At 61.2% G+C, this 113,509-nt stretch carries 106 protein-coding genes and 6 tRNA genes (2 of these 112 only partly in view); 39 read left to right on the plus strand and 73 right to left on the minus strand.

Annotation, left to right across the window (positions count from 1 at the left end):
• The 3 genes from poxB to ACRDT3_RS00270 all read right to left on the minus strand — a co-directional run.
• Nucleotides 1-217, minus strand: partial view of a ubiquinone-dependent pyruvate dehydrogenase gene (gene poxB / locus ACRDT3_RS00260; RefSeq protein WP_431491048.1) — the start only. It extends 1,508 nt beyond the left edge of the window; 217 of the gene's 1,725 nt are visible here — the first part of the coding sequence; its start codon is at nt 215-217; the stop codon falls past the left edge of the window.
• A 161-nt stretch (nt 218-378) separates the two neighbouring features.
• Nucleotides 379-1,140: a YggS family pyridoxal phosphate-dependent enzyme gene (locus tag ACRDT3_RS00265; protein WP_431491049.1), complete on the minus strand. Its 762-nt coding sequence runs from the start codon at nt 1,138-1,140 to the stop codon at nt 379-381.
• Nucleotides 1,141-1,710: 570 nt separating this feature from the next.
• On the minus strand, nt 1,711-2,889 hold the full coding sequence (locus tag ACRDT3_RS00270) for a Cmx/CmrA family chloramphenicol efflux MFS transporter (RefSeq protein ID WP_431491050.1): 1,179 nt from the start codon (nt 2,887-2,889) through the stop codon (nt 1,711-1,713).
• Between the two features lie 284 nt (nt 2,890-3,173).
• Here ACRDT3_RS00270 and ACRDT3_RS00275 point away from each other — a divergent pair, with 284 nt between their 5' ends.
• Nucleotides 3,174-3,533 carry a cupin domain-containing protein gene (locus tag ACRDT3_RS00275; protein ID WP_431491051.1) on the plus strand — a complete coding sequence of 120 codons (360 nt, stop codon included), beginning with the start codon at nt 3,174-3,176 and terminating at the stop codon, nt 3,531-3,533.
• Here ACRDT3_RS00275 and ACRDT3_RS00280 read toward each other — a convergent pair.
• A complete protein-coding gene (locus ACRDT3_RS00280; RefSeq protein WP_431491052.1) occupies nt 3,530-4,591 on the minus strand; it encodes a PLP-dependent cysteine synthase family protein in 1,062 nt (353 codons plus the stop codon). The two genes, ACRDT3_RS00275 and ACRDT3_RS00280, sit on opposite strands and share 4 nt — an antisense overlap.
• Before the next feature lie 59 nt (nt 4,592-4,650).
• Between ACRDT3_RS00280 and ACRDT3_RS00285 the strand changes: the two genes are divergently transcribed.
• A complete protein-coding gene (locus tag ACRDT3_RS00285; RefSeq protein ID WP_431491053.1) occupies nt 4,651-5,439 on the plus strand; it encodes a hypothetical protein in 789 nt (262 codons plus the stop codon).
• 101 nt (nt 5,440-5,540) lie between these two features.
• Nucleotides 5,541-5,888 (plus strand): hypothetical protein, encoded by a 348-nt coding sequence (locus tag ACRDT3_RS00290; RefSeq protein ID WP_431491054.1) that lies wholly within the window; start codon nt 5,541-5,543, stop codon nt 5,886-5,888.
• Nucleotides 5,889-5,961: 73 nt separating this feature from the next.
• On the opposite strand, the gene ACRDT3_RS00295 is transcribed toward ACRDT3_RS00290, so the two are convergent.
• A complete protein-coding gene (locus tag ACRDT3_RS00295) occupies nt 5,962-8,508 on the minus strand; it encodes an esterase-like activity of phytase family protein (protein WP_431491055.1) in 2,547 nt (848 codons plus the stop codon).
• A gap of 177 nt (nt 8,509-8,685) precedes the next feature.
• On the opposite strand from ACRDT3_RS00295, the gene ACRDT3_RS00300 reads away from it, so the two are divergent.
• Nucleotides 8,686-9,531 carry a 3-hydroxyacyl-CoA dehydrogenase gene (locus ACRDT3_RS00300; RefSeq protein WP_431491056.1) on the plus strand — a complete coding sequence of 282 codons (846 nt, stop codon included), beginning with the start codon at nt 8,686-8,688 and terminating at the stop codon, nt 9,529-9,531.
• On the opposite strand, the gene ACRDT3_RS00305 is transcribed toward ACRDT3_RS00300, so the two are convergent.
• The gene (locus tag ACRDT3_RS00305) at nt 9,528-9,953 is read right to left on the minus strand and encodes a hypothetical protein (RefSeq protein ID WP_431491057.1); all 426 of its coding nucleotides are present in this window, start codon (nt 9,951-9,953) and stop codon (nt 9,528-9,530) included. The two genes, ACRDT3_RS00300 and ACRDT3_RS00305, sit on opposite strands and share 4 nt — an antisense overlap.
• Before the next feature lie 30 nt (nt 9,954-9,983).
• Between ACRDT3_RS00305 and ACRDT3_RS00310 the strand changes: the two genes are divergently transcribed.
• On the plus strand, nt 9,984-11,666 hold the full coding sequence (locus tag ACRDT3_RS00310; protein ID WP_431491058.1) for an ABC-F family ATP-binding cassette domain-containing protein: 1,683 nt from the start codon (nt 9,984-9,986) through the stop codon (nt 11,664-11,666).
• 101 nt (nt 11,667-11,767) lie between these two features.
• Here the strand turns inward: ACRDT3_RS00310 and ACRDT3_RS00315 are convergent, their stop codons facing one another.
• Complete coding sequence (locus ACRDT3_RS00315; RefSeq protein WP_105658520.1) at nt 11,768-12,112, minus strand: ArsR/SmtB family transcription factor; 345 nt, start codon at nt 12,110-12,112, stop codon at nt 11,768-11,770.
• A 115-nt stretch (nt 12,113-12,227) separates the two neighbouring features.
• Between ACRDT3_RS00315 and ACRDT3_RS00320 the strand changes: the two genes are divergently transcribed.
• The 4 genes from ACRDT3_RS00320 to ACRDT3_RS00335 are packed head-to-tail and all read left to right on the plus strand — an operon-like array spanning nt 12,228 to nt 17,149.
• Nucleotides 12,228-13,817, plus strand: a complete 1,590-nt coding sequence (locus tag ACRDT3_RS00320; protein ID WP_431491059.1) for an ABC transporter substrate-binding protein — start codon at nt 12,228-12,230, stop codon at nt 13,815-13,817.
• Nucleotides 13,814-14,818, plus strand: a complete 1,005-nt coding sequence (locus ACRDT3_RS00325; protein WP_431491060.1) for an ABC transporter permease — start codon at nt 13,814-13,816, stop codon at nt 14,816-14,818. Before ACRDT3_RS00320 ends, ACRDT3_RS00325 begins: the two co-directional genes overlap by 4 nt.
• Nucleotides 14,811-16,418: an ABC transporter permease subunit gene (locus ACRDT3_RS00330; RefSeq protein WP_431491061.1), complete on the plus strand. Its 1,608-nt coding sequence runs from the start codon at nt 14,811-14,813 to the stop codon at nt 16,416-16,418. Before ACRDT3_RS00325 ends, ACRDT3_RS00330 begins: the two co-directional genes overlap by 8 nt.
• Nucleotides 16,415-17,149, plus strand: a complete 735-nt coding sequence (locus tag ACRDT3_RS00335; RefSeq protein ID WP_431491062.1) for an ABC transporter ATP-binding protein — start codon at nt 16,415-16,417, stop codon at nt 17,147-17,149. Before ACRDT3_RS00330 ends, ACRDT3_RS00335 begins: the two co-directional genes overlap by 4 nt.
• Before the next feature lie 454 nt (nt 17,150-17,603).
• On the opposite strand, the gene ACRDT3_RS00340 is transcribed toward ACRDT3_RS00335, so the two are convergent.
• From ACRDT3_RS00340 to ACRDT3_RS00375, 8 genes are all read right to left on the minus strand, one after another.
• Nucleotides 17,604-18,530, minus strand: a complete 927-nt coding sequence (locus tag ACRDT3_RS00340; RefSeq protein WP_431491063.1) for an urease accessory protein UreD — start codon at nt 18,528-18,530, stop codon at nt 17,604-17,606.
• Nucleotides 18,491-19,102 carry an urease accessory protein UreG gene (gene ureG, locus ACRDT3_RS00345; RefSeq protein ID WP_105658515.1) on the minus strand — a complete coding sequence of 204 codons (612 nt, stop codon included), beginning with the start codon at nt 19,100-19,102 and terminating at the stop codon, nt 18,491-18,493. Before ureG ends, ACRDT3_RS00340 begins: the two co-directional genes overlap by 40 nt.
• 44 nt (nt 19,103-19,146) lie before the next feature.
• Nucleotides 19,147-19,842: an urease accessory protein UreF gene (locus tag ACRDT3_RS00350; RefSeq protein ID WP_431491064.1), complete on the minus strand. Its 696-nt coding sequence runs from the start codon at nt 19,840-19,842 to the stop codon at nt 19,147-19,149.
• Nucleotides 19,823-20,293, minus strand: coding sequence for an urease accessory protein UreE (ureE, locus tag ACRDT3_RS00355; RefSeq protein ID WP_105661409.1), 471 nt, complete (start codon nt 20,291-20,293; stop codon nt 19,823-19,825). The genes ACRDT3_RS00350 and ureE overlap by 20 nt, the downstream gene beginning before the upstream one ends.
• 35 nt (nt 20,294-20,328) lie before the next feature.
• Nucleotides 20,329-22,041 carry an urease subunit alpha gene (ureC, locus tag ACRDT3_RS00360; protein ID WP_431491065.1) on the minus strand — a complete coding sequence of 571 codons (1,713 nt, stop codon included), beginning with the start codon at nt 22,039-22,041 and terminating at the stop codon, nt 20,329-20,331.
• Between the two features lie 2 nt (nt 22,042-22,043).
• Nucleotides 22,044-22,604, minus strand: a complete 561-nt coding sequence (locus ACRDT3_RS00365; RefSeq protein WP_431491066.1) for an urease subunit beta — start codon at nt 22,602-22,604, stop codon at nt 22,044-22,046.
• 27 nt (nt 22,605-22,631) lie between these two features.
• Nucleotides 22,632-22,934: an urease subunit gamma gene (locus ACRDT3_RS00370; protein ID WP_431491067.1), complete on the minus strand. Its 303-nt coding sequence runs from the start codon at nt 22,932-22,934 to the stop codon at nt 22,632-22,634.
• Nucleotides 22,935-23,310: 376 nt separating this feature from the next.
• Nucleotides 23,311-25,035 carry an FAD-binding protein gene (locus ACRDT3_RS00375; protein ID WP_431491068.1) on the minus strand — a complete coding sequence of 575 codons (1,725 nt, stop codon included), beginning with the start codon at nt 25,033-25,035 and terminating at the stop codon, nt 23,311-23,313.
• Nucleotides 25,036-25,113: 78 nt separating this feature from the next.
• Between ACRDT3_RS00375 and ACRDT3_RS00380 the strand changes: the two genes are divergently transcribed.
• Nucleotides 25,114-26,034, plus strand: a complete 921-nt coding sequence (locus ACRDT3_RS00380) for a LysR family transcriptional regulator (RefSeq protein ID WP_431491069.1) — start codon at nt 25,114-25,116, stop codon at nt 26,032-26,034.
• Here the strand turns inward: ACRDT3_RS00380 and ACRDT3_RS00385 are convergent.
• The 4 genes from ACRDT3_RS00385 to ACRDT3_RS00400 all read right to left on the minus strand — a co-directional run bounded on the left by ACRDT3_RS00385 (nt 26,018) and on the right by ACRDT3_RS00400 (nt 29,465).
• Nucleotides 26,018-26,644, minus strand: a complete 627-nt coding sequence (locus ACRDT3_RS00385; RefSeq protein ID WP_431491070.1) for a pentapeptide repeat-containing protein — start codon at nt 26,642-26,644, stop codon at nt 26,018-26,020. The two genes, ACRDT3_RS00380 and ACRDT3_RS00385, sit on opposite strands and share 17 nt — an antisense overlap.
• Before the next feature lie 9 nt (nt 26,645-26,653).
• A complete protein-coding gene (locus ACRDT3_RS00390; RefSeq protein WP_431491071.1) occupies nt 26,654-27,658 on the minus strand; it encodes an epimerase in 1,005 nt (334 codons plus the stop codon).
• Nucleotides 27,659-27,665: 7 nt separating this feature from the next.
• Nucleotides 27,666-28,541: a VOC family protein gene (locus ACRDT3_RS00395; protein WP_431491072.1), complete on the minus strand. Its 876-nt coding sequence runs from the start codon at nt 28,539-28,541 to the stop codon at nt 27,666-27,668.
• A gap of 75 nt (nt 28,542-28,616) precedes the next feature.
• Nucleotides 28,617-29,465, minus strand: a complete 849-nt coding sequence (locus ACRDT3_RS00400; RefSeq protein ID WP_431491073.1) for an SDR family NAD(P)-dependent oxidoreductase — start codon at nt 29,463-29,465, stop codon at nt 28,617-28,619.
• A 135-nt stretch (nt 29,466-29,600) separates the two neighbouring features.
• Between ACRDT3_RS00400 and ACRDT3_RS00405 the strand changes: the two genes are divergently transcribed.
• The 3 genes from ACRDT3_RS00405 to ACRDT3_RS00415 all read left to right on the plus strand — a co-directional run bounded on the left by ACRDT3_RS00405 (nt 29,601) and on the right by ACRDT3_RS00415 (nt 32,754).
• Nucleotides 29,601-30,107, plus strand: a complete 507-nt coding sequence (locus ACRDT3_RS00405) for an Lrp/AsnC family transcriptional regulator (RefSeq protein WP_431491074.1) — start codon at nt 29,601-29,603, stop codon at nt 30,105-30,107.
• Between the two features lie 209 nt (nt 30,108-30,316).
• Nucleotides 30,317-31,381, plus strand: a complete 1,065-nt coding sequence (hisC, locus tag ACRDT3_RS00410) for a histidinol-phosphate transaminase (protein WP_431491075.1) — start codon at nt 30,317-30,319, stop codon at nt 31,379-31,381.
• Entirely contained in the window at nt 31,378-32,754 is a 1,377-nt protein-coding gene (locus tag ACRDT3_RS00415) for an amino acid permease (RefSeq protein WP_431491076.1), read from the plus strand. The genes hisC and ACRDT3_RS00415 overlap by 4 nt, the downstream gene beginning before the upstream one ends.
• Before the next feature lie 37 nt (nt 32,755-32,791).
• On the opposite strand, the gene ACRDT3_RS00420 is transcribed toward ACRDT3_RS00415, so the two are convergent.
• The 15 genes from ACRDT3_RS00420 to ACRDT3_RS00490 all read right to left on the minus strand — a co-directional run bounded on the left by ACRDT3_RS00420 (nt 32,792) and on the right by ACRDT3_RS00490 (nt 48,022).
• Nucleotides 32,792-33,466, minus strand: coding sequence for a DNA alkylation repair protein (locus ACRDT3_RS00420; protein WP_431491077.1), 675 nt, complete (start codon nt 33,464-33,466; stop codon nt 32,792-32,794).
• Between the two features lie 15 nt (nt 33,467-33,481).
• The gene (locus ACRDT3_RS00425; protein WP_431491078.1) at nt 33,482-34,099 is read right to left on the minus strand and encodes a GyrI-like domain-containing protein; all 618 of its coding nucleotides are present in this window, start codon (nt 34,097-34,099) and stop codon (nt 33,482-33,484) included.
• A gap of 22 nt (nt 34,100-34,121) precedes the next feature.
• Nucleotides 34,122-35,141 carry a magnesium and cobalt transport protein CorA gene (locus tag ACRDT3_RS00430; protein WP_431491079.1) on the minus strand — a complete coding sequence of 340 codons (1,020 nt, stop codon included), beginning with the start codon at nt 35,139-35,141 and terminating at the stop codon, nt 34,122-34,124.
• Between the two features lie 179 nt (nt 35,142-35,320).
• The gene (locus ACRDT3_RS00435) at nt 35,321-37,060 is read right to left on the minus strand and encodes an HNH endonuclease signature motif containing protein (RefSeq protein ID WP_431491080.1); all 1,740 of its coding nucleotides are present in this window, start codon (nt 37,058-37,060) and stop codon (nt 35,321-35,323) included.
• A gap of 107 nt (nt 37,061-37,167) precedes the next feature.
• A tRNA-Ala gene (locus tag ACRDT3_RS00440) sits at nt 37,168-37,240 on the minus strand.
• Nucleotides 37,241-37,312: 72 nt separating this feature from the next.
• Nucleotides 37,313-37,693, minus strand: a complete 381-nt coding sequence (rsfS, locus tag ACRDT3_RS00445; protein ID WP_431491081.1) for a ribosome silencing factor — start codon at nt 37,691-37,693, stop codon at nt 37,313-37,315.
• Between the two features lie 57 nt (nt 37,694-37,750).
• Nucleotides 37,751-39,154, minus strand: coding sequence for a hypothetical protein (locus tag ACRDT3_RS00450; protein WP_431491082.1), 1,404 nt, complete (start codon nt 39,152-39,154; stop codon nt 37,751-37,753).
• Between the two features lie 82 nt (nt 39,155-39,236).
• Nucleotides 39,237-39,842 carry a nicotinate-nucleotide adenylyltransferase gene (gene nadD / locus ACRDT3_RS00455; protein WP_431491083.1) on the minus strand — a complete coding sequence of 202 codons (606 nt, stop codon included), beginning with the start codon at nt 39,840-39,842 and terminating at the stop codon, nt 39,237-39,239.
• Nucleotides 39,843-39,844: 2 nt separating this feature from the next.
• Nucleotides 39,845-40,057 (minus strand): hypothetical protein, encoded by a 213-nt coding sequence (locus tag ACRDT3_RS00460; RefSeq protein ID WP_431491084.1) that lies wholly within the window; start codon nt 40,055-40,057, stop codon nt 39,845-39,847.
• 118 nt (nt 40,058-40,175) lie between these two features.
• The gene (locus tag ACRDT3_RS00465) at nt 40,176-41,462 is read right to left on the minus strand and encodes a glutamate-5-semialdehyde dehydrogenase (RefSeq protein WP_431491085.1); all 1,287 of its coding nucleotides are present in this window, start codon (nt 41,460-41,462) and stop codon (nt 40,176-40,178) included.
• 16 nt (nt 41,463-41,478) lie between these two features.
• Complete coding sequence (gene proB / locus ACRDT3_RS00470; protein ID WP_431491086.1) at nt 41,479-42,636, minus strand: glutamate 5-kinase; 1,158 nt, start codon at nt 42,634-42,636, stop codon at nt 41,479-41,481.
• A 3-nt stretch (nt 42,637-42,639) separates the two neighbouring features.
• Nucleotides 42,640-44,229, minus strand: a complete 1,590-nt coding sequence (gene obgE / locus ACRDT3_RS00475; protein ID WP_431491087.1) for a GTPase ObgE — start codon at nt 44,227-44,229, stop codon at nt 42,640-42,642.
• Between the two features lie 124 nt (nt 44,230-44,353).
• The gene (rpmA, locus tag ACRDT3_RS00480) at nt 44,354-44,608 is read right to left on the minus strand and encodes a 50S ribosomal protein L27 (protein ID WP_013349162.1); all 255 of its coding nucleotides are present in this window, start codon (nt 44,606-44,608) and stop codon (nt 44,354-44,356) included.
• Nucleotides 44,609-44,656: 48 nt separating this feature from the next.
• Nucleotides 44,657-44,965, minus strand: a complete 309-nt coding sequence (gene rplU / locus ACRDT3_RS00485) for a 50S ribosomal protein L21 (protein WP_013349163.1) — start codon at nt 44,963-44,965, stop codon at nt 44,657-44,659.
• Between the two features lie 228 nt (nt 44,966-45,193).
• A complete protein-coding gene (locus ACRDT3_RS00490) occupies nt 45,194-48,022 on the minus strand; it encodes an Rne/Rng family ribonuclease (RefSeq protein WP_431491377.1) in 2,829 nt (942 codons plus the stop codon).
• 606 nt (nt 48,023-48,628) lie between these two features.
• Between ACRDT3_RS00490 and ACRDT3_RS00495 the strand changes: the two genes are divergently transcribed.
• Entirely contained in the window at nt 48,629-49,252 is a 624-nt protein-coding gene (locus ACRDT3_RS00495; protein ID WP_431491088.1) for a vitamin K epoxide reductase family protein, read from the plus strand.
• Between the two features lie 265 nt (nt 49,253-49,517).
• Nucleotides 49,518-50,105, plus strand: a complete 588-nt coding sequence (locus ACRDT3_RS00500; protein WP_332489126.1) for a GNAT family N-acetyltransferase — start codon at nt 49,518-49,520, stop codon at nt 50,103-50,105.
• A 75-nt stretch (nt 50,106-50,180) separates the two neighbouring features.
• Here the strand turns inward: ACRDT3_RS00500 and ACRDT3_RS00505 are convergent, their stop codons facing one another.
• On the minus strand, nt 50,181-51,332 hold the full coding sequence (locus tag ACRDT3_RS00505) for a M14 family zinc carboxypeptidase (RefSeq protein ID WP_431491089.1): 1,152 nt from the start codon (nt 51,330-51,332) through the stop codon (nt 50,181-50,183).
• A 407-nt stretch (nt 51,333-51,739) separates the two neighbouring features.
• Between ACRDT3_RS00505 and ACRDT3_RS00510 the strand changes: the two genes are divergently transcribed.
• Both ACRDT3_RS00510 and ACRDT3_RS00515 read left to right on the plus strand, forming a co-directional pair.
• Nucleotides 51,740-53,029, plus strand: coding sequence for an AI-2E family transporter (locus ACRDT3_RS00510; protein ID WP_431491090.1), 1,290 nt, complete (start codon nt 51,740-51,742; stop codon nt 53,027-53,029).
• A gap of 354 nt (nt 53,030-53,383) precedes the next feature.
• Complete coding sequence (locus tag ACRDT3_RS00515) at nt 53,384-53,590, plus strand: hypothetical protein (protein WP_431491091.1); 207 nt, start codon at nt 53,384-53,386, stop codon at nt 53,588-53,590.
• 63 nt (nt 53,591-53,653) lie between these two features.
• Here the strand turns inward: ACRDT3_RS00515 and ndk are convergent, their stop codons facing one another.
• From ndk to ileS, 4 genes are read right to left on the minus strand one after another with little or no spacing between them, the layout of a single operon-like run.
• A complete protein-coding gene (gene ndk, locus ACRDT3_RS00520; RefSeq protein ID WP_133833263.1) occupies nt 53,654-54,070 on the minus strand; it encodes a nucleoside-diphosphate kinase in 417 nt (138 codons plus the stop codon).
• A 40-nt stretch (nt 54,071-54,110) separates the two neighbouring features.
• Nucleotides 54,111-54,545, minus strand: coding sequence for a DUF4233 domain-containing protein (locus ACRDT3_RS00525; protein WP_431491092.1), 435 nt, complete (start codon nt 54,543-54,545; stop codon nt 54,111-54,113).
• The gene (locus ACRDT3_RS00530) at nt 54,545-55,840 is read right to left on the minus strand and encodes a bifunctional folylpolyglutamate synthase/dihydrofolate synthase (RefSeq protein WP_431491378.1); all 1,296 of its coding nucleotides are present in this window, start codon (nt 55,838-55,840) and stop codon (nt 54,545-54,547) included. The genes ACRDT3_RS00525 and ACRDT3_RS00530 overlap by 1 nt, the downstream gene beginning before the upstream one ends.
• Nucleotides 55,841-55,896: 56 nt before the next feature.
• Entirely contained in the window at nt 55,897-59,157 is a 3,261-nt protein-coding gene (gene ileS, locus ACRDT3_RS00535) for an isoleucine--tRNA ligase (RefSeq protein ID WP_431491093.1), read from the minus strand.
• Between the two features lie 452 nt (nt 59,158-59,609).
• Here ileS and helR point away from each other — a divergent pair, with 452 nt between their 5' ends.
• The 6 genes from helR to ACRDT3_RS00565 all read left to right on the plus strand — a co-directional run bounded on the left by helR (nt 59,610) and on the right by ACRDT3_RS00565 (nt 67,726).
• Complete coding sequence (gene helR / locus ACRDT3_RS00540; RefSeq protein ID WP_431491094.1) at nt 59,610-61,775, plus strand: RNA polymerase recycling motor ATPase HelR; 2,166 nt, start codon at nt 59,610-59,612, stop codon at nt 61,773-61,775.
• Nucleotides 61,776-61,799: 24 nt separating this feature from the next.
• Complete coding sequence (locus ACRDT3_RS00545) at nt 61,800-63,047, plus strand: sensor histidine kinase (RefSeq protein WP_431491095.1); 1,248 nt, start codon at nt 61,800-61,802, stop codon at nt 63,045-63,047.
• Nucleotides 63,044-63,661 carry a response regulator gene (locus ACRDT3_RS00550; RefSeq protein WP_431491096.1) on the plus strand — a complete coding sequence of 206 codons (618 nt, stop codon included), beginning with the start codon at nt 63,044-63,046 and terminating at the stop codon, nt 63,659-63,661. The genes ACRDT3_RS00545 and ACRDT3_RS00550 overlap by 4 nt, the downstream gene beginning before the upstream one ends.
• 111 nt (nt 63,662-63,772) lie before the next feature.
• Nucleotides 63,773-65,875 (plus strand): MMPL family transporter, encoded by a 2,103-nt coding sequence (locus ACRDT3_RS00555; RefSeq protein WP_431491097.1) that lies wholly within the window; start codon nt 63,773-63,775, stop codon nt 65,873-65,875.
• Nucleotides 65,868-66,311, plus strand: a complete 444-nt coding sequence (locus ACRDT3_RS00560; RefSeq protein ID WP_431491098.1) for a DUF2871 domain-containing protein — start codon at nt 65,868-65,870, stop codon at nt 66,309-66,311. The genes ACRDT3_RS00555 and ACRDT3_RS00560 overlap by 8 nt, the downstream gene beginning before the upstream one ends.
• Nucleotides 66,312-66,487: 176 nt before the next feature.
• Nucleotides 66,488-67,726 (plus strand): exonuclease domain-containing protein, encoded by a 1,239-nt coding sequence (locus ACRDT3_RS00565; protein WP_431491099.1) that lies wholly within the window; start codon nt 66,488-66,490, stop codon nt 67,724-67,726.
• Nucleotides 67,727-67,814: 88 nt separating this feature from the next.
• On the opposite strand, the gene ACRDT3_RS00570 is transcribed toward ACRDT3_RS00565, so the two are convergent.
• The 11 genes from ACRDT3_RS00570 to ACRDT3_RS00620 all read right to left on the minus strand — a co-directional run bounded on the left by ACRDT3_RS00570 (nt 67,815) and on the right by ACRDT3_RS00620 (nt 78,968).
• A complete protein-coding gene (locus ACRDT3_RS00570) occupies nt 67,815-69,269 on the minus strand; it encodes an FAD-dependent oxidoreductase (protein WP_431491100.1) in 1,455 nt (484 codons plus the stop codon).
• Nucleotides 69,270-69,286: 17 nt separating this feature from the next.
• Nucleotides 69,287-70,066, minus strand: a complete 780-nt coding sequence (gene cobA, locus ACRDT3_RS00575) for a uroporphyrinogen-III C-methyltransferase (RefSeq protein WP_431491101.1) — start codon at nt 70,064-70,066, stop codon at nt 69,287-69,289.
• On the minus strand, nt 70,059-70,877 hold the full coding sequence (locus ACRDT3_RS00580) for an ABC transporter permease (RefSeq protein ID WP_431491102.1): 819 nt from the start codon (nt 70,875-70,877) through the stop codon (nt 70,059-70,061). The genes cobA and ACRDT3_RS00580 overlap by 8 nt, the downstream gene beginning before the upstream one ends.
• 10 nt (nt 70,878-70,887) lie before the next feature.
• A complete protein-coding gene (locus tag ACRDT3_RS00585) occupies nt 70,888-71,631 on the minus strand; it encodes an ABC transporter ATP-binding protein (protein ID WP_431491103.1) in 744 nt (247 codons plus the stop codon).
• The gene (locus ACRDT3_RS00590) at nt 71,631-72,728 is read right to left on the minus strand and encodes an ABC transporter substrate-binding protein (RefSeq protein WP_431491104.1); all 1,098 of its coding nucleotides are present in this window, start codon (nt 72,726-72,728) and stop codon (nt 71,631-71,633) included. Before ACRDT3_RS00590 ends, ACRDT3_RS00585 begins: the two co-directional genes overlap by 1 nt.
• On the minus strand, nt 72,715-74,010 hold the full coding sequence (locus ACRDT3_RS00595; RefSeq protein WP_431491105.1) for a sulfate adenylyltransferase subunit 1: 1,296 nt from the start codon (nt 74,008-74,010) through the stop codon (nt 72,715-72,717). Before ACRDT3_RS00595 ends, ACRDT3_RS00590 begins: the two co-directional genes overlap by 14 nt.
• A gap of 1 nt (nt 74,011) precedes the next feature.
• Nucleotides 74,012-74,935 carry a sulfate adenylyltransferase subunit CysD gene (gene cysD, locus ACRDT3_RS00600; protein ID WP_431491106.1) on the minus strand — a complete coding sequence of 308 codons (924 nt, stop codon included), beginning with the start codon at nt 74,933-74,935 and terminating at the stop codon, nt 74,012-74,014.
• A 10-nt stretch (nt 74,936-74,945) separates the two neighbouring features.
• Nucleotides 74,946-75,668, minus strand: a complete 723-nt coding sequence (locus ACRDT3_RS00605; protein ID WP_431491107.1) for a phosphoadenylyl-sulfate reductase — start codon at nt 75,666-75,668, stop codon at nt 74,946-74,948.
• A complete protein-coding gene (locus tag ACRDT3_RS00610; RefSeq protein WP_431491108.1) occupies nt 75,665-77,365 on the minus strand; it encodes a nitrite/sulfite reductase in 1,701 nt (566 codons plus the stop codon). Before ACRDT3_RS00610 ends, ACRDT3_RS00605 begins: the two co-directional genes overlap by 4 nt.
• Nucleotides 77,366-77,432: 67 nt before the next feature.
• On the minus strand, nt 77,433-78,173 hold the full coding sequence (locus tag ACRDT3_RS00615; protein WP_431491109.1) for a sirohydrochlorin chelatase: 741 nt from the start codon (nt 78,171-78,173) through the stop codon (nt 77,433-77,435).
• A 30-nt stretch (nt 78,174-78,203) separates the two neighbouring features.
• Nucleotides 78,204-78,968 carry an SDR family oxidoreductase gene (locus ACRDT3_RS00620; protein WP_431491110.1) on the minus strand — a complete coding sequence of 255 codons (765 nt, stop codon included), beginning with the start codon at nt 78,966-78,968 and terminating at the stop codon, nt 78,204-78,206.
• A gap of 459 nt (nt 78,969-79,427) precedes the next feature.
• Here ACRDT3_RS00620 and valS point away from each other — a divergent pair, with 459 nt between their 5' ends.
• A complete protein-coding gene (valS, locus tag ACRDT3_RS00625) occupies nt 79,428-82,046 on the plus strand; it encodes a valine--tRNA ligase (RefSeq protein WP_431491111.1) in 2,619 nt (872 codons plus the stop codon).
• 319 nt (nt 82,047-82,365) lie between these two features.
• Here the strand turns inward: valS and ACRDT3_RS00630 are convergent, their stop codons facing one another.
• The 12 genes from ACRDT3_RS00630 to ACRDT3_RS00685 all read right to left on the minus strand — a co-directional run bounded on the left by ACRDT3_RS00630 (nt 82,366) and on the right by ACRDT3_RS00685 (nt 92,456).
• Complete coding sequence (locus ACRDT3_RS00630) at nt 82,366-83,373, minus strand: trypsin-like serine peptidase (protein WP_431491112.1); 1,008 nt, start codon at nt 83,371-83,373, stop codon at nt 82,366-82,368.
• A gap of 948 nt (nt 83,374-84,321) precedes the next feature.
• A complete protein-coding gene (locus ACRDT3_RS00635; RefSeq protein WP_431491113.1) occupies nt 84,322-84,930 on the minus strand; it encodes a DsbA family protein in 609 nt (202 codons plus the stop codon).
• Nucleotides 84,931-84,973: 43 nt separating this feature from the next.
• Nucleotides 84,974-86,266 (minus strand): ATP-dependent Clp protease ATP-binding subunit ClpX, encoded by a 1,293-nt coding sequence (clpX, locus tag ACRDT3_RS00640; RefSeq protein ID WP_431491114.1) that lies wholly within the window; start codon nt 86,264-86,266, stop codon nt 84,974-84,976.
• Nucleotides 86,267-86,433: 167 nt separating this feature from the next.
• On the minus strand, nt 86,434-87,093 hold the full coding sequence (locus ACRDT3_RS00645; protein WP_105658463.1) for an ATP-dependent Clp protease proteolytic subunit: 660 nt from the start codon (nt 87,091-87,093) through the stop codon (nt 86,434-86,436).
• 47 nt (nt 87,094-87,140) lie between these two features.
• The gene (locus ACRDT3_RS00650) at nt 87,141-87,764 is read right to left on the minus strand and encodes an ATP-dependent Clp protease proteolytic subunit (protein ID WP_431491115.1); all 624 of its coding nucleotides are present in this window, start codon (nt 87,762-87,764) and stop codon (nt 87,141-87,143) included.
• Between the two features lie 223 nt (nt 87,765-87,987).
• Nucleotides 87,988-89,319 carry a trigger factor gene (gene tig, locus ACRDT3_RS00655; RefSeq protein WP_431491116.1) on the minus strand — a complete coding sequence of 444 codons (1,332 nt, stop codon included), beginning with the start codon at nt 89,317-89,319 and terminating at the stop codon, nt 87,988-87,990.
• Nucleotides 89,320-89,406: 87 nt separating this feature from the next.
• A tRNA-Pro gene (locus ACRDT3_RS00660) sits at nt 89,407-89,481 on the minus strand.
• Nucleotides 89,482-89,637: 156 nt separating this feature from the next.
• A tRNA-Pro gene (locus ACRDT3_RS00665) sits at nt 89,638-89,712 on the minus strand.
• A 142-nt stretch (nt 89,713-89,854) separates the two neighbouring features.
• Nucleotides 89,855-89,929, minus strand: a tRNA-Pro gene (locus ACRDT3_RS00670).
• A gap of 822 nt (nt 89,930-90,751) precedes the next feature.
• Nucleotides 90,752-90,825: transfer RNA gene (locus ACRDT3_RS00675), tRNA-Gly, on the minus strand.
• Between the two features lie 186 nt (nt 90,826-91,011).
• Nucleotides 91,012-91,980: an Fpg/Nei family DNA glycosylase gene (locus ACRDT3_RS00680; protein WP_431491117.1), complete on the minus strand. Its 969-nt coding sequence runs from the start codon at nt 91,978-91,980 to the stop codon at nt 91,012-91,014.
• 2 nt (nt 91,981-91,982) lie between these two features.
• On the minus strand, nt 91,983-92,456 hold the full coding sequence (locus tag ACRDT3_RS00685) for a ribose-5-phosphate isomerase (protein ID WP_431491118.1): 474 nt from the start codon (nt 92,454-92,456) through the stop codon (nt 91,983-91,985).
• Nucleotides 92,457-92,745: 289 nt separating this feature from the next.
• Here ACRDT3_RS00685 and pepN point away from each other — a divergent pair, with 289 nt between their 5' ends.
• From pepN to ACRDT3_RS00700, 3 genes are all read left to right on the plus strand, one after another.
• On the plus strand, nt 92,746-95,286 hold the full coding sequence (pepN, locus tag ACRDT3_RS00690; RefSeq protein WP_431491119.1) for an aminopeptidase N: 2,541 nt from the start codon (nt 92,746-92,748) through the stop codon (nt 95,284-95,286).
• 94 nt (nt 95,287-95,380) lie between these two features.
• Nucleotides 95,381-95,857 (plus strand): OsmC family protein, encoded by a 477-nt coding sequence (locus ACRDT3_RS00695; RefSeq protein WP_431491120.1) that lies wholly within the window; start codon nt 95,381-95,383, stop codon nt 95,855-95,857.
• A 12-nt stretch (nt 95,858-95,869) separates the two neighbouring features.
• Nucleotides 95,870-96,388 (plus strand): globin, encoded by a 519-nt coding sequence (locus tag ACRDT3_RS00700; protein WP_431491121.1) that lies wholly within the window; start codon nt 95,870-95,872, stop codon nt 96,386-96,388.
• A gap of 57 nt (nt 96,389-96,445) precedes the next feature.
• Here ACRDT3_RS00700 and ACRDT3_RS00705 read toward each other — a convergent pair whose 3' ends face one another.
• Entirely contained in the window at nt 96,446-97,105 is a 660-nt protein-coding gene (locus ACRDT3_RS00705; protein WP_431491122.1) for a hypothetical protein, read from the minus strand.
• A gap of 174 nt (nt 97,106-97,279) precedes the next feature.
• On the opposite strand from ACRDT3_RS00705, the gene ACRDT3_RS00710 reads away from it, so the two are divergent.
• The gene (locus ACRDT3_RS00710) at nt 97,280-98,179 is read left to right on the plus strand and encodes an acyl-CoA thioesterase (protein ID WP_431491123.1); all 900 of its coding nucleotides are present in this window, start codon (nt 97,280-97,282) and stop codon (nt 98,177-98,179) included.
• Between the two features lie 25 nt (nt 98,180-98,204).
• Here ACRDT3_RS00710 and ACRDT3_RS00715 read toward each other — a convergent pair whose 3' ends face one another.
• The gene (locus ACRDT3_RS00715) at nt 98,205-99,941 is read right to left on the minus strand and encodes a 2Fe-2S iron-sulfur cluster-binding protein (RefSeq protein ID WP_431491124.1); all 1,737 of its coding nucleotides are present in this window, start codon (nt 99,939-99,941) and stop codon (nt 98,205-98,207) included.
• A 110-nt stretch (nt 99,942-100,051) separates the two neighbouring features.
• On the minus strand, nt 100,052-100,558 hold the full coding sequence (gene soxR, locus ACRDT3_RS00720; RefSeq protein ID WP_431491125.1) for a redox-sensitive transcriptional activator SoxR: 507 nt from the start codon (nt 100,556-100,558) through the stop codon (nt 100,052-100,054).
• Nucleotides 100,559-100,691: 133 nt separating this feature from the next.
• On the opposite strand from soxR, the gene ACRDT3_RS00725 reads away from it, so the two are divergent.
• Complete coding sequence (locus ACRDT3_RS00725) at nt 100,692-101,198, plus strand: flavin reductase family protein (RefSeq protein ID WP_431491126.1); 507 nt, start codon at nt 100,692-100,694, stop codon at nt 101,196-101,198.
• A gap of 68 nt (nt 101,199-101,266) precedes the next feature.
• Here the strand turns inward: ACRDT3_RS00725 and ettA are convergent, their stop codons facing one another.
• From ettA to ACRDT3_RS00740, 3 genes are all read right to left on the minus strand, one after another.
• Complete coding sequence (gene ettA / locus ACRDT3_RS00730) at nt 101,267-102,949, minus strand: energy-dependent translational throttle protein EttA (protein WP_431491127.1); 1,683 nt, start codon at nt 102,947-102,949, stop codon at nt 101,267-101,269.
• A 113-nt stretch (nt 102,950-103,062) separates the two neighbouring features.
• Nucleotides 103,063-103,512 carry a single-stranded DNA-binding protein gene (locus ACRDT3_RS00735; protein WP_431491128.1) on the minus strand — a complete coding sequence of 150 codons (450 nt, stop codon included), beginning with the start codon at nt 103,510-103,512 and terminating at the stop codon, nt 103,063-103,065.
• Between the two features lie 90 nt (nt 103,513-103,602).
• Nucleotides 103,603-104,361 (minus strand): CPBP family intramembrane glutamic endopeptidase, encoded by a 759-nt coding sequence (locus ACRDT3_RS00740; protein WP_431491129.1) that lies wholly within the window; start codon nt 104,359-104,361, stop codon nt 103,603-103,605.
• Between the two features lie 243 nt (nt 104,362-104,604).
• Here ACRDT3_RS00740 and ACRDT3_RS00745 point away from each other — a divergent pair.
• Nucleotides 104,605-104,678, plus strand: a tRNA-Arg gene (locus ACRDT3_RS00745).
• 114 nt (nt 104,679-104,792) lie between these two features.
• Here the strand turns inward: ACRDT3_RS00745 and ACRDT3_RS00750 are convergent.
• From ACRDT3_RS00750 to ACRDT3_RS00765, 4 genes are all read right to left on the minus strand, one after another.
• Nucleotides 104,793-106,136, minus strand: a complete 1,344-nt coding sequence (locus ACRDT3_RS00750; protein WP_431491130.1) for a tyrosine-type recombinase/integrase — start codon at nt 106,134-106,136, stop codon at nt 104,793-104,795.
• A gap of 79 nt (nt 106,137-106,215) precedes the next feature.
• The gene (locus ACRDT3_RS00755) at nt 106,216-106,599 is read right to left on the minus strand and encodes an ImmA/IrrE family metallo-endopeptidase (RefSeq protein WP_431491131.1); all 384 of its coding nucleotides are present in this window, start codon (nt 106,597-106,599) and stop codon (nt 106,216-106,218) included.
• A gap of 92 nt (nt 106,600-106,691) precedes the next feature.
• A complete protein-coding gene (locus ACRDT3_RS00760; RefSeq protein ID WP_431491132.1) occupies nt 106,692-107,102 on the minus strand; it encodes a hypothetical protein in 411 nt (136 codons plus the stop codon).
• 643 nt (nt 107,103-107,745) lie between these two features.
• Nucleotides 107,746-108,342 carry a hypothetical protein gene (locus ACRDT3_RS00765; RefSeq protein WP_431491133.1) on the minus strand — a complete coding sequence of 199 codons (597 nt, stop codon included), beginning with the start codon at nt 108,340-108,342 and terminating at the stop codon, nt 107,746-107,748.
• Between the two features lie 226 nt (nt 108,343-108,568).
• Here ACRDT3_RS00765 and ACRDT3_RS00770 point away from each other — a divergent pair, with 226 nt between their 5' ends.
• Together ACRDT3_RS00770 and ACRDT3_RS00775 are read left to right on the plus strand one after the other, a co-directional pair.
• On the plus strand, nt 108,569-108,838 hold the full coding sequence (locus ACRDT3_RS00770) for a helix-turn-helix transcriptional regulator (protein WP_431491379.1): 270 nt from the start codon (nt 108,569-108,571) through the stop codon (nt 108,836-108,838).
• Nucleotides 108,835-109,209 (plus strand): hypothetical protein, encoded by a 375-nt coding sequence (locus tag ACRDT3_RS00775; RefSeq protein ID WP_431491134.1) that lies wholly within the window; start codon nt 108,835-108,837, stop codon nt 109,207-109,209. The genes ACRDT3_RS00770 and ACRDT3_RS00775 overlap by 4 nt, the downstream gene beginning before the upstream one ends.
• A gap of 249 nt (nt 109,210-109,458) precedes the next feature.
• Here the strand turns inward: ACRDT3_RS00775 and ACRDT3_RS00780 are convergent, their stop codons facing one another.
• Nucleotides 109,459-110,070, minus strand: coding sequence for a hypothetical protein (locus ACRDT3_RS00780; protein ID WP_431491135.1), 612 nt, complete (start codon nt 110,068-110,070; stop codon nt 109,459-109,461).
• Nucleotides 110,071-110,229: 159 nt separating this feature from the next.
• On the opposite strand from ACRDT3_RS00780, the gene ACRDT3_RS00785 reads away from it, so the two are divergent.
• The 7 genes in view from ACRDT3_RS00785 to ACRDT3_RS00815 are tightly spaced (at most 56 nt apart) and all read left to right on the plus strand, a layout consistent with a single transcriptional unit that may run on beyond the window.
• On the plus strand, nt 110,230-110,517 hold the full coding sequence (locus ACRDT3_RS00785) for a helix-turn-helix domain-containing protein (protein ID WP_431491136.1): 288 nt from the start codon (nt 110,230-110,232) through the stop codon (nt 110,515-110,517).
• Nucleotides 110,505-110,690: a hypothetical protein gene (locus ACRDT3_RS00790; RefSeq protein WP_431491137.1), complete on the plus strand. Its 186-nt coding sequence runs from the start codon at nt 110,505-110,507 to the stop codon at nt 110,688-110,690. Before ACRDT3_RS00785 ends, ACRDT3_RS00790 begins: the two co-directional genes overlap by 13 nt.
• Nucleotides 110,687-111,004: a hypothetical protein gene (locus tag ACRDT3_RS00795; protein WP_431491138.1), complete on the plus strand. Its 318-nt coding sequence runs from the start codon at nt 110,687-110,689 to the stop codon at nt 111,002-111,004. The genes ACRDT3_RS00790 and ACRDT3_RS00795 overlap by 4 nt, the downstream gene beginning before the upstream one ends.
• Nucleotides 110,997-111,440: a hypothetical protein gene (locus ACRDT3_RS00800; RefSeq protein ID WP_431491139.1), complete on the plus strand. Its 444-nt coding sequence runs from the start codon at nt 110,997-110,999 to the stop codon at nt 111,438-111,440. Before ACRDT3_RS00795 ends, ACRDT3_RS00800 begins: the two co-directional genes overlap by 8 nt.
• Nucleotides 111,441-111,496: 56 nt before the next feature.
• Nucleotides 111,497-111,739 carry a hypothetical protein gene (locus ACRDT3_RS00805; RefSeq protein ID WP_431491140.1) on the plus strand — a complete coding sequence of 81 codons (243 nt, stop codon included), beginning with the start codon at nt 111,497-111,499 and terminating at the stop codon, nt 111,737-111,739.
• A gap of 5 nt (nt 111,740-111,744) precedes the next feature.
• Nucleotides 111,745-111,954 (plus strand): hypothetical protein, encoded by a 210-nt coding sequence (locus ACRDT3_RS00810; RefSeq protein ID WP_431491141.1) that lies wholly within the window; start codon nt 111,745-111,747, stop codon nt 111,952-111,954.
• A gap of 43 nt (nt 111,955-111,997) precedes the next feature.
• On the plus strand, nt 111,998-113,509 hold the 5' portion of the coding sequence (locus ACRDT3_RS00815) for a ParB/RepB/Spo0J family partition protein (protein ID WP_431491142.1). The gene runs 9 nt beyond the window's last position; only the first 1,512 of its 1,521 coding nucleotides appear in the window; its start codon is at nt 111,998-112,000; its stop codon lies beyond the right edge, outside the window.

Raw genomic sequence — 113,509 nt, forward strand, 5'->3', positions numbered from 1 at the left:
ACGAGCCGGCGCATACGGTCAGTTCCCCGGTGATTCCTGCTTCGGCCGCCGCGGCAAAGGCGGCAGCTTCCTCGTGGCGGTGGTGGACCCATTCGATCCGCCCGTTCTCCCGCAGGGAATCGGTCAAGCCGTTCAGGGAATCCCCCGGGATGCCGTAAATACGGCGCACTCCCTGGGTGTCGAGCTGTTCAATCAGGTGGTCGGCTACGGTAGGCAAAACATTCCTCCTGCACACAATTTTCCAGTGGGTCTGCTACTCACCCTACTGCGCCAAACCCCCTTGCGTCATGGGTTTTTGCCGCAACCGCAAGTTCTTCCAAGCACACCAGCAGGTGGCGTGCAGGACAGGTGAGCGCCGTTTGCCAACGCCTGTGATGCCTATCCGGCGAACCCAGGCCAATAGTGCGAATCCGGCAACGCCCGCGCACCGAAAATTCCTTGGCCCACTCTCACCACGGTGGCCCCTTCGGCGATGGCCAGCTCAAAGTCGCCGCTCATGCCCATGGACAGCTCTTCCACGCTGGCCAGATTCAACTGGCGCAGCTCATCGCGTACGGCGACCAGTCGCCGGAAGCAGTCGCGTACCGGTTCCTGTTCCGGGCTGAACACCGCCAAGGTCATCAATCCCTTCACCTGGAGCCGCTCAAACCCCCGCAGCTGCTTGAGGAATGCCGGCGCCTGCCCCGGTTCCACTCCGAACTTGGATTCCTCCCCAGAGGTGTTCACCTGGATAAAGACTTCAAGGGTGCGGTCCTCGATTTCCAGCCGGCGTTCCAGGGCTTGTGCCTGGCGCAAGTTATCCAGGGCTTGGAACTCATCGGCGAAGCGTGCCACGTACTTGGCCTTGTTGGTTTGCAGGTGCCCGATCACCGAATATTTCAGCTGCGGCAGATCCGCCAGCGCTTGGGATTTCTCCCATGCTTCTTGCACCTTGTTCTCCCCCAGCCAGCTAACCCCGGCGGCAATGGCCAGGCGCAGCCGCTGGACCGGGACGGTCTTGGTCACCGGCAGCAGCCGCACGCTGCCCGCGACCCGGCCCGCCTTGGCCTCCGCCGCGGCAATTCGCGCCCTGATGGAGGCCAGGTTCACCTCGAAATCGGCTTGGGTAGCTGCATGCTCGGCGGCTGGGTTATCGGACATCTTTCCTCCTTGGCAGGTGCCCTCATCCTAGGCGCGAACTCTGCGCGCCCGCACCCAGATGACGGCTCCTAGGTGCGATGCCCAGGGGCATTGCCGAGCAGGTCGAACGGAACAGGCCAATTGCCCAGTGGTTCCGGCCGTGGAAGTGGAGCCAACCCAATGGCGACGGGCGTCGCCGGGAGTGCCGGTCTTGTTCCATCCGATTTGCTGCCGGCCCTTGAAAGCGATGTCCGCTGCCGCCGGGCAGGATGCCGAACCGCAAGGCACCCACATGAATCAATGATCCGGGCCAGGCCGCTCGCATCGCCGCAAGGGCTGCCGAAGCCGATGTCGCCAAAGCAAGTTGATGTTCTTCTTGGCTTGCTTAGGCGTCGTTCCTGGGAACCGCTGCGGCGCAATGGGGAAATCCTGCATCCCGAGTTCGTCATCATCCCGGTAGCGGCCGGTCCTTTTCCGCTCGCGGGCAAAGCTTGCACAGCTTTGCGGCGATCCCGGCCCGCTAGCCGTAGCCGGCACTCGCGCACGCCGAGCGCCGGCGACTGCGAGCAGGCAGGAGCGCGTTCGGATGGGTCACCGGCTGGCATCCAGCGCGGTCTTCGCGAGCGTGCGCCAGGCCAGGAGCATAATAGCCAGAGCAATCGCTGTCAGCGCCGCGGCGACCCAGACCGGCGCGAGCAACCCCAACCCGGTCGCGAGCCCGAACGCACCAAGCAAAGGCCCCGCCGCGGCTCCGATGTTCAATGCCGCGGTGGCGTACGAACCGCCCATCGTCGGCGCGCCCGAGGCCGCGTACAGCACAAGCGTGATCAGGGTGCTCCCGACGCCGAACGACAAGAAGCCCTGGACGAGGAGCAAGGCGATAAGCGCAATGGGATGCGAGGCGGCCCAGGCCAATGCGATCCAGCCTGCCAGTAGCAGCGGCGCACCGGCTGCGAGCACGAGGCCCGGCCGCTGATCTGACAGCCGCCCTGCGGCCGTGACGCCAAGGAACGAACCGATGCCGAACATTACCAGGGCCAGAGGAACCCACCCTTCGGCCAGGCCGGCGGTCCCGGTCACCAGCGGCGCAAGGAAGGTGAACGCCGCAAAGGTTCCTGCGTTGACCAGCGCGCCCAGTGCCATGGCCAGGAAGAGCCGAGGAGCTGCCAATTGGCTCAGTTCGGCTCCGAGCCTTGGCGGGGACACACTCGCTGCGCCCTGGCCAGAATCCTTCGCGATGCCCCCGATAACGCCGCATACCGCGGGAATGCACAGGATGGCGATCGCCCAGAACGTGGATCGCCATCCCGAGGCCGTGCCGAGAAGGGCGCCGGCGGGGACGCCCGCGACGGTTGCTATCGTCGTGCCCGAGAGCAGGATCGATAGCGCGCGCCCCTTCTGGTTCGCTGGCGCCAGGGTGGTGGCCGCGCCGAGGGCTACGGCAAGGAAACCGGCGTTGGCCAGGGCGCTGAGCACCCGGGTAAGGAGCAGGACCGGGAACGCTGGCGCCAAAGCCGCGATGGCGTGGCTTGCGGCGAACGCGAGAAGGCAGAGCACCAAGGTGGGACGCGGCGGCCAGCGGCGGGCGAATGCCGCCATTAGTGGCGCCCCGAGGGCCATGCCGACCGCGTATGCGGAGGTCAGCATTCCCGCAGTGCCCAGCGATATGCCAAGATCGGCGGCGATTGCCGGGAGCAGTCCGGCGAGCATGAATTCCGAGGTGCCCATGACGAAGACCGCCAGGGCAAGAAGGTAGAGGGCAAAAGGCATCGAGTACTCCGAGGTGTGAGATCAAGAAATGGTTTCTTCTTGCCATCACGGCCAGCACCCCGGGGACGCCCGATGCGCGCACGCATCGGATATCGGCGTGGAACTAGTGGTTCAAGGGGCTGGCGGCGTGACCGGCAACCCCGTACCTGTCTGACTCGGGACTCGACATGCCCCAAAGTCTACACGCGTCCTGCTGCGCCGGCGGGGCAACCGCCTTGGGCAACGCACGGAGCATAGCCCCTCATTCGATAGGCTGGAGACCCGTTGCATCCCAAGGAGAGACAATGCCCGAACCCCGCCGCATGGCCAACACCACCGAACTGGCCGCCGGAGAAACCAACGGAGCGATCTGGAAGCTGGAACCCGAGCAGCGCGACCTCGACGCCAACGTGATCTCGCTGGCCCCGGCCGGGGAAATCGGGGAGCACCAGGGCCCGGAGCTTGACGTGGTGCTGCACGTCTTTGCCGGCTCCGGGGCGCTGCACACCGCCAGCGGATCCATCGAGCTGGCCATCGGAGACATCATCTACCTGCCCGCCCGCTCCCAGCGGCGCTTCGTGGCCGGCGAAGCGGGCTTGGGCTACTTCTCGGTGCATCAGCGCAAGAAGAAGGCCGGGCTCATGCCCGCCCTGCGCAGCAGCTAGCTCCAGGCCCCGGTCTGGAAGAAGCGCTCCAGCTGCGCGGCATAGGGCGCCAGGTCCAGACCCTGGGCAGCCACCCACTGCGGGTTGTAGTAGGTGTTCGCGTAGCGCTCGCCGGAGTCGCAGATCAGCGTCACCACCGAACCCTGCTCGCCGCGCTCGAGCATCTGCGCGATGATCCCGAAGGCCGCGTAGAGGTTGGTTCCGGTGGAGCCGCCGGCAAAGTAGCGGGTCTTGGCACGCAGGAAATGCATCGCTGCCAGCGAGGCCGCATCGGGCACCTGCACCATCTGGTCGATCACCCCGGGCACGAAGCTCGGTTCCACGCTGGGCCGGCCGATCCCCTCGATGCGCGATCCCTGGCCCGTCGCGTAGCCCATGTCCCCGGTGCGCCATCCCTCGTAGAAGGAGGAGCCTTCCGGATCGCCCACGCAGATCCTGGTCTCGTGCCGCTTGTAGCGCGCATAGCGGCCGAAGGTGGCGCTGGTGCCGCCGGTCCCGGCGCCGACCACGATCCAGCTGGGGATCGGATGGGCTTCGGCAGCCATCTGCGCGTACACCGACTCGGCAATATTATTGTTCCCGCGCCAGTCCGTGGCCCGCTCGGCATAGGTGAACTGGTCCAGGTAGTAGCCGCCGGTTTCGGCCGCCAGCGAGCGGGCCGCCTCATCGACCTGGCCGGCCGCGTCCACCAGGTGGCAGCGGCCGCCGTAGAACTCGATCAGCTCGATCTTCTCGCCGCTGGTGGACTTGGGCACCACCGCGATGAAGTCCAGCCCCAGCATCCGCGCGAAGTACGCTTCGGAAACGGCCGTGGACCCGCTGGAAGCCTCCACCAGCGTGGTGCCCTCGGCGATCTTCCCGTTGACCAGCCCGTAGAGAATCAGCGAGCGCGCCAGCCGGTGCTTGAGCGAACCGGTGGGGTGCACCGACTCGTCCTTCAAGTAGAGCTCGATCCCCCAGTGGCTGGGAAGTTCGAAGCGATGCAGGTGGGTGTCGGCGCTGCGGTTCGCGTCAGCGTCGAGCAGGGAAATGGCACGGCGTACCCAAAGATCTGTCATGGCTCCACTCTAACCGTGGCGAACGGTTTTAAGCTCTGTGACGTGGTACCTTCGGAATCGTGAAAAGAAGGCTGGTTACCGGCGGCTATGCCGCCATCATCCTGCTCGGCTTGGGCTGGGCGGCGTGGGCGGTGCTTTCCGCCGCCGGGCTGGAAACCATCGCCGGCGGTTGGCTGGGGCAGGACGCCACCGTCACCTCGGTCCCGCGCATCGGGCAGCTGCCCTGGTTCGGGCTGCTGGCCGCGGTGGCCTTCTACGCGATCTGGCAATGCATGCCGCATGAACGCACCGGGCTGCACCGGCGGCTGCGCCCCTGGGTGCTCGCCGCAGTGCTGTGCAATGCGCTGTGGGTGGCATTCCTGGAGCGCGACCGCATCGGCACCTCGCTGGTCTTCGGCCTGCTCCTGCTGGCACTGCTGATCCGCATCGTGGTGATGATCGACAAGACCCCGGCCCTGCAGCAAGTGGACCGGTGGATTACCCGCGCCAGCTTCGGCCTGTTCGCCGGGTGGCTTTCGGTGATGGTGCTGGCCGAAACCGTCGCCTTCGCCGCCCTGTCCGGGGCCGACGCCAGCACCCTGATGTTCAAGGGCACCTGCGCCCTGTCGGTGCTGCTCCTGGCGCTGTTCCTCAGCGCGGTGAGCTTCAAGAATCCAATGGGGATCTACCTGAACGCCGGCGCGCTGTGGGTGATCGGCTGGATCATCGTGGACCGCTACACCGGCCACGCCACCTCTCCCGGGTTTGCCACGGTGCTTTCGATCGCGGCGATCCTGATGCTGCTGTGCCTGCTCAGCGCGCTGCGGACCCGCATTCGCAAGCTGCGCCCGCGCGGAGCCTCCCAGTAAGTTCCCAGTTCGCAGTGAGCGCAACGGCGCGTCCTTGAGTGCCAACCTCCGGCTGGCTAGGCTGGAGCCTGAGGCCTCAAGGTCCATCAGAGAGGAACAACATGTCGAAGACTGCCAAGAGCTTGAAGCAAGTTGAAAAGTCGCTGGCGAAACTCGCCAAGGCTGCCAAGGAAGAGCTGCCGAAGGAAATTCGCGGCGGCTGGAACGAGGCCGTCTCCGGTGTCAACACCGAAGCCATCAGCAAGGCCGGCGCCAACCTAATCGAGAATGTCGGCGGGAATTCCAAGGCCGCCAAACGTGCCCGCGCCTCCGTGGAGAGTGCCGTGCAGGCCGCGCAGAAGAACCTCGCTGCCCAGGACAAGAAGTCCTGCAAGGGCGGCAAGTTCCTGGTCATCTCGCTGATTATCGCCGCCGTGGCCGCGGTCGTGATTTCGCAGAAGAAGAACTAGCTTTCAACCCCGAAGGCGTGGCACCTGCATAGGTGCCACGCCTTCGCTGTGTTCCGGGTTCTTGATACGCGGCCTACTTCGCGCGGGCCCGCGCGGTCTTGATGGCCGCCGCAGCACCGAGCAGCGCGATCACCGCGCCCACAGGAATCAGCCAGAAGCTGTTCGCACCGGTATCGGCGAGGTGTTCGCTGGCTTCCGGCTGGGCTGGATCCGCGGCCTGCGGCGCCTGGGACTGGCCAGCTTCCCGGGGCGGATCCGGGACCTGCGAAGGATCGTTCGATTCCCCGCTCGGCTGCGGCGAAGGGTTCCGGGTTGGTTCCGCGGCCAGCTCTTCGTCCTGGTCTTCACCTGGCTCTTCGCCTGGCGCGTCGCTTGGCGCGTCGCTTGGTGCCTGGCCGGCCAGCCCGAAGACCTCTTCCACCGCACCGAGGTTCGCGAAGACGGTCTCGCCGGTGGCCTCATCCACCGCATCGTTATCGGTCACCATGTAGAGGTGGCCATCGGCTACGGCCAGCCCCTCCAGCTTTTCCTGGGTCCATCCGTTGGTTTCCTGCAGGGCCGGCAGCGCATCGGCCGCCAGCTTCTTCTCGACCAGCGGCACCTCCCCGGCCACGGCTTGCGGAAGCCGGAACTGGTAGATCGCCTTGTGCTTGGCGTCCGGACCCACCTGGTTATCGCGTTCGATCACCGCATAGGAGCCATCGGGCAGGGCGGTGATTTCCGACAGGCCATTCCATGCACCTTCGGCAGCCGCGTCCAGCCGGTAGCCGTACCAGCTGAATTCCCCGGTGGACGGCTGGTACTTGCCCAGGCGGACAAAGTCCTCGCCGGGCAGTTCGCGCTGCACGGCGAACACTACTTCTTCCTGTTTCCCGGAGCCGGTCGCGGCAATGCCTTCCAGCCCGTGCTTGCCCAGCCCCGCCAGTGCAGGCAGCGCGACTTCTTCTTGCACCGCACCGGCCGCGTCGATGCGCACCAGCAGGTTTTCCGCCCCGGTGGCCCCTTCATGGGCGGCCCAGAAACCGCCCTCCGCGCGGGCGGCAATGCCTTCCAGGTCCAGTTCGGTACTGGCCGAGGTCACCGCCATCGAGGATTCCACGGTGGCCGGGGTGCCGGCGCCCAGGGTGTAGATGCGTGGTTCGTACGCGTTGTCGCTGACCGCGAAGAGCTGCGAAGCATCGGCAGGGTTTGCCGACAGGCCGCTGAGCGCACCGAATGGCACCAGATTCCCGGTGGACGAGGCCAGCTGCGGGAACTGCGCTTCGGCGGCACCGAAGGAGTACAGGGACACCGCCGAGCGCACCTGGCCCTCATCGGTTTCCGAGGCGATGGCCAGCAGGTTGCGCCCGGGGATCGGCAGGATCCCTTCCGGGCCGTTGGTGGTCGGCAGCGACTGCACATAGCGCGGGCGCACCGGGTCGGACAGGTCGTACACGGCCACGAAGTTCCCGCGCTCGGAGGCGACGAAACCGTAATCCACGCCGCCGAATTCGGCGATGGCCAGGCCCTCGGGCTCAACCCCCTTCTTGCCTGCGCGCTTCTCCGGGAACAAGCCCTGGGACAGCGCGAGGCGCTCGAAGCCATTGCCGGCGTCCCATACCGCTTCGCCGGTGGCGGAGTCGAAGATCGTGAAGCCGCGGCTGCCGCCCTTCCAATCGCCCTCATTGGCCGTGGCCAGGTAGCGATCCTGCAGCCAGCTCACGGCATCTGGTTCGCGCGGGATCGAGGAGAGGGTTCCGGTGGGGTCGAGCACGCCGTCCTTTTCGGTGTCGATCCCCGCCAGGTCCACGGTCCCGGTGCTGAAGGCATCGGTGATCTCGCCCGAGGCCAGATCCACCAGCACCACGCCGTTGTTTTCCTGGAGGGTTAGCGCCAACTGGTTCTCGGCGTTAATCGTGACATACTCGGGCTCCGGATCTTGCGGCGTGTCGAGACCGGCCGCTGCCAGCAGCGGCAGCGCGATCGGTTCGGTGCGGGAACCGGAGGCCAGCGGAACTTCGCGCAGCTTCCAGCCTGCCGGGTCCGCGCCTTGCAAGTCCATGATGGCGATCGATCCGGCCGGGGCCTGCGGCAATCCGCCATCGCCGGCATCCTCGTCGCGTTCATTCTCGATGGCGATGCCCGCGTAGGCGCCGTCGGCGGAGACCGCAATGGAGTCCGGCTGGCCGGGCAGTGCAAAACTGTGCACCAGCGTGCGGTCGGCAATCCGCACCACATCCACGCGGCCCGAGGGCTCGCTGTAGCTGGCGGAGGTGTTCACCACCACGAACACGAACTCGCCGTAGGCGGCCACGCTGGTGGGCTCGTCCTCGGCACTGCCCAGCTGGTGCAGGCCCAGCAGGCCCAGGCCCTTCGGCTCGGCCGGGTCGGAAATGTCCAGGAAGCCGACGCTGCGCGAGAGCGCATCGGAGTAAATCAGCGTGTTGCCGTCCGCCGAAACGGTGGAGATTTCCGCGGCGGTGGCCGCGGCTGCGCCGTCGGGGTGGTTCTGGTAGACCGGGTAGGTGGCCTCGCGTTCGAAGTACTCCCCCGGATCCGCGGCGGCGGCCAGCGGCGACAGGCTCGCGGCGATGACGGCGGCGGCCAGGATTCCCCGGCCCTTCTTGGTTATGCGGTGCACGTAGTTCTCCCCATGCTGGTTGCGGATGACTCCCCAAGAGTTCCAGCACCATCTAGCCAGAAGGTGAATCCACGGCAACAGGCAGCCAACCAGCAGGTGTCGGGCGTTCTCCCGCTCACATTTAGTTGAAATTGCGCAACTAAAAGCGGAGAGTGAAACTGTACCCCAAGGAGAATCATGGAACTGCAACGCATCACTGTTCTGGGCACTGGCGTGCTCGGCGCACAAATCATCTTCCAAACCGCCTACCACGGCTTGCCCGTCATCGGCTACGACATCAGCGAGCAAGCGCTGGCCGCCGCAAGCCAGCGGCTGGATGCCCTGGTTCCGCAGTACGCCCAGTACTTCGGGAACCCGCAGAAGGCCGAAGCCGCCCGCGAGTCCATCGTGCTGAGCAGCGAGCTGGCCGACGCGGTGCGGGAGGCCGACCTGGTCATCGAGGCGGTGCCCGAGAATCTGGAGATCAAGGCGCAGACCTACCGGAAGCTGGCCGTGCTGGCCCCGGAACAGGCCATATTCGCCACCAATTCATCGACCCTGCTGCCCTCGGATATCGCCGAATTCACCGGCCGCCCCGGACAATTCCTCGCCCTGCACTACGCCAACCACATCTGGTCCAACAACACCGGCGAAGTCATGGGCACACCCGCAACCAAGCCCGAAGCCTACGAAGCGGTGGTCGACTTCGCCGAGCGTACCGGGCTGGTCGCGATCCGGGTGCTCAAGGAGCAGCCGGGCTACGTGCTGAACTCGCTGCTGGTCCCCTTCCTGCAGTCCGCCAGCCACCTGCTGGTCAACGGGGTCGCCGATGCGCAGACCATCGACAAGACCTGGAAGCTGGGCACCGGGGCGCCGCATGGCCCGTTCGAGATCTACGACATCGTGGGGCTGAACACCGCCTACAACATTTCCCGTGCCGGCGATGCAACCAGCCACAAGTTCGCCGAGCTGCTCAAGACCCAGTACATCGACCAGGGCAAGCTCGGCGCCGCGTCCGGCGAGGGGTTCTACAAGTACAGCTAGCCGCCCCGGGGCGCACCTCCAGGCAGGGCTGCGCCCTCATCCCAGTCGGCCAGCGGCGGAAGGCTCTTCGGATCCGCTACTTCCAGTCCCACCACGATCCAGTCGTGGTCGAAATCCGTGCCTTCGGGAACATGCAGGGTGTCGACCACCGCGGCAGGGACAGGGCCATCTGCCAGTCCCCGCGGCGCCCCGGTCTTCGCCGCAGGCTCATGATCCCGGTACTGGATGCGCACAACCCGGGCGGCGACTGCCGCCACCGGCACCCCCGTGCCATCGAAGGTGCCGTGGTCATCGAGCTCGAAGGAAATTTCCCCGCGCCCATTGCGCACCTGGGCCAGCTGCCAGCTCACTTGATCGCCTACCGAAAACGCCGGATGGCAGCAGGCATGGAGCGCTCCGTAGATTTCTACTGTGATCTGCATGTTAGGCAATCTACCCGATAGGATGATCCGGTGGCCCATATAGACGTGACAGACATCCAGTACTTCCTCTCCGACGGCACCGCGCTGCTGGGCGCGGTGACCTTCAAGGTCTCCGCCGGTTCCAAGACCGCGCTGATCGGCCCCAACGGCACCGGCAAGACGACCCTGTTCAAGATCATTTCCGGCGACCTGAAAGCCGACGAGGGCTCGATCAACCGCACCGGCAGCCTGGGGATCATGCGCCAGTTCGTCGGCCAGGTGCGCGATGAATCCACGGTGAAGGACCTGCTGCTATCCACCGCCGCTCCTGCGCTGGCCCTGGCGGCCCAGAAGGTCGCCAAGTACGAGGCGGCGATGGCCACCAGCGAGGACGAAAAAGTCCACATGCGCTACGCCGAGGCGATCATCGAATGGGGGGATGCCGGCGGCTACGAGCTGGAAACCACCTGGGACAAGGTGTGCATGGCCGCCCTGGGCGTCGAATTCGATGCCGCTTCCACCCGCCTGGCCCGCACCCTTTCCGGCGGCGAGCAGAAGCGCCTGGTGCTCGAGGCCCTGTTCGAAGGCAACGACGAACTGCTGCTGCTGGACGAACCGGATAACTACCTGGACGTGCCGGGCAAGCGCTGGCTCGAAGAGAAAATGCGCGACTCGTCCAAGACCGTGCTGTTCATCAGCCACGACCGCGAGCTGCTGAACAACGCCGCCACCCGCATCATCACCTTGGAACCGGGCCACGGCGGGGCCACCGCGTGGATCCACGGCGGCGCCTTCGGCAGCTATGTGCAGGCGCGCACCGAACGCAACGAGCGCTTCGAGGAGCTGCGCAAGCGCTGGGACGAGGAGCATGCCAAGCTCAAGGAACTGGTCAACATGTACAAGACCAAGGCCGCATTCCGCTCCGACATGGCCAACCGCTACCACGCGGCCACCACCCGGCTGGAGAAGTTCCTGGAGGCCGGCCCGCCGCAGGCGATCCCGCTGGAGCAGAACGTGCAGATGCGGCTGAAGGGCGGGCGCACCGCCAAGCGCGCGGTCGTGGCCGAAAAACTCGAGCTGACCGGGCTGATGAAGCCCTTCAATACCGAAATCTGGTTCGGCGACCGCGTGGGCGTGCTGGGTTCCAATGGCTCGGGCAAGTCGCATTTCCTGCGCCTGCTGGCCTCCGGCGGATCCGATCCGGAGCGCGAGCACCTGCCGGTGTCCGACGTGGTGATCGCCCCGGTGGCGCATGCCGGCACGGTGAAGCTGGGAGCGCGCATCCGCCCGGGCTACTTCGCCCAGACCCACAGCCGCCCGGACCTGTTTGGCCGCACCCTGCTCGAAATCCTGCACCGCGGCGACGAGCACCGCTCCGGAATGCCGCGCGAGGCGGCGGCCGGCGCGCTGGATGGCTACGGCCTGGCCGGGCAGTCCGAGCAGAAGTTCGAATCGCTCTCCGGTGGCCAGCAGGCTCGGTTCCAGATCCTGCTGCTGCAGCTGTCCGGGGCGACCCTGCTGCTGCTCGATGAGCCCACCGACAACCTGGACCTGCATTCGGGCGAGGCGCTGGAACGGGCCATCGACGCGTTCGAGGGCACCGTGCTGGCGGTGACCCACGACCGCTGGTTCGCCCGCGGCTTCGACCGGTTCCTGGTCTTCGGCTCCGATGGCACCGTCTACGAGTCCGACGAGCCGGTCTGGGACGAGGCCCGGGTGCAGCGCAAGCGCTAATCCCAGGGAACTGCCCGCGGGTATGGGTCCGGCACAATATGATGCCAAGCCCGTGCCCTCAGTTGCGCCTTCTGCGTTCTGCGGCGCGTTTGCACGCGGGACTAATGCTCGGGGTGCAGGTGAGAATGCGGGGCGTCCATCTGGTGCAGCAGCTGATGCACGCCGGGGTGCACCAGCTCCCAGCGGCGGTACTTTCCATCCCGCTGCACCTGAACTACCCCGGCCTTGCGCAACGTGGCCAACGACTGGGTCACGGTGTTTGCGCCCAGCTGCGCGGCATCGGCCAGCTGGGTGACCGAGGACAGCGGCGCGGCGTGCATGGCAATCAGTATTTTCATGCGGGTGGCATCCGCGCACAGGGCGAACACGTCGATCCAGTCCTGCAGCGATTCCTGCACTTCCTCCAGGGCGTTGGCGCCCACCTGGCCGCGCTCGGACTCAGGCATGCCGCCCCCGCGAAATAGTGGTTGGCAAAATCACCACGCAACCCCTCATCTGTGTGATCAAACACCTGTAGTCTGTGAACATCTACCCCACGCACCGCTCGGAAGGACCTCGTTCGTGCACAGCTACGCCCGGCGCGCCGCACTGATGCTCCCCATCCTACTGGCCACCGCAGGCTGCCAGGCCGCCGTCCCCAGCGACGACGTGCTGCTGCTGACCCCTGCGCTGCCCGAAACCCTGAATCCGCTGGCAGGTTTCGACAACAACGGCACGGGCAAGATCAACGAATCGCTGTATACCCTGGACGGGGAAACTGGCAGCCTGCCGAATTTGGTGCCGCTGCTGGCCGAGGGCGAACCGCAGATCAGCGCCGACGGGCTGCGCTGGAGCATTGCGCTGCAGCCCGGCATCAGCTTCAGCGACGGCAGCGGCTTCGACGCCGGGGATGTGGCCGCCAGCTACCGGGCCATCCTGGACCCCGCCAGTGCCTCGCCCATCGCCGGCGTGCTGGAAAACCTCGATACGGTGCGTGCCGTGGACGAGCACACCGTCGAATTCACGCTCAAGGAGCCCCAGGTCTCCTTCAAGACCGCACTGCTGATCGGCATCGCCCCTGAAGAACTGATCGCCGACGGGCCGGTGAGCAATTCCAGCCTGAACCGCACCCCGGTGGGTACCGGCCCCTACACGGTGCAGAAATTCGATTCCGCCCAGCTGGTGCTGGGCGCCAATCCCGACTACCGTTCCGGCGCCCCCGACGTGGCCCGGGTGGTCTACGAGCAGTCAGCCGACGACAACGCCCGCTCGCAGGCACTGGCAGGCGGCGGCTACACCGGCACCGTGCTGCCTCCGCGGCTAGCGGCCAGCTTCGCGGATCGCGACGGGTTCGAGGTGGTCACCGCAACCAGCGCGGACTGGCGCGGCATCTCGCTGCCCGCCGACCACCCGTTCACCGCCGATCCTTCCGTGCGCCTGGCGCTGAACCTGCTGGTGGACCGCCAAGCGCTGATCGACGGGGTGCTGGCGGGCTCCGGGCGCCCTGCCTACACCTTCGTCCCGGCCCAGTACGGCAAGGCCTACAACTCTGACGCCGTGTTCACCCACGACCCCCAGCGGGCCGAGCAGCTGCTGGAGCAGTCGGGGTGGACGCTGGACGGCTCGATGCGCTCCAAGGACGGCCAGGACGCCGCATTCACCATCATGTACAACCCGGGCGACACGCTGCGCCGGGACCTGTCCCTGGCCTTGGCCGCCCAGCTCAAGGAGCACGGCATCACCGCCGAGGTCGTGCCCGCCACCTTCGACGAAGCCGAGCCGCGCATCGGCACGGACGCGCTGATGCTGGGCGGCGGCGACACCCCTTACGATGTGGACACCCAGCTCTACAAGATGCTGCATTCAAGCTACCCGGAGGACGGCGCCTACTACGACAACCCCAGCCGCTACGCGGACGCGGCGATGGACCGGCTGCTGCACATCGGCCGGACCAGCACCGACCCAACGGCCCGCGACCAGGCCTACCGCAAGGTCCAGGAACTTTACGTCAAGCAGCCATCGATGCTGCTGCTGGCCTTCACCGACCACAACTACGTGCAGCGCAGCGACGTCCATGAGACGTGGAACACCGCCGGCACCCTGCTCGAACCCCATGACCACGGCACCGCATGGGGCCCGTGGGTGAAAATCGGCCAGTGGACCGGCAAATGAGCCTGAGCGTCCTGCGCCCGCGAGGCGTGCCGCGGCTGCCAAGAGCCGGGCTGCTGGTGCTCCGCCGGATGCTGCTGGCCATCCCGCTGACCGCGGGGCTGACCGCAGTGGTGTTCTTCTTGGCTTCCGTCGCCCCGTTCAATCCGCTGGCTGCCTATCTGGGCAGCCGCTACGAGCACACCGGCGCCGCCGAACGCGCGGCCCTGCGCGCCGAGCTGGGCCTGGACGACTCCTGGTTCAGTGCCTGGCTCGGCTGGCTGGGCTCGGCGGTGCACGGCGAGCTGGGCACCTCTCGCATGCTGGCCAGGCCGGTCACCGAGGTGCTCGCCGAGCGCGTGCCCTTTACCCTGCTGCTGATGCTTGCCGGGCTGCTGCTTGCCGTGGTGCTCGCGGTACTGCTGGCCTGTGCCGCTGGCCTGTGCCGCGGCGGGTTGGCCGACCGCGCCACCACCTGGATCGCCCAGCTGGCCCAGGCCATCCCGCCCTTCGTGCTGGCGCTGGTGTTCATCGCTGTGTTCTCGCTGAGGCTCGGGCTTCCCACCGGAGGCGTGGCGCCTCCAGGGCAGGAGCCGACCGCCGGGTCGCTGGCCGTGCACCTGCTGCTGCCGGCCACGGTGATGGCCATCAGCCTGCTGCCCTGGCTGGTGCTGAACCTGCGGGCCTCCATCTTCGATCTGCTGGACTCGGATGCGGTGCTCGCGGCCCGGGGACGCGGTGAGGGAGCCGGACGGATCCTGGTGCTCGAGGTGCTGCCCGGCGCCCTGCTGCCCTTCATCACGGTGATCGGCTCCCGCCTGGGCGAACTGATCACCGGAGCGCTGCTGGTTGAAACGGTGTTCGGCTGGCCCGGGATTGCCTCGGCGGTGATCGATTCCGCGGTGTCCGCGGACTTCGCGCTGCTGGCCGCGGTGACCGCCTGCTCGGCGCTGGCCGTGTTCCTGGGCAATGCCCTGGCCGACGCCGGCTACCTGCTGCTTGATCCGCGGGTGGGCGATGTCTAGCATCATCCGTGATTCCCGCTTGCTGCCGCTGGGCATCATCCTGCTGGCCGTGGTTTATGCGGTGCTCGTTCCGTTCTTCTCCCCCGAGGCGGTGGAGAACATCGACCTGGCCGCGGTGTATCTGCCGCCGGGGGCCGAGCATTTCTTCGGCACCGATCAGCTCGGGCGCGACGTGTGGGTGCGGGCCGCGGCCGCGCTGCGCCTGTCGATGCTGCTCGCCGTCGCATCGGCGCTGTCCTCCACGCTGCTGGGGGTTTTGGCCGGAACCCTGGCCGCCACCGCCGGCGGGCTGGTGGACCGGATTATCACCCGGCTGGTAGACAGCGTCAGCGCGATCCCGCACCTGCTGCTGGGTGTGGTGATCCTGGCGCTGTGGCCCGGGCAGGTCTGGGCGATCATCCTGTCCATCGCACTGACCCACTGGACCCAGGTGGCGCGTATCGTCAGGGCCAGGCTGTTGGCCGAACGGGAGGCCGGCTACGTCAAGCTCAGCCGGGCCTCCGGCGCCCGGCCGCTGGCGCTGTGGTGCACGCACCTGATTCCCGCGGTGCTCCCTCAGGCGGGAATCGCCGTGGTCCTGCAGCTGCCCCATGCCATCTGGCACGAATCCGCGCTGTCCTTCCTAGGTGTGGGGCTGCCGCCACAATCCGCGTCGCTGGGTTTGCTGCTGGAGGACGCCCGCACAGGCATCCTGGTCGGCGCTTGGTGGATGCTGGTGTTCCCGGCCGCGCTGCTGGTGCTGCTCAGCTGGTCCTTTGCCGCCCTGGCGCACCGACAGCCGCAACGCCGCCGCTCCGCGCGGCGCCTCGATTCCCGCGCTCCGCGACGAAAGGACGGTGCCGCAGGAAAAGCCGATGGGCATCCGCTTCCACGGGGCGCAGGCTTGGTCGTGCGGGGATTGTCGGTATGGAGCAAGGATGATTCCCCAGAACGCTCCGTGCTGCTGGATAACGTCAGCTTCACTGCCGCCGCCGGAGCGGTCAACGTGGTCATGGGTGCCTCGGGCGCAGGAAAGACCATGCTGCTGCGCGCCGCCGCCGGGCTACTGCCTCAATCGCTGGAATCCACCGGCAGCGTCCTCGTGCCGGGAACCGCTGGCGGGCCCTGCCATGCCCCCAAGCTGGGTGAAGATCTGGTTTTCATTCCCGGGTCGGCGGCCACGGCGCTGAACCCGGTGCTCAGCGTGGGCACCGCCTTGCGCCGCGTACGCCGGAGCCACGGCCTGGACAGCTCGCCGGCCGCGCTGGCGGCGGTGTTCAAGGACTTCGAACTGGTTCCCGAACTGCTCCATCGCTACCCGCACGAGCTGTCCGGAGGCCAGGCCCAGCGTGTAGTGCTGGCCCTGGGCTTGGCAGCCCGCGCCAGCTGCGTTGTGCTGGACGAGCCCACCAGCGCCCTGGATGCGGATACCGCGGCGGCCATCGCTCGGATCCTGCGCCACTTGGCGGACACCGGGTGCACCATCGTTATGGTCACCCACGACGCTGAACTGGCCGCGGAACTCGCCGACACGCTGACCGTGGTCAGTGATGGGCAAGTGCTCGCATCCGCTTCCGGCAACGGGCAGGTCATCCCGGAATTGGAGGATAGCACCCCATGAGCCTTGAATTGTCTGCGGTGAGCCACCGCTATGCCAAGAACGTCCCCAGAATCCTGGATCAACTGGACCTGGAGGTCACGTCCGGCTCGGTGATCGGTCTGGTCGGGCCCTCGGGTGCCGGGAAGTCCACCCTGCTGGCCATCGCCTCGCTGATGCTGGCCCCGACAGAGGGCAAGCTGCGCATCGATGGCCAAGCGGTACCTGCCCGAGGGCACGTACCGGCCGAACTGCGCCAGCGCATCGGCATCCTGCCGCAAAACCCGCGCAGCTTCGCGAACCCCCGGCTCACCCTGGGCGCGATCATGGCCGAGCCGTTAGCCCTGCGCGACGGGCTGGCGGTCCCCCGTCCGGGCCGCTATCGCCGCGAGCTGGAGGAACTGGCCCGGGAGGCGAGCCTTGAACCGGCGCTGCTGGAGCGGAAGCCCTGGCAGGTTTCCGACGGGCAGCTGCAACGAGCCCTGCTGGGCAGGGCGTTGGCCCTGGACCCGGCGCTGCTGGTGTGCGACGAGCCGACGTCAGCCCTGGATCCCGGCACCACTGCGCAGATCTTCACGGTGCTGCGCGAGCGGGCTCGAGCCGGGGCGGCGGTGCTCATCGCCTCCCACGACAATGCCTCGCTGGCCGAGCACTGCGATTCGATCCACCAGCTGTCGGCGCTGCGGCGCCCAGACCAGGGGGCACTACTTGGACTCCCCGCCCAAATGCCAAGCGATGATGTCGAGCGCACGTAGCGGTGTAATCGGCACGTCGGGCTCCACCAACTGGGGAATTTCCAGCCTGAATTCGTGGTGGCGCTGCAGATCAGCCTGCACCTCTGGCAGCCAAGCCAGAACGAAACGCGGTCGGAGCGCTTGTTGTCCCCTAGCATCCGTTCCTGATGCAGCCTGCGCACCTGGCGGCCAAAGAGTGGAATCAGCTCTGGATTTATGCGATGCACCACCATGGCCGGTTTTATCGGATTGACTTGCGGGGCCCGGGGCTAGTCAAGGACACCAAAATGATCAGCAATAGCGTCAAGCTGCGGTTGGCCTGCGTCGCTCAGCGCTCCGGACAGGCGCAGGTACGGCATTTATTGGCGATTTGTGCCGGCGCACCGCCGCTCTGTGACCTCGCCGGGATGCGAAACGGCCGCCGGGATCCCCTGCGTGAGGAACGTCGGCGGCCGTTGGATCAATTCCGGACAGGCTAGTACTTGCGCAGGTTCACCGGCTGCTGTCCGCGCAGCTCGATGCGCAGCTGGTTCACGATGGCGTGCAGCACCGCATTCGCCGATTCCGTGGAGCCTCCCAAGGTGCGTACCGCAAGACCGGGCACCGGGGCCTGGGAGATGCCCACAGAAATTCCGTCGCGCTGCTGCCCGGCGATCTCGTAGGCCAGTTCGCGCAGGCGAGCGACCATTGCCGCGTCGATGCGCGGGTCGATGGCCAGCAGCATGCCCACGTGGGTGGATTCCTGCAAGTACAGCAGCGAGTCGATGGAATCCTTGCCCGGCTTCACCCACAGGTTATCCAGCGCCCCGAGCCGCCCGTCCAGGTGGACCTCGGTGCGCAGGCGCAGCTGCTCGTAGCTGAACCGACTGCCGTCCGGGCTCCAGCCCGGGGTGAGGACCTCGCACAGCACCAGCGAGGCATCGGCGGCCATGTGCACCTCGGTGCGCTGGAAGTAGCTGGCGTCCTTATAGGCGATCAGCTGGTCCGGCAGGTATTCGAGCACCGCGCCGGGTTCCAGCGTGATGCGCATGTCCTGCTGCGCCGGGCCCTGCGGGGTGCGGTAGACCTTGGTGGCGGACTGGGTGGTCAGCAGCAGGCTGCTGCCCTCGGCCACACGGATCTCGATGCCGTACTTGTCGGCGCCCAGGTAGCCGCCGCCGGGGTTCACGATGGTGTAGCAAACCTGGGCGGTGTCATCGAGGTAATGCGGGCGCAGCACGCGCAGCGCCCCCTGGTGGTATTGCCGCAGCGCGATGTCCTTCCCGGCCCGCGAGCCGACGTGCAGCCGCAGCTCGCCGACCAGGCCATCCGGGAACGGACTGGGCTCCAGCCCGGAGCCCAAGCCCTGGCTCGAAGCGGCCACTACGCCAGGTCCGTCATCAGCACGTCGTGCTTCAGCCACGCGATGACCTTCTCCAGCCCCTCGTCGGTCTTCAGGTTGGTGAAGCAGAAGGGCTTGTCCCCGCGGAACTGCTTGGAATCCGACTCCATCACCGACAAATCCGCCCCCACATACGGGGCGAGGTCGGTCTTGTTGATGATGAACAAATCGGACTTGATCATGCCCTGCCCGGCCTTGCGCGGGATCTTCTCGCCCTGGGCCACATCGATGATGTAGATGGAGAAATCCACCAGCTCCGGGGAGAACGTGGCCGAGAGATTGTCCCCGCCGGATTCGACGAAGATTACCTGCAGGTCAGGGTGCTTGGCTTTCAGCTCCTCGATAGCCGCGGCGTTCATCGAGGTGTCCTCGCGGATCGCGGTGTGCGGGCAGCCGCCGGTCTCGATGCCGACGATCCGATCCAGCGGCAGCACGCCGTTGGCGGCCAGGATCTTGGCATCCTCGATGGTGTAGATGTCGTTGGTGATCGCTGCCATGGAGATCTCGTGCTCCAAGGCGCGGGTGATGCGTTCGATCAGCTGGGTCTTGCCGGCACCAACCGGTCCGCCGATGCCAATCTTGATGGGTTCCATGGGTACTTCCTCGAATCTGTTGGGGCCGCAGGTGCGCGGCGGGGTCAGGACATGAACATGCGGGCGCGCTGGTGCTCGTGGCGCATCTGGGCGATTTCCAGCCCGGGCGCCGCGGCACCCAGGTCCATCTCTTCCAGGGTGAAGATCGCCGCGACGGCGTCCGCCACCGGTTCGTGCATCGCGCGGATCACCCGCTGGCCGGCGTCCTGGCCCAGCGGGATGGCGCGGATTGCATTCTGCGTCAGGCTGGTCACCGTGGAGAACAGGTAGCTGCCCAGCGCGTCGGCCAGCGGGGCGCCGGCCCCGCGGGCACCCAGGGCGAAGGCGATGGCCGGGTGCCCGGCGCACTGCCCGCTGCGCACCGCCTGCGCATAGGCCGCCAAGTCCCCGGTGGGGAACGCCGAGTTGGCCACGGCGAGCATCCGCGCGCCCATCTTGGTGGCCGCCTCGCGCAGCTGGCGCGGCAGGGCCGAGGCATGGATCAGCGCGTCGAGCTGCGCGATCCGCTCCTGGTCCGGCGCCTCGTAGGCCAGGCGCAGCAGCAGCCCGTCGGTGTAGGCCAGGGCCTGGGACAGAAACAGGCGCAGCCACGTCGCGAAGCTGGCCTCGTCGTGCACCTGCCCGGACTCCAGGTAGCTCTCCATGCCGAAGGAGTGGCTGAACGCGCCGGTGGGCAGCGCCGAATCCGACAGCTGGAGCAGCGTGAGCAGGTGCGGGGCGCTAGTGGGTGTGCTCGGCATGGCGGAAGGGCACGGGCATAACCCGCTCCTGGCGCTGGTAGGGCGCGTCGTGGTGCTTGAGGAAGTCCTCGACGGTGTGGTCGTACTGCACCACCATCACCTCGGCGCAATACTCCGAGTCGGCGCCGAAGAACTGCGCCTGCAGGTGCCGGTTGCCCAGCGAGTGGGCGATCACGCCCATCTCCAGCACCGTGCGCGGGGCGATGACCAGCACGTCGGTGGGCAGCACCGACACGCTGATCACTTCGGTCTCCGAGAGGAACAGGATGTCCCCGTCGCGCAGATCCGGGCCCGGGGCCAGGCGCAGGCCCAGCTCCCGCCCGTGGTCGGTCTTCACGCGCTGGATGCGCTTGACCAGCTCGGCGCTGGGCAGCACCACCTTTTCGTGGTGCCGCCCGGCCAGCTGCTCGGGCTGCTCGTGGAGGTTGCCCACGAGTTCGTCGATAATCATCTATCTCCTTGGTGGTTGGCGGGCCGGCTCACCGGCTAGAACAGGAAGTAGCGCTGGGCCATGGGCAGCTCGTCCGAGGGCTCGCAGGTGGCCAGTTCCCCGTCGACGAACACCTCGTAGGTCTGCGCATCCACCTGGATGTCCGGGGTGGCGCCGTTGTGCTTCAAATCGGACTTCACCAAATCGCGGATGCCGTGGCAGGGGCGGATCACCTTGCGCAGGCGCAGCCGTTCCGGGATGCCCTCTTCGATCGCGGCCTTGGACAGGAAGGTGATCGAGGAGGCGTGGACCGCGCTGCCCAGGGCGCCGAAGTTCAGCCGCAGCGTGCGCGGCTGCGGGGTCGGGATCGAGCCGTTGGAATCGCCCATCAGCGACTGGACGATCAGTCCGCCCTTGATCACCATTTCCGGCTTGACTCCGAAGAAGGCCGGATCCCAGAGCACCAGGTCGGCGAATTTGCCTTCCTCGACGCTGCCGATGGAGTCGGCGATGCCGTGGGCGATGGCCGGGTTGATGGTGTACTTGGCGACATAGCGCTTCAGCCGCTGGTTATCGCCGATCCGCGGGTCGCCTTCCAGCTTGCCGCGCTGGCGCTTCATCGCGTCGGCCACCTGCCAGGTGCGCAGCACCACTTCGCCCACTCGGCCCATGGCCTGCGAGTCCGAGGAGGTGATGGAGAAGACCCCCATGTCGTGCAGCACATCCTCGGCGGCGATGGTCTCGGGGCGGATCCGCGAATCGGCGAAGGCCACGTCCTCGGGGATATCCGGGTTCAGGTGGTGGGCCACCATGAGCATGTCCAGGTGCTCGTCCACGGTGTTGGAGGTGTAGGGCAGGGTCGGGTTGGTCGAAGCCGGCATCACATTGGGCAGCGAGGCCATGCGGATGATGTCCGGGGCGTGCCCGCCGCCGGCGCCTTCGGTGTGGAAGGTGTGGATCACCCGGCCGGCGATCGCCTCGATGGTGTCCTCCACGAAGCCGCATTCGTTCAGCGTGTCGGCGTGGATGGCCACCTGCACGTCGAACTCGTCGGCGACCTTCAGCGAGTTGTCGATGGACGAGGTGGTCGCACCCCAGTCCTCGTGGATCTTCAGGCCGATCGCGCCGGCGCGGATCTGCTCGGCCAGCGGCGCGCGGTCGCTGGCGTGGCCCTTGCCCAGCAGCCCGATGTTGATCGGCAGGTTCTCCACGGCCTGCAGCATCCGGGCGATATGCCATGGCCCCGGGGTGAGGCTGGTCGCCTTGGACGCATCCGAAGGCCCGGCGCCGCCGCCGATCAGCGTGGTGGTGCCATTGGCCAGGGCGACGGGCACCTGGTCCGGGGAGACGAAGTGGATATGGGTGTCGATGGCGCCGGCGGTGAGGATCTTGTGCTCCCCGGCGATCACGTCCGTGGACGCGCCGATGACGATGTCCACCCCGTCGGAGATGTCCGGGTTGCCGGCCTTGCCGATCTTGAAGATATGCCCGTCGCGCAGGGCGACGTCGGCCTTGTAGATGCCGGTGTAGTCCAGCACCACCACGTTGGTGATCACCGTGTCGGGCACATCCTGGTCGCGGGTGACGCGGCCGTTCTGCCCCATGCCGTCGCGGATGACCTTGCCGCCGCCGAAGACCACTTCTTCGCCGTAGGTGGTGTAGTCGTGCTCGATCTCGGCCAGCAGCTCGGTATCGGCCAAGCGGATGGCGTCCCCGGTGGTCGGCCCGTACATTTCCGAGTACTGCTTGCGGGTCAGCTCGAAGCCCATGCCTAGTTCTCCTGCTCTTCGTCGGCGGCCGAGGACTTGCCGGCGTTTTCCGCCTCTGCTGCAAGCCGTGCCTCATGCGGCTGCGGCGGGAGGTTCTCGTCGACCGGGTCCACTCCGAAGGTGGTGCCCAGCCCGGAGGCGGCATCGCCCTGGTTGGGAAGATCGATGCTGTAGTCTTCGACGACCTCGGCCTCGCGCTCGGCATCGATGCCTGCGGTGCCGCCGATCGCTTCCGTTTCAACTGCCGGGACCGGCAGGCCCAGCGGCCCGTTGACGCGGTCCTGGAAGCCGTGCACCTCGCGGGCTCCGGAGAATTCGACCAGGTGGACGGTGCGTGCATCGCCCGGCTCGAAGCGCACTGCTGTGCCGGCGGGGATATCCAGCCGGAATCCGCGAGCGGCCACGCGATCGAATTCGAGCTGCGAGTTGACTTCGGCGAAATGGTAGTGCGAGCCGACCTGCACCGGCCGGTCCCCGCGGTTCACCAGGTTCAGGATGCGGGTTTGCTGCTGTGCATTGCAGGCGATGGGTTCATCGCGCAGGATGTATTCTCCCGGGATCATGGTCTGTGCCTTTCTGCGCAGTGGGAACTAGCGAATGGGGTTGTGGACGGTGACCAGCTTGGTTCCGTCGCGGAAGGTAGCTTCGACCTGGACCTGGTCCACCATTTCCGCAATGCCATCCATGACGTCCTCGCGGCGAAGGATCGTGGTCCCGTAGCTCATCATCTCGGCCACGGTCCGTCCGTCGCGGGCCCCTTCGATCAATTCGTAGGTGATGACCGCGACGGCCTCCGGGAAGTTCAGCTTCAGTCCACGCGCCTGTCGTCGGCGTGCCAGATCGGCGGCGACGACGATCATCAGCTTCTCTTGCTCCCTCGGCGTTAAATGCATCGACAATTCCCCGTTCAAGAGTGTTTAAGAGTGTCCACCAAGATCTCTGAATTCCGGCCAGATAACGCCGTAACAGCTGTGGATATGGCTAGAATAGCAGACCTTCGGAAAAGGTTTTTGCGCCCCGTAATTCGTCCATAAAACAACCATTGACAAAATTTATCCACCCAAGTCAAATGCATTTTCATGAAAAATCGCCCGAACTCCTCCAGCGCGTCGAAGAGCCGCCATTTCCCATTGCAGCACAATGCAATGCTCCACAGGGTTTTAAACCCTGATTCCCTGCCTGTTTCCAGCCATGGTTCCGGCCGGAAACAGCGCCCGCTCGTTCCTCCCGGGCAGCCGGGCGCTGTTTCCATGGGCCGGGCCCGATGCGTCATTCGACCAGTTTGCCCTCCTGGGTGACCTCGGTGATCAGTTCGGCGATCTGCTCGGGAACCGGGGCAATGGCCTGCCGGGTGACGCCCTCGGGCGACCAGATGAGGTTCACCTGCAGCTGCGGATCGGTTAGCGGATAGTCGCTGCGGTTATGGCAGCCGCGGGTTTCCCGGCGCTCCAGGGCCGACTCCAAGGTGGCCCGTGCGGCCAGCACCGAGGACTTCAGGTCGAAAGCGTGGCACAGATCCTGGTATCCGGCGATGTCCGGGTGGATGCCCACCCGCGCCATCCGCGCCTCGACCTCTGCCAGCTTCGCCAGCCCCAGCTTCAACCCCGCTTCCTCGCGCACAACACCGGCATGCTGGGTCATGATGTCGCGGATCGCCCGCTGCAGGGACCGGACATTTTCCTCGCCATCCGCGGCCAGCAGCCGGGCCACTTCCCCGCGCGCCTTCTCGATAGCCGCCTGCGAACGCGGCTGGGAAGTGAGCGAACGCGAATACCGGGCAGCTTCCTGCCCGACGATCCGCCCGAAGACCAGCAGCTCGATCAGCGAGTTGCCGCCCAGCCGATTGGCCCCGTGCAGGCCCGAGGAGGCCTCGCCGATCGCGTACAGGCCGGGGACTTCCGTTTCGTGGGTGAGCGGGTCCACCTGCACCCCGCCCATGGAGTAGTGCGCCGTCGGGGCGATCTCGATCTTCTGCTCGGTGATGTCCAGCATCTGCTCTTCGAGCAGCGTCTGGTAGACCCGGGGCAACCGCTCCATGATGGTGGCCCGGGGCAGGTGCGAGACATCCAGCCAGACCCCGCCCTTGGCGGTGCCTCGCCCGGCGGCGATTTCGGTGTAGGCGGCCAGGGCCACCCGGTCGCGCGTGGACAGTTCCATGCGCTGCGGATCGTAGCGTTCCATGAAGCGTTCGCCCAGGGCATTGGTCAGGATCCCGCCCTCGCCGCGGGCGGCCTCGGAGACCAAGGTCCCGGCCACGGATTCGGGTTCGATGATGCCCGAGGGGTGGAATTGGACGAGCTCGGCATCGCGCAGCCGGGCGCCGGCCTCCACGGCCAGGCGGAAGGCGTCGCCGGTGTTCTCGTCGCGCCGCGAACTGCTGCGCCGCCAGATTCGGGTGTGGCCGCCGGCGGCCAGGATGACCGCGTCAGCATGGATCAGGTACCCGGTGCCGTCGTTGACGTCGAAGCCGTAGGCGCCGAAGATCCGCCCGTCGGCGACCAGCAGCTCGGTGATGTAGACCGAGTCCAGGATCGGGATCCGCAGCTGGCCAGCCCGGCGGACCAGGGTGCGCTGGATTTCCAGCCCGGTGTAGTCCCCGGCGAAGGCGGTGCGCCGGAACTTGTGGGCGCCGAAGAAGCGCTGGGAGATCCGGCCGTCGGTTTCGCGGGCGAAGTTCATGCCGTAGCGTTCCAGGTCCTCGATGCCGCGGGCCGCGCCCTGGGCGACGATCTGGACGGTGCGCGGATCGGCCAGGTAGTAGCTTTCCTTGATGGTGTCCGCCGCATGCTGCTGCCAGCTGTCCTCGGCGTCCATCGTGCCCAGTGCGGCGTTGATGCCGCCGGCGGCCAGCGCGGTGTGCGCGTCATGGCGCGGGCGCTTACCCACGGCCAGCACGTCGGTGCCCGATTCCGCCAGTTCGATCGCCGCGCGCAGGCCGGAACCGCCGGTGCCGATGACCAGTACGGAGGTGGATATCTGCTTTTCGTTTCTCATGGTTTCCAGCATCGTCCCGCGCCCAGAATACGTCCAATGAATTATTGGCATGATGTTGATAGCAGTAGGCTATGCACCATGAATCTAGAGCAATTGCGCGGCTTCACCGCCATCGCCGAAGTGGGGCACTTCACCCGGGCCGCCGAGCAGCTGCACCTGACCCAGCCATCGCTCAGCCGGCAGATCGCCACGCTGGAACAGGAACTGGGCTCCGAGCTGTTCCACCGGGCCCGCGGCAACATCACGCTCACCGCCGCCGGGCAGGCATTGCTGCCCCGCGCGCGCCGGATGCTGGCCGATGAGGAATCCATCCGCACCGAGATGGCCGACCTGGCCGGGCTGCACCGCGGGCGGGTACGCCTGGGCGCCCCGCCTACACTGTGCGTGTCGCTGGTCGCCGAGGCGCTATCCATCTTCCGCACCCGCTACCCCGGGGTGCAACTGCAGATTTTCGAAGCTGGCTCGCACAAGCTGCTGGAGCAGCTGGACGGCGGCGCACTGGATCTGGCGCTCATTGTGACCTCGGAGCATGCGGTGAACGACAAGCATCTGGAGAACCTGCCGCTGCTCGAAGAGGAATTGGTGGTCATCGACTCGCTGGAGCACCCGCACCTGGCCGGCGAAGAACTTGATTTGCGGGCGTTGGCTCCGGTGCCCCAGCTGGCCTTCTCGCACAGCTACGACCTGCGCGCCAGCACCGCCCTGGCCTACAAGAACGCCGGCCTGGTACCGAATATCGTCGTGGAAGGCGGGGAAATGGACGCGGTGCTGCGCTTCGTGCACCGCGGGCTCGGAGTGGCCGTGGTTCCGGCGACGGTGGCGCTGGACGCCCCGGGAGTGCGCTCCATTGCCTTGCGTGAACCGCTGGCCCGGACCATCGGGCTGGCGCACCGGCGCGATGTCTCGTTGACCCGCGCCGCTGCGGCCATGGCGCAGCTGCTGGCAGAAACCGCCCAGCAGCTGGCCGCCGGCCACGGGCAAATCAACTCCCTAGCTTGATCCCCAGGTGGCTGGCCATTGCCTCCGCCAGCAGGCCCAACTGCAGCGAACTGATCCGCGCGCCGCGCAACCCGTCGACCCCTTCCACCTGGGCGAAGTCCAGCCCCTGCAGGTCGACCTCGCGCAGTTGCGCACCGGCACCGGTAATTTGCCCGGCCCGTGAATCGACGAAGCCCAGGCGCTGGATCTGCCCGCCCAGGTCGATCTCCTCGAATTGGCAATTGCGGAAGAGCACATCGCGCACCGTCGCACCGCGCAAATTCAGCCAGCCGAACTTGCAGTTCTCGAATACCACGCCATCGAGCTGGGCCTCGGCGAAATCCGCAGAACCGAAGCGGCTGTGGTTGACCCGCACATCGTTGAGGAACGCACCAGCGGCTTGCAGGGCGGGAGACCCGGCTTGCTCGAGTTCGCACTGGATCAGCCGGGCGTTGCGCAATGCCTCGATCTGCACGGAGCTGAAACGGCATTCCTCCAGCCGCGCGTCATCGGCCACCAGCGGTTCATCGAAATCCCTGAAGTGCAGCAGTTCAACGTAGTCATCGCCCAGATCCCCGCGGTAGCCAAGGGCCAGCTCGGGCAGGGTGAAGCGGCGGATCTTTGGTGCCAATGCGCGTCCTTAAAGTACTTGTTTTCCAGCCAGGTTCCCGGCAACATCATCCAGCGCCGCATCCAGGTGCGGCCAGCGGAACTCGTACCCGGTTCCATGCAGCACCCCGGGCAGCGCCCAGCGGGACTTGAGCAGCATTTCCGGTTCCACGCGCAGCACGAACATGGCTGGTTCCAACATCCAACGATACGCGGGCAACCCGAATTTCGCGCCGGTGGCGCGGCGCAGCGAGGCCATCAGCGCCCGGTTGGTGACCGGGTTCGGCGAGCTGAGGTTGACCGGGCCGGTGATTTCGGGGTGATCGATGATATGCCCGATCGCGCCGATCGCATCATCCACGTGGATCCAGCTGAAGCGCTGGTTCCCGCGCGTGCGGTGCCAGCCGCTGCGTTCGGCTCCGCTCGGGTCTGCGCCGATGCCGCGGTAGCGCCGATGCGCTGGCCACCAGCTATCGTGCTGCGCCCCGCCCATTCCGAGCCGCGCGATGGCAAGCAGCTTGCGCGTGGCCGGGCCGTCCCCGAGCACGATCGCCATGCGCAGGGCGACACGGCGCGTGGGCATCTCGCCGCGGAAGAACTCGCGTTCCCAGCTGCGCGCCACATCCACCGAAAACCCTTCGCCGATCCGGCCATCGGCCTCGGTGTTCGGCGCATCCATGCTGTGCCGGTAGATGGTCGCGGTGGATGCATTCAGCCACAGCGCCGGCGTATCAGCCGCCCGGGACACCGCTTCGTGCAGCGCGCGGGTCGTGTCCACGCGCGAGGCGAGGATCTCGTTGCGGGCCGCTTCGTGATAGCGGCAGCCGACATTCTTCCCGGCCAGATTGACCAGCAGCTGTGCACCATCGACGAGTGCCGCCAGGGCCGGGCCATCGCCCCACTGCGCATCCGCGGTACGGCCGCGGCCGATTACCGCCACCTGGTATCCGGCCCCGCGCAGCTGCGCGAGCAGCCGTTCGCCGATGAACCCGCCGGCTCCTGCCACTACCGCCCGCCGTACAGCGCTATGCATCATTTCCCCGCTAGAAGTCGTTGATCACCAGTTTCTTCATCTTCAGCATATGCTCGAAAGCACCGGGACGCTCCATCAGCTCGCCCATGTTCGAGGGCACGATCTGCCAGCTGACCCCGAATTTGTCGGTCAGCCAGCCGCAGGCTTCGGCTTCAGGCACCGCGGACAGCGCCTCCCAGACGCGGTCTATCTCCGCCTGGCCGTCGCATGGCCACTCCAGCGAGACGCCGGGGGTGAAGGTGAAATCCTGCGGCACGGCCGAATCCATGGCCGCAACGCAATCCTCGCCGAGGGTGAATTGGGCGTACATCAGCGCTTCGGCGGTAGCCACTTCGGTCGGCTCCCCGTACGGGAAGGCGCTGTCCAGTTTTGCGCCGAGCACCTGGCCGTAGTACTCGATGGCCTCGACCGCGCGGTTCTGGGCCGCACCGCCGAACATCAGCGCGGGAATCACCGAAGCGCGCGGTTCAACGGGCTCGTCGGATTCCATCAGCTGCCAGGAGACGCCGTACTTGTCGTTCACCCAGCCGTAGCGCGCGCTGAACGGGTAGGTGTCCAGCGGCATCAGCGCGGTGCCGCCTTCCAGCAGCGCGGCCCAGGTGGCATCGAGGGACTCGCGCTGGTCGGCGTTGAAGGCCAGGATGATCGAGATCGCCGGATTGGGCATGAATTCCTGGCCCGCGTTGATCAGCGTGATCTTGGTTCCGCGCACCCACAGCGAAACGGTCAGCGCCTTGCCGGCGAAGGGTTCCTGGAATTCGAGCAGGCCCTCGGTGGGATAGCGCGATTCGACTTCGGTTCTTGCCTCCGGCAAGGCGCGGGCATAGAACTCCCCCGCTTCCTCGGCAGTGCCTTGCATCCATAGATTGACGGTGAGCTTTTGCATGACGGTCCTCCTAGTTGGGCGATGCTCCAAAGCTACCCCGGAGGGCCGTCCAGCGACAGATGGGTCAGCGAACTTTCAGCCCCGATTCACCTGCTCGTCCCGCGCCGTTCGCCCGGTGAACTCGTCCATCGAGTGGTACACGCCGATGACCTTGCCGGCCACGAAATCCCAGGCCGGTCGCGGCAGCACGCCGCGCAGCAGCTGGCCCAGCTTGCTGGTCCACGGCATCAGCACCAGCGGTGTGCCTGCGAGCATAGCCCGCCACGCGCGGTCCACCACGACTTCCGGCTCCAGGATCGGGGTCAGCAGCATCGACTTGGCGCCTGCGAACATGCCGGTGCTGATATACGTCGGGCAAATGGTGCTCACGGCGATCTGGTCGTTGTCCTCCAGCTCCAGCCGCAGCGAATCGCTGAAGGACAGGGCCGCGGCCTTGGACGCCGCGTAGACGCTCATATTCGGGTTGGACACCAGCGCCGCCGCCGAGGCCATGGTCAGCACCCGGCCCTTGCCCCGACGCCCCAGCTGCGGAAGCAGGGCGTGGGTCAAGTACATCGGGGCCAGCGCATTGACCTGCATGGTCGCGGTGATCTGCGCCGTGCGGTGCTTCTCGAAGGAGGCGCCGGTGACCACCCCGGCGTTGTTGACCAGCACGTCGACTCCCCCGCTCTCAACCGCGATGGCTGCGTAGCGCTGGATTTGCCCCTGATCGGCAAGGTCCACCACATAGGCGTCGACATGGCCGCCCAGCCTGCGCAACTTTTCAGCGGCCGCATCGAGTTTCACTGCGTCGATATCCCAGATGACCACCCGCGCGGCACCTTCGATGCAGGCTTGCTTGGCGAACAGCAAGCCCATCCCCTGCGCCGCCCCGGTGACGAGAACGTGCAAACCAGCTACAGATTGAAGACGAGCCTTGCCCATGCGTGTACTCCTTGAGGTTCCGAGTGGCACCAGCCTAGCCTGTGGCGCGGCTAACAGTTGGGCCATTTTCATCGAGTGCGCCCAGTATTCACCGCTAGCCTTGGAGCATAGGACCGACTCGTCGAAAGGACGACCGTGCGCATTGACCGCCTGGACGCGGATTTGATCGAACTGCTCACCGAATCACCGATGCTGCCGGTGATGGAGTGCGCCCGTCGCCTGGGTGTTGCCCGCGGCACGATCAGCAGCCGGCTGGCCCGGCTCCACGAGGCCGGTGTCATCCAAGGAATCATCCCGCGGATCAAGCCTGCGGGTTTCGGATACACGCTGGTCGCGTTCTGCCAGGTGGAGATCATCCAGCGCTATGGGCATGATCCGGTGGCGACCGCGCTGGAAGAATCCATCCCGGAAATCCTCGACATGTACACCGTGACCGGCAGCTCGGATTTGCAACTGCGCGTGGTGGCCCGGACCCCCGAGGACCTGCAGGCGATCTTCAACCGGATCAACAAGGTGCCCGGTGTGGCAAGGACCTCTTCGTCCTTCGCCTTGCACGAGCATTTCCAGGGAAGGACGCTGCCGCTGGTTGCCGCGTGCGCTAGAGCCGAGGGCGAAGTGGAAAAGACTGCGCAGATTGACTAGTAAAATGGGTTGATTGGCGGCGAACGCTATACAGCCTGCATAGAAACAGGGGTTGCGATTGCGCCGGCAGATTCATTCAACCTACAGTCGATGCTTGTGAATCGCGACACGCGAGGATATGAGCAGGGCCACCGCTGACCACGCACTACGGCTTTGTCATAAGAACGATTGCCGACCTCGTGCAGCTCTGGCAGTCAGAGAGGAAACTCATGACCCTTCACCAGCGCCCCTCCTTGCAGGAAGTGCCCGCTTACAAGCAGGGCAAGCCCGCAGCCGCTGGAGCCTCGAAACTCTCATCCAATGAGTCACCGCATGCGCCCTTGCCCTCGGTGCTGGCCAGCATCCAGGACGGCTTGGCGAACATCCACCGCTACCCGAGCATTGCGGCGCCTGAACTGACCGGTGCCCTCAGCTCGCAGTTCGGCATCCCGGCCGAGCACATCACCTTGGGGGCGGGCTCGGTCGAGGTCGCGGCCCAGATCATCCACGCCATGGCCGCCGAAGGCGATGAGGTCATGTATGCATGGCGCTCCTTCGAGGCTTACCCATCGCTGGTGCGCATCGCCGGCGCCACCCCGGTCGAGGTGCCGCTGGATGCCGATAGCCGCCACGATCTGCCAGCGATGCTGGCCGCGATCACCGAGAAGACCCGGCTGGTCTTCATCTGCAACCCGAACAACCCGACCGGAACCGTCGTCCAGGCCCAGGCGCTGGACGAGTTCATCAACGCGGTGCCGCGCAACGTGCTGGTGGTCGTCGACGAAGCCTACGTGCACTTCGACCGTTCGGCCGTGCGGGCAGATGGCATCGAGCTGTTCCGCAAGTACCCGCATGTGGCCGTGCTGCACACCTTCTCCAAGGCCTACGGACTGGCTGGCTTGCGTGTGGGATACGCGATCAGCCCGCTGGAGGTTGCAGAAAACCTGCGCAAGGTCGCCGTGCCATTCGGCGTCTCCGACCTGGCCCAGCGCGCTGCGGTTGCCTCGCTGGCCGCCATCGACGAGCTGTCGGTCCGCATCGAGGAAGTCGTCGCCCAACGCGAACGGATGCACGACGGCTTGGCCGCCGCCGGATACCCGGTAGTGAAGTCGCAGGCGAATTTCGTCTGGGTGGATGCCGGCGAGGCAACCGTGGAGCTTGAAGCCAAGCTGGCTGCCGGCGGCGTGGTGGTTCGCGCCTTCCCGGGTGACGGACTGCGGATCTCTTCGGGCACCGAGGAAGATATCGACCGTGTGCTCGCCGCCCTGCCAGCCGTTCAGGAGGCCACCGCGTGAGCGCAGTCAAAGCCCCCGAGCAGCTGCATACCGGGCTGACCCAGCGCCAGATCTCCATGATGGGCCTGGGCGGCGCGATTGGTGCGGGCTTGTTCGTCGGCTCCGGCCAGGCGATCTCCATCGCCGGTCCGGCCGTGCTGGTCTCCTACCTGATCGCCGGCACCGTGATCATCGTGATCATGGCGATGCTTGCCGAGATGGTAGCCGCTAACCCGTCTTCGGGTGCGTTCTCGACCTTCGCCGGCCAAGCCATGGGCCGCAGCGCCGGGTCCACCCTGGGCTGGCTGTACTGGATCCAGCTGGTCGTGGTGATCGCCGCCGAAGCAACCGGAGCCGCTGCCATTACCGCAGCCTGGGTTCCCTCTTTCCCCCAGTGGGCGTGGGTGCTCAGCTTCGTGGTCGTCCTCACCGGGGCGAATCTGCTCGGCGTACGCAACTACGGCCGTTTCGAGTACTGGTTCGCCGTGATCAAGGTGGCTGCGATCATCGCATTCCTGGTCTTCGGCGTCTTGGTGCTGGCCCACGTGATACCTACTCCTGAACCAGTTGGCTTCGCTAACCTGGCCGCCCATGGCGGCTTCGCCCCCGGTGGCATGGCTGGCATTGCCGCCGCAGTGCTGATCGTGATCTTCTCCTTCGGCGGCACCGAAGTCGTCTCGATCGCGGCCGCCGAGTCCAAGGACCCGGCCGGCAACATCAAGCGCGTGGTCAAGTCCGTGATGATGCGCATCTTGTTCTTCTACCTCGGCTCGATCCTGGTGATCGTCGCCCTGGTGCCCTGGAATAACCCGGCGATCGTTGACGGTCCGTTTGCGGCAGCACTGGATGTCATGCACATTCCGGGCGTGGGCTTCTTGATGAACGCCGTTGTCGTGGTTGCCTTGCTTTCAGCGATGAATGCGAATATCTACGGTTCCTCGCGCATGCTGTACTCGCTGGGACAGCGCAAGCTCGCCCCGAGCGCCGTCACCCATGTGACCGGCAAGGGCGTGCCATCGAAGTCCGTGATCGCCTCCGTGGCCTTCTCGTTCCTGGCTGTGGGCCTGAATTGGATCTGGCCCGAGGCGGTGATGCCGATCTTGCTGAACGTAGTGGGCTCGACCATCATCTTCATCTGGGCGTTCATTGCAGTGACGCAGCTGATTCTGCGTCGCCGTGCGGACCGCGATGGCGGGCATCTGCCGCTGCGCCTGTGGGGTTTCCCGGGCCTGTCGATCGCGACGATCGTCGTCTTGGCCGCGATTGTCGCAATCGCGATGACCGATCCCTCTGCACGCACCCAGCTGCTGCTCACCGGCGGGCTGACCGCCGTGATCTGGGTGATCTCCAAGATCGCGTTGCGCGACAAGATTCCAGAAGCAGTGGACGCCTGATAAGCTCCCGGAAGCCTAGGTCCAGCAATTGCTGGACCTAGGCTTTTCTTTTGGCCATTTCGGTAATCCAGATGGGAGCGAATGGGGAAATGCACCCGGCTGAGGTCGGGTAATCCGCCAGCACCTGCAAGGACTCGCCGATGGCCAGGGCACGCGGGCGCAGCCGCTCATGCTCGATGCCGATTTGCGCCAGCGTCGTATTCATCGCCCACTGCAGGCGCTCCGGAGCAGCAGGCATCCGCGCTTCGATCGTGTCCAGCAATTGCTCCAAGTCCAGGTGCTCCGGGGCTTTGGCCACCTGGTGCGCGGTCAATTCCCAGGCGGCCGCCCGTTGCACCGGATCGGAATCCACCATAAGCGCCAAGCGGAGCTCTTCGAGCAGCTTGGACTTCTTGACGATGTAGCTCAGGAACCAGGCCTGGACCTTGGGAGTGGTGGCATCCTTGCTCCAAGCCAGCAACTGGTCCAGGGTAAAGCTGCGCGGTTTGGCGATCAGCAGCGCGACCAGCCGGGTCGCGGTATCGCCTGTAGCCCAGAGCTCGTCGGCAAGCTCTTGGTTGCTCTTCAACGCCTTGGCCAGGGCCCTTAGCTTGCCCAGGTTCACTCCGAAGTCATCGCCGTGTTTCTCATTGACCGCCCGGTGCTTGGGGTCTTCAAGTTCGGCCTGGGCCTGCTGCACGTCGGCAACGGTACTCTGTGGTGTCAGTTCCATCTGTTTCTCCTCTTGCTAGAGCGGCTCAACGGGTTGGCGCAGGATCGTGCGAAGCTTCTCTGGTGCCACCTTGCGTGGGTCACCAAGGTAGATTTCGTGGTGCTTGCCAGTCATGCGCAACCCATGCCCGGGAATGAATTCGTGATGCATCGCGGCTAGGATTTCGGCTTCGGCATCGTAGGGGCCAATGTGCAGCGTCTGCACGCATTGGCCTTCAGCGAGCGTCTCGAACCGGATGCGCCCAGGGCATGGCAACGGCTTCTTTGCTTGGGCAGTTTCCAGAGCCGTCGCGTAGTCGTCCTCGTTGATCCATGCTGGGACCATCAGCATCATCGTCCAGCGCCATTTTGCCTTATCCCGCCGTTCGGTAAAGACTGCCATGTCCTCGGCCCACCACAGGCCCTCCAAGGGCGGGACAACATAGTCGCGTCCCTGGGCCTTGCTCGCAAATTTGAGCTTGTAGGCCAACGGATACAGGGTCTGCAGGGCTTGTTGATACGAGTCGCTGGTGTTCGGATCGCCGGCTCCCTCGATCATCAGGTACTGTGCCGCTGGCACCTGCAAGACACGGAATTCCCCTGCCTTCGACCGGTACCGTTCCAGCGACTTCTTGAAATCAATCTTCTCCGACAACGTTTCGCCTGAAGCCTTCCAACTAGAACCACTTACGCCATTTGAATACACCATATAGGGCGGCCGCAAAGCCAAGCATGAGGCAGACCGCCACCGGATAGCCGAATGACCAGTGAAGTTCTGGCATGTTATCGAAGTTCATCCCGTAAACCGCTGCGATCAGCGTCGGGGCAAATAGGATGGCAGCCCAGCCCGAAATCTTCTTCATGTCCTCGTTCTGGCGCTGTGCCACGAGGGTGGAGTTCACGCTCAAGATCTGCGATAGCGCATCCCGGTATTCCACGGCTTGGGTATGCGCCCGAGTGAGGTGGTCGGTGACATCCTGAAGGTAGGTTTCCAGCTCGTCGGGCACCGGGTACTTCTTGAATCCGGCATCGAGCGATTGCACGACTTCCAGCAACGACGCGGTCGCGTGCTGCATGTCGATGACTTCTTGGCTCAACCGGTAGATGCGCTCGGTGACCGCAGCATCGCCGCTGAAGACTTGCCGCTCGATCTGTTCCTTGTCGATTCCCAGCCCGTGAAGCACCGGTACGTACCCGTCAACGATCTCATCCAGGATCCGGTACAGCACGGCCTCGGCACCCAGGCGGAGCAGCTGCGGGTCTTTGAGCAGCACCTGGTCCTTGCGCAGAGTGCCGCTCCTGATGGATTCGACGAACTCCTCCCCGTCGGTACCATCGATCCACCGGTGGTCCTGGCAAAGCACCGCCACAGCGCCCTTGCGCACCAGGATGTGAAACTCGGAGAGCTCGACTTCTTCGGTTTCGTCGAGATACAGGGCGGAACGAACAACTAGCAGCAGCACCTCGCCGTAGCGTTCGAGTTTCGGCCGCTGGCGCGCATGGACGAGGTCTTCGACGAGCACCGGGTGCAATTCCCACGCTTCGGTGAGCTCTTGAATGTCAGCTTCATCCGGGGTGGGATACAAAGAAAGCGCGATGCGCTGGGACCCGGATTGGCCGAAGGCCAGGGCTTCGGCAGCACTCGTACCTTCCGGAGCGGATTCGACGTTGCCATCGTCAATATAACGGACAATCATCGATGTATGCTTCGACTGCTGGGTACCGAAAAATGGTCGGGAATTCGCAGCCCGGCGTTGAACACGTGACATTTTGCTCCTGAATGATCTTCGTTCATTCAAGTATGGCAAGTCCGGCGTGCATTTCGGCGTTGATAAGTTCCCCGGCTTTTCGGATGCTGGTTCCTGCCGCCAGGAACCTATGGGTCGACGATTTCTACCTCCAGCTCCCCGGCACGCCATTTTGCTGTCGTCTCATCAGCCAACGCTTCGGCTTCCAATGCCTCTGCCGGCGTCATGAAGTATGTATTGATCCGCAATCTTTGCTCGGGGTCCAATTCCGGTGAAAGCAGTACCATCGGCCTGCAATCCTGGATCTTCACCGCATGGAACAATCCGCAATGACGGGCCGTGTGGTGGATCAGGCAACTCAAACCCGCAAACTTGATATCCGTTCGTCCACCCTTTTCCCAGGCGTCCAGATGGTCAATTTCGCACCGTTCGGAGGGCATGCTGCAGCCGGGATAGGAACAGCCCCGGTAAGCTGCCCGAATTGCACGGCGTTGGGCCTTGGAATACAGCCGTTGCGTTCGGCCCAGGTCAAGAGGCAGGCTCTTGCCGTTCAGCACCACCGGATAAAGACCGGCATGGCACAGCGCTGCCCTGGCTTCGCCGGGCGATAGCTGAATTCCCGAAGTGGTAACCGCGAAGTCCGTCGCCTGCTCCAGCATCCGCTCGTAATTCAGGATGATGCTCACCTGCGGGGTAGCTAGTCCTGGTTGCCTATGCGGTGGGCTTGCGGTTCGATCGCTCATCAGCAGGGCCATGAGTCCGACGAGCCGTCGGCGTTCAGGTTTCAGGTCTTCCCACGGGGCCGAAGCGGAGGATGATGCCGGATCCGCTTCATCTTCCGGTGGGCTTCCGTGCTCATCAAAGGTTCCGGTGGCAGCTGCATCACCTGCGTGCGTGGACTCGGGTGCTGCGGTGTCCGCTTGTGCATCGTCGGCATCGACTTGTGCACCGCCAGCATCGGCCTGAGCCCAGTCGGGCATGGACTGCTCGTGGTCCCAGTCACTGGCCTGTCCACCGGTGAACTGCGCTTCGGCATCTTTCAGGCCCTCGCGGTTGCCCGCCACCGTAGCCGGGTTGTCCAATGTGGCGAAGAACGCCTCGATGTAGGCAGCTTGGGAGGGCAGTGCCTTGACCACGTACTCGATGAGGCCTTGGCGAAGTCCCTTCTTGAAAATGCCGATGCTATCCAGCAGTGCCTTGATCGGACGCTTGCCAGCCTTGACTTGGGCCACCATATCGCTGATGTGTTTTCGAGCTGACTTGGGCTCGGCATGCATGAACGTCAATGATTCGCGTTCAAGCTGTGCCTTCTTCGCTAGCGCCGGTGCACCCTCGCCCAGATCCTTGCGTGCCGAATGCAGTTTCATGCTGGCCGCAATGAGCAACCGCGGGTCGGTCGTGGGATTGTTGAACTCAGTGGCAAGTTCCGGCAGCCACGGGGGTGTTTGTTGCCCTGTTTCATCGACGCCACCAAGCAGGCAGTCAGCAAGGATGAGCCGTTCGCTGGCGGTGCCACGTGGGATATCCAGCCAGTCATGCATCAATCCACGCGCGTTTCTGAAGTGGGTGCGACCGGTAATGGTGTGGCCGGCCGCGTCCTGGATGTTCTGCAGCGTCGGGTGCTCGCTGGCTTCGCCGATGGCCTGGAATGAAGCTTGGTCGAGCTTGTGGGCGCCGGAGCTGCGCAGCGCGTGCGCTGCGTGAACCTGGGCCCGCGAAATTTGCTGGGCGGTGCGCTCGGTGAATCGGGCGAAGCAGGCGGCGTGGCCGGCGGGAAGATTGCCCGCAGAAAGCACAGCGGTGGCTGAGGCGATGAGCTCGGAGGCTTGAACGAGCTGCAGAAGCGCTTGTGCGGTATCGGCGGTCATGAATACAGCTTGCACTGAATGGACCGGCTGGATACGTGGGTTCAGACGGCCTGTGGAAAACAAAAAACCTAAGATCCGGGCTAACCGGATCTTAGGATTTTAATTTGTGGAGGTAAGGGGATTCGAACCCCTGACCTTCTGCATGCCATGCAGACGCGCTACCAACTGCGCCATACCCCCAAAAGGATTGCTGCCCTGATCAGGCAACTCCATAATCATAGATGACTACCTGATCAGGATGCAAATTGAGGGTTACTTCTGGTTTTCAGAAAGTTCCTCAGGCAGCTCGATGACTGGGCAGTCGGCCCATAGGCGTTCGAGCGCGTAGAAGATGCGGTCTTCTTGGTGCTGAACGTGGATGACTACGTCGCCGTAGTCCAGCAGGACCCAGCGGCCCTGGCCGAATCCTTCACGGCGGATCGGGCGCATGCTGTACTCGTCGAGCACCTCAGCGACGATTTCGTCGACGATTGCGTTCACCTGAGGTTCTGACCCACCAGAGACAATCAAGAAAGCGTCGGTGACGCCCAAGCGGTCGGCAACGTCCAGCGCGACCATATTTTCTGCCATCTTTTCGGAAGCCGCGTGCGCGGCAACCTTCACGAGGGCGATTGATTCTGCGTGTGCTCCCATAGAGTGGGGTGTCTCCTTATAGAGGTGTAGATCGAGAACCTAATTGTCCTACGAAAACTAGTTGCCAAGCAACATGATCAAGCCAGCAATCAATGCGGCACCGCCCACGCTGAGGGCGACAATCATCGCGATCAGCATGTTATTGGCGCGGCGAAGGCCGTGAGCCTGCACGTCAAGTGGCTGCAAGCCCTGTGCGTTGACCGCGTCGATGCGAGGCATGTCGACGTCCGCGGCCGGTTGGGCAGTGTGGGATTTAGCATTCTGATTTGCCGGCGCCTTTGGCGCTGGCTTGGCAGCTGGTTTTGCAACTGGCTTGGCCGCAGGCTGGGCGGGAGCCTTCGCAGCGGGCTTGGGCGCCGGCTTGGCCATTGGCTTCTTGGCTGCGGGTGCCGCTAGGTCCTTCTTGGAGCTGGGCTTGCCGCCGGCGTTGAAGTCAAGCGAAACACTCTGGGTCTTGGGGCCCTGCACGCCGGTCTTGGCGATGCGGTCCTCGACCTCGCGAATGTTGCCCATGGCGCCAGTGAAAGGATCGGAGGACTTATCATCCTTGCCCTGGTTGGCATTCTGTATGCGCAGGCGTTCGCGTTCCGCGGCACGGCGGGAAATGATGGCCGCGCGGGCTGCCATTTCACGCTGGTGGGCGAGAACTTCGAGATCGATCTCGGAGTCGTCCTCCCCCAGCAGGTTTGGATCAACCGGAGTCTTGGGCGCGTGGGCGCGGCGGGCGGCCAGGGCCTGCTCGACGCTCATGACCGTAGTCTCCGGGGCGTCTTCCTTTGGTGCAGGCTTCTTGGCGGCAGCGGCCTTCGGCTCGGTTTTGCCCTGATCTGCCAACGCCTGGAGGCGCAGTTGACGGCGAGTAAGCGGCTTAGGTTCTTCCGCCGGGGCAACAGTTGGAATGTTGGTGGTCAGCGCGCCGACTTCTTCTTCCAGGCGACGACGCTCGCGCAACGCCTCGCGGTCACGGGCGCGACGCAACGATGCGCGTTCACCCAGTGCCTCTTCGGCCAGTGGTGCGCTAGCAGCCTTGGCAGCAGGCTTTGCGCTTGGAGCCTTGGCTGGCGCGTCAGCAGGCTTGGCCGCTTCTGGCTTAGCACTTGCAGCCTTGGCTGGCGCTTGAGCAGGCTTGGCCGCTTCTGGCTTGGCACTTGCAGCCTTGGCTGGCGCTTGAGCAGGCTTGGCCGCTTCTGGCTTAGCACTTGCGTCCTTGGCTGCAGGCTTGGCCGACTGCGGCTTGGCCGAGACTGGTTTTGCTGGCTCTGCCTTGGGTGCCGGCTTGGCCTTTGGGGTCGCGTCAGATTTTACTGGCTTCGCCGAACCTTCGGCCTTGTCCGCGCTCTTCGACGCGAGCTCCTTGGCTGCCTGTTCGGCCTTGCTGTTTGCCAGCAATGCTTCCATCTCGGCACGTCGTTTTTCGCGCAGAGCTCGCCTGCTTGAAACCGGCTGCGAGTTATCGCTCATCCTGAAACTTCTCCCGACCGCATAGACAAATACCGTCACCCTTACCTAGAGATTATGCCGTGCTACCCCACCTTATGTGAGGTTACGACTCGGTATACAGCCCATATTTTGCAATGTACTGCACCACACCGTCCGGCACAAGATACCAAACCGGCTTATCGGCGGCGACACGCTCCCGGCAATCGGTGGAGGAAATTGCCAGTGCTGGAATTTCCAATTGCGAGACATTGTCGCGACCCAGGTCCGCGATGACGTAACCAGGACGGCTCACGCCCACGAAATGGGCGAGGTCGAAGACCTGGTCGATGTCGCGCCAACTCATGATCTGGCTCATCGCGTCGGCACCGGTAATGAAGAAGAGCTCCGCTTCCGGGCGCAGCGCGCGCAGATCGAGCAAGGTGTCACGCGTGTAGGTGGCGCCTTCGCGGTCGACGTCGACACGGCTTACGGTGAAGCGCGGGTTCGACGCAGTGGCGATCACGGTCATCAGGTAGCGGTGCTCGGCGCTGGTGACCTGGCGATCGGCCTTCTGCCATGGCTGGCCGGTGGGTACGAAAACGACCTCATCCAGGTCGTACTCGGCGGCTACCTCGCTGGCAGCGACCAAGTGGCCATTGTGGATGGGGTCAAAAGTACCGCCCATCACGCCGAGGCGCAATGGGCGGTCTTGAGGCTTTTGCTCTGCCAAGACTAGTGGCTATGTGGTACGTGAGTCTTGAACTGGCGGTGGGTGTCCTCTGGTTCAGGCTTGGCGTCGTGGCGGTTACCTACGTTGGTGTAGGAAACGGTGATCAGCAGCAGGACCATCAGTGCTGCGAAGATGCCACCACCGACGATCACAGCGAAAGTGTGAGGATCCATGCCGGTGGAAGCGGCTTCCGAAGCCAAAATCAGCGCGTTCAAGATAATTCTCCAGTCGTTTTCACGAGTTCGCTAAGCCAGCAACCTGGGCGGCTGGATCAGTAGCTCGAAAAGTAACGGTACGTTTCTTCTACATCGTACCGAAAAGGGCGGTCAGAAACTATTTGCGAATGTGCCCGTCGCCCTGGACGATCCACTTGGTCGTGGTCAGTTCGGCCAGGCCCATCGGGCCGCGAGCGTGCATCTTCTGGGTTGAGATGCCAACTTCTGCGCCCAGGCCCAGCTGCCCGCCGTCGGTGAAGCGGGTCGAGGCGTTGACAATCACCGCGGCCGAGTCGATCTCCGCCACGAACTGCTCGGAAGCAGCCAGCGAGGACGTGACAATCGCCTCGGTATGCCCGGTGGAGTAGGCGCGGATGTGCTCCAGCGCCTGGTCCATGCCATCGACGACCTTCACGGCGATGTCCAGGTCCAGGTACTCGTTGCTCCAGTCCTCCTCCCCCGCCGGGATGGTCGGCAGCTGCGGAACCAGTGCGGCGGCACGATCGTCCGTGTGCAATCTCACGCCGGCTGCGGCTAGGGCCTGCAGCACTGCCGGGGCCACGGAGGCATCCTTGTGGACCAGCAGGGTCTCGACGGTGTTGCATACGCTGGGGCGGTGGGTTTTCGCGTTGAGCAGGATATCCATGGCCATTTCTTCTTCGGCGCTCGCGTCGAGGAAGATGTGCACATTGCCTTCGCCGGTTTCGATCACCGGGACCTTGGCGGTGGTGACCACGCGCTGGATCAGTTCGCGGCCGCCACGCGGGATGAGCACGTCGATCTTTCCGCGCGCGCCCATCATGGCGTCGGCCCCGGCGCGGCCGAATTCGTCGACCGAGATCACGATGTCGCGGGGCAGGGAGACGGATTCCAGCGCGTCGCGGATCACCGCGACCAGCGCCTGGTTGGAGTTCAGCGCGGCCGAGCCGCCTCGCAGCAGCACCGAGTTGCCGCTCTTGAGCGCCAGGCCGGCGATGTCCACCGTGACGTTCGGACGTGCTTCGTAGATGGTGCCGATGACGCCCAGCGGGACGTTGACCTGGCGCATGCGCAGGCCGTTGGGCAGGGTTTCGCCGCGCACTACGCGACCGACCGGGTCGGGCAGGCCAGCGAGTTCATGCAGCGCGGAAATCAGGCCGTCGATGCGCTTGTCATCAAGCTTCAGCCGGTCCAGCAGGGCTTCGGAGGTGCCATTGGCGCGGCCGGAGTCCAGGTCCTTTTCGTTGGCGCGCAGGATCATCGAACGGTTCTGGTCGATGCGCGAAGCCATGGCCGCAAGGGCGCGGTCTTTCCAGTCGCGGTTGGCGCGCTTGAGGATCCTCGAAGCGCGGCGTGCACGATCGGCTAGCTGATGGACCGAGGTGGTGACGTCGGTGCTCGTTTCTTCGGTGTTTACGGCGTCCATACTCATGCTCCTCATTCTAGAAAATGGGTTCGATCAAAGCCAGATCATCGACATGCACTACTGACCTGTCGTAACCTGCGCCCAGTTCTTCAACCAGATCTGCGGTGTTGTGCCCGAGCATCTCGGGTAGTTCGTGGGAGCTGAAGTTCACCAGCCCACGAGCGAATGGTGCTCCCTCGGCGTCGCAGATTTCGACGGCGTCGCCGGCTTCGAATTCTCCGCGGACGGCGGTAATGCCGGCTGCCAGCAGCGAGTTGGTGCCACGGGCGATCGCCTTGACCGCACCGGCGTCCAGGATCAGCTTGCCTTCGATGGAGGCCAGGTAGGCCAGCCAGACGTCGCGGGCCGAGCGGCGGGAGTTGCGGGCGGCGAACCAGGTACCCACATCCTGTCCGCGCAGCGCCTTGGCCGCATTGTCGGTGCTGGTCACCAGGGTAGGAATGCCTGCCGAGGAGCTGAGGGTCGCGGCATCGACCTTGGTGATCATGCCGCCGGTGCCCACTCCGGCGGCCCCCGGGGTGCCCAGGTCCACTGCTTCGAGCTCGTCTGGGTGCTCGATGGTGGTGATGCGGCTGCCGCCGTCATCCGGGTGCGCATCGTAGACCGAGTCCACGTCGGAGAAGAGCAGCAGCGCGTCGGCCTTGACCAGGTGGGCCACCAGCGAGGCCAGCCGGTCGTTGTCGCCGAAGCGGATCTCGCGGGTGGCTACCGCGTCGTTTTCGTTCACGATTGGCAGCACGCCCAGGTTCAGCAGGCGAATCAGGGAGCGCAGTGCGTTGGTGTAGGAAGAGCGGCGCATCAGGTCGTCTGCGGTGAGCAGCACCTGGCCCACGCGCTGGTCGTACTCGTCGAAAAGCTTGGTGTACTGCGCCAGCAGCAGGCCCTGGCCAACGGCCGCGGCGGCCTGCTGGGTGGCAAGGTCCTTGGGACGCTTGGCCAACCCGAGCGGGGCCAGGCCGGCGGCGATGGCGCCGGAGGAAACGAGGATGATCTCGGTACCGTTGTTCACGGTTTCAGCGAGAGTGTCCACCAGGAACTTCAACCGCTCGTGGGATATCCCGCCGCTAACCGTGGTCAGCGAGCTGGATCCTACCTTGACCACTAGCCGCTTGGCTTGCGGCAGCTGGTGGGGTGAGGTAATAGCTGAAATTGTCTTGGTGGCGCTTTCACTCATACTTTAATTTTCCTCCTGGGTTGCCTTTGGTTCAGCAGTCTTCCGCCCGTACTTGGAGTCCACGGATTCGGTCCAGATGCCGGCCTTGCGTTCGGCTTCCAGCTCGGCGCGGGCCTCGGCCTTGGCCGCCTTGCGCTCTTCGTGCTCGGAGCGCTTTTCCTCGCGGGTCTTGCGATCGCCGCGATCTTCGAGGCGGATGTCTTCACCGCGTCGGCTGCCGCCGAGCAGTTCGGCACCGGCAGCCATGGTTGGCTCCCAGTCGAAGACTACTGCGTTGTCTTCTGCGCCGATGATTACCGCGTCCCCTGGCTTGGCGCCGGCCTTGAACAGCTGGTTCTCGATTCCCAGCTTGGCCAGGCGGTCGGCCAGGTAGCCTACGGCTTCATCGTTGCGGAAGTCGGTCTGCATGATCCAGCGTTCCGGCTTTTCACCGATGACCCGCCACATTGGCTCAAAGTTCTGCTCCTCGCGGCGGATGGTGAATTCGGCCCGCTTGGTAGTACGCGGACGGATCACAGGCACCTCGACTACTGGGGCTTCAACAACCTGTTCGGCTCGGGCCTGTTCTACCAATTCAGCCATAGCGAAGGACAAATCGCGCAATCCATTACGCGAGAGCGCGGAGATCTCGAAGACGCGGTAGCCGCGTTTCTCCAATTCAGGGCGAACGAATTGGGCCATGTCGGCGCCGTCTGGCATGTCGACCTTGTTCAGCGCGATCAGCTTCGGGCGTTCGATCAGCGGCACGATGGTGCCGTCGGTGCCGGCGAAGGTGGAGTCCGCCTCGTAGTTGGCCAGCTCGGCCTCGATGGTGTCCAGGTCGCTGATCGGATCGCGGTCCGCTTCCAGCGAGGCGCAGTCCAGCACGTGCACGATGGCGGCACAGCGCTCAACGTGGCGCAGGAACTCGTGGCCCAGTCCCTTGCCTTCGGAGGCTCCAGGAATCAGGCCAGGCACGTCGGCGACGGTGAAGCGGGTTTCGCCCGCTTCGACGACACCCAGGTTGGGCACCAGGGTGGTGAACGGGTAGTCGGCGATCTTCGGGCGTGCCGCGGACACGGCGGCGATCAGCGAGGATTTGCCGGCCGATGGGTAGCCCACCAGTGCGATATCCGCCATGGACTTCAGCTCCAGGACAATATCCTGGCCGGTGCCGGGAATGCCCAGCAATGCGAAGCCCGGGGCCTTGCGCTTATCCGAGGCGATGGACGCATTGCCCAGGCCTCCCATGCCGCCTACCGCGGCGATGTATTCATCGCCCGGCTTGACCAGGTCGCCGAGGATGTCGCCGTCCTTGGTCTTGATGACGGTGCCGGCCGGTACGCCGAGGACCAGGTCCTCGCCGCTCTTGCCCGGGTGCAGCCCGCCCTTGCCCGGTTCGCCGTTGCCGGCCTTGCGGTGCGGCAGGTGGTGGAAGTCCAGCAGCGTGGTGACCTGGGGGTCAACGCGCAGGATGATGTCCCCGCCCTTGCCGCCGTTGCCGCCGTCGGGACCGCCAAGCGGCTTGAACTTCTCACGCTTGATGGACACACAACCGTGGCCACCATTACCTGCGGTGACATGAAGGGTTACGCGATCAACGAATGCAGCCACGGGGCCATCTTCTCCTAGTACGGGGTTGCGAGGGATACTCGCTTAAAAGTCTAACTATGCACGCAAGGGGCGGACCGAAATCGGCCCACCCCTTGTGTACTAAAAAATTTGCCTGATGCCTGAATTAGGCAGCAGCCACAATGTTCACCACGCGGCGACCACGACGGGTGCCGAACTCGACTGCGCCAGCAGCCAATGCGAACAGGGTGTCATCCTTGCCACGGCCTACGCCGGCGCCTGGGTGGAAGTGGGTGCCACGCTGGCGAACGATGATTTCGCCTGCCTTGACTTCCTGTCCACCATAGCGCTTTACGCCTAGGTACTGTGCGTTGGAATCGCGACCGTTGCGAGTGGAACTCGCACCTTTCTTATGTGCCATGCCTTTTAGCCTCTTTCGCTACAAAAATGGATTCTACGATTGCCTGAATTAGGCGATCGAGGTGACCTTGACCTTGGTCAGAGCGGCACGGAAGCCCTGGCGCTTCTTGTAACCGGTCTTGTTCTTGTACTTCTGGATTACGATCTTCTCGCCGCGAAGGTTTTCTACAACCTCAGCGGTGACCGTGACCTTAGCCAGATCGGCAGCTGCGGAAGTTACCTTCTCGCCATCTACCAACAGCAAAGCTGGAAGCTCGATGGAGCTACCTGGGGCAGCCTGAAGACGGTCAACGGTGATGAGGTCTCCAACGGAAACCTTCTCCTGGTGGCCGCCTGCGCGGACAATTGCGTACACCACGTGGGTACTCACTTCTACTCGACGTTTATTGTCTTACCGGCGCAGATATCGACCCGAACACCCACAAAGTGGATGCGATCCCGGGGATCTCATGCGCTTGTGCCTTGACGCCGAGCGGACCAAAAGTCCGTGATCTTGGCGTTTAGCACCGATGAACTAGATTACGCTAGTCCACACCGCTGGAGCAAATAGAAACTGCCCCAGCGAGGGAAGCGTGATCAAGTTCATCTATTTCAGTTCGCGTACTGGAACACCCACACCGAACATTACCGGTTGCCCGGAAGGCTCAGCTGGCTTATCTTTCTGCGAACCGGAGGCATCCATCTGAACTACCGAACCGGTAGCGGCGGATACCTCTGCCACGAGAACCTCTGCAGTCGCATCGCCCTGGACCGAGGTGGCCCGACGACTGCGACGCTTTGGCTTCGTGGAATTCTGTGGGGCTGCCGCAGTGGCGGCAGCCGGGGCGGGAGCCACGGCGCTGCTGGTCTCAGCGGCCGCAGGAGCGCTGGCAGCAGGCATGGCCAGGCCGGTGAGTACCGGCTGGTCCTGCTGTGCCACGTCCTGTGGACGCGAAGCCCGGCGCGAACGCTTGCGAGGCTGCTCTTCGGACTTCGGTGCGGCAACAGGTTCAGGAGCAGCTTGCTGTTCCTGGTTGGCCTGTGCAGCCTCGTTGCCCGAAGCGCTCTCCTCGGACTGGTTGCGGCTGCGCCCACGGGAGCGTGAACGGCGGCGCGGCTTGCGGCCGCCGTCTTGCTCGTCGCTGGACTCTTCCTTGCCCGGCAAGGCCGCTTCCAGGGCTTCCAGCGTAACCGAAGCCTCGGGGTCCTGCGAAGGCACCGCGGACTTGGTCACAGGAATCTGTTCACCCTCGATGCTCACTGCGTTTTCAGCAGCGGCATCCAGGTGCGAGGCGGCGGCAATGCTGGCCAGGGCGTTGCGGGTGGCTTCGTCCTTCTCCCCTGCTACCGGCTCCTGCTTCTCAACTGGCTTCAGCTCGTCCTTCTCGCCGCCACGACGGCGACGGGAGTTGCGGCTTGGCTTGTCATTGAACTTCTTGCTGTGCGCTTCGCCTTGCGAGTTGAAGGTCTTGCGCGATTCAACCGGTTCCTCGTGGGTGATGAAGCCAGCACCAGCACAGTGCTCGCACTCTTCACCGAAGACTTCGAGCAGGCCGGTGCCCATGCGCTTGCGCGTCATCTGGACCAGGCCCAGCGAGGTCACTTCGGCAACCTGGTGCTTGGTCCGGTCGCGGCCCAGGCACTCCACCAGTCGGCGCAGCACCAGATCGCGGTTGGATTCCAGGACCATGTCGATGAAGTCGATGACAATGATGCCGCCGATGTCACGCAGGCGCAGCTGGCGGACCACTTCTTCGGCCGCTTCCAGGTTGTTCTTGGTCACGGTCTCTTCGAGGTTGCCGCCCGAGCCAGTGAACTTGCCGGTGTTCACGTCGATGACGGTCATCGCTTCGGTGCGGTCGATGACCAGCGAACCGCCCGATGGCAGGAAGACCTTGCGGTCCAGCGCCTTGGCGATCTGCTCGTCCACACGGAAGTTGGCGAAGATGTCCTCTTCGGCGTCCCACTTCTCCAGGCGGCCCATCAGATCCGGCGCCACGTACATGACGTAGGCCTCGATGGTGTCCCAGGCGTGGTCGCCGGAGACGATCAGCTTGGTGAAGTCCTCATTGAAGACGTCGCGGACCACCTTGATGGTCAGGTCAGGTTCCGAGTACAGCAGTTCTGGAGCCAGGGTCTTGGTGGAGTTGGCCTGCTCTTCGATGCCTTCCCACTGCGCACGCAGCCGGTTGATATCGTTGGTCAGCTCTTCCTCGGAAGCCCCTTCGGCGGCGGTACGCACGATGACGCCCGCGTTTTCCGGCAGGTGGTCCTTCAGGATCTTCTTCAGGCGCTGGCGCTCCACATCCGGGAGCTTGCGCGAGATGCCGGTCATCGAACCACCTGGCACGTAGACCAGGTAGCGGCCGGGCAGGGAAATCTGGCTGGTCAGGCGGGCGCCCTTATGGCCTACCGGGTCCTTGGTGACCTGCACCAGGACCGAGTCGCCGGCCTTCAAGGCGTTCTCGATGCGGCGTGGCGCGCCTTCGAGCGCAGCTACGTCCCAGTTCACTTCGCCTGCGTACAGCACGGCGTTGCGGCCGCGTCCGATATCCACGAAAGCAGCTTCCATGGATGGCAGCACATTCTGCACCTTGCCGACGTACACGTTGCCGATCAGCGAATCCTGCTGGGTCTTGGAAACGAAGTGCTCTGCAAGCACGCCGTCTTCCAGCACGCCGATCTGGATGCGGTCCTCGCGCTGGCGCACGATCATCTTGCGCTCAACGGACTCGCGGCGGGCCAAGAACTCGGCCTCGGTGATCACCTGGCGGCGGCGACCGGTTTCACGCGATTCGCGGCGGCGCTGGCGCTTGGCTTCCAGCCGGGTGGAACCGCGCACCGAAGCGACCTTGTTGTTGACCGAGCTGTGGCTTTCGATGCTGCCACGCGGGGCGCGCACACGGGTGACGGTGTTTGGCGGATCATCCTGCGATCCGCCCTCAAGTTCCAGATCCACTTCTCCACGGCGACGGCGGCGTCGACGGCGCGAGGTCACGTCATCGGCATCGGCGTCTGCATTGGAATCTGCGGCAGCGGCGCGGCGAGCGGGTTCCTGCTTCTTCGCGACGGCCTGAGCCAGGACTGCCTGGGCGGTTTCCGGCACGGCGAAGGGATTCAAGATCATGGTGCTGCCGTGTTCGGCCAACAGCATGCCGGTCTGGTCAACGTCGTTGGCAACCTCAACCGCGGCAGTTTCCTGCTCGGCTGGTGCAGCGATTTCAGGGCTCTGCTCCTGGACGTCTTCCTGCTTGGCAGCGGCGAGCTCGACGGCCTCGTCATTCGCGGTATTGCGTGCTGCCTGGGCCCGGCGTTCCGCCTGGCGGCTGGCCCGCTTGGTGGAATCAGGGGTGGAAATCTGGGTGCGGCGGGTGGCCCGCCAGCGGTATGGGCTTTCTTCGACACCGGCTGCGGCATTGAGTTCGGCCAAGGTCATGGCGCGACGCAGTGGCCGCGCGGGTGTGGTTGAAACACTGGTACGGCGGGCTCGTGTTGAACGGTCGCCCCGCTTATTACCTTGTGTTCCGCCCTTTCGTTGATTTGCTGCGCTCATTTAATTTCGCGTACTCCTACTATGTCCCGCTCCGGCATCCTCCACAGACGGCGCCGTTGCTGAAACTACAATCATCACGTGTCGCTTGGCCTACTTATCTTCCAGTAGGCCGGACACAAAAGCTCGCTATTTTCCGCGGGTTCGACGCTGGTCCAAATTTCTGAACCAGGCGCAAATCCTGCGGATCAACGTGGCCTAAGAAAACCGGCTGCTTTCCTTTGCAGCCCTACGATCCGCGGTATTCCCCCGGGAGGCGCACATATTGGGCACTCAACCGAAGCGATGCATCGCCTGTCGATCTGTTGTTTCAAAAGTCTGTCGTCGGGTTGAAAGCAGACTGTGGATCCGCGAACAACCATTCCCATTCTCTCATATTTCGTTCACGCCTTGTTCATTGCTTCTCACCAGATGCACAGAAATGCTTCTTAGGATGAAAAAGCCCGCGGCGGGATAACCCGCTTTCCTATGAACTTATGGAATAGTCAAAACATGGTTTCATCACAAGAAAATAGCCACGGCTCGGGCGTGTTGCCCTGGTGGGCTAAGGAACGCGGCTTCGGGCTGTTCATCGTCATTACCGGATTGATCTCTTGGCTCGCCGCCGGAATTCTGGTTTTGGAACGCTTGGAGCTGTACAAGAACCCCGACTACATCACCAGTTGCGACCTTAATCCCTGGATATCTTGTGGCACCGTGATGAAATCAGAGCAAGCAGGCATCTTCGGATTCCCCAATCCCTTCTTCGGGATCGTTTGCTTCGCGGTTGTTATCGCCATTGGCTTCGCACTGCTCGCCGGCGCAACCAACCTGAAGCGCTGGTTCTGGCTGTGCTTCCAGTTGGGCGTCACCGCGGCGATGGGCTTGGTGATCTGGTTCTGGTCCCAGGCCCTCTATGAAATCAACGCACTGTGCCCGTACTGCATGGTCGTGTGGGCCATGACGATTCCGTTGTTCGTGTTCACAACCGCACGCAATGTGCTTACCGGCGTAATTCCTGCTGGCGCCGGCGTGAAGAAGTTCTTCGCCGAGTGGAGCTGGATCATTACCGCCGTCATCTGGGCACTCGTTGCCGCGTCGGTCATCCTGCGTTTCCCGCTCGCCTTCTTCGGCTAGAGCTCGACTTCGTTGCCTACCTGCGGGGCCGCTACTTCGGTAGCGGCCCCGCAGTGTTGTTCCTGGCATTCCCCCAGCACCGCCGCCAATCAGCTGGCGTCCGGCACGTGTGCCACGGTTTGTTGCGCGTTGGCGCGTCGGCTTGCGCTAGCACATCCCAATTCCGCCTTCGATCAGTGCCAAAACGATCATCGGCAGCACCGGGAAAGGTTCGCCATCAACGATTTTCCGGATACTGCTCGGCTAGACCCGGTAGATTGGAAGCATGGCAAGTGACATATGGAACACAGAAAATGCCCAAGACTACGGAATCAACCTGCTGATTTCCGAACACCTTCGGCTCCGTGAACTACAAGAGGAAGATCTTGCATTCCTCACCCAATGGTGGAATAGCCCAGAATTCATGGCCCTGCAGGGCAACTTGGTACTTCCCCACCCGATCACCGAAGCCGCAGAACTCTTCAAATCGCGCAGCGTCAACCGTGGCACCACCGACGGCGTGGGACTTTCCATCACGCTTCCCGATGACACGCTGATCGGGCACACCGCTTTGTACGACTACAACGCGCCAGCTCGTTCCGCAGAGTTGATGATCATGATCGGCGGTTCAAATGTGGGCCAGGGCTACGGCACCATGGCCACCAAGATGATCATCGATTACGGCTTCCGCGAGATGGGCTTGAACCGCATCGGCTTGAACGCCTGGGCGTACAACGAGCGCGCGCTGCGCACGTTCAACCGTGCAGGATTCCGCGAAGAGGGCCGGGTGCGCCAGGCTGGATTCCACGATGGCTCATTCCACGACAAGATCATCATGGGCCTGCTGGCCAAGGAGTACTTCAACGCCAAATAGTCAGCACAGGCAGAGAACAAGGCCGGAACAGAGCTGGGGCCGCGCATTGCGCAGCCCCAGCTTTGTTGAGTCAGTTCACTTCTGGATCAGGCCCGCATAATCGGTCTGATAGCCCGTCACTGGCTGGTGCGGGATTTCTTCCCAGCGTTCGGGATCTTCCTGCTGGACTTCTCCCGAGGCCATTCCGAGCAACAATTCCTTGAGCGCAAGGACATTCTGGCGAATCAGCTTGCCGCGGGACTTCTGCCCCAGGCTTCCGTCGCTGCTGTTTCCGCTGGTCTCAAAGAAGACCACCGGGTTTCGATGCCCTTCGGCATTGAGCCCTTGGTAGTTCAAGCCCAGCATCATTGCAGAGACGACGCCACCCTTGATGTCGATTTCCATGCCGTCGCCCACCTGATAGCGGTCGATGTTGAACGCGCCGTACTTCGACAGCTCGTCATACACATGCACTTGCATCTGGCGAGTAAGCACGTCATAAGCACCATTTTCGATTCCAGGCAGGGTCGGGCCGCCTGGCGCCAACGAGATTCCAAGCGACAAAGTTACGTCATCGCCTGTACCCCACTCCTTCTTCAGGCCTTGATGATGCACATCAACCCCGAAGGCTGGATCCACCATCGTCCAGTATTCGTAATAGGCCAGTGATTCGTTGGCCACGAAACCTTCCAGCGTCCAATCGCGGTTCAGGTCGATTCTTTGCTGCTTGCCAGTGGCATCAAGCTCCGGAGCATTCGCTTCCTGATCCCACAAGATCGTCTGCCGAATGTTGCCTTCCGAACCGTCAGGGTTATACATCGGGATGAAATGGAAGGTGTACTTGTCGCGGAGCAGCTCGTAGTCCGCCGATCCGTTAGCGCCGAGGTCCTTGAGCAGCGTCAGGAGCGAGTCGGTTCCATAGGGTTCATTGCCGTGGATGCGCCCCTGCAGCCAAACGTTCTCCGGGCCGTGCCCTGCAGTTGCCACATACAGATCCCTGCCCTGCTCTGACTGGCTGACCTGCGTTCCTGCTTCTTGGAGCGTGAACGCATCAACGTCGAACCGGGAGTTCGATTCGATCTTCTGCAATTCTTTGACCGTGTCTTCGTAGCCAAGAATGCTCGAAGTATTAGTTTGCCCGTTAGGCGATGGGAAATTGGCATCGGCGTTGGCCGGTACCGCTAATCCCAACGGTGCAACGACGGCGAAGGCCGCCGCCGCGCCCAGCGCGATGGATCGCTTGGGCAATGATGTTTTCCTGGGATCTGGCAAGGCTTTGCTCCTTGAACGGTGCGAGTATTCGAATGATCAGTGGCGCGTTCCGATTGATTAGTCCAAATGGCATCAACCTCACTTCACCCTATGTGACCCGCCCCACGAACACAATGGACTGGCGTTTATCGCAACACTGCACATCAAAAGCGGATTTACTCGAATCCGGGCAGCATCGCAGTGGCGGAGGCCGCAAAGCCTTCCCCGGCACCCATGCGCCTGGGAAATCAGCCCGTGGGTGTCAGAACCATTGCCTTCAGGGGCAAAAACTGGTTTCGAGCCCCTGCGAACGCCAAAAAATCAGCCTTTCGGTGTTGCCTCAGGACCTTATCAAGTCGTTAGCCTATTGTTAGAGCTATCAGAACCAGCTACAAGGAGCGACTATGGCTTTTTTCCGTAAGGTCAGGCCCGCCGCGTTGTTGAAAAAGCAACCTCAAGACGACAAGCCGACACCTGCCGAGCACCACCGCGTTCCGGCCAAGGATGCCAAACCCGATTTCACCGTCACCAGCCTGTGGACCGACTTGCTAGGACGCCTAGGCATTCGAAGCGCCCAGCTACTGGTAGTTGGCGCGCTGGCGACATTCCTCATCATCGGCATGCTCCGCTTGACCATGATCGTGATCCCGACGTTGCTGGCCGTCATCATTTCCTGTGCGTTGTGGCCGCTGGTGGTCAAGCTGCGCAAGGTTGTTTCCCCGATGCTGGCAGCATGGATCGTTTTCCTCGGATCCCTACTGATCCTAGGAGGCATCGGCACCGGCCTGGTCTTCTCGGTCATCAAGGAATGGCCAAAGCTCGTTGACCAAGCTGTCGAGGGCTTCAACCAGCTCAACGACATGGTTCAGGGCTTCATCGGCACGATGCCGTTCAACGTCGACCAGAGCCAGATCGATAATGTCGTGGAAACGGTAACCGGCTTCCTGACCAGTTCCCAGTTCGGCACCGGCGCCTTGAACACGCTTAGCGCCGCTGGCAGCTTCGTGACCGGCTTGATCCTGCTCCTGGTGATCCTGTTCTTCTTCCTGAAGGACGGCGACAAGATCTGGGCCTTTGCCGTGTCTTGGACTCCGCGCCACTACCGCAACAAGTGGATTCTTTCCGGTGACCGCGCACTGCGCACCTTCGGCGGCTACATCCGCGGTACCGCCACCGTGGCCGCGGTGGATGCCTTGGGCATCACCGCGACGCTGTTGATCGTGCAGGTTCCGCTGGCCATCCCGCTAGGCGTCATCGTCTTCCTCGGTTCGTTCGTTCCGATGGTAGGTGCCACCGTTGCCGGCATCCTGGCCACGCTGATCGCTTTGGTTACCAACGGACCAGTGGTGGCACTGATCGTGCTTGCTGCGGTGATCCTGGTGAACCAGCTGGAGGGCAACTTCCTGCAGCCGGTAGTCATGGCCAACGCCCTGAGCCTGCATGCATTGGTCGTCTTGATGGCACTGACCGCAGGCACCGTCCTGGCTGGCATCGTTGGCGCCGTCCTGTCGGTGCCGCTGGTCGCCGCTTCATGGGCCGTGATCAAGGTGTGGACCGGGCGCGACAAATCCGATGCGGTGGCCGAAGCCAGCGAGGACATCAAGTCTGAAGTCGAGATCAGCGAAGAGGAAGCAGCTTTCGAGAAGCTCGAGGCCAAGGAACAGCACAAGGAATCCGCCAAGGAATCCGAGTAGCTGCTGCGGCTGGGGCGCTCCTGCACGTCAGGGGCGCCCCTTCCTTTTGCCGCTTAAATGCTGTTGATCGAATTATTTCCAATTAATTCTCAAGGAGTTCATGCACCCATCCAGCCCCGGCTTCACGGGGTTTTCGCGCTGGGAACAAGCCCCGGAGACCGAATCCCACGTTGCCGTGGATGTGGTTTGTGTGTTTAATGTGACTGAAGTGATGGAAGTGGAGCGACGCGGGATGCGCAAGCGCCTTGAGAAGTTTTGCTGCATGTCTCCGTTTTCCCCGACAGGGAAAACCCCGCGCCAGGCTTCGCCCGCAATCAATGCGCTAACGCGCACTGAAGACTGGGAGGTATCCACGTGCTGGAATTCAGCAATGACGGAGCAGATAAGTATCTTTCGCACATAGTCGGCCCTATCGCCGATCACCATCAGGTGGTCAGGATCGGTGCTGCAGAGCAGCTGCCGCTGGACTCGACCGCGCAGGCGCTCGGAAGTTCGGTGCAGCACCCAGCTGGCCCGCAAGGAGCTATGCTCGCCCAGGACAGTTTGGATGACTGGTTCTAGGATCCGCTTTTAGGCAAGAAAAATCCCGGCAGTTTCCAACTGCCGGGATTTTTGCGTTTCGGCCTACTTGCCGAACCAGATGCCGATCTCGCGCTCTGCGGACTCGACGGAGTCCGAGCCGTGGACCAGGTTCTGCTGGACCTTCAGGCCCCAGTCGCGGCCGAAGTCACCACGGATGGTGCCCGGAGCAGCGGTGGTCGGGTCGGTGGTGCCTGCCAGCGAGCGGAAGCCGGGGATGACGCCCTGGCCCTCAGCCACGATCGCTACCACTGGGCCGGAGAGCATGAACTCAACCAGCGGCTCGTAGAATGGCTTGCCTTCGTGCTCTGCATAGTGCTCGGCGAGCAGCTCGCGAGTAGCTTCCAGCTGCTGCAGCTTGGCAATGGTGTAGCCCTTGGCTTCAATGCGGGCAAGGATCTGTCCGGTCAGACCGCGCTTGACGCCATCTGGCTTGACCAGGATCAGGGTACGTTCAGTCATGTGACTACCTCTTCGTATCGTTGATGTTTTTCTTAGGTTCTCAGGCTTGCTCGGGGTTGGCTTTTTCCCAGGCTTCTTGGGCGGCGGCGCGGCGCTTGTTCACCGCGTCGATTTCCTCGCCCTTGTACAGCGCATACCACCAGCACAGGGCGAAGGCCGCTGCTAGGTAGAACATATCCGGCAGGATGAAGCCGCACAGGAAGAACACTACCTGCAGGATCCAGCCGATGATGTAGCCGATCTTCTTGCCCAGCAGGGCGCAGTTGAAGATGCACAGCAGTGCCACGGCAGCGCCGAGGCTGAGCACGACCACCGGTTCGCCGCCGCGCTTGAGCCCGAAGGCAGCGAGGGTGACGAACACCGCCAGCAGCGCCTCGCAGACCAGCACGGTTGATGCGAACATCATTTTCGTGGAGCGCTGCTTCTTCTTCATCCCAGGACGCCACTCGCGCTGGGCACGGGTGAGTTTGGCCATCAGGATTCGCCTCCCTTGAGCAACAGTGAAATCTCGCCCACCAGTGTAATCGAACCGGTGACCAGCACGCCGCCGGAAAGGTCATTGCCTGCCTCGGCGCGGCCCACCGACCACTCGATGGCGTCTTCCAGGTTTTCGGTGACGTGGATGTCCTCTTCCGGCCATCCAGCATCGATCGCCATGGTGGACAGCTCTCCGGCCGGGATGGCACGCGGCGAGGAAGACTGGGTGATGCAGATGTCCTCGACCATGTCCCCGTACTCCTCGCGCATGGTGTAGAGCATGGCTTCGGCGTCCTTCTCCTGCAAGATGCCAACCATCAGCACCAGGCGGGTGAAGCCGAAGGACTCCTTGATCGCCTCTGCGGTGACGCGGATGCCGTCCGGGTTGTGGCCGGCATCCACCAGGATGCTCGGTGCCGCACGGACCAGTTCCAGCCGGCCAGGGCTGGTGGCGGCGGCGAAGCCGTCGCGGACCAGATCGGCATTCAGCTCGCGCTGGCCGCCGCCCAGGAAGGCCTCCACCGCGGCCAGGGCCACGGTGGCGTTCTGCGCCTGGTGGGCACCGAACAGAGGCAGGAAGATCTCGTCGTAGCGCGCGGCTTGGCCCTGGATGGACAGCAGCTGCCCGCCCACACCGTGCTGGCGTTCCAAGAGCTTGAAGTCCAGGGTGTCGAAAGCTGCCTGCACCTCAAGCTCGCGGGCGCGAGCCAGCAGCACATCGGCGGCGTCCACCGGCTGCACCGAAGAGACCAGGTAGCCGCCGGGCTTGAGGATGCCGACCTTTTCTTCGGCAATCTCGCCCGGGGTGTCCCCCAGCAGATCGGTGTGGTCCAGGGAGATCGGGGTGATCACCGAAACATCGGCATCGGCCACGTTGGTGGCATCGGTGATGCCGCCCAAACCAACCTCGAGCACCACGACGTCGACCGGGACTTCAGCGAAAACCGCGAAGGCCAGGATGGTGACAGCCTCGAAGTAGGTCAGCTTGTTCTCGCCGCGCTCGACGAGCTCGGCGTCCACGATCTGGAGGAACGGGCTGATCTCATCCCAGACGCGCACGAAGGTCTCATCGTCTACCGGGGCACCGTCAATGGCGATGCGCTCGGTGACCGAGATCAGGTGGGGCGAAGAGTAGCGGCCGGTGCGCAAGTCGTGCGCCATCAGCAGCGACTCGATCATGCGTGCGGTCGAGGTCTTGCCGTTGGTGCCGGTGATGTGGATGACCGGGCAGGCCTTGTTCGGCTCGCCAAGGATCTGCATCGCGCGGAACATCGGCTCCATGCGCGGTTCCATCTTGTTTTCCGGGGCCCGGGAAAGCAGTTGCGCGTAGACACGGTCCAGTTCGCTCACTAGTTGGCCTCGACTTTGTCAGTATCCAGCTTGGCCACGGTGACCTGCTCGCCGTCCACCGATTCATCGGCGAGAAGTTCCAGCTGCGCGGTCAGGGTTTCGCCGGCCACCAGCTCGCGGTTGGCTTCCAGCGCCGCGATGGTGGCCGCGCTGGCGGTGATCACGGTGTGGATGCGGTCCGAAACCTGCAGGTCCGCGTCCTTGCGGGCGGACTGGATGGAGCGGATCATGTCGCGTGCGGTGCCCTCGGCAGCCAGTGCCTCGGTGACCTCGGTGTCCAGTACCAGGAAGCCGCCGTCGATGACTGCTGCGGCAATTTCGCCTGCCGCATCCACCACGGTGTCCAGGGTGTATTCGCCCTCGGCCAACTCCAGGCCGCCCGCGGTGACAACGCCGTTGGTGACGGACCAGTCCCCGGACTTGGCGCCCTTGATCGCCTGCTGCACGTTCTTGCCCAGGCGTGGACCGGCGGCGCGGGCGTTCACTACCAGCTGCTGGCTGATGCCGTAGCTGGCTGCGTCGACGCCTTCGGCGTCGATCAGGGTCACCGCCTTCAGGTTCAGCTCGTCCTTGATGATCGAAGCGTAGGTGCCCTCCAGGCGGGCAGCGCCGGTGAGCACGACCTTCAGCTCGGCCAGCGGAAGGCGCACGCGCAGGTTCTTGGCCTTGCGCAGCGAGGAGCCCACGGAGCAGATCTTGCGGGTGGTTTCCATGGTTTCCAGCAACGCGGCGTCGGTTGGGAACTCGCTGGCTTCTGGCCAGTCAGCCAGGTGCACCGAACGCTCGCCGGTCAGCCCGCGGAAGATCTCTTCGCTGGCCAGCGGCAGCAGCGAGGCGGTGACCTTCACCAGGGTTTCCAGCGCGGTGTACAGGGTGTCGAAGGCCTGGGTGTCTTCATCGAAGAAACGCTGGCGCGAACGGCGCACGTACCAGTTGGTCAGGGTGTCCATGTAGTGGCGCACCGCCTCGGCGGCATCGGAAACCTCGTAGGCATCCAGTGCTTCGGTGACCTCGCGCACCAGCTGGCCGGTGGCGGCCAGCATGTACTGGTCCAGCGGGTCGGTGGAGTCCATCGAGCGCTTGGCCTCGTATCCGGCCCCGTTGTTGGCGGAGTTGGTGTACAGGTTGAAGAAGTGCCAGACGTTCCACAGCGGCAGCAGCACCTGGCGCACGCCATCGCGGATGCCCTGCTCGGTGACCACCAGGTTGCCGCCGCGCAGGATTGGCGAAGCCATCAGGAACCAGCGCATCGCGTCGGAGCCGTCGCGGTCCAGTACCTCGGTGACATCCGGGTAGTTGCGCAGGGACTTGGACATCTTCTGCCCGTCCGAGCCAAGCACGATGCCGTGGGAGATCACGTTGGTGTAGGCCGGGCGGTCGAACAGCGCGGTGGAGAGCACGTGCATGGTGTAGAACCAGCCGCGGGTCTGGCCGATGTACTCGACGATGAAGTCCGCTGGGTGGTGGCCGGAATCGAACCATTCCTGGTTGTTGAACGGGTAGTGCACCTGGGCGTACGGCATCGACCCGGAGTCGAACCAGACATCGAGCACGTCTTCCACGCGGGTGAGGGTGCCGGACTCGGCACAGCCTTCGTGCGCCTTGGTCAGCTCGTCGATGAACGGGCGGTGCAGATCCGGCTGGCCTTCGTGGTTCAGCGGCAGGCGGCCGAAGAAGTCCTTCATTTCCTGGAGCGAGCCGAAGACTTCGCGGTGGGTGCACTCCGCTCCCGAGCATTCCCAGACCGGGATCGGCGAACCCCAGTAGCGGTTGCGCGAGATGGACCAGTCGCGGGCGTTTTCCAGCCACTTGCCGAACTGGCCGTGCTTGACGTTGCCCGGGATCCAGTTGATCTGCTCGTTCAGCTCGACCATGCGGTCCTTGAACTTGGAGACCTCGACGTACCACGAGGAGATCGCGCGGTAGATCAGCGGGGTGCGGCAGCGCCAGCAGTGCGGGTAGGAGTGCTCGTAGGAAGCCTGCTTGACCAGCTTGGCTTCGTCCTTGAGCACGTTGGTGATGGTCTTGTTCGCGTCGAAGACCTGCACGCCGGCAATGTCGTTCAGCGGGCCGCCGGCAAAGACGGAGAGGAACTTGGCGCCCTCGTCCACGGAGAGGATTACCGGGATGCCGTGCTCTTCGCAGACCTTCTGGTCATCCTCGCCGTAGGCCGGGGCCTGGTGCACGATGCCGGTGCCATCGCCCACGGTGACGTAGTCGGCGGTGACGATCTGCCAGGCGTTCTCGGTGCCGTACTTCTCCGTGTCGGTGTAGGTATCCCACAGCGGCGCGTAGCGCACGCCGGCCAGGTCGGCACCGGAGTAGGTGGCGGTGATCGCCGCGGCGGCTTCCTTGGCGTCCTTGTAGCCCAGGTCCTTGGCGTAGGAGCCGAGCAGGTCCTTGGCCAGCAGGAATGGGCCGGCGGCGGCCGAAGCCTTCACGCCCGCCTCCCCGGCAGGGACCACGACGTATTCGATCGCCGGGTGCACGGCCAGCGCGGCGTTGGTGGGCAGGGTCCATGGAGTGGTGGTCCAGGCCAGGGCCTGCACACCGGCAAGGGCCTTGGACACCTCGGTGTCGCCGGCAAGGATGGTGAAGCCGACGGTGACGGTCTGGTCCTGGCGGTTCTTGTAGACGTCGTCATCCATGCGCAGCTCGTGGTTGGACAGCGGGGTCTCGTCCTTCCAGCAGTACGGGAGCACGCGGAAGCCCTGGTAGGTCAGGCCCTTGTCCGAAAGCTGCTTGAAGGCCCAGATGACCGATTCCATGAACTCGACGTTCAGGGTCTTGTAGTCGTTTTCGAAGTCGACCCAGCGGGCCTGGCGGTTCACGTACTGCTTCCACTCGTCGGCGTACTTCATCACCGAGGTGCGGCAGGCATCGTTGAACTTGTCGATGCCCATGGCTTCGATCTGCTTCTTGTCCGTCATGCCCAGCTGCTTCATGGCTTCCAGCTCGGCTGGCAGGCCGTGGGTATCCCAGCCGAAGCGGCGCTCGACGCGCTTGCCGCGCTGGGTCTGGTAGCGCGCTACCAGGTCCTTGACGTAGCCGGTGAGCAGGTGGCCGTAGTGCGGCAGGCCGTTGGCGAACGGAGGGCCATCGTAGAAGACGAATTCTTCGCCCTCGCGCTGGTCAATGGAGGCCTGGAAAGTGTCATCGTTCTTCCAGTATTCGAGGACGCGCTTCTCAAGATCTGGGAATCGCGGTGAAGCCGGGGTCGAACCGGTTGGGTCTGTAGTGACCTTCGGGTAGAAGCTCATCGAATGGGCCGTCCTTCAAGCGTAGGGTCGATAAATCCTTGCCTACGAGGACGGCGATAACGCCGCGGTACCACCCCGCTTATCCCCCACCGAGATGGTGGAGAATCCCTTATCTTCAGCTGTGACGGGCTGGTCCCGTTCGGTTCTACTGGGCGAACATGAAGTTCGCTGTTCTTCCGAAGACTCACCGGTGATAGCCGGATCAAAGCCGCAGTCCTTCTATCGTACCGCGTGATGCGCGTGGTGAAAATTCCCTAGATCCCGAGAGATAGCAAGTGAGCTCAGGCTCACAGTCCGGGGAACGAAGCTAACTTGACCAGCGGGTTGCACAAGCAAATCTCCACTTACTGCATTTTCAGGATAGCGCGTTGAGGGGGCCTTGCCGCAAGGCCCCACCCATGGTCCATAATCGATAGCTTCCCCACAAGAACCATCCAGATCAGGGAGCCCGCGTGCCTGCTAAAACTTCGAACACCAGCTACTTCGATACCGTCCAGCAAAATTCCGCGCCCGAACTCGCGGAAGACACCCAGCAGGACCAGCAACGGCTATCGGAAATCGCCTCGCGCATTCAAGAACTCCGCTCAGAAATGATTGAGCGCATCGCCGCACGAGGCAAGGACCAGGCGGGGACCCTGCAGCAATCCCTGCAGCGCGACGTTGAACTCAACGAATTGGCTCAGCGGTTGCGCCAGTTGGACCTCATGGGACCGTACGCCTGCTTGGGGTACATGCAAGAGGCGGAAACCGGCGAGCGCCTATACATCGGACGAGCTGGTTTGAGTGATGAGCGTGGCAAACAGCTGATGCTTGACTGGCGCACCCCGGCGGCAGAACCATTTTTCGCTGCGACGCATGAGAAGGACTACGGACTGTCGATGCGTCGTCGCTACCGTTGGCGCCGACAGCTCATTACCGACTATTGGGACGAAGTGTTTGATTCTTCCCAGTTGCAATCCCACGCCCGCTTGGATGACCATTCATCATTTCTCGCATCCCTCGGCAGTAAGCGCTCACCAAAAATGCAGGACGTGCTTTCAACGATCCAGTCGGATCAGGATGCGATTATCCGCAGCAGCTCACATGGAGCCCTGGTGGTTGATGGCGGCCCTGGCACCGGCAAGACGGTGGTGGCCCTGCATCGCGCCGCCTATTTGCTGTACGCGGATCCACGCCTGCGTAGCCAAGGAGGCAAGGTGCTGGTAGTGAGTCCGCATGAAGCCTATTCCGCCTACGTATCCGACATTCTTCCGAACTTGGGCGAAGGCGATGTTCTCATCTCCACACTTTCGAACATAGTTTCGATAGGCGATGAATTGCCCGCGGAAAAAGATTCTGGAGTTCACCGCATTAAATCCGGTGCGGCCATGTTGAGCGCGGTCAAGAGAGCTGTGGGTGTCTTCGAAGAGCCACCCGCCACCGAGGTGCTGCTTGACCTTGGCGAAATAGAAGCCACGGTGACTCCGCAACTGTGGCGCGATGCAGTCGGCATGATCGATCGCGCGACTCCACACAACGAAGCGCGCATCCAATTACGCGAGGCCCTTATTGACCAGCTACTCCCCCACATAGCCAACAGCGCTGGCGCTGAGCCGCAACTGCGCGCGGATGCTGCCCGAAGCGCAGCGCTCGGTACGCTGCTAAATGAATATTGGCCGGTCTTGGATCCGCTGAATCTCTTGCAGGCCTTGTATTCGACCCCTGCATTGCTGCGGTATAGCGGCGTCGAGCTTGGCGAAGAGGAGATCGACAGGCTGCTTGCCAACTCACGTTCAGGCTTATGGACAACATCAGATATTCCGCTGATAGATTTTTCCCGCTATCTGATCGGAGACCCGGAGAGCGAATCCAGGGATCGTGAAGAACAGTCACGAACCCGTGCTGAGCGAAATAGGTGGAAGAACGTCATAGACGATCTGGTTGCATCGGCTGATGACAAAGAAGATCTGACATCGCAACTCATGCACCACGATCTTCAGGAGCAGCTGCTCAACTTGAGCTTGGATACCCCGCTGGCCTCGGAAAGTTTCGACGGGCCGTTCTCACACGTAATCATCGATGAAGCCCAGGACCTGACCGATGCCCAATGGGCAATGATCCAACGCCGTTGCCCATCAGGAAGCCTGACCATTGTGGGCGATAGGGCACAAGCTGTTGAAGATTTCAACACGACGTGGGAACAGCGTCTAACGAGAATAGGCATTCGCGACATCTCCATATCCCGGTTGCGGGTCAACTACCGCAGCACGGCACAGATCATGGAAGCTGCTGCGGAACAGATCCTGCCCCGGATGCCCGAAGCCAACGTGCCTCGATCCTTGCGCTCGGACGGTGCGCCGGTACGGTATGACCAGCCCGCAAAGCTCGAGAAAATCTTGGACCAATGGTTGGCCGAGAATAGTGAAGGCACCGCTGCGGTGATTGGATTCCCTGGATTCCGCGCCTCGGACCGAGTCCGCGTCCTTTCGCCCGAGTGCGCTAAAGGCCTGGAATTCGATCTGGTACTCGTCTATCAACCGGAGAACTTCGGCGGGGACCGCAGCGGAGCAGTACGCAGATACGTGGCCATGACGCGAGCGACAGCTCAATTGGTAATACTTACCGATCAATTGCCATGAGCAGCCTTTAGTAGGCTGGCATTCATGAGCACTTCCGAGCCGCAACGGTTGGACACACCGAATCAACAGCACTCCTTCGCCTCACCAAGGGTGTTGCGTTGGGGACAGCACCTGGTGACGGCGATCCTCCTTGCCATCGCGCTGCTGCGACAGGTTTCAGCGCATGACGCTGTTCTACCCGCGGTCCTCGTCTCAATACTTTTCGCCAGTTGGTACAGCGCAGGCTTCATTCCCCAGGCCAAGGTTGGAGTCTTCGCTGAGCCCACTTGGTGGCTGGCACTCCTGCTAGGGATCTGGATAGCAAGCCTCTTCGTTTCAGCTGAATTCATGTGGCTGGCCTTCAGCCTTTGGCTACTATTGGGCCACCAGCTGCCATTCCTCCCATCAATATTGTGGTCAGTGGTGGTCTACGCCTTTACCCTGCTCGCTCCCTACCTGCACCATGCACAGCTGAGCGTTGCAGCGATAGCAGGTCCATTAGTCGGCGGCCTATTTGCTTGGGGCATCTCCCGCGGTTACCTGCAGATGGAACGCGATGCCCAGGTGCGTACCTCTCTAGTGAATTCCCTGGTCCGTGCCCAGCAAGAAATGGCGGATCTTCAAGAAGAACTTGCAAGGTCGCAGCATGAGGCCGGTATTGCCGCAGAACGCACGCGTCTAGCACGCGAAATCCATGACACCGTCGCACAGCAGCTTTCCTCCATCGGGCTGCATGCCAAGGCAGCAGAAGCATCCAAGGAATCGGATGCAGCCGAGAAAGCATTGGATCGCATCGATGAGCTTTCCGGACAGGCGCTGACCGACTTGCGTCGCATCATCGCAGCGCTCGCACCTGCCGAGCTGGATTCGCAAGCACTGGCTGGGGCCTTAGACCGCATCTTGGAGAATTTCAAAGCAGATGCGAACGTCGATACCCGGCTGGATATTGAACCGGGACTGCCCGCCTTGGACCCAAGTGTGCAGATTGCTTTGCTGCGCACAGCGCAGTCGGCACTATCCAACGTCCTTCGCCATGCTCATGCTTCAATCGTTGCCCTCAGCTTGAGCTGCAGTGGCGATGAGGTACGTTTGGACATTGTGGATGACGGCGTTGGATTTACCACTCATGCCGGTCGTATGCAGACCAGCACCGAGGCTGGCGGGTTCGGCCTGAACGCCATGACTCAGCGCCTTCGAGAGCTTGGTGGCGGATTAGACGTCGAAAGCTCCCCCGGTGAAGGCACAGCACTGTGCGCTCATCTTCCGATTCACGCCGCAAAGGACGATTCATGATCCGCATCCTCTTGGTCGATGACCATCCCATCGTTCGCACGGGGTTGCGGGCGCTCTTTGAAAACTATGAAGACATCTGCGTCATCGGCGAGGCTTCCAGCGGCGAAGAGGCAGTAGGTTTCGTAAAGGAAAACCCTGTGGATGTGGTGCTTTGCGATCTGCGCCTAGGGGCAGGGATGAATGGCGCGCAGACCACGGCAGCCATTAGAAAGTTGGCCAAGCCGCCCTACGTGCTGATCCTGACCACCTTCGACAAGGACTCGGAGGTGCTGGCCTGCATCGAAGCTGGAGCTGCCGGCTATCTGCTCAAAGATGTCAGCGCACAAACCATCGTGGAGTCCATTCGCCAAGCAGCAGCCGGGCACATGGTGCTGGCCCCGGAGATGACCCAGCGTGTTGTTGAAGGCATGCGGCGCCCGAAGATCGAGCTGACTGCACGGGAGAAAGACGTGCTGGTCCAATTAGCAACCGGTGCAGGAAATAAGCAGATCGCCAAGGCGCTTTTCGTTTCTGAAGCAACGGTCAAGACCCACCTGGTGCATATCTTCGACAAGCTGCAAGCCTCCAGCCGCACCGATGCCATCAACAAGGCGAAAGACCACGGTTTGCTCTAGGTTTCGCGGACCATCGGAAGACAAGCCAAAAGCTGTCTCAACCTTTCGGTTGAACTTTTATTCACCCCTTTCCACGATGGATTGACCTGCAAAATCTCATTAACTGGAACTATGAAAGTTCCAGTTATTTCCCGAGTCGGCCATTCGCTGACCAGCCGCCGAGGCGCTCGCATTTGGGCAGCCGGCATCTTTGCAGCAGTTCTCGTCCTCTTTGGTGCGCTGAGCAGCGTTGAGGCTCCCGCCCGTTCAGCCAGCTCGCTGGTTGGCGACTCGGATTCAGCCAAGGTAGCCCAGCTGATCGACGCGAACACCAGCGAATCCAAAACCTCCGCCCTGCTGGTGGCCAGTCGTGCCGATGCCGGAGTGCTCAGCGCCAATGACAGCACCACGCTTGATCGCCAAGCAGAGGCTCTGAGCCACGCAGCGAAAGTCGCTGCCGGCCGCACCATGGCCAGCGAGGACCAGCAGGCGGCTATGGTCCCGCTCTCCTGGAATACGACTTCCGACGAGGCCGACCGTGAAACGCTCACTGCGATTCGCGACTGGATCCAGGCTCACCCATCCGAAGGGCTGCAGCTTCAGGTCACCGGGGCTACCGCCTTTGCCGTTGATATCACCAATGCATTTGCCGGCGCTGACTTCACTCTCCTAGCTGTCACGGTCGCAGTCGTTGCTGTACTGCTGATCTTGACCTACCGCTCTCCGGTACTGTGGTTGATCCCGTTGGCTGTTGTGGCCATTGCCGACCGTAGCGCTTCATTGGTGGCCAATGTGCTTGCCAACGCTTTCGACCTGAGTTTCGATTCCGGGGTGCTCAGCGTATTGGTATTCGGCGCAGGCACTAACTACGCCTTGCTGTTGATCTCGCGTTACCGCGATGAACTGCATAAGAATCCTGATCATCGTCAGGCACTATCCAAGGCCTGGACATCCAGCTTCGAAGCCATCCTTACTTCGAACCTGACAGTGGTCTTGGCGCTGCTCACTCTAGGCCTGGCTGTCATGGAAGATACGCGCGGTTTGGGCATCGTTTGCGCCGCTGGCTTGCTGATCGCCGCGATCTTCGCACTATTCCTTTTGCCTCCGGTCTTGGCTATGTGCGGCCGCAATGCATTCTGGCCCTTGATTCCCCGTCCTGGGCAGGAAGCCATGAAGGAAAACTTCTTCGGTCGCGCAGCTCGCTCCGTGATGAATCGCCCAGGCCTGAACCTCACCGCGCTGGCGGTCTTGCTCCTGGTTCTTGCCGGCGCACTCACCGGTACCCGTATTGGCCTGGATCAAACCCAGCAGTTCCGCACGGCAACCGAATCCTCCAGCGCGATGGAACAGCTGGCAGACCATTTCCCAGCCGGGGAAACTCAGCCGATTACCGTCCTGGCGCAGAGCACTGGGACCGACGCATTGCGAGATGAGTTCGCCCGTGTCGAGAACGTGAAACGGGTCGGCGAGGCCAGCCAGCTAGGGACGACATCGTGGCAGCAGTTCTCCGTGATTTCGGACGTTGATACCAGCTCGGCAAAGGCTCTGGACTTGGTTGAGCAGCTGCGCGACGTCGCGGCTCGTGACAACGACGGCCAGGTTCTCATCGGCGGACAGAGCGCAGAACAACTGGATTCCCATCAGATGCACCTGCGTGACCTGTACGTGGTTGCTCCGCTGATCATGGTGATCTGCTTCGTGATGCTCGGCTGGCTCACCCGCTCATGGCGCACTGCCCTGGCCTTGGGATTGGTTAACCTGCTGAGTGCGGCCGCCGCCGTTGGCCTGGGTTCGCTGGTTTCCTCAGTCGTCTTCGAGGCTGACGCGCTGGATGTCCAAGTTCCGCTCTTGGCCTTCGTCTTCTTGGTAGCGCTCGGCGTGGACTACACGATATTCCTGACCCAGCGAGTCCGACAGGATGCACAGGAGTTGGAACTGCACGAGGCAGTTGTATTGGCAGCAAGCCGCACCGGCTCGGTCATCACCAGTGCCGGGCTCGTGCTCGCAGGCGTGTTCGCCGCCCTGGCGACCTTGCCGCTGACCGTCCTCGGTCAGCTCGGCCTGATCGTCGGACTCGGCGTCCTGCTGGACACCTTCGTCGTTCGCACCCTGCTGCTTCCGGCGCTGTTCGCAGTCCTGGGATCAGGCAAGCATCCACTCTTCGGCACAACTTCCTCCGCTGCAGAAGCAACTGCAGAACCAACCGTTCAGAAAGAAAACAAAATCAATGCGTAAGCTCGTGAATTTCTCCTTCGCCTACATGGTCCTCGGTGTAGCTTCCGGTCTTTTCTACCGTGAATTCACCAAGTTGAACGACTTCCCTGAAGGCCAGTGGACCCAGCTCTCCGTAGTCCACACCCACCTGTTGGTGCTGGGCTTCATCATCTTGCTGCTGGTGCTCCTTCTGGAAAAGGCCTTCGGCCTGAGCCAGCACCGCAAGCTCTTCGCGTGGTTCATGGGCACCTACAACGCGGGCGTGATCCTAACCGCGGGCATGCAGCTCACCCACGGCATCATGACCGTACTAGGCGTTGAGTCTTCCAAGATGATCTCGGGCATCGCCGGCCTTGGCCACATGTCGATCACCGCAGGCATGATCTTGCTGTTCATCATGCTGCGCCGGAGTGTCGGCGCTCAGAAGCCAACCCAAAAGGTTGAGCTGGCCGGCTAGCCCAGCGAAGTACCACAGCGGAACTGAAACTCGGCCCAGACGACGATCGTCTGGGCCGAGTTCGCACGCGCTTCTGGCACCCGCTGCCAGGACCCCAAGATTGGCCACTTGGCTAAGGATAAAATGATCCGCTGCTGCTATAGATTGAACTAACAATCTTTCTCCCAGGAGCGGTCATGAGCGACGAATTCTTTTCCATCGTGGATACCGAAACCACCGGCCTGTTCCCCGGAGGGAACGACCGCATCGCCGAAATTGCGATAGTCACCATGAACCGGCAGGGCACGATTGTCGACTCGTGGGAAACACTGATCAACCCGCAACGCGATCTTGGCAAGCAATCAATCCATGGCATCCAGAGCCGCGATGTGCTCGATGCGCCCAGCTTCAAGGACCTGGCAGAAGAACTGCATTGGAGGCTATCGGGCACAGTGCTCGTGGCACACAATCTTTCATTCGATTCCAGATTCCTTGAGGCTGAATTCCGCAAGTGCGGCCTGCCGGTGCCCGAGACCTTCCTGGCGCAAGGAATGTGCACCATGCGAATGTCCCACCGCTACCTTCAAGGCGCAGGCCGCTCGCTTCAAGACTGCTGCGATTCCTTTGGCATCGAGTTGCAACAGGCTCACAGCGCAGTGGGAGATGCGACGGCCACAGCGACATTGCTTTCGCGCTACATGGAACTGGATCCCGATGAACCAGAATGGGACGGACGACTGCGTTTAGCCTCGGCAGAGCGGTGGTTTGATTCCACGCCGCGCTCGCGCGTCGTTCCAGTTAAGCGGTCCCAATACAGAGCTGAATCCGCCGGGCACTTCCTGGAAAAGCTTGCGGCCCGCTTGCCGGAATTTTCGGGCACGGCTACGGAGGAGAACTACTTGGCCGTACTGGATTTAGCTTTGATGGACCGCTACGTATCAGCCCATGAAGAAGCCCAGCTGCTCCAGGCCGCCACTGAAATTGGTTTGGATAAGCACCAAGCGCTGAGATTGCACGAACTGTACTTCCAACAGCTTGTCGCAACGGCTTGGTCCGATGGCGTACTGACCGAAGACGAACTAGCCGATCTGGCGGAGGTCATCGGATTGCTAGGACTTCCGCCGCAGCGAATCGAGGTAGCCAAGGTGGCGCCGGTGGCTTCCGAAGTTAATGAACCCAGCCGCGAGCCTCAGGGCAATCATCAGATCGATCTCGGCGCCATGGTGGTGCTCACCGGCGATATGACTCGTCCGCGTTCGGAGATTGAAGCTCAGCTTGCGTCCGCAGGATTCACCCCTCATCGCGCGATCACCAAGAAAGTAGCCTTGCTGGTGGCCGCGGATCCTGATTCTCTCTCCGGCAAGGCCAAGAAAGCACGTGACTACTGCATCCCTGTTGTCGGCGAAGATTATCTTTGGAACACCCTACTCAGCTGACACCTGCGCCAGGTACAGCAATGGGCAGTGTCCCTCGGCAAATTTGCCGAGGGACACCGCCCATAGTTGCTAGAGCCCGGGGTGAAACTTACAGGCTCTCAACCAATTTTTTTGCCGAAGAGAATTCCATCATCGCTTCGCGCTCTACGACTTTGACGCGGTCGCGAGTGATCTCGCCGAAGCGAGTGGAAACGGTGCCGGCTGCGGCGCCCAGTTCCTTCTCGTGTGCGTCCAAGTTCTTCCAGCCATCCCAGTTGGAGAAGTTCACGCCGCGGCTTTCGAGCAGTTCCGAGATCTTCTGGGAAGAATCCGGCTGCGCCAGCTTAGTGAGGTCTTCAAGCAAGTGGGTAATGGTCTCCAGGGCGTCGCCCTTGGTGTGGCCAATCAGCCCAATCGGGCCACGCTTGATCCAGCCAGTGGCATACAGGCCGGGAACGTGGGCGCCGGACGCGTTCAGCACGCGGCCTTCCACGTTGGGCAAAACGCCCTTGGCACCGTCGTATTCGATGTCGTTGACTGCCGAACCGAAGTAGCCGACGGCACGGTAGATGGCCTGCAGCGGGTACTCGACGAATTCGCCGGTGCCGCGGGCGCCGCCATTTCCGTCGAGCTCGTTGCGCTCCACCTTCAAGCCGGTGACCTTGCCTTCTTCGCCCAGTACCTCGACTGGCGACTGCAGGAAGTGCAGGTGCAAGCGGCGCGAGGCGCTTGGGGCTTCTTCGCGCTCTTCCTGCTCGATCAGCCAGTTGGTCAAGGTGGAGACCATGGTCTTGGTCTGGTTATTGGTCTTCATGGCTTCATCCGAAGCCTTGTCGAACTCGAAGTCCTCTGGGTACAGGACGATGTCAACGTCCTTGGAGTGCGAGAGTTCGCGCAGTTCCAGCGGGGTGAACTTCACCTGGGCCGGGCCACGGCGGCCGAAGACATGCACATCGGTGACGGCCGAGTCATTCAGCTGCTCGTAGATGTGCTCAGGGATTTCGGTTTCCAGCAGCTGGTCAGCATGCTTGGAAAGGATGCGGGCCACGTCCAGGGCAACGTTGCCGTTGCCAATGACAGCAACTTCCTTGGCGGACAGGTCCCAGTTCTTGTCAACATCTGGGTGTGCGTCATACCAGGACACGAAGTCGGCGCCTCCGAAGGACCCTTCAAGATCGACACCTGGGATGTTCAGGTCTGCGTCCTTCTGGGCACCGGTGGAGATGATCACTGCGTCGTAACGGGTATGCAGGTCTTCCAGCGAGATGTCGCGACCCAAGCCGACGTTGCCGTAGAAGTCGATCCAGTCGTTGTCCAGCACCTTGTGCAGGGCGTTGATGATGCCCTTGATACGCGGGTGATCCGGGGAAACTCCGTAGCGGATCAGACCGAATGGCGTAGGAAGCTCGTCAAAGAGATCAACGTGCAGCTTCAGTTCGCCCGATGCGACCGGCTGGCTCTTGTTGAGCAGGTCAGCGGCGTAGATGCCGGCCGGACCGGCACCAACGATGGCAACACGCAGCGCCCGGGAATTGAGGTGCTCAGGGACGATAATTTCACTCATCAAACAACTTCTCTTTCTTAGTCAACGAATGAGGCCGGCGCGGTGGCATCGGCATTCTCTAGCGGCAGGAGGTCTACCAGTTGGTCGGAGGCTTCCGGGGCTAGCCGAACGACGTCACCAATAACGATAACGGCCGGATTCGCCACTGCGGCCTTGCGGGCGCGCTTTACTATCCCTTCTAGCGTACCGATAGTTGTGCGCTGCGTCTGTGAGTAACCTCGCTCAACTATCGCAATCGGTGTACTTGACGGTAAACCACGGGTAAGCAATGTCTCAACAATTTGTGGCAAATTCGATACTCCCATCAGCACCGCAAGGGTGTGATCGGAGCGGATCGGCACGTCCGCGAGTTCGCTGTGGCCGCTGACTACGGTAAAACCGGCCGCAATTCCCCGGTGCGTGACGGGAATGCCAGCGGCCATGGGCACGGAGACTGCACTGGTAATGCCCGGAATCACACGCGTAGGGATCCCGTATTTCGCGGCGTAGAGCAGTTCCTCGCCGCCGCGTCCAAGTACAAACGGGTCGCCACCTTTGAGGCGAACTACCCGCTTACCCTCTAAAGCGTACTTGACCAGTAATTCATTGGTTTCATCCTGGGTTTTGACGTGGCAGCCTGGTGACTTGCCCACATCGACGACAACCACGTCATCGGAAAGTTCTGCCAGCAACGCGGTAGGTCCCAGCTTGTCGGCCAAAACCACTTCCGCGGCAAGCAGGGCCTTATAGCCGGCGATGGTAATCAGCTCGGGATCCCCCGGTCCACCGCCAATCAGGGTGATATGCCCTTTAGCCATTGTTTTCTCCCGTTCGGGTCATTCCTCGATCGCGCAACAGCTTGCGTTCAATCGGAGCAAAAAATACTAATTCGATCAGCACACCCACCAGCAGGATGGTCAAGATCACCAGCATGACCAATGGCAGGTCTGCCAGATCGCGACCCCGTTGCAGCAGTGAACCGACGCCTAGGGCCAGCGAACCGCCCACCGCAATCAATTCGGCAGCCATCAACGAACGCCAAGCAAAGGCCCAGCCCTGACGCAGTCCGGCTACATACCCTGGCATGGCAGCTGGCAGCTCAATGTGCAGCACATGCTCCCACTTGGAGGCACCGAGCACCTTGGACAAGGACTTGTACTGCGCTGGAATCATGTCGATTCCGGCGAGCAGGCCATTGATGATGGATGGAATCGCGCCGAGCAGCAGAACCGTGTAGATGGTCGCATCGCTCAAGCCAAAAAGAATGATTGCCGCGGGGACCCACGCAATGGACGGCAATACCTGCATGGCCGATACCAATGGCCCCACCCCCTTGCGCAACAGCGGCTGATGCGCCAGCAACAACGCCAGTGGGGTGGAAATAATCACGGCAATCGCGAACCCGCTCACTGCCCGGAACAACGAATTGCCCACGGCCGCAACCAATGATCCATCCGCCAGCAATTGCGGAAGCTTAGCCGCGACAGCCAGTGGACCGGGGAAAAGGTCTTCGCGCAGTGGGCTTGCCCAGGAAATAATTTGCCACATGCTCAGAAGTACAACCACAGTGAGCAAGGGGGCAACCCATGAATCGAGCTGGTTGTTCGGGCGTAGCTTGATAACGCGCACGGGTTTGAACCTAGTTCGAGATTCTGTCAGTGAGCTCATGTTTCCGTTGCTCCTTTCTGAGAATTGTGGTTAGTTCATCGGCCAATGCGGCGGCCTCGGCTGGGTTATTGCGTAGTTCGCCGGTGATCCGGCGAGTCTCCAGGATGCGCCCAGGGTGCGAAGAGAGCACCAGAATGCGGCCGGAGAGTCGAATCGCCTCACGCACATTGTGGGTGACGAAGATGATGGTCTTGCCCGTCTGCCTCCACAAGGCCCGCAACTGCTCATGGAGCATGTCACGCGTGATGGCGTCCAGGGCGGCAAATGGCTCATCCATCAACAAAACCTGGCGGTCCTGAGCCAAAGCCCTGGCCAAAGCGACGCGTTGGCGCATGCCGCCAGAAAGTTCATGCGGCTTCTTCTCGCTTGCATGCCCCAGCTGAACGAGGTTGAGCAGTTCCTCCACGCGTTGCTGGCGTTCCGGAGCTGGCTTCCCCGCGAGCTTGAGCGCCAAGTCAACATTCTCGCTGGCAGTCAGCCACGGCAGGAGGTTGGCATCCTGGAACATGAATGCCGCGCCGTCTTCAGGTACTTCAAGCCAACCGGAGCTTGGCGCCAGTAGCCCAGCAATCATGTTGAGCAAGGACGACTTGCCGCAGCCTGAGGCCCCCAAGACAGCGATAAACTCTCCGTCTTCAATTTCTGCACTAAGGCGATCTATGACCAAGCCAGTTCCTGGATAGCTCAGGGAAACTTCATTCAGCCGTACTCCCATTACTTCTCCTGCTGGTCAAGAAAACGCTTATCCACGAGTCCGTCTGCGTTACCGCCAGACCCCACTCCCACGGCTAATGCGTGGTCCACGAGTGACTGGTAGGTTTCAGGCAGTGGGTCCTCGCTGAAGTGCACCTGCTTCAAGGCTTCAGCGATCACTGATTCGTCAAAAGAACTTCCGTTGGCTTCGACCAAAGCTTTTTGCACAGCCCCCAACTTTTGTTTTTCGTCCGCGTGATTGAGCCAATCGATGGCTTGGGTATTTGCATCGACTAGCTTCTGCACGGTTTGCGGATGGCTAGCCATGAATTCCTTGGAGACCACCAGAACCGTGGTCGGGAACTTGCCGTCGGGCCAGAGCTCGGCTTCATTCACCAAGCGGTGTCCCCCGTCCTTCTCGACTAGCAATGATGCGTAGGGCTCCGGAAGCCAAGCGCCATCAATTTCACCGCGGCCAAAAAGCTGTGCGACGGTTCCGTTGGAGCTCGGGGTCACTGTGGCGTCCTGCTTCAAGCTCAGACCCTTCAGGTAGCTGCGCAAGGCAACATCCTGGGTTCCGCCGAACTGCGGGCTGGCCAGATTGCTGCCGGCCAGTTCCTCGGGCTCAGTGATCTTCTTGTCCACAACCAGGCTGGCTCCGCCGTAGGCGACGCCGGACACCACGTTCAAAGACTCGCCATGGCTGGACAGGTAGCTGTTCAACGCTGGGTTTGGCCCCAGATACGCGGCGTCGATGGCCCCCGAGTTCAAAGCTTCTACGGCTGCCGGTCCCGCGTTGAATATCTGGCTTTGGACACGGGTACCGTCTTCTTCAAGGAGATCTTGGAGAAGACCTTCGGACTGGGCGATCAAGGCCGGGGCATGGGTGAGGTTGGCGAAATAGCCAACCTTCAGCTCATCTGCCGGTCCGTGATTTGCCGCCTGTGCTGGTACTTCATTTGGTCCTGGAAGAAACGTCGTCGCCACAGCAACTGCGCTCAATGCTCCGACCGCCGCTAGCCCGAGGAAGCGTCCTCGGAAGCCGGTCTTCTGCCCATGAGCCGTCAGCCGGACCCTCCCTTGGTTTCCTGTTGGCTGGCCAACATCAGGCTGCTTCATTATTTTCCTCGATGATCCCCGCCGCAAGGGTGCGCCCCGTAGCTGGATCGATCAGCAGGAAGCTTCCGCCAGTGCGCGAGGTGGCGTACTGTTCGATAGCCAATGCTGCCTGGCTGCGCAAGGTAATCCGGCCCAGGTCGTTGAGCTCCAAGGACTGGGCGGGCTGCTGCGAATAGTCGGCCACGTTGATGACATAGTCGATGGTCGACAGCTTGGCTGCAGCGACCTTGGTACCGTGCTTGATCAACAGCCGTTGGCCGTTAGTGAGCTTCACTGGATCTAATACGCAGATGTTCGCCTGGAACTCCCGGTGCGCCGTTGGCAGTTCGCCGGCGACGATGGTGTCGCCGCGGGCAATATCCAAGTCGGTCTCCAGCTCGACAACGATGGCGTCGCCGGCCTGGGCGCTGTGCGCGGTACCAGCAGGGGTGCTGATGGCCTTGATCCGGCTGCTCACGGGCTGGCCGTTGGAGAGCACCTGCACGGATTCCCCCACGGCCAAGCTGCCATCAACTAGAGTTCCGGCATATCCGCGGTAGTCGCGGTACGCTTCCGGGTCCAGGCCTGGAGCCAAGGCGCCCTGCGGGCGGATCACGTACTGGACATCCAGACGGGCAGTGCCTCCGCCGAGCCGTGGCTCGATGTCTTCGAGCAGCCCCAGCAAAGTCGGGCCGGCATACCAGTCCGCGGAAGCCGAAGGATCGACGATGTTATCTCCCTGAAGCGCGGAGACCGGGATGACAGTGGTTGATTTCAGGCCGAGTTCTCCGGCGAGCGCGAGTACTTCGGCCTCGATCTGGCTGAAGGCCGCTTCGTCCCAGTCGATCAGGTCCATCTTGTTCACGGCGATGACCAGCTGCGGAACCCGCAGCAAGGCGAGCACGCCAAGGTGGCGCCGGGTCTGCTCCAGCACGCCGTTCCTCGCGTCAACCAGCACGATCGCCGCGTCTGCGGTCGACGCGCCGGTGACGGTGTTGCGGGTGTACTGCACGTGTCCGGGGCAATCGGCCAAGATGAAGGACCGCTTGTCGGTGGAGAAGTAGCGGTAGGCCACGTCGATGGTGATGCCCTGCTCGCGTTCGGCGCGCAGCCCGTCGGTGACCAGCGCCAGGTCCAGGGTCCCTTCGGCCCCGCCGAATCCCCGTTCCGCGCTGGTACGCGCCAGGTCGTCGAGCGAGTCGGCGAGGATGGCCTTGGCGTCATGGAGCAGGCGGCCCACGAGGGTGGACTTGCCGTCATCGACCGAACCGGCGGTAGCGATGCGCAATAGTGTGGTGGTCATCTTAGAAGTACCCTTCGGTCTTGCGGTCTTCCATTCCCGCGGCGGAAATACGGTCATCGGCGCGGGTGGCTCCGCGTTCGGTGATGGTGGCGACGGCCAATTCATCGAGCACCTTCGCCACGGTGTCGGCAGCGGAGAGCACCGCACCGGTGCAGCTGGCGTCGCCCACGGTGCGGTAGCGCACCTGCTTGACGACGATCGGCTCATCGGCGTTGGGCTGGCTGACCGGGGTCAGTGCCCGCCACATGCCGTCGCGTTCGAAAACCTGGCGGCAGTGCGCAAAGTAGATCGGGGGCAGCTCGATGTTCTCGCGCTGGATGTACGCCCAGATATCGCGTTCGGTCCAGTTGGAGATCGGGAAGGCGCGCACATGCCAATCCGGCTCGTGCCGCCCGTTGTACAGGCTCCAGATTTCCGGGCGCTGGTTGCGCGGATCCCAGACGCCGAACTCGTCGCGCAGGGACAGGATGCGCTCCTTGGCGCGGGCCTTGTCCTCATCGCGGCGCGCCCCGCCGAAGACCACGTCGAAGCCGTTGGATTCGATGGTGTCCAGCAGGACCCGGGTCTGCAGGCGGTTGCGGGTGCCGTCGGGCAGCTCGGCCAGCTCGCCGCGGTCGATGTACTCCTGCACGGAGCCGACGACGAGGTTCAGCCCGTACTTTTCCACGACCGCGTCGCGGAAGTTGAGCACCTCGGCGAAGTTGTGGCCGGTATCGATGTGCACCACGGGGATGGGCACGCGGCCCGGGTAGACGGCCTTGGCCAGCAGGTGGAGGACGACTACCGAGTCCTTGCCGCCGGAGAACAGCAGTCCCGGCTTGTCGAATTCGGCGAGCACTTCGCGGATGATGTGGATTGATTCGGCTTCCAGGGCGTCCAGGACGCTGCGCTGGGTGCCTGCGGGCGCGTTAGCGGTGATGGTCATGATTCGCTCCTTAGACGTGGATTCCGCATTCGGTTTTGTTCAGCCCGGCCCAGCGGCCGGCCCGCGGGTCCTCGCCCTCGGCTACCGGCCGGGTGCAAGGCTGGCATCCGATGGACGGGTAGCCGTTGGACAGCAGCAGGTTCACGGGTACTTGATGCCCGGTGGCATAGTCGATCAGCTGATCGAAGCTCCAGGGGGCCACGGGATTGAATTTGACCAGTCCGTGCTTCTCGTCGAAAGCGACCAGGGGCGTGTTGCTGCGGGTCGGAGCCTCGTCACGGCGTACCCCGGTGAACCACGCGCTGTATCCGGACAGGGATCTGGCCAGCGGGTCCATCTTGCGCAGCTGGCAGCAGGCGGCCGGATCCCTGGAGAACAGGTCCTTGCCGAACTTCGCATCCTGTTCGGCCACGGTCAAGGCAGGCAGCACGTCGACGATGTTCACGTCCAGCGTGCGGGCCACCTCGTCGCGGGTTCCATGGGTTTCGGCAAAGTGGTATCCGGTTTCTAGGAACAGCACATCGACCTTGGGCAGCTGCGCGCAGACCAGGTGCGGCAGCACGGCATCGGCCATCGAGCAGGCCACCGCTACCTCGTCGGCTGCGAGGTGCTCAGCAGCGAAAGCGACGACCTGGGCCGCTGTGGCATCCCAGCCCAGCTCGGCGGCGCCCAGCTTGGCGATGCGCCGCAGTTCAGCCTCGCTGCGGGTACGTACTGGGGTCGGCTTGCTCATTTCAGGTCATCCTCTTCAGCTCGGTGGGCCCAGGCAGCGAAGGATTCCCCTTCGGCAGCCGAGGCCGAGTAGTTCTTCACTACCCGCTCCACGTATTCGGGCAATTCATCAGCCGCGACCTTGAGCCCGCGCACCGTGCGCCCCAGGGCGGCTTCGCCATTTTCGAAACCGGCCAGGGTGCCACCGAGGTGAACCTGGAATCCGGAGACCTGTTCTCCCTGGTCGTTGGTAATCAGCTGCCCCTTGAATCCGAGGTCCGCGGTTTGGATGCGGGCGCAGGAGTTCGGGCAGCCGTTGACGTGCAGGGACAGCTGGCGAGGCAGTTTGCCCTCGTGGTCGGCCAGGCGATCCTCGATTTTTGCTACCGCGTCAATCATGGTGTCTTTGGTGTCCACAATGGCCAGCTTGCAGAATTCGATACCGGTGCAGGCAATGGCCGAACGCTTGAAAAAGCTGGGGAATGCCTCCAGGCCCAGGGCGCGAGCCGAAGCGACGAAGTCCTGCACCTGCTCTTCTGCGATGTCCAGGGCGATGATCTTCTGGTGCGGGGTGGTGCGCAGCCGGGTGGATCCATGGGCTTCGGCCAAATCGGCAAGGCCGGTCAGCGCAGTACCGGATACGCGACCAGCCGGAGCGGTCAACCCGATATAGAACTTGCCGTCCTTCTGCTCGTTGACCCCGCTGTGGTCTCCTGCTTCGGTGGGTTGCTCCGGCAACGGACCGTCGGGCAGCTCATAGCCCAGGTACTCATCTTGCAGCACGTGGCGCATTTTTTCCGTGCCCCATTCGGCCAGCAGGAACTTCAGGCGTGCGCGGTTGCGCAAGCGGCGGTATCCGTAGTCCCGGAAGATGGAAACAACGCCCTCCCAGACATCCGGTGCCTGCTCTTCGGTCACGAAGGCGCCGAGGCGTTCGCCAAGGCGGGGGTTGGCCGACAGCCCGCCGCCGACCCACAGGTCGTATCCGGGGCCGAGTTCCGGGTGGACGGTGCCGATCAAGGCGATGTCGTTGATTTCGTGGACGACGTCCTGGCTTGGGTGGCCGGTGATGGCGGTCTTGAACTTGCGCGGAAGGTTCGCGAATTCCGGCTTGCCGATGTATCGCCGGGAAATTTCGGCGATCACCGGGCTGGGATCGATGATCTCGTCCTTGCTGATGCCCGCGACGGGAGAGCCGAGGATGACACGGGGCACGTCGCCGCAGGCCTCGGTGGTGTGCAGACCGACGGCTTCCAGCCGCTGCCAGATCTCCGGGACATCGACGACGTCGATCCAGTGCAGCTGGACGTTCTGGCGATCTGTCAGGTCGGCGGTGTCGCGGGCGAAGTCAGTGGAGATCTGGCCGATGACGCGCAGCTGCTCGGTGGTCAGGGCGCCGCCGTCGATGCGCACGCGCAGCATGAAGTAGCGGTCTTCAAGTTCTTCGGGGCTCAGCGTCGCCGTCTTGCCGCCGGGGATCCCCTGGGCACGCTGGGTGTAGAGGCCCCACCAGCGGAAGCGGCCGTGCAGATCCTCGGGTTCAATGGAATCGAAGCCCTGCTTCGAGTAGATTTCCTCGATGCGCTGGCGCACGTTCAGGCCGTTGTCGGCGGCCTTCATCTCTTCGTTGGCATTCAACGGGGCAGGGCCGTCGATTTTCCATTGGCCGTTGGGTTTTGCCGCTCTTGTGGAGCGAACTGGTGTGGTTGTCTGCGTCATGTCCACCAGCGTAGGAACTGCCCCCAGGGGGTCGGCAACCTGCCGGTGTCACATGGCTACGCGTTGCCTAACGAGTTAGGACTTCGTCATCTGGAGACATGAAAAGCTCCTCTTCGAGCGCCTTTTGCAGTCGTACAAGGAAACATTGAGCAATCATTACGTCAGGAAGCAAGGGGCTTGTCACCACGCCTGCCCCCGTGCTAGCCAGCTTCTGCTGGAAGAATCCGTCGGCGAGCAGCGAGCTGAGCACGAGCACTGGACGCGCGGCAGCATTTCCCACGACGTCAGCGATCCGCGGCTGGGCCCCTGCGCAGTAGCCCACCTGCACTTCGCGCTCCAATAGGACAGCGAGCTGCTCGGCGAGATTCTTGACCTGGTTTTGGCCGACTTCCAATCTCGTGCCCGCCGCGGCCAAGACGACGAGCGGGTCGTTGGCCAGATGCCCTGCGGCGCGTTGCGCCAGGACCTTGGCCAGCTCCGGCAGCGGACCCAATGGCAAGGCGGCGGAAGTTCCCGCGCGCGAGGCGACCGCCTGCGCTATGTCGTGCGTCGTATGAACCCCGTCGGAGACCAGCAGCGGCAAGACCACTGCCGGCTCGCCTTCAGGCAAGGCGGCGATAACCGTTTCAAGCCGGGGCTCTTGGACATCCACATAGGCTTCGTGCCAGACAAGCCGCACCGGGAATCGCTCTTCGCTCCGCCGTTCCAGATCGGCACGCAGATCATGGATTAGTTGCTGCCCGTTGGCGTTGTCCGTGCCGTGGGATGTTGCTACGACATGTATCTTCTGCTGGGTCGCTTGACTCATGAATTGATCCTCACCGATGTTGTTGGGCACCTATTTGGCGCTGCGCACTAGCTTGTGGTTGGCGGCCTGCGCCTGCGGGCGGATGACAATCTCATCCAGATTCACGTGGGCCGGGGCGCTGACCGCATAGCGGATGACTTCGGCAACGTCTTCACCGGTCAAGGGATTCTCCACACCGGCGTAGACGTTGTCGGCGGCGCTCTGGCTTCCCAGGCGACGGAGCGCGAACTCTTCTGTCTGCACCAGGCCGGGCAGGATCTCGATTACCCGCAGCCCATTCTCGACTTCTTCAAGACGAAGCGCCTGGGTCATGGCACGTTCAGCGGCCTTTGCCGCATTGTAGCCGCTGCCGCCTTCGTAGCTGGCCAGTGCGGCGGTGGAGGTAACGTTCAAGACGGTGCCTCGCGCCTCGCGAAGCTGCGGCAGCAGTGCACGGGTCAAGCGCATGGTTCCCATGACATTGGCTTGCCACATGAAGTCCCAGTTTTCATCGACCGCGTCGGCCCAGGTTTCGGTTCCACGCGCACCGCCGGCGCAATTGACCAGCGTATCGGTGCCGCCTTGCGCGGTGACCCTTTCTACCAGTGCGTCGACATCGGCCTGCACGCTGACATCTGCTGGCACCGCGATCGCACCGCATTCAGCGGCGAGCTTTTCCAAGCGGTCGGCCCTGCGGGCTACTGCGAAGACGGTCCATCCTTGTGCGCGCAACGCACGGACTGTTGCCTGGCCGATTCCGCTGGAAGCTCCGGTAACAACGGCCGAACGGGAAGAAGTCTTATCTGTAATTGTCATACGTCAACTGTAGAACCAGATCATTACCAGTTGGTAAGGCATGAATTTCTCTTACATTTCATGCGGCGAGATTTTCTTCCGGGCCAGGCCCTGGAATCCAGGGTGGCGCGCGGCGGCGGTGCCACCAGGGCCATGGCCGATGCTGTACTGCCTGCGCCTACTGCGCGGCGGCAACGTGCAGCGGGCGCGACTGCCGGAGGAATGCAATCGGAGGGAATGTCTTGCGTAAGCGGAGCCGTGCAGGAATGTGCCAACGCCTGGCGGCGCTGCTATGCCCGGGTGCACCGTGTCGCTGGTGCGGGCGGCAAGGTGATTCGGCGTTCGTGGCAGGACGGCTGAGCCAAGGGCCACCGGTCCGGCACAGGCTTTTGATCCAGCTGGTCCCGGCTGGACAGCGGCGTGGTGCAAGCCATGGGCAACAATGTCTTGGCGCCCGGCAAAACATGGAAGAATAGACGCATGGCAGAAGAAAACTTGGGCACAGACACGCCCGCAACGGTTTCCGTTCCTGACAAGCCCGCTTTGGAAGGCTTGGAAGAACGTCTTTCGTCCCGGTGGCGCACCGAGGGCACCTATCACTTCAATGAGGACACGACTCGCGAAGCCGTGTACTCCATCGACACTCCCCCGCCAACAGCTTCGGGTTCGCTGCACGTAGGACACATGTTCTCGTACACGCAGACCGACGTGTTGGCTCGCTACCAGCGCATGATCGGCAAGAACGTGTTCTACCCACTTGGTTGGGATGACAACGGCTTGCCTACCGAGCGCCGCGTGCAGAACTACTTCGGCGTCCGTTGCGACCCGACCAAGCCTTACATCGAGGGCTACCGTCCACCGGAAAAGCCTGCGAAGAACCAGCGCGACTGGGATGTCATCAGCCGCAAGAACTTCATCGAGATCTGTGAAGAGCTGGCGGTCGAAGACGAAAAGGTCTTCGAACAGCTGTTCACCACCCTGGGCCTTTCGGTGGACTGGCGCATGACCTACCGCACAATCGACGACAATTCGCGTGCAACTTCGCAGCGCGCCTTCCTGGACAACCTGGCAAAGGGCGACGCCTACATGGCTGAAGCTCCAACCCTGTGGGACGTGACCTTCCGTACCGCAGTGGCCCAGGCCGAACTCGAAGACCGGGAAATGCCCGGCGCCTACTACCGCTATGCATTCGACGCTGAAAACGGCGAGCAGGTCTTCATCGAGACCACCCGCCCGGAACTGCTCGCTGCTTGCGCCGCGCTGGTGGCTCACCCCGATGACGAGCGCTACCAGCACCTGTTCGGCAAGACCGTCACCTCGCCGATCTTCGGCGTTCCCGTCACCGTTCACCCGCACCCATTGGCCCAGGCCGATAAGGGTTCGGGCATCGCCATGGTGTGTACCTTCGGCGACTTGACCGACGTGACTTGGTGGCGCGAACTGCAGTTGCCTACCCGTCCGATCATCGGACGCGACGGCCGCATCCTTGCAGAGACCCCAGAGTGGATCACCACCGAGGCCGGCAAGGAAGCGTACGCCCAGATCTCGGCAAAGACCGTATTCTCCGCCAAGGAAACCGTCGTTGAGATGCTCTCCGATGCGGGTCTGCTCGATGGCGAGCCCAAGAAGATTTCCCGTCCGGTGAACTTCTTCGAAAAGGGCGACAAGCCACTGGAAATCGTGACCTCGCGCCAGTGGTACATCCGCAACGGTGGCCGTGACGAAGAGCGACGCAACCAGATGATCGCCCGCGGCCAGGAAATTGATTTCCACCCGTCGTTCATGCGCTCGCGCTACGAGAACTGGGTTTCCGGCCTGAACGGCGACTGGCTGGTTTCCCGCCAGCGCTTCTTCGGCGTACCGGTACCAGTGTGGTACCAGGTCAACGAGCACGGCGAGCCGAACTACGATGCACCGCTGTTGCCAACCATCGATCAGCTTCCAGTTGACCCGGCAGCAGACGCTCCGACCGGCTACACCGAGGACCAACGTGGCGCCGCTAATGGCTTCATTGGCGATGCCGATGTACTGGACACCTGGGCAACCAGCTCGCTGACCCCGCAGATCGCGGGCCGTTGGGGCCGAGACGACGAGTTCTTCTCGAAGGTCTACCCATTCGACCTGCGCCCGCAGGGCCACGACATCATCCGCACTTGGCTGTTCTCCACCGCGGTTCGTGCAGATTCCCTGCACGGCAATGCTCCGTGGAAGCACGCTGCGATTTCGGGCTGGATCCTGGATCCGGACCGCAAGAAGATGTCCAAGTCCAAGGGCAACGTGGTTGTTCCTAACGAAGTCCTGGATAAGTTCGGCGCTGACGCCGTACGCTACTGGGCAGCCAGCGCCAAGCTGGGTGCCGATACCGCGTATGAAATCAACCAGATGAAGATCGGCCGCCGCCTGGCCATCAAGATCCTCAATGCCTCGAAGTTCGTACTGAACTTGGGTGCCACCGATGCCAACGTCCTGACCGATGATGCTTCGGTAGTCACCAACGGGCTCGACCGCTCGCTGCTCGCCCGCCTGTCGACCGTAATCGAAGATGCCAAGCGCGCTTTCGATAACTACGACTACGCTCGCGCACTGGATATCACCGAGTCGTTCTTCTGGTCGTTCACCGACGACTACGTAGAACTGGTCAAGGATCGCGCATACGGTGGCCACGGCGACGCCGAGCAGGCTTCGGTTCTGGCTACCCTGGCTACCACCTTGGATTCGGTGCTGCGACTGTTCGCACCGTTCCTGCCATTCGCGACCGAAGAGGTTTGGGGCTGGTGGCGCACCGGGTCGGTACACCTGACCCAGTGGCCAAGCACCGGGCACTTGTCTGCTGCAGTTGAGGGCGCCGATCCTGGGGTACTGCCTCTGGTTGGCGTAGCACTCTCGGGCATCCGCAAGGCCAAGTCCGATGCAAAGGTCAAGCAGCGCACCGAGGTGCTTTCGGGCGAAATCCACGCTCCAGCAGCTCAGGTTGCCCAGCTCAAGGCAGGCTTCGAGGACTTGAAGTCCGCAGCTAATGCCCGCGAGCTGACCTTGGTTGAAGCCGACGGTGAATTGACTGTCACCAACGTGGAATTGGCTCCGGCCGAAGAAGCGTAAAAGCAGTTAACGAGAACCGGTTGCCAACCCTTCATTGGGATGGCAACCGGTTTTGTCGTTTCTACTCCTGTTCCTCCCCCGCATCGGGATGATCCGTCTGGGGTGGAGATTCACGAGTCTTTTCCATAGGCCGAGCTGCGCGTCGACGTTTGTCGGTGAAGTATTTCAGCTGGTCTTCCGCGCTGCGCTCAAGACGATGTTTCTGGACCGGGCGCTTGGTCCCATCAGCTGACGAACGTCCGTCGGTCATCATCTTTCCCATCTAATCGAAGCCAACGGCTAGATCCCCATCGATGTCCAGCCACTGGCGCATGCGAGCTTAGTTCTGTGCGCTCTGGTACGCCTGCTGGATCACCGAGCCCCAGTATGGGCCGAACATGGTATCCCGCACCGAGCTGTACCCGAAGCTGTTCACAGAGTTCTGGTAGCCGTCCGAACCGCTCCCCAGGAACCATGGGCCACCCGACGAGCCGCCGGTCATGTTGCATGGAATGCCCTGGGACTGGGTCTGGCCAAAGGGATCGTCGCTGGAGTAGCCGTTGCACGACTGCAAGGTCTCGCCATTGAATGGCGAAGCAGCCGGGTAGCCGTAAGCGGTGTACTGCTCGCCGCGAGCCTGGTTGAAAGCAACGCCGGAAGCGCCAACGGCATCGGTCAAGGTCGCACCGCCGCTGGTGCTGACGACGGCGAAACCGGTGTCATAAGTGATGTCTCCGCCATTTGACCATTCAGTTGGTGCCACCAGCTCGGTCGCCGCAAAAGAACCGTATGGTGCGCTGCCGTTTTCATAGGCCGGGACGAAGACCCAACGGGTTGCGAACGAGCCGGGTCCCTCATTCAGGCAGTGGCCCGCAGTGGAGACCGTTGACTCATTGGAGGAGACCACCGCGTTGCCAGAGCAAACATAGTCCGATCCACCGAGGGTGAAGAAGACCTTACCGATGTGGGAGACCGGAGTTTCCTGGGTCGAGCGGGTTTTTCCACCCTTCGTCTGGGACTGCTTGCCGGCAGCAACCTCCGCTCCATGGCCCGACACCTTGGCAGGCTTGCCAGCTTCGACCTTGGCAGCCGAACCCGATTTTCCAGCAACGAGTGAATCTGCGTTCTTTGCGGCTTTCATCCGGTCTGCGGTCCAGTAGTCAACCGCAGCTTCAGCCTTCTGCTCCGAGATCGTGATTGACTCTATGTCGCCACCGGTGGTCGTTGGCGCTGCCGAGGCCATGGGTGCCACGCTGAGCATCAGTGCGCCTGCAAGAGCTGCGGCACCTGCCAGCTTGCGGCGCCCTTTGCCCTTGGATGAATCCGTAATTAGAGAACGAATTTGCACGATTTAACTCCTTGTCCAGTGGCTTCTTTGCCACTATCGATGGGGGTGCTGTTGCACTCGTGGAAAACAGTCAAACACACACTTCAAGCATTTTCTACAGGAATGTTTCCCTCCGTCGGCCGTGTCGAGCATCTCCAGCGGCCTTCAATTTGTGAAGCAAAATACCCCGAGAACAGATACTTTTATTCGCAAGCCCGCAGCGACCACTGCACTTGATTCCAGAGCAAATAGATCGGCTGATTACACCCCCCCACCCCAAAATACTTGTGAGTCAGATCACCACATAGCCATTCGGGTCCGTCCCCACGCTTCGGGCCAACCACTGCCAATTTATGAAACAGAAGTTTCGGTAACAGATACTTTTGAGGTGTCGCTTGGCCTGAACACGAAGAAAAAAATATGAGTTAATTAGACTTCGAAAATGGACTTATTCACCCTTGCGAGCAGTGGGTTGTAGTGAATATTGCCCCTGAGCGATTGCTTCCATGCGGCACACAGTGGCACCCTTGCCGGGATTTGCCAGCACAATTTGCGCTTGCGGCCAAGCAGGCACCGGCGCCCAGAGCCATTATTCATGCTCCAGACTCGGCCAAGCCAAGGAATCGGAAATTGCTGAACCACAGGCTCCGGGCATTGGAACGCTCCGTCTTATGAACACTGTGCAAGGGCCAAGCTGCAGCGATGTTATCCCGCCGAGGCCGCAAAAGCTTGGTGCCGAAGGTTCCGGGCCGACGCCATGCAGAACCAGCTACATGATGGAGGTAACCACTACATTGATAGAAGGAGCGTTTCCTTCCATGGTGCAGCAGCCGTCGGGTCGGATGCCGCATCATTCCGAGCGCTATTCTCCGACGCAACAGAGCCTTCCCGGCGTTGCAGGCGCACCGGTCAAAAACAAAGGACGTTGCCTCACCGTGAGGCAACGTCCGTTGAACAATGAATTTCCGCTTAGTCGAAAATAGGGCTTTCGGTGCGAGTACGCTTCATTTCGAAGAAGTATGGGAACGATGCGAGCTGCGCCGCGGCATCAAACATCTTTCCTGCATCTTCCCCGGTTGGAATACGGGTGATGACCGGACCGAAGAAGGCAACGCCATCAACAGCGACGATTGGCGTACCTACATCCTGTCCCACCTTGTTGATTCCTACCTCGTGGCTGGAACGCAGTGCTTCATCATTGGCATCGGTATGTGCAGCCTCAGCGAGTTCCGCTGGCAGGCCGACCTTCTGCAGTGCCTTGGCAATTACTTCATCACGGTCTTCGATCTTCTCGTAATGGAATAGTTCGCCCATAGCGGTGTACAGGCTGTCTTTAATCTCATCGCCATGCTCCTGGGCAGCGCGGGTAACCACACGTACCGGCCCCCACGAGCTGTCCATCTTTGCGCGGTAGTCAGCCGGAAGGTCGCGTCCTTCGTTAAGCATCGAAAGGCTCATGACGTTCCAGGTCACGTCGATGTTGCGGACCTTTTCTACTTCCTTGATCCAGCGGCTCGTTGCCCAAGCGAATGGGCAGATTGGATCGAACCAAAAATCAACATGCTGACGTTCAGCCATGAACTACCAACTTTCTTCGGAAAGGAACTTTTTCTAACGCGGTCTATGCGGACTTCTTGTCTCGCTTGGCTACCATCGCGTGAGAGAGCATCGTGGGCTCTACGCGATCAATTACGGTTGCGCGAGTTATAACCACTTCAGCGACGTCATCACGGCTTGGCAAGTCGAACATCACTCCGCCAAGTGTTTCCTCCAGAATCGAACGCAAACCACGTGCGCCCGTCTCCCGTGCAATGGCCTGCTCTGCGATGGCATCCAGTGCCGACTGATCGAAGCTCAAAGCCACGCCGTCCATCTGGAACATCTTCTGGTACTGCTTGAGCAGTGCGTTCTTCGGTTCGGTCAGTACGCGAACCAATGCATCCTTGTCCAGGTGCTCCACCGTAGTGATAACCGGCAGTCGTCCAATGAATTCTGGAATCAGTCCGAACTTGAGCAGGTCTTCGGGACGAACATCCGAATAGGAAGCGGTTTCAGACTTCAAAGCGGTCAGCGGGGCACCAAATCCTATGCCCTTCTGTCCTGCCCGAGAAGAAATAATTTCTTCCAGTCCGGCAAAGGCGCCGGCAACGATGAACAGGATGTTGGTGGTGTCGAGCTGAATGAAATCCTGATGAGGGTGCTTGCGGCCACCCTGGGGTGGCACCGCTGCAACTGTACCTTCGAGAATCTTCAGAAGTGCCTGCTGGACGCCTTCACCGGAAACATCTCGGGTGATCGAGGGGTTCTCGCTCTTGCGGGAAATCTTATCGATCTCGTCAATGTAGATGATGCCCGTTTCAGCCTTCTTGACGTCATAGTCAGCAGCCTGAAGCAGCTTGAGCAGAATATTTTCCACATCTTCACCTACATAGCCCGCTTCAGTCAGGCTCGTTGCGTCGGCGACAGCGAAAGGAACGTTCAGCTTCTTCGCCAACGACTGCGCCAGATACGTCTTACCGCATCCAGTAGGACCAATAAGCATGATGTTGGACTTCGAGACTTCCACGTCATCCAACGGATCTTCGTTAGTCAGCGCTGCAACAGGACCGTGATCCTGGTTGCCGTGGATGCGCTTGTAGTGGTTGTAGACAGCGACCGAGAGTGCACGCTTGGCGTTCTCCTGGCCGATGACGTATTCCTGCAGCGAATTAAAGATCTCACGTGGCTTGGCCAGGGAGAACTCCTCATGCACCTGCTCTTCGGCAAACTCTTCAGCAATGATTTCGTTGCAGAGTTCGATGCATTCAGTACAAATGTAGACACCATGGCCTGCAATTAGCTTCTTAACCTGCTTCTGGCTCTTCCCGCAGAAAGAGCATTTCAACAGATCCGAGCCTTCACCCATGCGTCCCATCGCACCATTCTCCCGTTTACTTGAGTAGCTGTGGACTTACTCAATTCTAGGCTAGTTGTCCCCCAAATTAGATGAATATGGCGGTTTACCTGTGTTGTGCCGTCTGCCTTTGGGCAGACCAACAACTAGGTAAACCGCCATTCATCCTGGATTATTCCAAGTATGCGCTAGCTTCCCAGCTGAGCACGGTTCAGCTTACGAGGAGTCAATACCTCGTCTACGATGCCGTATACCTTGGCTTCGCTAGCAGTCATGAACAAGTCACGCTCCACGTCGCCGCGAACCTTCTCGACGTCCTGGCCGGAGTGGGACGCAATGGTCTCTTCCAGCCAGCTGCGCATGCGCATAACTTCCTCGGCCTGGATCTGCAGGTCAGTTGCGGTGCCGCGTTCGCCGCCACCCATTGCTGGCTGGTGGATCAGTACGCGTGCGTTGGGCAGGGCCAAACGCTTGCCCGGGGTACCAGCTGCGAGCAGAACTGCTGCTGCCGACGCCGCCTGGCCAAGGCATACGGTCTGAACCTCTGGGCGGATGAACTGAATCGTGTCGTAGATTGCAGTCATCGCGGTGAAGGAACCACCTGGCGAATTGATGTACAAGGTAACATCGCGCTCAGGGTCCATGGATTCCAGGACCAGTAGCTGGGCCATAACGTCATCGGCCGATGCGTCATCAACCTGGGCACCGAGGAAAATAATACGATCCTCGAACAGCTTTGCGTAAGGGTCCTGGCGCTTGAAACCGTATGGGGTGCGCTCTTCGAACTGTGGCAGGATGTAGCGGGCCGACGGCATCTGACCGCTAACGGCTTCCGGATTGAAGTTCATGGTTTTCTCCTAGGACAAATCTTGGGGTATCAAGCGGTGCGGTGCGACTATTTGTTGTCGTCGCCTACAACACCGGTGACCGAGCCTGCGTGGGTTGCGATCTGATCGAAGAAGCCGTACTTCAGGCCATCTTCTGCGGTGAACCACTTATCACGCTGGTTGTCGATAAGGATCTGCTCAACGCTCTGACCGGTCTGTTCCGCAGTCAGCTCGCTCATGACCTTCTTCATGTGCATGATCAGCTCGGCCTGGATCTTGATATCCGAGGCGGTACCGCCGATGCCGCCCGATGGCTGGTGCATCAGGATGCGTGCGTTCGGCGTAGCGAAACGCTTGCCTGGGGTACCCGAGGACAGCAGGAACTGGCCCATCGATGCGGCCAGACCGGTTGCTACGGTCACGACGTCATTCGGGATGAAGTTCATGGTGTCGTAGATGGCCATGCCAGCGGTGATCGAACCACCTGGCGAGTTGATGTACAGGTAGATGTCCTTCTCAGGATCCTCTGCCGAGAGCAGCAGCAACTGCGAGCAAATGGCATTCGCATTGTCGTCGCGGACGTCGGAGCCCAGCCAGATGATGCGCTCCTTGAGCAGGCGGTTGTAGATGTAGTCATCACGGCCGGCCGGCTCTGCGGCTGCCATAGTGGGAGTGCGCGAATCATTTGACATGTTCTCTACCTCTTCCAAACGTGTAGATCAGTTTCTGGAATCTCTGTTTCTAATCCCATAGCTGCAACTGGTTACTTTGAGATTACTTACTTCAAGTCAATCTTGGGCCGTTTCATGCCCCTGTTTCGCTCACGGCGCATGATGCACGCCTGAAGCGAACAAAAATGGCCATCGGCAGCTTGTTTTGAACAAGCGGCCGATGGCCATCAGAGTTTAGTGAAGACTACTTAGCCTCTTCGGCCTCAACCTCAGCAGCTTCTTCTTCACCGGCTGGCTTTACGAAGGAGGTCAGGTCAACTGCGGCACCGTTGGAATCGGTGACCTTAGCGAACTCGAGAACCTTTGCCAGTGCCTTGCGGCGGCGAACTTCGCCCATGAGCATTGGAACCTGGCCTGCGCCGTCCAGCATCTGTGCGAACTGGTTTGGCTCCATGCCGTACTGGCCTGCGGTCTGCACGATGTAGTCGATCAGCTCGGACTGCTCGACGCCAACTTCCTCAGCGTCTGCAACAGCGTCCAGGATGATTTCGTTCTTGAAAGCACGCTCGGTGTTCTCGCGAACCTCAGCACGGTGCTCTTCGGTGTCGTGGTCAGCTTCGGCGTCTGGTGCGTTGAAGTGCTGCTCGATCTGCTCTTCGATGACCGATGCAGGAACAGGAACCTCAACCAGTTCAACCAGCTTGTCCAGAACCAGCTCGCGAGCCTCTACGCCCTGCTCGACAACCTTGCCCTCTGCAGCGTCCTTCGACAGGTTCTCGCGCAGTTCGGCGATGGTGTCGAATTCCGAAGCCAGCTGAGCGAAGTCATCGTTAGCTTCTGGCAGTTCGCGCTGCTTCACAGCGTTGACTACAACCTTGACGGTTGCGGTCTTGCCGGCGTGCTCGCCGCCAGCCAGGGTGGTCTCGAAGGTTGCATCTTCGCCAGCGGACAGGCCGGTAACGGCTTCGTCCATGCCCTCAAGCATGTTGCCGGAACCGATCTGGTAGGACAGGCCCTGAGCGGAGTCGACTTCTTCGCCTTCTACGGCAGCGGTCAGGTCAATGGTCACGAAGGAGTCCGCAGCTGCTGGAGCTTCGACTTCCTTCAGGGTGCCGAAGCGGCCACGCAGGTCGTCGAGAGCCTTCTCGATGTCCTCGTCAGCAACTTCCTTGGCTTCAACGGAAACCTCGATGCCCTTGTAGTCCGGAAGTTCAACCTTCGGACGCACGTCTACCTCAAGGGTGAAGACCAGCTGGCCTTCGCCTTCGTTTTCGAGGGATGGCAGTTCGGTGATGTCTACCTCTGGGCGGGACAGTGGGGTGAGTTCGTTCTCAACCATTGCCTTCTGGTAGTACTCGTTCAGACCTTCGTTAACAGCGGTCTCGATGACGTGGCCGCGACCGACGCGCTGGTCGATCATCTTTGCAGGAACTTTGCCCTTGCGGAAGCCCGGGATCTGAATCTGCTGAGCGATGGTCTTGTACGCCTCATCGACGCGGGGCTTCAGTTCCTCGTAAGGAACTTCAACGGTCAGCTTAACCCGGGTCGGGTTGACGTTTTCGACGGCGCTCTTCACAGCGTTGTACTCCTGAGTTGTCTAATATTAGGTCTAATCTGCAAAAAACCCCGCAACATGGTGGCGTTGCGGGGTTGTTCGACAGAGTCGGGGTGACAGGATTCGAACCTGCGACCTCACGCTCCCAAAGCGCGCGCTCTAGCCAAGCTGAGCTACACCCCGATTAGCAGTGAACAGTCTAACCCGAGTCATCCTGTATCCACTAATCGTTTGTGATGCTTACTAGTTACTTTTTAAAGTTCTTAGTGATCACAAGATCTAAATTATATTTAGCTCTCAATTTTCACGGGCTAAATCCGAAGATTTTCACTCGCAAAGTCGGGGTGACAGGATTCGAACCTGCGACCTCACGCTCCCAAAGCGCGCGCTCTAGCCAAGCTGAGCTACACCCCGATTAGCCAGGAAGCCGCATCATAGGATGACTGGCTCCAACTAACCGTCTTGCTTGAATACCGAGGATTTCTCAATCTTCACTACTCACGAGGACTGATCTCTCAATTCTCAATTCTACGACTGAATTCCTCCAGTCATAAAGTCGGGGTGACAGGATTCGAACCTGCGACTTCACGCTCCCAAAGCGCGCGCTCTAGCCAAGCTGAGCTACACCCCGGTAAAGTTCAGAAGAAAGCTTGTTTCATCTGGACTAACCGTTTTGCAATCTGTCCGGGAATGTTTTGTTTCCCGTGCTGATCACAAGAAACTAAGTTACACGGGTTCGAACCAAAAGCAAAATCGAGGATTCTGCATGTCGCACAAGGACATCCGCGTGATTTCGCGGTTTTTCTGGTTTCACATGTCCAAATCGGGCCCAAATTCGCAATTTCGTGAGTTGAATTACAGGTAAATTCTCAAAAATCTCAATGCTCGCATCGCTAGGCTGCTGGACGTCGAGATCCTCCAATTCCCCTTGAACCTGCAGTTGCGACCAAGGGTACGGCAGATCGATTGTTCGGGAGAATCATGCTGCCAATTTTGCTTTCACCCGGAATCAGGCAATGGGCACTGGTTGGCGGGCGGAATCCGGACCGCGACGATGCGTCCAGCTTGCGGAGGCGACAAGCACCCTGCACCCTTTATGGGAAATGAGCGGACTAAATAAATTTGGTGGCTGGCCAGGAGAAGCGTCCGCCCTCCACAGCACGATCCAATAGTCCGGGGTGCGCTACGGATCTACAAGGAAGATTCAGCCACGAACCTGGCAATCCAGCTAAAAGCGCCCAAATGGCGCGAAGAGAGAATGCTGATGTTCAGTGGGCGACCGCATTGGTCGAAGAATACGCATGGATATGCAACGCTGGATATCTTTAGATTGCGATCCGAGGCGAAGAAAATTCCGGCCACGGTAAATTACAGCGCCGTTTAGCAGGCTCAAGGGAAAAGTGATTTTCTGCCGGATACGCGAAAAGGTCCCGCAGAGCGGAACCTTTTCATTTGGAGGGGATGACGGGAATCGAACCCGCATCATTAGTTTGGAAGACTAAGGCTTTACCACTAAGCTACATCCCCATTTCGAAGCAACTGCGCTTCGAACAAGATTCAGTCTAGACCATAAAACTCTTGCTTTGCAAATCGAGGATTCCACGTCTCACTTGGCAGCTCTCCTTTATCACCGCTACGAGGCGCTGATTAGCAAAACACGCCGACAAGCCTGAACGAAAAGAATTCCGTTTGTCTCATCGACGTGATCACTGCTTACGCCGTGGGGCGATTACGGGGCATCTTCTGACAGCGAGGACACCAGTACAACTTCCGGGCCGCGATTTCAGCAAGAGAAACCTGCGCTGAGCATTTACGGCACCCCATCCCCTGCCGCTGGTAAACGTAATACGCATTATCTGGCCAAACCGCGCCTTGGGGGTCTCGGTCCTCGGGCAAGGTAGTGATGATCCGGCCATCGCGAACGCCGTCTTCCATTACGGAGACGATGTCCCACCAAAGTTTCTTGGTCTTCTGAGCACTGAGCTCATTCGCTGGTAGATCCGGAGAAATCCGGTTCCGGAACAAGGCTTCTGCGCGGTATATATTGCCGACGCCAGAGATCAACGCCTGGTTCATGAGCACAACGCCGATGGCAGTCTTGGTCTTCATCAGGTTCGCCCGGAATTCCTTGAGCCCGGCTTCAAGCTGGGTTTCTGCGTCCGCCAGGTTCGCTTGGCCCTTGGCTGCCCTAAAACGCACGGCAGACCCAATCAATGGATCCGGGCCGAGCTTATTTAGGTGAACTTGGACCTGATCATGCTCCAACACTTCACAGGCCGTTGGCCCCCGTAAGTCAGCCCATCCATGCTCAGAAACGATACGGGCCCGTACCGCTCCAACCGGTGCCGGCGGGCCGGTGTACGGCTCAGCATCGGGATTGGCGTTTGTTTCGTTTTCGCCAATCTTCCGTGGGGCACCAATCGACGACGCGCCCGTGAAGTGGTGGTCTCCGCCAAAGCTGAAGGCGCCATAGAGCCCTAAATGCACCCGCAGATACAAGTCGTTAGAAAAACGGCAGAAGAGCTGCTTGCCTTTGGCGAAGGCGTGCTCAAGCTGATGGCCATCGATGCGCTCGGCATCCGAACTGAAACGGCCCTGCGGAGAAGAAACGAGAACCGCTTGCCCGCCAAAGACATCGTCGAATTGGCGGGCAAGACGGTGAAGGGAATGTCCTTCCGGCACGACTACTCGATGACCTCGCCGGTGGTCTCATAAGTGGCGATCTTGCCGATTCGGCGTACGTGGCGTTCCGCTTCACTGAATGGTTCAGCAAGGAAAGCCTCGATGAGTTCCGCTGCTTCTTCCACCGAGTGCTGACGCCCACCGACCGCAATGACATTGGCGTTGTTGTGCTCACGGGCCAGCTTCGCGGTGTCCATGTTCCATGCCAGTGCAGCACGGATACCCTCAACCTTGTTAGCGGCAATCTGTTCGCCATTGCCTGAGCCGCCCAAGACGATGCCCAGTGCGGCGACGCCTGAACGCTGGTCTTCAACCACCGCCTGTGCAGCGTTGATGCAGAATGCCGGGTAGTCATCTTCCGGGTCGTAAGACTTCGGGCCGTGATTGACCATTTCGTAGCCCTTAGCGGTCAGGTGCTTTACCAGGTAGTCGCTGAGCTCTAGTCCGGCATGGTCAGTAGCGATATGCACGCGCATAGTCGATTGCCTCATTTACTTGGGAGGGGTCATTTACTGTCCTATCTAGGATAGCGACCGCAACACACACTCTTGCTACTTCTCAGCTGCACACCACAGAGTATTAACCCAATAAGTCTTGCAGTCGTCCCAAAGCAGGCATTTTCTGGAAGCTATTGGAAAATTGAGTAAATTGTTCGGCCCGATGACTTGCGCAATGCCCGGTCACAGGTGACACAATAGACAGATATTCAATATTCATTTCACAACTTCCGCTGATGGATAGCCATCATCAAGAATTGGAGAACCCATGCCAGGAATGAACCTCACTCGCGCGGAGGCCAGCGAACGCGCAAATCTGCTCAACGTTGACAGCTATGAGGTAAGCCTGGATCTTACTCGCGGTGAGCGGGTCTTTTCGTCCAAGACTACTGTTCGTTTCACCGCCACCGCCGGTGACTCGACCTTCATTGATGCAGTCACCGATTCGGTACGCTCCATCAATCTGAACGGAGTCGAGCTGGATCCAGCAGTGCATTCCGATGGCATTCGAATCCAGTTGCCGAACCTTGCCGCAGAAAACCAATTGGTGATCGATGCGGACGCGCTGTATATGAACACCGGCGAAGGCCTGCACCGCTTCGTAGACCCAGTGGATCAGGAAGTCTACTTGTACTCCCAGTTCGAGGTCGCGGACTGCCGACGCATGTTCGCTGTCTTCGAACAGCCAGATTTGAAGGCCACCTTCCAGTTCTCGGTCACCGCGCCAAAATACTGGAACGTAGTTTCCAACGCGCCGACTCCTGAGCCAACTGAAAACGGCGACTCCGCTACCTGGGACTTCGCCGCGACCCAGCGGATCTCGTGCTACATCACCGCGCTGATCGCCGGACCTTACCAGGTCGCCCGCGATTCGCTAGTTTCCTCCAGCGGACGCACCATCGAGCTGGGCGTTTTCGCCCGCGCATCGATGATGCAGTACCTGGACGTCGAGAACATCGTGACCGTAACCCGTCAGGGCTTTGAGTTCTACGAGAAGAACTTCGGCACCCCGTACCCATTCGAGAAATACGACCAGCTGTTTGTTCCTGAATTCAACGCGGGCGCCATGGAGAACGCAGGAGCCGTGACCTTCCTTGAGGAATACATCTTCCGCTCCCGTCCAACCGGTGCCATGGTCGAGCGCCGCGCGATCACCATCCTGCACGAGCTGGCACACATGTGGTTCGGTGACCTGGTCACCATGAAGTGGTGGAACGATCTGTGGCTCAATGAATCCTTCGCAGAATTCATGTCCACGCTGGCGGCCGCGCAGAACACCGAGTTCACCAGCGCTTGGACCACCTTCAACACCTTGGAGAAGAACTGGGCCTACCGCCAGGACCAATTGCCTTCCACCCACCCAATCGTCGCCGAGATCAACGATCTCGAAGACGTTGAGGTTAACTTCGACGGCATCACCTACGCCAAGGGCGCTAGCGTACTGCGCCAGCTGGTAGCTTTCGTGGGCCAGGAAGAATTCATGTCAGGCGTACGCGAGTACTTCTCCAAGCACGCATGGTCGAACACCGAACTGCCAGACCTGCTCGGGGAATTGGAAGCTGCCAGCGGCCGCGATCTTAGCGGTTGGGGCGCAGCATGGCTGGAAACCGCTGGCGTGAACACCCTCAAGGCCGAGATTGCCACCGATGAAACCGGTGCTATCATTTCCTTCGCCATCCGCCAATCCGCCGTAGCGGAGTATCCAACCCTGCGCCAGCACCGCATAGCAGTTGGTTTCTACTCGCTCGACGAGGCTGGCGTACTGCAGCGAGTGCACCGCGAAGAGCTTGATATCGATGGCGAGCTTACCGAGGTTCCAGCACTTGTTGGCCAGAAGCGTCCAGATTTGGTCCTGCTCAATGACGATGACTTGACCTACGCAAAGATTCGCTTGGATGAAGTTTCCTTGGCTACCGCCACGGAGCATTTGAAGCACTTCGAAGAGTCGCTGCCACGCACCTTGGTCTGGTCAGCGGCTTGGGACTCGGTTCGCGATGCCGAAGCACCTGCGAGCACCTACGTCCAGTTGCTGCTGAACAACATTGGCCACGAAGTAGATTCCACCGTGATCATGGTGCTGCTGCGCCAGCTGAACACCTCGCTGGATCTCTACGTTGCAACTGAACACAGCGAAGAGCTTTCGGTGCAGGCTGCCGACCGCTTGTGGCAGTTGGCTTCTGAGGCTGAAGCTGGCTCCGATGCACAGCTGCAGTTCGTCAAGGCCTTCGCCCACCGCTCGCGCACCGTCGCGCAGCTGGATCAGGTCAAGAGCCTGTTCGACGGCTCGGCAAGCTTGGCGGGTCTGGTCGTAGATACCGATTTGCGTTGGTCTTTCGCTATTGCGCTGAGCGCTGGGGGCTACATGAGCGATGCTGACCTCGACGCCGTTCTAGCCAACGACGACACCGCCAAGGGCAAGGCCTCGTGGTACACGGCGCGAGCTTCCCGCCCAACCGCTGAAGCGAAGGCAGAGGCATTCGCAGCTGCAACCGCAGCTACCTTGTCCAACGATCAGCAAAGTGCCGTGATTACTGGTTTCAACAACGTGCACGAGAACGCGCTGATCTCCGGCTACACCGAGAAGTACTTCGGGCTGCTGACCAACGCCTGGGAGTCCTACTCGCATGAGATGGCCAAGCAGATCGTGCTCGGATTCTACCCAGGCTCCAACGTTTCGCGGGAAACTTTGGACCAGACGGAGGCGTTCCTGGAATCCTTGGGCTCTAAGCACCCGGCGATGCGCCGGCTGCTGGTGGAATCGCGTGCCGACGTGGTCCGGGCTCTGGCTGCTCGCAACGCCGATGCCTAAGCTCTAGGAACCTAGTGTCGACCAGGTGGTGGCCAACTTCCGCTCAATGCGGAAGTAGCCACCACCCTGTGGTTAAAAGTGGGAGAATGAGTCCATGGACCTCTCGCAACATGAATACCGCGTGGCCCTCGAATGGACCGGCAATCGTGGAACCGGAACCGAAAGCTACCGAAGCTACGGTCGGGACCATATATTGCGTGCATCGGGGTTACCAGATTTGCCAGGCACCGCGGATCCAACCTTCCATGGGGATCGCGATCGCTGGAATCCAGAACAGCTTTTGCTCGCTGCGCTAAGCCAATGCCACATGCTCTCTTACCTGCATGTAGCGGTTACCCACGGCGTGAATATCACGGGGTATACAGATGATGCCTATGGAACGTTGCGCCTCAATCGGGATAACAGCGGCGAGTTCACCCAGGTAACGTTGCGCCCCACCGTTTATCTTGCCGATGAATCCCAACGCGAGCTTGCCGACTCCCTCCACGACCAGGCGAACAAGGTTTGCTTCATCGCTCGGTCCGTCAACTTCCCGGTTCTCCACGCGCCGGTAGCCCCTAGTGCCTCCTGAGGAATTTTACGAATGACTGAAAACCAGCCAACTGCACCCGACCAAAAGAAGGATCCCTTCAGCAATCCTTTGATTCTAGGTCGTTCTAGCCAAGGGTTCTTGGACGCCGCCGAAGCGTCGATTGATGTTGCCGACTACCCGGGAACCTTCTACGCGGAAGTTGGCGGCCGAGAGGTTTTCGCGCAGCTAACCAAGAATTTCTATAGTTCAGTTGCCCAAGACGAAGACTTCCGGCGGATGTATCCAGAAAAGGAACTTCACGCTGCCCAAGCTCGTCTCCAGCTGTTCTTGGAGCAGTATTGGGGCGGACCGACGACGTTCTCCGAGCACCGTGGTCACCCGCGGCTACGCATGCGCCATGCCAACTACCCGGTGAACAGCCACTATCGTGATGTGTGGCTGGGCCATATGAACAAGGCCATCGACCAGCTCGACCTGCCAATGCTGCAGGCGGAAACCTTGCGTGATTACTTTGAGCGTGCAGCACACTCGTTGCAGAACACTCCGGATGGACATCATAATCTGCTCTAAAAATCTATGGACTGGAACCGCCAGCGGGCGGGTTCCAGTCCATAGTTTTATTTCTGCTTAGCCGAGCAAAGAAGCCTTGCGCACCAAGACATGTCCGCGTTCGTTGCTCAGTCGAGTCCAACTGCCGTTGCGAAGCACCCGGCACTGCCCGCCAGGAATCAGGAAACCCAACGCATGCATGGCAAATGCGGCGCCCATAGGAATCTCAATATCACCCTCGGGCACGTCCGCCGCCCAGATTCGCTGGCGCACCTGCACAACCACTGGCAATCCAGGGTTTTCTGGCAATGACTGGGCGACCGCGTCAATGCCGCTCTGAGCTGAGGATGACAATAAGTCATTCGCTATCTCTCCTGCGTCTTTCCATCCCGAGAGAGGAACAGAGATCCCCGCCCATTTAGGGTTCTCCTCAACCGGCGGGAGGGCAAAGTCAACGGACGCCTCCCCCATGCGAGCAAGGCGATCTTGAATGGCAGCCAAGGAATAGCTGGCATTGACTTCTGCAGGTTGGGCCAAGCGATGCACGCGCATTCCGAGAATGGTGTAACCGCCCTGCCCTAGATCAGCCGGGACCAAAACCGGTACGTAGACTGCTAAAGCCTTATTGCGAGCGACGAATTGGGCCGCGTCATCTTCAATTGTTTTCGCGCGGCTAATAAAGTTCGCCAAGTCGCTTACTGAATTACGGTCGTCGAAAATCACTGCATCACTAGCCATGCATTCATCGTCTCACGTAGCAATGGCTACGCGTGGCGAGTTTGCTCATGGCGTGATGTCGCCCGAAGAAACGTATAGTTTTCCTATGAGTCCGAATCTCGATGAGAAAATATTACTATCAAGTTACATTGACTCTGGTTCTGTTCCACTAACGCATTCCAAGGAGCCCGCACAGTGACCGAAGACCTAGGCACCACCCAGATCCTGCTGGATCTGTTGAATCTGGATGGAGAAGACCGGGCCCGCACGGATGAGGATATCTTCATCGGTCATACCCCTGCCCAGAATCGACCCCGCGTCTTCGGAGGGCAGGTTCTGGCCCAGTCAATCATGGCCGCCACGCGTACCGTCGAGCCGACCCGTGCAATCCATTCCTTGCACGGCTACTTCTTGCGCCCGGGTGACCCGAACCAGAACATTACCTTTGGCGTACAGCGCTTGCGCGATGGCCGTTCGTTCTCCGCACGTCGAGTCCACGCTTACCAAAATGGCGAACCGATCCTGTCAATGATCACCTCGTTCCAAGAACCCGCCAAGGGCCTGGAGCACCACGATCCAATGCCTGTCGATGTCCCAGCTCCGGAGTCGCTTCCGACTACCGCTGATCTCGTGGGTCACTTTGACCATCCCGTGGCCAAGGAATGGGCTTTCGAACGCCCATTCGACGTACGGCATGTTTCCGAACCGATCTATCTTCCAGGCAATTCGACCAAGCTCGCCGACAGTGCGGTCTGGCTGCGTACTACCTCGGCTATGCCAGATGACCCAGCACTGCACCGCGCTGCTTTGGCCTATGCCAGCGATTACATGCTGCTTGAGCCTGCTCTGCGAGCCCATGGTGTTCCCTGGGTTCATCGCGGGTTGAGCATCGCCAGTCTCGACCACGCGATGTGGTGGCACCGAGAATTCCGCGTTGATGAATGGCTGCTCTACGTACTCCATTCACCGTCGGCTTCTTCTGCCCGTGGGCTTGGAACTGGAAAGTTCTACAACAAAGCTGGCGAACTCGTCGCTACTGTCGCCCAAGAAGGCATGATTCGCCTCCCCGAGTTCGCGGAAGGACACCAGTCCTAAATCTGAAGTCCAACGCCCGCGTGGTTCACGCTTCCAGTTCAACATCTCCTGCCGGTACAGCCATACAGGTGAGGATCTGGTCCGGTTCTACGCGGGCACTTGGCTCCAATGGGTAGGAAATCTTGCCCTTCAGCAGTTTCACAGCGCATTCGCCGCACGAGCCCGAGCGGCAAAGACTTGCAGGGTCAATTCCTTGCTCTTCGAGCGCTTCGAGCAGCACGCCATCTTTGGCACTCCAAGTAAAGGTCTTTTGGCTTCCACGACAAGTGACCTCTGCCGATGGATAGTTCTCAAACAACTTTTCCAGATCTGTAGTGGGCGACGCGAAGGTTTCGCGGTGAATCTGCGAAGCCGGTATTCCTGCTTGTTCACACGCCTGAAAAACCAACTTGGTGAATTCTTCCGGTCCGCACACCACCACACTGTCACAACCGTGAAGTTGCCTAGCTATCTCAGCAGGCTCAGGCCTGCCGTTAGATGTGTCGATACGATTCACGCCTATTGACGCATTCAGTTCAGCAGCCATCTGCTCCAGACGGGAGTACAGTGCGCTGGCTCCCCCACGCTCAACATGCATGATCCGTAGCCCCTGGCTGTCATTCGCTGAAGCTACGTCGCCGAGCAACCCCAGGGCAGGGGTAATGCCAATGCCAGCGCTGACTATTGCAGTGCGGTTGCCGAGAACCTTGGTCGAGGTCAGCACCCCGTACGGCCCCGAAGCGAGAATTTGCTCTCCCTCATGCAGTTGTGCGATTTTCGCGGAGGCTTCGCCTTGGACGCGAACGGCGATACTTATACTCTGGTCAGCCACAGAGGTAATGGTGTAGTTTCTCCACAGCGGGTCTGGCAAGTGAAGCCTCAAGTGCATCCCAGCCTCGTAGTGCTCGTTTATCCATCCGAAGGGATCGTGAAGCTGGAGTTCGACTACACCGGCGCCCAAGTCCTGGTTCCGCAGCACGGTCATGAACCGTGGCGAAACCTTCGCTGGCACGAATTCTTCGGCTTCGGATGAATCGTCCTCTATATGAATTTCGGCGCCGGTTTCCAAGAGCCCGGATTCCAGTACGGTTCCATAAACGCCACAGTGGATGTGGCCAAAGTAGGTTGCCAATAAACGAGGTCCATTGGTATCCACTTCAGTCGAATCCGGATTGACAGAGGTTGCTGAACAACGAGCGATCGACTTGGTGATGGCAATACGGGTGCCACCTATGCGGAGCACTTTTCCGATAAGACCATACTCGGCATAGGCTGGCAGGCCCTCAACCAATAGGTTTCCACGGTACCGCCGGGGATCCATATCGACTCCGGATACTCGCGACAGTTCCGCAACCGTATTGGGATTAATGATCGAAATGCCAGACAGCCGGGAATCAAACATTCCCTGCGGAGCAGACACTAGTTTTCGGGGTTGAGGCCCCTGCGGTGGCAAGTGTTTCGACAGGTACGCGCGAGCGGTATCCATGCCAGCCTGGCTACCCACATCAAAGCTTAGAGGTGGCGCACCTGTCGAAGCTGGCGCCGTCATGGTGATCAGCGGAGGACTTGAATGGACCTGCCACTTTTGCAGGCTCTTGTTATTCTTGAGAATGGTGAAGCTGAGGCAGCTCTCCCATTGACCGTCTTGATGCTCAATGGTGCCATTGCCAAAGGCGACACAGCGGTCACCTTCCAGTCCGCTTCCCTTGCTAGCGGCTACCGAGCCAACTCTCTCGCCAGGTAATCCTTTAACTGGGAAACGAAATATTTGAGCAATCTTCATGGTTGCATTCTAGTCAGAGCTAGATTCATTTCGAGAGTTCGGGACAGCACGGATCCAATGCAACCGACATCAATGGAAATACCACGACAGTGACTTGACCCGCCCTGCAGCTAACCGGGCTGGTCCGCAACATCTCCGGGAGCTTCCAAACGCCGCGCCCCGGCGCCCTCAAGCGCTAGTAGATCTTCTGGATTCAGTAGGCTGCAGGCTTGCATCGACAGGCAACCACATCCGATGCAGCCCATAAGTCGATCTTCTAATTCCTCAATGGCGCGACGCCGCGCCTCAAGAACTTTCTTCCATTCCTCTGTTGCGCGCAGCCAGTCTTTTTCCTCGGGGATCTTTCCCATCGGCACCGGGGCCAACGCACGTTTAATGCCACTGAGCGGAATGCCTAATTTGCTGCCGACAGTGATCAATGAGATGCGACGCAGCAGGTGGCGGGGATAGCGCCGCTGATTCCCAGCAGTCCGCGTGGAGGCGATCAGGCCAATTTCCTCGTAGTAGTGCAGTGCAGATCTGGCCACGCCAGTGCGGTCGCTGACCTGACCGATACTAAGTAGTTCTTGGCCCGGATAGCCTTTTTCGCAATCGTCATGTTCCGCTGTGTGAAGCATCACCGCTCCCTTCCTTGACCTCAAGTTTACTTGAGGTCTTAGGGTAGAAGTATTCAAACTTGGCGGCAAAGGCTCGGGCTTTTGCATCAGTTACTGGAGTTGGCACTCTAACTTCAGGCAAAGGAGCTACTCAGTGAGCGAACTATCGGATGACTTCCGTACTGCATTCCGTCACCACCCTGCTGGAGTGGCGTTGATTACTGCAACCGTCGACGGGACTCTCTACGGTTTGACGATCTCTTCTCTCGCTTCGCTTTCAATCGATCCAGTCGCGGTTTCGTTCTCGCTGGCCAAAGAATCCGGTGCGGCTGGCGCTGTACTTGCTGCACCGAGTTTCGTGATCCACTTACTCGGAGAAGACCAGCAAGAGCTGGCAAATAACTTCGCCCGCCCGGGCGCTCCGCGATTCACCCGTGATCAGAATTTCCGGATCCTCTCAACTGGTGAACCTCACTTTATCGATGCACCAGTTGGCTTCCGAGCAAGCATTCACTCATCAATCAGCGTTGGTGGTTCTCGACTGATTGCTGCCGAAGTCCATGAAGTACTCCATGGTCAACAGCTACAGCAGCACCTGGTCTACCAGGATCGCGAGTACTTGAAACTCTCCGAATTGCGTGCCGCTTCGGCAACGAGCTAACTGAAGTGTGCCACCCACGGCATAAAATTAGCCGCCACAAATGTGGCGGCTAATCTTATGCCCGGGGATTAATCGCGGGTCAGGCGACGATGGGTGACGCGGTGCGGCTTAGCCGCATCGGCGCCCAGTCGTTCAACCTTGTTGCTCTCGTAAGAGTCGAAGTTACCCTCGAACCAGTACCAGTCCGCTGGGTTCTCTTCGGTGCCCTCGTAGGCCAAGATGTGGGTCGCAACTCGGTCCAGGAACCAACGATCGTGGGAGACCACGACAGCGCAACCCGGGAACTCGAGCAATGCGTTTTCCAGCGACGATAGGGTTTCGACGTCCAAGTCGTTAGTAGGCTCATCGAGCAGCAACAGGTTGCCACCCTGCTTGAGGGTCAGAGCCAGGTTTAGGCGGTTGCGCTCACCACCGGAGAGCACACCTGCCTTCTTCTGCTGGTCTGGGCCTTTGAAGCCGAAAGCCGAAACGTAGGCACGCGATGGCATTTCAACCTGGCCGACGTTGATGTAATCGAGACCGTCGGAGACGACCTCCCACAACGACTTTTCGGGGTCAATGTTTTCGCGGTTCTGGTCTACGTAGGAAATCTTGACCGTGTCGCCGACCTTGAGCATGCCGCTATCGAGCTCTTCAAGTCCAACGATGGTCTTGAACAAGGTCGACTTGCCAACACCGTTAGGACCGATGACACCAACGATGCCGTTGCGTGGAAGGGAGAAGGACAGGCCATCGATCAACACACGATCGCCGAACCCCTTCTTCAAGTTCTCGGCTTCGATGACCACCTGGCCAAGACGCGGACCTGGTGGAATCTGGATTTCTTCGAAGTCCAGCTTGCGGGTGCGCTCTGCCTCCGCTGCCATTTCTTCGTATCGTGCCAGACGAGCCTTCGACTTGGTCTGACGCCCCTTGGCATTCGAGCGAACCCATTCGAGTTCTTCTGCCAGGCGCTTAGCAAGCTTCTGGTCCTTTTTGCCCTGAACTTCCATACGCTCGCGCTTCTTCTCCAGGTAAGTGGAGTAGTTGCCCTCGTACGGGTGCAGGCGACCGCGGTCAACTTCACAGATCCATTCGGCGACATGGTCCAGGAAGTAACGGTCGTGGGTTACGGCCAGTACGGCACCTGGGTAAGACGCCAGGTGCTGTTCCAGCCACAGGACGGACTCAGCGTCCAAGTGGTTCGTAGGCTCATCGAGCAGCAGCAGGTCCGGCTTCTGCAGAAGCAGCTTGCAAAGTGCTACACGTCGGCGTTCACCACCGGAGAGGTGGGTGACGTTCTCGTCGCCTGGTGGGCAACGCAGAGCGTCCATTGCCTGTTCGAGCTGGTTATCGATGTCCCAAGCGTCGGCAGCGTCGATCGCTTCCTGCAGCTTGCCCATCTCTTCCAGGAGTGCGTCGAAGTCGGCGCCTTCCTGTGCCATCTCTTCAGAGATTTCGTTAAATCGGGTGATCTTTTCGTAGATCTCGCCAACGCCTTCCTGGACATTGCCCAGAACGGTCTTTTCTTCATTCAGAGGTGGTTCCTGCAGCAGGATGCCTACCGAGTAACCTGGTGAAAGTCGTGCTTCACCATTGGACGGGGTATCGAGTCCCGCCATGATCTTCAGGATCGTTGACTTACCAGCACCGTTAGGGCCCACGACACCAATTTTGGCACCGGGGAAAAACGACATGCTGACATTGTCAAGGATGACTTTGTCACCAACAGCCTTGCGAGCCTTGGTCATCGTGTAAATGAATTCCGCCATGTCCTTAAGGCTAGTCGGTTACAGGGGTCATTTCCGAATCCACACACCACTATTTTGGGTTGGTGGTGCCCGGATTCACACGAAACCATCGAACACCACCAGAACGTGCTAGTTTAGGCCGCTTCCCCATCATCGCTTTGCCAGCTTCCTTCGGTGTCGGCGGAGCGTGATGGGTGCTGCACACGTTCCAATTCGCCGGTATCTGTCCGCACCCGGTTGAAGGAACTGGTCCCGAAACGTAGATCATGGCCAATTGAATACGCTTCGATATCTGCGCTGATTCCGCGAGAACCATCGGCTCGTTCAAACTCCCGGATCTGCAGCTTTCCGAAAATCATCACGTGGTCGCCTTGCGCTAGAGACTCCATAGAGTTCTCCCCCAGTGCACGGAACGCCGAGACGGCATACCAATTGGTCGGCCCCTCAGCCCACTGCCCAGTCTCAAGGTCGCGTTTGCGCTCATGCGTAGCTACGCGAAATTTCAGGATTGAAACGCCCTTTGGCGTAATGCTCAGCTGAGGCTCCGTTCCAACAATGCCGCGGATTGTCACAAGATCACTCATGAAACTGTCTCCTTTTGATCCAAATGCCAGAAACTTTTTCTGCCATTGAACCTGATGGTGGCCCACCATAAAATGACGGCGGACATGGAATCAACGTGCTGTGGATAAACTCGTCGTCCGTTGCGGCATGAAAGCTCCGATCGAGAACATGATGGCTATGACAAGTCCCGGGAGTATCCAGCCGGACCAACCCATAATTGATGCTTTGGTTGCATCCAGGGGCACTCCCATCATCATGAATAAAGAGACAAGTCCGACACTTGCATTGAATGCTCCATGCGCCAAGGCTGCTGGCCACACGGAACCGCTGTAGGTACGCAACCAACCAAGGAAGGCACCAAACACTATGCACATACCGCACATGGCCAATACACCCCATGGCCCCGTTGCCATCGGATAGTTGTACCCCAGGAGAACCAGCGGCGCATGCCAAATCCCCCAAATCACACCGGATATCAGAATTGCAGCAAGCTGACCATACGGTTGCAACCGAACCCAAAGCCAGCCACGCCACCCAATCTCCTCGCCTGAGGCGAACAAGGAATTAAAGAGGCTGGCGACAACTATCAACCCGGCCTGCCCTAGAAGGTAGCTGGTCGGGCCGGACTGACCGGAGACAAAATGCAAAACCGTGAAGTTTTCTAAATCCCCAGGGAAGACACCTAGCCACGTTCCAACGAATGGTGCTTGGAGTATGAGCCCGAGCGGAATCACGTAGGACAACACAAGCGCAATTACGAACTTTCCAGGACGTTTGATGGGCCAGATCCCAACATCGGTGGTGAAGCTCTTTACCCGTCGCTCGGCAATTGCGATCACGAGAGCAGCAATTGTTGGAGTAAACATCATTGCCGTGGCGATGCCCGGCAGCCTGGCGTCGTTTATGCCTCCTCCTAGCCAAAGCGGAAGTGCGATGGCCCAGGCTAGTACCACGCTTAGTGCGCAGAAGCACACGATGCTCGAAGCGCTACCGATTCTAAATTTCGGCAACTTATCTACCCCTGATCAGATGATGAAATACGTACATTTCACCAGCCTATCGGCCTCAAGTCGTATTTTTGGTGATCAATGAGCTAAACTATTTTCGGTTATGCCTCCGTAGCTCAGCTGGATAGAGCAAGAGCCTTCTAATCTCTAGGTCGCCGGTTCGAATCCGGCCGGGGGTACAAAATAAAAAACCGCCGTTCACTTGGTCAAACAAGTGAACGGCGGTTCTTTTTTTGCCCTCAAAACCGGGCCAAGAATCAGCAAATTACCACAGTTTTACCACAGTTTTGTTTTCAGGCACCGCCACCGAGGCGTTGTTTCCGGGCATCCGCAAGGGAAATAATATTGCTCGTCGGCTCCGGTTCGGGGGTCCAGTGACTGGTGAGTTTCTTGGCGACATCATCATGCATCTCGTCCAGCACATGCTGGTACCTGGTCAGCATTGCGACTTGCGACCATCCGAGAATCTCCATTACTACGCGTGGATCGATGCCAAGAAGCAACAGTGTCGTGGCCGCGGTGTGCCGGCCGTCGTGGACGCGCCCGTCCGGGACTCCCGCTGACGCAAGGAAGTCCTTCCAGGCTTGCCAGTCGGCACGGTGATCGATCGGCTGGCCGTTCGGCCGGCAGAACACCAATTCGTGGGCCACCCCTGCCTGATCGATGTAGGGTGCCCAATCTGCCGTGCGCTGCAGGGCCTGGACGTTGCGGTGCTCCTTCAGAGCCGACAAAAGTTGATCCGGCATTGGCACGCTGCGATTGCCTGCAGCACTCTTCGGTGGACCCGTAAAGAATCCGCCGCCCGTCCGGGCAGGACAGTTCGAACCGTACCTGCGCCCGCACTCGGAGCCCTCGACGCAACCATGCTTCCAAGGTAAAGAGAACACCTCACGCGCAATCTTGATGCGCCCGGTGTCGAAATTGATGTCCGGCCAGGATAGGCCGAGCGCTTCACCCTGCCTTGGGCCAAGAGTCGGATTCAGAATCCACCGAGCGCCATCATCCAGCTCTACAGCGGCAGCAAGCATCTTCCGCACTTCCCCGGTCGTATAAACCTGCGGCTCAAAATCAGACCGCCCAGCAACATCAACACGCAGAACCGGATTGCTACCAAGGACACCACGATTGACAGCAACATTGAGCGCTCGCCGTAGGACTCGGTGAAGGCCAAGGATCGTGCTGGGTGATAGCGGGTCTGCAGTAGACCCCTGCTTGGTGGAGCGCTTCCTACTCCCCCGCGCATCTTGGTAGAGAATGTCGATGTCGGTCGGGGTGAGCTTGTCTAGGCGCTTAGATGCGATCCTGTGGCCGCGCACATAGTTGTCGATTTTGGAGCGATGCGCGTTGATGGTGCGTTCCTTGATGTCGCTTGGGGCGATCACGTCGAGGTAGTGATCCAGCCACTCGATCATCCTCGGGGCACGAGATAAGGCCACCGATCCGCCCGAGGCCTTATTGATCGCAGCGCGTAGCTTGGCAGCGCATTCGGCCTTTGTCTTGCCGTAGACGGATTTGCGGACAGGCTTGCCGCTTGGAAGGTAGCCGGCAACGTAGTTCGATTGCCACTGGCCGTCTTTCCGCTGACGGGGCACCGTGCCTTCGTTGTTGCTGCGCCTGGTTTGGCCTGAGGTAGTCATGATTCTTCCCTCCCTGGGGAAATTGTGCGCGCCAAATAGACCCCCATGGCGCGGTTGGTTACGAGATGTGGATAAGTGGTTAAGCGATGTGTTCGCCGGGTGGCCAGAGTGCCTGAATCTGGTCACCGTCTAGCGTGGCTAGCCGGTCCAAGAGTACTTGCTCGGTCACGCCGAGTTCGTCGGCCATTTCGACCGGGCAGCGCGACCAGCCGGCAACGTCCTGCAGGCTCTCAAAGGAGACGAGGAAGCGTGCCACTTCCAGACAGACCTGTCGTTCGATGGCCGATGGCTGACAGCCGTCGTGGCCATGCTGGATATGGATGGCCTCGTGCGACAGGAAGCACCGCCGCTCCACTGCCGTGAGTTTCGGGTCAATCCAAATACGCCGGCCATCCGTCGCCGCAACTATGTCCGGATACGGACGATTCCAAATAATAATGACGTGCGCGAGTGAGCGCAGCATGCCCCATACATTCTGCATGTTTCGAATATATGTACTAGTTGGATAATGTGCCATTGTGACGGTGGAACGCACCAAACCGTCTGCCCCAAGTGCTAAAGCAAAGCTATCGAGATACCTTCGATTTCCTGCTTGAACTCGCTGCCGTCAGCATTGAACGTCCCACCTCTGGACTTGTCCATCAAACGGACCCAGCCCTCTACGGATAGGCCGCCAGGAATAGATTGAATCAGTCCGGAGGTACCCTCCGTGTGCTGCATGACAATGACCCTGATCTGGTCATCGACCAGCGTCGCCATCGCTACTTTCTGGTGCGCTGACCGTTCAATACGGTGAATAGTAACGACCGCAGACTCCTCCGCCCCGGCCGCGACGACCACGGCGTCACCTTCATCGTCGACAGGAGCGACCGAAACCAGCCGGTCATGGAACCGTTTATTCGTCAAGTCACGACTCAAGCGCGCAGCAACAGCAGCCCGTTGCACTAGTTGCTCTCGGGAAACCATTGATCGCTCCATTCAATCGCACGTTCAGCAATCCGAACTGTTGAATCATAGAAAGATGCTGTTACCTGTAATACTGAGTCTAGCTGTTGGATCGACTGCGCGGGTAGGTCTCGCTGCGGGTATGCGAAGCTCCAGCGGTGCCAGTGATAATTAGCGTGGCTGCTACACCCACGAATAATGTCCGTCAGTTTCCGCTGTCGAGGATGACGCCCCTGGACACCAACACTGAAATCCACAATCAGATCTCCAACTGACGTGCAACGCTTGACTCTGGTTATCGTGCGCAAGTCGTCACCAAGATCAACCTTCACAGCCTTCGAATCATCACTACACCCTGAACAAGGGGAATGCCAGAATGCACCGGGCTTGAGTCGATCATGAGACTTTGATTTCTTAGCCATCGTGGGTCCTCTCGGAATCTTGACTAACCCTGTCGCCCACGCCGGTTTCTTTGCCGTCCTGCTTACGCCACGGTGCGGAGATCCGCCACGAAACCCAAGCAGGAATTACGGAGCAGGCAAGCATAATCAACGTGTTTGGAAGCCGAATCAAATAGGGCCTGCCCCAGTAGTAGGCAATGAAGCCTCCGAGCATCACTATCGCGATTGCTGCACAGAGCATGAAGATGGATAGCCGAGCGGATTTACTCATCTTCACTACCGTCACCAGGTTCTTCGTCGAGCTGCTCGCGCCTAGTCTTCACCTTTGGGTGCGCTGCGAGTCGCTCGCGTGGAGGTACTGGAATACTCCTGGCTTCGTCGCCGTGGAGTTCCGTGATGCCGTACTCCGGTTCGGTCTTCTGTCCAGAGCGAGGGTCACTCGCGGGCGCCACCGCTCGCAGGGTGCGGGGCGTTTTGTCTTCTGGGTCTGAGGTGCGTTGCTCATTGTTTCCTGCTTCGAGGTCGACGAGGACCCGAACCATGTCGACAACGGCCTTACGCGATTTTGGCGAGAGGTTGTCTGCGCCTGGCGGAAGTTCGTCAGCTAATGGCGGGCCTGGGACTGGTTGTCCCGCTGCTGCGAACGCCACAGATTCATCAACACCTGCAAGCCAAGCGATAGCGCGGATAGTCTCAGCTGAGGGCACCGACTTATAGCGGCCGGCACGGATATGGCCGAGCGTCGTGCCGACTACTTTGTACCCAGCATCTTGAGCTGCGAAACCGAGCTGCCGAACTGATGTCTTTCGCTTTACTACCGCCTGGTCCAAAAGGCTTTGCAGCGATTCTGCGTTGTTCACGTCGATAACTTTCGTCGAACACGGATAACTTGAGCAATGCTACGAAAATCTTTCATGACAAGTAACAAGTGCTACAACACCCTAATCTAGCCGATATTTAGCGTTGTCGTGTTGACAAGTATTTGCGGTATGCGTCATGCTGTACTTGTCAAAGCGAATCACGAAGGGAATACTAGTTATGCGTAAGGCAGCAAAGCATCTAAGGCTCGTACGAAAGGAGAGTTGGATGCGGGTAAAGGATCCAAGTGCGCTTCGCAGGAAGCGGCTGAATCGAAAGTACAGCCAGAGGGATTTGGCCTACCTGGTTCGGCGGTCGCAGAACACTATCTACCTACTGGAAAACGGGAAGATGAAGACTTTGAGCGAGGACTTGGCATTACAGCTAGCCGCGCGACTTGAAGTCGAATGGGAGGACTACTTCGAACTCGAGGAGAACGAAATCGCGCCCGTAGTTACAAACGCGTCACAACGCAAACCTGATTCGAGTGCGGCATGAAAAAGAATCTCTCAGTCCTAGCAGTCGCAGCTCTCGCGCTCGCCGGCTGCGCACCAGCCCAGGCTGATGCGAGCCGGGTTGCCAGCACGACACCCGTCGCACACTACTCCGTCGGCAATACCGCCAACAGCATCAACGAGGTCCGCGAAGCACTAGAGCATGAAGGCATGCGTGCCCAGGTCCACGCGAACTTGGATTCGCTGTTGTCCAGCTCCGAGGCGTACGCGACGTCCTTCGAGTTCGAGCGTGATCTGTTCGTCTGCGAGCAGCTCCATCCGGTTCCGGCCGACCACGAAACTGATCATCCGGAGTCGACGCCACTCGCAAATTGCGTACGGTCCACCTTCGAGGCACACCAGGCAGGTCAGTAATGAGCGAGTTCAAGTGCCCGGAGCCGGGCTGCGATTATCACGTTGGCATCGGCGGCCCAGTCGTCACCGACGAGGACTTCGAACTGCAGGACAGCTACTTCCAGGACATTGAGGAGCACCAGCAGATGCACGAACAATCACGGACACACGTGGCGTCGGAAGCATCTTCGAGGCTGAGAGCACACTGGCTTCGTGCCGATGTGGATGCACTGGCTGATCCGCAGTGGTCGATTGTCGTGCTGGCAGTTCTCATACTGTCGATGGCAGCGGCTTTCCTGAGTGGTCTACCCCTTGTGCAGTTGGTATTCGGTCTGGTTGGCCCCGGTGCCGTCGTGTGGCGATTAGCTGGAATATGCCTTTTGGCCCGACGAGTTGAGCGGGACCTAGTGTGGCTCGTCTCTTCCACTTCGATTGCTGGAAAGCGGACTGCTGCTGCCGATGGATTTCTCCGAGCGGGCCGAAATGGTTGAGCGGATACCAGCTGATGGTGAGGTGACGGGCACGACCTGGACCCTGCGTCATGTAGGTGCAGTATGCCGCGTCGAAGTCTTTCGAATCGATCATGAGTCGCTGCTTGTCGCCGGGGGTCAGAACGTCCGGGTGCGAGAAACCATCGGCAACGATGATGTCTCCGCCGTGAACAATCAGGGGGTTGTAAAAGTGTGCGATCCCCGAGCCACGATTGACGATCTCTATCAAGCGGAACTGTTTGCCTTGGTAATCGGCTGTTCCGATTGGGCGAATTTCGATTTCAGGCACTGGCTGATCTCGTCGCGCTTTGAAACTCTGCCCAGCCATGTACGCCAATGTCAGCGTCGATGCGCCTGCGGCGATCCAAGCCGCGAGGTTAGCTCCATCCATAGTTTTCCTCCGTTGGTAGGTGGTTCGTGTAGCGGTACTCGAATCCTATCGGCGGAGGGTCTAAGCCCCATATTTAGGGCAAATAAGAAGCACCCAGCAGTTACAGCTGCTGGGTGCGATGAAACCAAACATTCAAACGGTAAGTAAGGAGTGATTTCAATGACCAGTGTAGTCAAGTTTCCGCAGGCTCGCAGGGGCGAGCGTGTGGTGGACGTTGAACCAGGGGTGCCGGCGGAGTACCGGCCGGTCCGGTTGCTGTATTCGGTGATCGAGGCTGGTGAGCTGCTCTCGGTGAGCAAGCAGACGATTTACGACCTGATCGATCTGGGTGAACTGCCCAAGGTGATGATCGGCCGGACAGGCAAGACGATCCGTGTCGCGGCGTCGGATCTGCAGGCGTACATCGATAACCAGCGTGTGGAGGTGCAGCCGGCATGGGCGTTGTAGCCACTCGCATTCGGCCGGAGGCCGTTGCCCGGCAGTGCGGATTCTGCGGAATCGAACTGAAGGTCAACAAAAAGGCCCACCTCACCGAGCGCGACAAGTACTGCGCCGAGCATCGTCGCGAAGCAGCTCGCTTCGGTTGGTGCGAGGGACGCAAGCCAAGGAGCAAGAAGTGAACACCATCATCATGTGGATCTTGTTCGGCGCTGCCTACCTGGTGTTTCTCGGAGTCCTTGGCTCGGGAATGTACTTCTTCATCACCGGGGCGAAGGCCAACGAGAAGACAGCTGAGCTGAAGCAGACGCAGGTCGAGGCAGGCCGGGCAATGCTCCGCACGCAGGAGGTCGCGAACCGGGTCGCCGACGAGGTTGGCAGGAAGCTCGCCTCGGCAAGCGGCCTCGAAGGTATCGATATCGGGTTCACGCCCAATGAAGACGGACAGTGCCAGTGCGGCAAGTGCAAAGCGAGAAGAGGACAGAAAAATGACTAAGTCTTGGTTCCGGAAGAATCACCAGTCCGTTTCCCCAGCACGTCTGGCCGAAGCACAGAATCTGGTTACTCGCCAAGAGGCGTACGACCGTGCGAAGGAAGCCACCGTTCACTTGCTGACCGCTTTGAAGCAGTGGCCAGGCTTCGACTCCACCGGCAACATCAATGGGGTCATTGACCACACGCTGGTGAACATCGACCGGCTCGATGACGCGTTGGACGAGCTGCGGGACCAGATCGATAAGTTCCGTGGCCAGCAGGTGGCGGAGATGGTGCAGCGCTCGGGGCATCCGGCTACACAGGGAATTATCGATGAGTTGCACATCTTCAAGCAGACGCTCGCGGTGCGCCCTAAGCCGCCGGGTGGAATGTTCCAGGTGCCACTCAAAGCATCCATCGGGGCACCGAGTGACGTACCCCAAGGTGATCATCAGTGAGCCGGGTCGAGGGCCGGGTGACGGTGCATCCTATTGGGTCCGCGAGGCCATCGGCCGTGCTGGACGTTTCCTGGTCCCAGCACCCGAAGTCCGCGAGGGCGCGGGCCGCGGTGAAGGCAGTGACGCAGCGGATGCGCCCGATCTATCTGGGGCAGACGATGGTCGTCGAACCAGGCAGTATCGCCGCCCTCGGCGACGAGGGTATCGGCACGATCAACGTCAACGGGAAGGACGTCGCGCATTTCGCCGCGGTAGTCATCCCTCCCCCGGTGCCGGCCCAGTCCTTGTTCGAAGGGTGATTGCCATGAGTCCTGCAGACATTCTTCGTTTCGCGGTTCGCCGCATGTTCTGGGTCCATATGCCGGTCATCGGGTTGCTGTTGCTGGCCAGCTCGGTAACGGCGCAACTGCCGTCGGGTTTCAGTGGCTTGTGCGCTATCGCGGCGTTCGGCTGGGTTGTCCTGGCTGTTGGCGACTGGGTGGCATCTGACCTTCGCGCTTTCCGCGCCGCATAACTCTTTCTTTCCATTCTTTCTTACGCACTAGAGGTGTATTTTCTTGGCTAAATTCAACGGCAGACTTGAAGTTCTTGCCCTTTCCGCTGTTCATCAGCACCCCGATAACATCCGTGAGGATTTGGGTGATCTGACCCAGTTGTCCGGCGAGATCAAGTCGCTGGGCCTGCTCAACCCGCTGCTGGTGTACCCGCACCCAGACCGCGAGGGCGATTACATCGTTCAGGACGGCAACCGTCGTCGTGCTGCTGCCGCGCAGGCCGGCCTGACCGACGTTCCTTGCGTGGTTCTTCCAGAGCCCACCGAGGAGCGTGGCGCTCGCGCTGACATCGAGACGATGCTGACCACTGGTCGCAATCACCGGCCATTATCTGAGGCTGAGGTTTCCAAGGGGATCCAGGGCCTGCTGGATCTGGGAATGGACATCACCACCGTGGGCAAGAAGTTCAAGATGTCCCGCAAAGAAGTCCAGACTCGCGCCAAGGTCGCGCAGAAGGACGACGGAGTATCCAAGGCCTACTCGGCCGGCCGGCTGCGTTTGGACGCTGTGCAGCGTTTGCAGGAGCTTGAAGAACAGTCGGATATCCCCGAGCTGTACGAACGCACGGTGGAGCGCATCGAGGATATGGCCAACGGAGCCAGCATCGACACCGTGGAGCGCGTCATTGCTGAAACTGAGCTGTCGATCAAGAAGTCTCTGCGCGTGGCTGAGCTGAAGGACCTGGACGCCAAAGAAGGCGACTACGAGATTTCCTACAGCAACGCCTGGACAGCCGTTGAGGACAAGATGACCGATGCAGAGCACGTTGCCGCCGGCCACAAGTACCGCTTCAACTACCGCGATCCGGAACCCATCTGGTACGTGAAGGCCAAGAAAGTAAAGCCTGAGCTCACCGAGGCAGAGAAGCAGGAGAAACAGACTCAGAACAAGCTCAAGAGCATGCTTCCGATCGTGCAGCGTTCCCGAATCGCGTTCGTCAAGAACGCCTTCGAGACGGTGAAGCCTTCGGAGGTTGTGGCGAAGGAAGCCATCGCTAAGAAGATCACGACGCAAGTGCTTTACTCCGAGGAAGGGCGCACCATCCTTGGCGAGGTCGTGGGACTCAAGGTCCCAGACTTGGACGACATGTCCAGTGCTTACGTGCTGTTGGATCGTTGGAACACTGAAGTGCACAAGCACCTCATTCGCCAGTCCATGGCCTATCTGGGCGTGATGCTGGCATTCGCGGACCACCTCGGCACCGAAGAAACTTTAGGTAAGCTGTCGGGCTTCGAACGGTCAGGATTCGAAAACGGAAACTACAGCTCTCGCTGGATAAGCTCGCACGCGTACTACAGCTTCCTGACCGAGCATCTCGGATACCAGCTCGACCTCGACGAGAAGCTGGCCATGGAGTATTCGGCCATGAACGAGCCCCGCCGCAACCGCGAACTTGACCTTGTCCCCCTGCCTGACGAAGTAACGGCCACCTGCACGGGGTGCAAGCAGGAAGTCGTAGCGGACTCGAAGTGGGCTGGCCTGTGCCACGGCTGCCCGGACGCTGACGAAGACGAG

Origin of the sequence: Glutamicibacter sp., from assembly GCF_050701915.1 — a bacterium.
Lineage (GTDB): Bacteria > Actinomycetota > Actinomycetes > Actinomycetales > Micrococcaceae > Glutamicibacter.

Bases quoted from the DNA above. Each gene is read 5' to 3' on its own strand.
- ileS (WP_431491093.1), bottom strand. From the start codon at position 59,157: ATGAGCTTCTACCCGAAGGTCACTACAGACCCAACCGGTTCGACCCCG.
- ACRDT3_RS00450 (WP_431491082.1), bottom strand. From the start codon at position 39,154: ATGAGCGATAACTCGCAGCCGGTTTCAAGCAGGCGAGCTCTGCGCGAA.
- ACRDT3_RS00390 (WP_431491071.1), bottom strand. From the start codon at position 27,658: ATGATGCATAGCGCTGTACGGCGGGCGGTAGTGGCAGGAGCCGGCGGG.
- ACRDT3_RS00315 (WP_105658520.1), bottom strand. From the start codon at position 12,112: ATGCCTGAGTCCGAGCGCGGCCAGGTGGGCGCCAACGCCCTGGAGGAA.
- ACRDT3_RS00375 (WP_431491068.1), bottom strand. From the start codon at position 25,035: ATGAGAAACGAAAAGCAGATATCCACCTCCGTACTGGTCATCGGCACC.
- ACRDT3_RS00560 (WP_431491098.1), top strand. From the start codon at position 65,868: ATGCGTAAGCTCGTGAATTTCTCCTTCGCCTACATGGTCCTCGGTGTA.
- ACRDT3_RS00350 (WP_431491064.1), bottom strand. From the start codon at position 19,842: ATGCCGAGCACACCCACTAGCGCCCCGCACCTGCTCACGCTGCTCCAG.
- ACRDT3_RS00530 (WP_431491378.1), bottom strand. From the start codon at position 55,840: ATGGAACCGCGCATGGAGCCGATGTTCCGCGCGATGCAGATCCTTGGC.
- ACRDT3_RS00620 (WP_431491110.1), bottom strand. From the start codon at position 78,968: ATGACAATTACAGATAAGACTTCTTCCCGTTCGGCCGTTGTTACCGGA.
- cobA (WP_431491101.1), bottom strand. From the start codon at position 70,066: ATGGCTAAAGGGCATATCACCCTGATTGGCGGTGGACCGGGGGATCCC.
- ACRDT3_RS00760 (WP_431491132.1), bottom strand. From the start codon at position 107,102: ATGGTTTCCCGAGAGCAACTAGTGCAACGGGCTGCTGTTGCTGCGCGC.
- ACRDT3_RS00755 (WP_431491131.1), bottom strand. From the start codon at position 106,599: ATGCTGCGCTCACTCGCGCACGTCATTATTATTTGGAATCGTCCGTAT.
- ACRDT3_RS00790 (WP_431491137.1), top strand. From the start codon at position 110,505: ATGGGCGTTGTAGCCACTCGCATTCGGCCGGAGGCCGTTGCCCGGCAG.
- ACRDT3_RS00590 (WP_431491104.1), bottom strand. From the start codon at position 72,728: ATGAAGCAGCCTGATGTTGGCCAGCCAACAGGAAACCAAGGGAGGGTC.
- ureC (WP_431491065.1), bottom strand. From the start codon at position 22,041: ATGGGCTTCGAGCTGACCCGCAAGCAGTACTCGGAAATGTACGGGCCG.
- ACRDT3_RS00810 (WP_431491141.1), top strand. From the start codon at position 111,745: ATGAGTCCTGCAGACATTCTTCGTTTCGCGGTTCGCCGCATGTTCTGG.
- ACRDT3_RS00610 (WP_431491108.1), bottom strand. From the start codon at position 77,365: ATGACGCAGACAACCACACCAGTTCGCTCCACAAGAGCGGCAAAACCC.
- ACRDT3_RS00545 (WP_431491095.1), top strand. From the start codon at position 61,800: ATGAGCACTTCCGAGCCGCAACGGTTGGACACACCGAATCAACAGCAC.
- ACRDT3_RS00495 (WP_431491088.1), top strand. From the start codon at position 48,629: ATGGTTTCATCACAAGAAAATAGCCACGGCTCGGGCGTGTTGCCCTGG.
- ACRDT3_RS00550 (WP_431491096.1), top strand. From the start codon at position 63,044: ATGATCCGCATCCTCTTGGTCGATGACCATCCCATCGTTCGCACGGGG.
- ACRDT3_RS00770 (WP_431491379.1), top strand. From the start codon at position 108,569: ATGCGGGTAAAGGATCCAAGTGCGCTTCGCAGGAAGCGGCTGAATCGA.
- ACRDT3_RS00715 (WP_431491124.1), bottom strand. From the start codon at position 99,941: ATGAAGATTGCTCAAATATTTCGTTTCCCAGTTAAAGGATTACCTGGC.
- ACRDT3_RS00685 (WP_431491118.1), bottom strand. From the start codon at position 92,456: ATGCGCGTGCATATCGCTACTGACCATGCCGGACTAGAGCTCAGCGAC.
- ACRDT3_RS00270 (WP_431491050.1), bottom strand. From the start codon at position 2,889: ATGCCTTTTGCCCTCTACCTTCTTGCCCTGGCGGTCTTCGTCATGGGC.
- ACRDT3_RS00420 (WP_431491077.1), bottom strand. From the start codon at position 33,466: ATGGAACTGACACCACAGAGTACCGTTGCCGACGTGCAGCAGGCCCAG.
- ACRDT3_RS00555 (WP_431491097.1), top strand. From the start codon at position 63,773: ATGAAAGTTCCAGTTATTTCCCGAGTCGGCCATTCGCTGACCAGCCGC.
- ACRDT3_RS00695 (WP_431491120.1), top strand. From the start codon at position 95,381: ATGGACCTCTCGCAACATGAATACCGCGTGGCCCTCGAATGGACCGGC.
- ACRDT3_RS00635 (WP_431491113.1), bottom strand. From the start codon at position 84,930: ATGGCTGAACGTCAGCATGTTGATTTTTGGTTCGATCCAATCTGCCCA.
- ACRDT3_RS00430 (WP_431491079.1), bottom strand. From the start codon at position 35,141: ATGATTGTCCGTTATATTGACGATGGCAACGTCGAATCCGCTCCGGAA.
- ACRDT3_RS00370 (WP_431491067.1), bottom strand. From the start codon at position 22,934: ATGCATTTAACGCCGAGGGAGCAAGAGAAGCTGATGATCGTCGTCGCC.
- ACRDT3_RS00615 (WP_431491109.1), bottom strand. From the start codon at position 78,173: ATGAGTCAAGCGACCCAGCAGAAGATACATGTCGTAGCAACATCCCAC.
- ACRDT3_RS00280 (WP_431491052.1), bottom strand. From the start codon at position 4,591: ATGACAGATCTTTGGGTACGCCGTGCCATTTCCCTGCTCGACGCTGAC.
- valS (WP_431491111.1), top strand. From the start codon at position 79,428: ATGGCAGAAGAAAACTTGGGCACAGACACGCCCGCAACGGTTTCCGTT.
- rsfS (WP_431491081.1), bottom strand. From the start codon at position 37,693: ATGGGAGCACACGCAGAATCAATCGCCCTCGTGAAGGTTGCCGCGCAC.
- ACRDT3_RS00290 (WP_431491054.1), top strand. From the start codon at position 5,541: ATGTCGAAGACTGCCAAGAGCTTGAAGCAAGTTGAAAAGTCGCTGGCG.
- soxR (WP_431491125.1), bottom strand. From the start codon at position 100,558: ATGCTTCACACAGCGGAACATGACGATTGCGAAAAAGGCTATCCGGGC.
- ACRDT3_RS00395 (WP_431491072.1), bottom strand. From the start codon at position 28,541: ATGCAAAAGCTCACCGTCAATCTATGGATGCAAGGCACTGCCGAGGAA.
- ACRDT3_RS00265 (WP_431491049.1), bottom strand. From the start codon at position 1,140: ATGTCCGATAACCCAGCCGCCGAGCATGCAGCTACCCAAGCCGATTTC.
- ACRDT3_RS00775 (WP_431491134.1), top strand. From the start codon at position 108,835: ATGAAAAAGAATCTCTCAGTCCTAGCAGTCGCAGCTCTCGCGCTCGCC.
- ACRDT3_RS00380 (WP_431491069.1), top strand. From the start codon at position 25,114: ATGAATCTAGAGCAATTGCGCGGCTTCACCGCCATCGCCGAAGTGGGG.
- ureG (WP_105658515.1), bottom strand. From the start codon at position 19,102: ATGGAACCCATCAAGATTGGCATCGGCGGACCGGTTGGTGCCGGCAAG.
- rpmA (WP_013349162.1), bottom strand. From the start codon at position 44,608: ATGGCACATAAGAAAGGTGCGAGTTCCACTCGCAACGGTCGCGATTCC.
- ACRDT3_RS00780 (WP_431491135.1), bottom strand. From the start codon at position 110,070: ATGGATGGAGCTAACCTCGCGGCTTGGATCGCCGCAGGCGCATCGACG.
- ACRDT3_RS00325 (WP_431491060.1), top strand. From the start codon at position 13,814: ATGAGCCTGAGCGTCCTGCGCCCGCGAGGCGTGCCGCGGCTGCCAAGA.
- ACRDT3_RS00335 (WP_431491062.1), top strand. From the start codon at position 16,415: ATGAGCCTTGAATTGTCTGCGGTGAGCCACCGCTATGCCAAGAACGTC.
- ACRDT3_RS00650 (WP_431491115.1), bottom strand. From the start codon at position 87,764: ATGTCAAATGATTCGCGCACTCCCACTATGGCAGCCGCAGAGCCGGCC.
- ACRDT3_RS00300 (WP_431491056.1), top strand. From the start codon at position 8,686: ATGGAACTGCAACGCATCACTGTTCTGGGCACTGGCGTGCTCGGCGCA.
- ACRDT3_RS00705 (WP_431491122.1), bottom strand. From the start codon at position 97,105: ATGGCTAGTGATGCAGTGATTTTCGACGACCGTAATTCAGTAAGCGAC.
- cysD (WP_431491106.1), bottom strand. From the start codon at position 74,935: ATGACCATCACCGCTAACGCGCCCGCAGGCACCCAGCGCAGCGTCCTG.
- ureE (WP_105661409.1), bottom strand. From the start codon at position 20,293: ATGATTATCGACGAACTCGTGGGCAACCTCCACGAGCAGCCCGAGCAG.
- ACRDT3_RS00735 (WP_431491128.1), bottom strand. From the start codon at position 103,512: ATGAGTGATCTTGTGACAATCCGCGGCATTGTTGGAACGGAGCCTCAG.
- proB (WP_431491086.1), bottom strand. From the start codon at position 42,636: ATGAGTGAAAGCGCCACCAAGACAATTTCAGCTATTACCTCACCCCAC.
- ACRDT3_RS00305 (WP_431491057.1), bottom strand. From the start codon at position 9,953: ATGCAGATCACAGTAGAAATCTACGGAGCGCTCCATGCCTGCTGCCAT.
- ACRDT3_RS00595 (WP_431491105.1), bottom strand. From the start codon at position 74,010: ATGACCACCACACTATTGCGCATCGCTACCGCCGGTTCGGTCGATGAC.
- ACRDT3_RS00605 (WP_431491107.1), bottom strand. From the start codon at position 75,668: ATGAGCAAGCCGACCCCAGTACGTACCCGCAGCGAGGCTGAACTGCGG.
- ACRDT3_RS00740 (WP_431491129.1), bottom strand. From the start codon at position 104,361: ATGATGTTTACTCCAACAATTGCTGCTCTCGTGATCGCAATTGCCGAG.
- ettA (WP_431491127.1), bottom strand. From the start codon at position 102,949: ATGGCGGAATTCATTTACACGATGACCAAGGCTCGCAAGGCTGTTGGT.
- ACRDT3_RS00330 (WP_431491061.1), top strand. From the start codon at position 14,811: ATGTCTAGCATCATCCGTGATTCCCGCTTGCTGCCGCTGGGCATCATC.
- ACRDT3_RS00525 (WP_431491092.1), bottom strand. From the start codon at position 54,545: ATGGCCAAACTCACCCGTGCCCAGCGCGAGTGGCGTCCTGGGATGAAG.
- ACRDT3_RS00585 (WP_431491103.1), bottom strand. From the start codon at position 71,631: ATGGGAGTACGGCTGAATGAAGTTTCCCTGAGCTATCCAGGAACTGGC.
- pepN (WP_431491119.1), top strand. From the start codon at position 92,746: ATGCCAGGAATGAACCTCACTCGCGCGGAGGCCAGCGAACGCGCAAAT.
- ACRDT3_RS00465 (WP_431491085.1), bottom strand. From the start codon at position 41,462: ATGGACGCCGTAAACACCGAAGAAACGAGCACCGACGTCACCACCTCG.
- ACRDT3_RS00565 (WP_431491099.1), top strand. From the start codon at position 66,488: ATGAGCGACGAATTCTTTTCCATCGTGGATACCGAAACCACCGGCCTG.
- ACRDT3_RS00365 (WP_431491066.1), bottom strand. From the start codon at position 22,604: ATGATCCCGGGAGAATACATCCTGCGCGATGAACCCATCGCCTGCAAT.
- ACRDT3_RS00700 (WP_431491121.1), top strand. From the start codon at position 95,870: ATGACTGAAAACCAGCCAACTGCACCCGACCAAAAGAAGGATCCCTTC.
- clpX (WP_431491114.1), bottom strand. From the start codon at position 86,266: ATGGGACGCATGGGTGAAGGCTCGGATCTGTTGAAATGCTCTTTCTGC.
- hisC (WP_431491075.1), top strand. From the start codon at position 30,317: ATGACCCTTCACCAGCGCCCCTCCTTGCAGGAAGTGCCCGCTTACAAG.
- ACRDT3_RS00400 (WP_431491073.1), bottom strand. From the start codon at position 29,465: ATGGGCAAGGCTCGTCTTCAATCTGTAGCTGGTTTGCACGTTCTCGTC.
- ndk (WP_133833263.1), bottom strand. From the start codon at position 54,070: ATGACTGAACGTACCCTGATCCTGGTCAAGCCAGATGGCGTCAAGCGC.
- ACRDT3_RS00750 (WP_431491130.1), bottom strand. From the start codon at position 106,136: ATGACTACCTCAGGCCAAACCAGGCGCAGCAACAACGAAGGCACGGTG.
- ACRDT3_RS00570 (WP_431491100.1), bottom strand. From the start codon at position 69,269: ATGAGTGAAATTATCGTCCCTGAGCACCTCAATTCCCGGGCGCTGCGT.
- ACRDT3_RS00435 (WP_431491080.1), bottom strand. From the start codon at position 37,060: ATGACCGCCGATACCGCACAAGCGCTTCTGCAGCTCGTTCAAGCCTCC.
- ACRDT3_RS00500 (WP_332489126.1), top strand. From the start codon at position 49,518: ATGGCAAGTGACATATGGAACACAGAAAATGCCCAAGACTACGGAATC.
- ACRDT3_RS00510 (WP_431491090.1), top strand. From the start codon at position 51,740: ATGGCTTTTTTCCGTAAGGTCAGGCCCGCCGCGTTGTTGAAAAAGCAA.
- ACRDT3_RS00785 (WP_431491136.1), top strand. From the start codon at position 110,230: ATGACCAGTGTAGTCAAGTTTCCGCAGGCTCGCAGGGGCGAGCGTGTG.
- ACRDT3_RS00490 (WP_431491377.1), bottom strand. From the start codon at position 48,022: ATGACCTTGGCCGAACTCAATGCCGCAGCCGGTGTCGAAGAAAGCCCA.
- ACRDT3_RS00275 (WP_431491051.1), top strand. From the start codon at position 3,174: ATGCCCGAACCCCGCCGCATGGCCAACACCACCGAACTGGCCGCCGGA.
- ACRDT3_RS00800 (WP_431491139.1), top strand. From the start codon at position 110,997: ATGACTAAGTCTTGGTTCCGGAAGAATCACCAGTCCGTTTCCCCAGCA.
- ACRDT3_RS00645 (WP_105658463.1), bottom strand. From the start codon at position 87,093: ATGAACTTCAATCCGGAAGCCGTTAGCGGTCAGATGCCGTCGGCCCGC.